The sequence below is a fragment of the Acinetobacter sp. neg1 genome (assembly GCF_000788125.1).
Classification (GTDB): domain Bacteria; phylum Pseudomonadota; class Gammaproteobacteria; order Pseudomonadales; family Moraxellaceae; genus Acinetobacter; species Acinetobacter vivianii.
The window spans coordinates 1-115,343 of the sequence record NZ_JSZD01000012.1; the positions used below are offsets into that span (position 1 = coordinate 1).

General features: G+C 42.8%; 106 protein-coding genes, 1 rRNA gene and 1 pseudogene. 58 read left to right on the top strand and 50 right to left on the bottom strand.

Annotated elements, in window-relative coordinates:
- The 3 genes from rrf to PJ15_RS08475 all read left to right on the top strand — a co-directional run.
- Positions 1–92, top strand: a 5S ribosomal RNA gene (gene rrf, locus PJ15_RS18210); the annotation flags it as partial.
- Between the two features lie 195 nt (positions 93–287).
- Complete coding sequence (locus tag PJ15_RS08470) at positions 288–890, top strand: HNH endonuclease (RefSeq protein WP_047429796.1); 603 nt, start codon at positions 288–290, stop codon at positions 888–890.
- A gap of 147 nt (positions 891–1,037) precedes the next feature.
- Positions 1,038–1,349, top strand: a complete 312-nt coding sequence (locus tag PJ15_RS08475; RefSeq protein ID WP_047429799.1) for an ankyrin repeat domain-containing protein — start codon at positions 1,038–1,040, stop codon at positions 1,347–1,349.
- A 289-nt stretch (positions 1,350–1,638) separates the two neighbouring features.
- Here PJ15_RS08475 and PJ15_RS08480 read toward each other — a convergent pair whose 3' ends face one another.
- Positions 1,639–2,334, bottom strand: coding sequence for a TIGR04219 family outer membrane beta-barrel protein (locus tag PJ15_RS08480; protein WP_047429801.1), 696 nt, complete (start codon positions 2,332–2,334; stop codon positions 1,639–1,641).
- 132 nt (positions 2,335–2,466) lie between these two features.
- Between PJ15_RS08480 and PJ15_RS08485 the strand changes: the two genes are divergently transcribed.
- The 3 genes from PJ15_RS08485 (at position 2,467) to PJ15_RS18355 (ending at position 5,913) form a co-directional block, all read left to right on the top strand.
- Complete coding sequence (locus PJ15_RS08485; protein WP_047429804.1) at positions 2,467–3,909, top strand: aldehyde dehydrogenase family protein; 1,443 nt, start codon at positions 2,467–2,469, stop codon at positions 3,907–3,909.
- A gap of 371 nt (positions 3,910–4,280) precedes the next feature.
- Positions 4,281–5,759, top strand: a complete 1,479-nt coding sequence (locus PJ15_RS08490) for a sodium-dependent transporter (protein WP_047429807.1) — start codon at positions 4,281–4,283, stop codon at positions 5,757–5,759.
- Between the two features lie 10 nt (positions 5,760–5,769).
- Complete coding sequence (locus PJ15_RS18355) at positions 5,770–5,913, top strand: methionine/alanine import family NSS transporter small subunit (protein WP_004776428.1); 144 nt, start codon at positions 5,770–5,772, stop codon at positions 5,911–5,913.
- A 49-nt stretch (positions 5,914–5,962) separates the two neighbouring features.
- Here the strand turns inward: PJ15_RS18355 and rsmB are convergent, their stop codons facing one another.
- Positions 5,963–7,261 (bottom strand): 16S rRNA (cytosine(967)-C(5))-methyltransferase RsmB, encoded by a 1,299-nt coding sequence (gene rsmB / locus PJ15_RS08495; protein ID WP_047429810.1) that lies wholly within the window; start codon positions 7,259–7,261, stop codon positions 5,963–5,965.
- Positions 7,258–8,220, bottom strand: coding sequence for a methionyl-tRNA formyltransferase (fmt, locus tag PJ15_RS08500; RefSeq protein ID WP_047429813.1), 963 nt, complete (start codon positions 8,218–8,220; stop codon positions 7,258–7,260). Before fmt ends, rsmB begins: the two co-directional genes overlap by 4 nt.
- A 210-nt stretch (positions 8,221–8,430) precedes the next feature.
- Between fmt and ilvD the strand changes: the two genes are divergently transcribed.
- The 3 genes from ilvD (at position 8,431) to PJ15_RS08515 (ending at position 12,505) form a co-directional block, all read left to right on the top strand.
- A complete protein-coding gene (gene ilvD, locus PJ15_RS08505; RefSeq protein WP_047429814.1) occupies positions 8,431–10,260 on the top strand; it encodes a dihydroxy-acid dehydratase in 1,830 nt (609 codons plus the stop codon).
- A 143-nt stretch (positions 10,261–10,403) separates the two neighbouring features.
- Positions 10,404–11,693: a hypothetical protein gene (locus PJ15_RS08510; RefSeq protein WP_047429817.1), complete on the top strand. Its 1,290-nt coding sequence runs from the start codon at positions 10,404–10,406 to the stop codon at positions 11,691–11,693.
- Between the two features lie 80 nt (positions 11,694–11,773).
- Positions 11,774–12,505 carry a sulfite exporter TauE/SafE family protein gene (locus PJ15_RS08515; RefSeq protein WP_047429819.1) on the top strand — a complete coding sequence of 244 codons (732 nt, stop codon included), beginning with the start codon at positions 11,774–11,776 and terminating at the stop codon, positions 12,503–12,505.
- Positions 12,506–12,511: 6 nt separating this feature from the next.
- Here the strand turns inward: PJ15_RS08515 and PJ15_RS08520 are convergent, their stop codons facing one another.
- The 4 genes from PJ15_RS08520 to PJ15_RS08535 all read right to left on the bottom strand — a co-directional run bounded on the left by PJ15_RS08520 (position 12,512) and on the right by PJ15_RS08535 (position 18,518).
- Positions 12,512–13,408, bottom strand: coding sequence for a LysR family transcriptional regulator (locus PJ15_RS08520; RefSeq protein WP_047429821.1), 897 nt, complete (start codon positions 13,406–13,408; stop codon positions 12,512–12,514).
- A gap of 111 nt (positions 13,409–13,519) precedes the next feature.
- The gene (locus PJ15_RS08525) at positions 13,520–14,815 is read right to left on the bottom strand and encodes a solute carrier family 23 protein (protein ID WP_004776416.1); all 1,296 of its coding nucleotides are present in this window, start codon (positions 14,813–14,815) and stop codon (positions 13,520–13,522) included.
- Between the two features lie 310 nt (positions 14,816–15,125).
- Positions 15,126–17,810, bottom strand: a complete 2,685-nt coding sequence (gene ppc, locus PJ15_RS08530) for a phosphoenolpyruvate carboxylase (protein ID WP_047429826.1) — start codon at positions 17,808–17,810, stop codon at positions 15,126–15,128.
- 84 nt (positions 17,811–17,894) lie between these two features.
- Positions 17,895–18,518, bottom strand: coding sequence for a TetR/AcrR family transcriptional regulator (locus tag PJ15_RS08535; RefSeq protein ID WP_047429829.1), 624 nt, complete (start codon positions 18,516–18,518; stop codon positions 17,895–17,897).
- A gap of 151 nt (positions 18,519–18,669) precedes the next feature.
- Between PJ15_RS08535 and PJ15_RS08540 the strand changes: the two genes are divergently transcribed.
- From PJ15_RS08540 to PJ15_RS08565, 6 genes are all read left to right on the top strand, one after another.
- The gene (locus PJ15_RS08540; RefSeq protein WP_047429831.1) at positions 18,670–19,770 is read left to right on the top strand and encodes an efflux RND transporter periplasmic adaptor subunit; all 1,101 of its coding nucleotides are present in this window, start codon (positions 18,670–18,672) and stop codon (positions 19,768–19,770) included.
- 2 nt (positions 19,771–19,772) lie between these two features.
- Positions 19,773–22,892, top strand: a complete 3,120-nt coding sequence (locus PJ15_RS08545; RefSeq protein ID WP_047429834.1) for an efflux RND transporter permease subunit — start codon at positions 19,773–19,775, stop codon at positions 22,890–22,892.
- A 141-nt stretch (positions 22,893–23,033) separates the two neighbouring features.
- On the top strand, positions 23,034–23,411 hold the full coding sequence (locus tag PJ15_RS08550; RefSeq protein ID WP_004776408.1) for a hypothetical protein: 378 nt from the start codon (positions 23,034–23,036) through the stop codon (positions 23,409–23,411).
- A gap of 145 nt (positions 23,412–23,556) precedes the next feature.
- Complete coding sequence (dnaJ, locus tag PJ15_RS08555) at positions 23,557–24,672, top strand: molecular chaperone DnaJ (RefSeq protein ID WP_005260301.1); 1,116 nt, start codon at positions 23,557–23,559, stop codon at positions 24,670–24,672.
- Between the two features lie 114 nt (positions 24,673–24,786).
- The gene (gene dapB / locus PJ15_RS08560) at positions 24,787–25,608 is read left to right on the top strand and encodes a 4-hydroxy-tetrahydrodipicolinate reductase (RefSeq protein WP_004776405.1); all 822 of its coding nucleotides are present in this window, start codon (positions 24,787–24,789) and stop codon (positions 25,606–25,608) included.
- Between the two features lie 96 nt (positions 25,609–25,704).
- Positions 25,705–26,355 (top strand): START domain-containing protein, encoded by a 651-nt coding sequence (locus PJ15_RS08565; RefSeq protein WP_005260300.1) that lies wholly within the window; start codon positions 25,705–25,707, stop codon positions 26,353–26,355.
- 38 nt (positions 26,356–26,393) lie between these two features.
- Here the strand turns inward: PJ15_RS08565 and PJ15_RS08570 are convergent, their stop codons facing one another.
- A complete protein-coding gene (locus PJ15_RS08570) occupies positions 26,394–27,581 on the bottom strand; it encodes an MFS transporter (protein WP_047429838.1) in 1,188 nt (395 codons plus the stop codon).
- Position 27,582: 1 nt separating this feature from the next.
- Entirely contained in the window at positions 27,583–28,389 is an 807-nt protein-coding gene (dkgB, locus tag PJ15_RS08575) for a 2,5-didehydrogluconate reductase DkgB (protein ID WP_047429841.1), read from the bottom strand.
- A 136-nt stretch (positions 28,390–28,525) separates the two neighbouring features.
- Here dkgB and PJ15_RS08580 point away from each other — a divergent pair, with 136 nt between their 5' ends.
- Positions 28,526–29,428 (top strand): LysR substrate-binding domain-containing protein, encoded by a 903-nt coding sequence (locus PJ15_RS08580; RefSeq protein ID WP_004776401.1) that lies wholly within the window; start codon positions 28,526–28,528, stop codon positions 29,426–29,428.
- Here PJ15_RS08580 and PJ15_RS08585 read toward each other — a convergent pair.
- Positions 29,376–29,786 (bottom strand): hypothetical protein, encoded by a 411-nt coding sequence (locus tag PJ15_RS08585; protein WP_005260297.1) that lies wholly within the window; start codon positions 29,784–29,786, stop codon positions 29,376–29,378. The two genes, PJ15_RS08580 and PJ15_RS08585, sit on opposite strands and share 53 nt — an antisense overlap.
- A gap of 90 nt (positions 29,787–29,876) precedes the next feature.
- On the opposite strand from PJ15_RS08585, the gene PJ15_RS08590 reads away from it, so the two are divergent.
- Positions 29,877–31,292: a PLP-dependent aminotransferase family protein gene (locus tag PJ15_RS08590; RefSeq protein ID WP_047429843.1), complete on the top strand. Its 1,416-nt coding sequence runs from the start codon at positions 29,877–29,879 to the stop codon at positions 31,290–31,292.
- On the opposite strand, the gene ahr is transcribed toward PJ15_RS08590, so the two are convergent.
- From ahr to PJ15_RS18360, 7 genes are all read right to left on the bottom strand, one after another.
- Positions 31,289–32,314, bottom strand: coding sequence for an NADPH-dependent aldehyde reductase Ahr (gene ahr, locus PJ15_RS08595; protein ID WP_005260296.1), 1,026 nt, complete (start codon positions 32,312–32,314; stop codon positions 31,289–31,291). The genes PJ15_RS08590 and ahr overlap by 4 nt on opposite strands.
- 39 nt (positions 32,315–32,353) lie before the next feature.
- Complete coding sequence (locus PJ15_RS08600; protein ID WP_047429845.1) at positions 32,354–32,908, bottom strand: DNA-3-methyladenine glycosylase I; 555 nt, start codon at positions 32,906–32,908, stop codon at positions 32,354–32,356.
- A 35-nt stretch (positions 32,909–32,943) separates the two neighbouring features.
- Positions 32,944–33,189 (bottom strand): hypothetical protein, encoded by a 246-nt coding sequence (locus PJ15_RS08605; protein ID WP_047429848.1) that lies wholly within the window; start codon positions 33,187–33,189, stop codon positions 32,944–32,946.
- A gap of 9 nt (positions 33,190–33,198) precedes the next feature.
- A complete protein-coding gene (locus PJ15_RS08610; protein WP_004776395.1) occupies positions 33,199–33,735 on the bottom strand; it encodes a M23 family metallopeptidase in 537 nt (178 codons plus the stop codon).
- 39 nt (positions 33,736–33,774) lie between these two features.
- Entirely contained in the window at positions 33,775–34,812 is a 1,038-nt protein-coding gene (gene mutY, locus PJ15_RS08615) for an A/G-specific adenine glycosylase (protein ID WP_047429852.1), read from the bottom strand.
- Positions 34,813–35,043: 231 nt separating this feature from the next.
- Entirely contained in the window at positions 35,044–35,781 is a 738-nt protein-coding gene (locus PJ15_RS08620; protein ID WP_047429855.1) for a dienelactone hydrolase family protein, read from the bottom strand.
- Between the two features lie 161 nt (positions 35,782–35,942).
- Positions 35,943–36,101 carry a DUF1328 domain-containing protein gene (locus tag PJ15_RS18360; RefSeq protein ID WP_004776391.1) on the bottom strand — a complete coding sequence of 53 codons (159 nt, stop codon included), beginning with the start codon at positions 36,099–36,101 and terminating at the stop codon, positions 35,943–35,945.
- Between the two features lie 185 nt (positions 36,102–36,286).
- Between PJ15_RS18360 and PJ15_RS08630 the strand changes: the two genes are divergently transcribed.
- The 7 genes from PJ15_RS08630 (at position 36,287) to PJ15_RS08660 (ending at position 46,115) form a co-directional block, all read left to right on the top strand.
- Entirely contained in the window at positions 36,287–36,739 is a 453-nt protein-coding gene (locus PJ15_RS08630; RefSeq protein ID WP_004776390.1) for a YcgN family cysteine cluster protein, read from the top strand.
- Positions 36,740–36,849: 110 nt separating this feature from the next.
- Positions 36,850–38,013 carry a PQQ-dependent sugar dehydrogenase gene (locus tag PJ15_RS08635; protein WP_047429858.1) on the top strand — a complete coding sequence of 388 codons (1,164 nt, stop codon included), beginning with the start codon at positions 36,850–36,852 and terminating at the stop codon, positions 38,011–38,013.
- A gap of 25 nt (positions 38,014–38,038) precedes the next feature.
- Positions 38,039–39,211, top strand: coding sequence for a class C beta-lactamase (gene ampC / locus PJ15_RS08640; protein ID WP_047429863.1), 1,173 nt, complete (start codon positions 38,039–38,041; stop codon positions 39,209–39,211).
- A gap of 83 nt (positions 39,212–39,294) precedes the next feature.
- Positions 39,295–40,566, top strand: coding sequence for a replication-associated recombination protein A (locus tag PJ15_RS08645; protein ID WP_123774000.1), 1,272 nt, complete (start codon positions 39,295–39,297; stop codon positions 40,564–40,566).
- A gap of 147 nt (positions 40,567–40,713) precedes the next feature.
- Positions 40,714–42,972: an ATP-binding cassette domain-containing protein gene (locus PJ15_RS08650; RefSeq protein ID WP_047429868.1), complete on the top strand. Its 2,259-nt coding sequence runs from the start codon at positions 40,714–40,716 to the stop codon at positions 42,970–42,972.
- A gap of 143 nt (positions 42,973–43,115) precedes the next feature.
- Positions 43,116–44,234: an acyltransferase family protein gene (locus PJ15_RS08655; RefSeq protein ID WP_047429871.1), complete on the top strand. Its 1,119-nt coding sequence runs from the start codon at positions 43,116–43,118 to the stop codon at positions 44,232–44,234.
- A 141-nt stretch (positions 44,235–44,375) separates the two neighbouring features.
- On the top strand, positions 44,376–46,115 hold the full coding sequence (locus PJ15_RS08660) for an amidohydrolase (protein ID WP_047429873.1): 1,740 nt from the start codon (positions 44,376–44,378) through the stop codon (positions 46,113–46,115).
- A 56-nt stretch (positions 46,116–46,171) separates the two neighbouring features.
- Here the strand turns inward: PJ15_RS08660 and purC are convergent, their stop codons facing one another.
- From purC to dapA, 3 genes are read right to left on the bottom strand one after another with little or no spacing between them, the layout of a single operon-like run.
- Entirely contained in the window at positions 46,172–46,891 is a 720-nt protein-coding gene (gene purC / locus PJ15_RS08665) for a phosphoribosylaminoimidazolesuccinocarboxamide synthase (protein WP_005260273.1), read from the bottom strand.
- A 35-nt stretch (positions 46,892–46,926) separates the two neighbouring features.
- Positions 46,927–47,529, bottom strand: a complete 603-nt coding sequence (locus PJ15_RS08670) for a hypothetical protein (RefSeq protein WP_004776374.1) — start codon at positions 47,527–47,529, stop codon at positions 46,927–46,929.
- Positions 47,530–47,544: 15 nt separating this feature from the next.
- Positions 47,545–48,438: a 4-hydroxy-tetrahydrodipicolinate synthase gene (dapA, locus tag PJ15_RS08675; RefSeq protein ID WP_005260271.1), complete on the bottom strand. Its 894-nt coding sequence runs from the start codon at positions 48,436–48,438 to the stop codon at positions 47,545–47,547.
- 292 nt (positions 48,439–48,730) lie between these two features.
- On the opposite strand from dapA, the gene pncA reads away from it, so the two are divergent.
- From pncA to PJ15_RS18215, 4 genes are all read left to right on the top strand, one after another.
- Entirely contained in the window at positions 48,731–49,363 is a 633-nt protein-coding gene (pncA, locus tag PJ15_RS08680; protein ID WP_047429876.1) for a bifunctional nicotinamidase/pyrazinamidase, read from the top strand.
- Positions 49,364–49,454: 91 nt separating this feature from the next.
- Positions 49,455–49,919, top strand: a complete 465-nt coding sequence (locus PJ15_RS08685; RefSeq protein ID WP_004776369.1) for an Lrp/AsnC family transcriptional regulator — start codon at positions 49,455–49,457, stop codon at positions 49,917–49,919.
- 213 nt (positions 49,920–50,132) lie between these two features.
- Positions 50,133–50,771 carry a YitT family protein gene (locus PJ15_RS08690; RefSeq protein WP_047429879.1) on the top strand — a complete coding sequence of 213 codons (639 nt, stop codon included), beginning with the start codon at positions 50,133–50,135 and terminating at the stop codon, positions 50,769–50,771.
- A gap of 473 nt (positions 50,772–51,244) precedes the next feature.
- The gene (locus tag PJ15_RS18215; RefSeq protein ID WP_052138582.1) at positions 51,245–52,180 is read left to right on the top strand and encodes a helix-turn-helix domain-containing protein; all 936 of its coding nucleotides are present in this window, start codon (positions 51,245–51,247) and stop codon (positions 52,178–52,180) included.
- 77 nt (positions 52,181–52,257) lie between these two features.
- Here the strand turns inward: PJ15_RS18215 and PJ15_RS08700 are convergent, their stop codons facing one another.
- The 9 genes from PJ15_RS08700 to PJ15_RS08740 all read right to left on the bottom strand — a co-directional run bounded on the left by PJ15_RS08700 (position 52,258) and on the right by PJ15_RS08740 (position 62,686).
- Entirely contained in the window at positions 52,258–53,598 is a 1,341-nt protein-coding gene (locus tag PJ15_RS08700; RefSeq protein WP_047429881.1) for an aspartate aminotransferase family protein, read from the bottom strand.
- An 821-nt stretch (positions 53,599–54,419) separates the two neighbouring features.
- A complete protein-coding gene (glmS, locus tag PJ15_RS08705; protein WP_047429884.1) occupies positions 54,420–56,258 on the bottom strand; it encodes a glutamine--fructose-6-phosphate transaminase (isomerizing) in 1,839 nt (612 codons plus the stop codon).
- A gap of 12 nt (positions 56,259–56,270) precedes the next feature.
- Entirely contained in the window at positions 56,271–57,635 is a 1,365-nt protein-coding gene (gene glmU, locus PJ15_RS08710) for a bifunctional UDP-N-acetylglucosamine diphosphorylase/glucosamine-1-phosphate N-acetyltransferase GlmU (RefSeq protein ID WP_047429888.1), read from the bottom strand.
- A gap of 20 nt (positions 57,636–57,655) precedes the next feature.
- On the bottom strand, positions 57,656–58,177 hold the full coding sequence (locus PJ15_RS08715; RefSeq protein WP_047429891.1) for a phosphatidylglycerophosphatase A: 522 nt from the start codon (positions 58,175–58,177) through the stop codon (positions 57,656–57,658).
- A complete protein-coding gene (gene thiL, locus PJ15_RS08720; protein WP_047429894.1) occupies positions 58,155–59,072 on the bottom strand; it encodes a thiamine-phosphate kinase in 918 nt (305 codons plus the stop codon). Before thiL ends, PJ15_RS08715 begins: the two co-directional genes overlap by 23 nt.
- Positions 59,073–59,087: 15 nt before the next feature.
- Positions 59,088–59,537: a transcription antitermination factor NusB gene (nusB, locus tag PJ15_RS08725; RefSeq protein WP_004657014.1), complete on the bottom strand. Its 450-nt coding sequence runs from the start codon at positions 59,535–59,537 to the stop codon at positions 59,088–59,090.
- A 3-nt stretch (positions 59,538–59,540) separates the two neighbouring features.
- Positions 59,541–60,011: a 6,7-dimethyl-8-ribityllumazine synthase gene (gene ribE, locus PJ15_RS08730; RefSeq protein ID WP_004659764.1), complete on the bottom strand. Its 471-nt coding sequence runs from the start codon at positions 60,009–60,011 to the stop codon at positions 59,541–59,543.
- An 11-nt stretch (positions 60,012–60,022) separates the two neighbouring features.
- The gene (gene ribBA / locus PJ15_RS08735) at positions 60,023–61,144 is read right to left on the bottom strand and encodes a bifunctional 3,4-dihydroxy-2-butanone-4-phosphate synthase/GTP cyclohydrolase II (protein WP_004776357.1); all 1,122 of its coding nucleotides are present in this window, start codon (positions 61,142–61,144) and stop codon (positions 60,023–60,025) included.
- A 249-nt stretch (positions 61,145–61,393) separates the two neighbouring features.
- Positions 61,394–62,686 carry a hypothetical protein gene (locus PJ15_RS08740; RefSeq protein WP_171248583.1) on the bottom strand — a complete coding sequence of 431 codons (1,293 nt, stop codon included), beginning with the start codon at positions 62,684–62,686 and terminating at the stop codon, positions 61,394–61,396.
- Positions 62,687–62,754: 68 nt separating this feature from the next.
- On the opposite strand from PJ15_RS08740, the gene serB reads away from it, so the two are divergent.
- The 3 genes from serB (at position 62,755) to PJ15_RS08755 (ending at position 65,345) form a co-directional block, all read left to right on the top strand.
- Positions 62,755–63,975, top strand: coding sequence for a phosphoserine phosphatase SerB (gene serB, locus PJ15_RS08745; protein ID WP_047429908.1), 1,221 nt, complete (start codon positions 62,755–62,757; stop codon positions 63,973–63,975).
- A gap of 406 nt (positions 63,976–64,381) precedes the next feature.
- Complete coding sequence (gene aciT, locus PJ15_RS08750; RefSeq protein WP_004776351.1) at positions 64,382–64,717, top strand: ciprofloxacin tolerance protein AciT; 336 nt, start codon at positions 64,382–64,384, stop codon at positions 64,715–64,717.
- 148 nt (positions 64,718–64,865) lie between these two features.
- The gene (locus PJ15_RS08755) at positions 64,866–65,345 is read left to right on the top strand and encodes a hypothetical protein (RefSeq protein WP_004776350.1); all 480 of its coding nucleotides are present in this window, start codon (positions 64,866–64,868) and stop codon (positions 65,343–65,345) included.
- Between the two features lie 49 nt (positions 65,346–65,394).
- Here the strand turns inward: PJ15_RS08755 and dtd are convergent, their stop codons facing one another.
- The gene (dtd, locus tag PJ15_RS08760; RefSeq protein ID WP_047429911.1) at positions 65,395–65,835 is read right to left on the bottom strand and encodes a D-aminoacyl-tRNA deacylase; all 441 of its coding nucleotides are present in this window, start codon (positions 65,833–65,835) and stop codon (positions 65,395–65,397) included.
- 197 nt (positions 65,836–66,032) lie between these two features.
- Between dtd and PJ15_RS08765 the strand changes: the two genes are divergently transcribed.
- The 5 genes from PJ15_RS08765 to asd all read left to right on the top strand — a co-directional run bounded on the left by PJ15_RS08765 (position 66,033) and on the right by asd (position 71,566).
- Positions 66,033–67,556, top strand: coding sequence for a catalase (locus PJ15_RS08765; protein ID WP_047429914.1), 1,524 nt, complete (start codon positions 66,033–66,035; stop codon positions 67,554–67,556).
- Between the two features lie 127 nt (positions 67,557–67,683).
- Positions 67,684–68,169: an ankyrin repeat domain-containing protein gene (locus PJ15_RS08770; RefSeq protein WP_047429916.1), complete on the top strand. Its 486-nt coding sequence runs from the start codon at positions 67,684–67,686 to the stop codon at positions 68,167–68,169.
- Between the two features lie 140 nt (positions 68,170–68,309).
- A complete protein-coding gene (gene pncB, locus PJ15_RS08775) occupies positions 68,310–69,518 on the top strand; it encodes a nicotinate phosphoribosyltransferase (RefSeq protein ID WP_047429918.1) in 1,209 nt (402 codons plus the stop codon).
- A 351-nt stretch (positions 69,519–69,869) separates the two neighbouring features.
- On the top strand, positions 69,870–70,718 hold the full coding sequence (locus PJ15_RS08780; RefSeq protein WP_047429922.1) for a sulfurtransferase: 849 nt from the start codon (positions 69,870–69,872) through the stop codon (positions 70,716–70,718).
- Complete coding sequence (gene asd / locus PJ15_RS08785; RefSeq protein ID WP_047429925.1) at positions 70,715–71,566, top strand: archaetidylserine decarboxylase; 852 nt, start codon at positions 70,715–70,717, stop codon at positions 71,564–71,566. The genes PJ15_RS08780 and asd overlap by 4 nt, the downstream gene beginning before the upstream one ends.
- 76 nt (positions 71,567–71,642) lie before the next feature.
- Here asd and PJ15_RS08790 read toward each other — a convergent pair whose 3' ends face one another.
- Positions 71,643–72,404, bottom strand: a complete 762-nt coding sequence (locus tag PJ15_RS08790) for an AraC family transcriptional regulator (protein WP_047430219.1) — start codon at positions 72,402–72,404, stop codon at positions 71,643–71,645.
- 96 nt (positions 72,405–72,500) lie between these two features.
- On the opposite strand from PJ15_RS08790, the gene PJ15_RS08795 reads away from it, so the two are divergent.
- Both PJ15_RS08795 and PJ15_RS08800 read left to right on the top strand, forming a co-directional pair.
- A complete protein-coding gene (locus PJ15_RS08795) occupies positions 72,501–73,634 on the top strand; it encodes a multidrug effflux MFS transporter (protein ID WP_047429930.1) in 1,134 nt (377 codons plus the stop codon).
- A gap of 58 nt (positions 73,635–73,692) precedes the next feature.
- Positions 73,693–74,592, top strand: a complete 900-nt coding sequence (locus PJ15_RS08800; protein ID WP_047429933.1) for a LysR family transcriptional regulator — start codon at positions 73,693–73,695, stop codon at positions 74,590–74,592.
- On the opposite strand, the gene PJ15_RS08805 is transcribed toward PJ15_RS08800, so the two are convergent.
- On the bottom strand, positions 74,566–75,174 hold the full coding sequence (locus PJ15_RS08805; RefSeq protein WP_047429936.1) for a LysE family translocator: 609 nt from the start codon (positions 75,172–75,174) through the stop codon (positions 74,566–74,568). The two genes, PJ15_RS08800 and PJ15_RS08805, sit on opposite strands and share 27 nt — an antisense overlap.
- Positions 75,175–75,378: 204 nt before the next feature.
- Here PJ15_RS08805 and PJ15_RS08810 point away from each other — a divergent pair, with 204 nt between their 5' ends.
- Complete coding sequence (locus tag PJ15_RS08810) at positions 75,379–76,188, top strand: PhzF family phenazine biosynthesis protein (protein ID WP_047429939.1); 810 nt, start codon at positions 75,379–75,381, stop codon at positions 76,186–76,188.
- Positions 76,189–76,409: 221 nt separating this feature from the next.
- On the opposite strand, the gene PJ15_RS08815 is transcribed toward PJ15_RS08810, so the two are convergent.
- Positions 76,410–77,306, bottom strand: a complete 897-nt coding sequence (locus tag PJ15_RS08815; RefSeq protein ID WP_047429942.1) for a LysR family transcriptional regulator — start codon at positions 77,304–77,306, stop codon at positions 76,410–76,412.
- A gap of 485 nt (positions 77,307–77,791) precedes the next feature.
- Positions 77,792–78,685, bottom strand: coding sequence for a LysR family transcriptional regulator (locus tag PJ15_RS08820; protein ID WP_047429945.1), 894 nt, complete (start codon positions 78,683–78,685; stop codon positions 77,792–77,794).
- 94 nt (positions 78,686–78,779) lie between these two features.
- Here PJ15_RS08820 and PJ15_RS08825 point away from each other — a divergent pair, with 94 nt between their 5' ends.
- The gene (locus tag PJ15_RS08825; RefSeq protein ID WP_004776331.1) at positions 78,780–79,232 is read left to right on the top strand and encodes a PACE efflux transporter; all 453 of its coding nucleotides are present in this window, start codon (positions 78,780–78,782) and stop codon (positions 79,230–79,232) included.
- 66 nt (positions 79,233–79,298) lie between these two features.
- On the opposite strand, the gene phoR is transcribed toward PJ15_RS08825, so the two are convergent.
- From phoR to PJ15_RS08840, 3 genes are all read right to left on the bottom strand, one after another.
- On the bottom strand, positions 79,299–80,657 hold the full coding sequence (gene phoR / locus PJ15_RS08830; protein WP_004776329.1) for a phosphate regulon sensor histidine kinase PhoR: 1,359 nt from the start codon (positions 80,655–80,657) through the stop codon (positions 79,299–79,301).
- Between the two features lie 9 nt (positions 80,658–80,666).
- Complete coding sequence (gene phoB, locus PJ15_RS08835) at positions 80,667–81,377, bottom strand: phosphate regulon transcriptional regulator PhoB (protein ID WP_004776327.1); 711 nt, start codon at positions 81,375–81,377, stop codon at positions 80,667–80,669.
- Between the two features lie 251 nt (positions 81,378–81,628).
- Positions 81,629–82,306, bottom strand: coding sequence for a TetR/AcrR family transcriptional regulator (locus PJ15_RS08840; RefSeq protein WP_004776325.1), 678 nt, complete (start codon positions 82,304–82,306; stop codon positions 81,629–81,631).
- A gap of 313 nt (positions 82,307–82,619) precedes the next feature.
- Between PJ15_RS08840 and PJ15_RS08845 the strand changes: the two genes are divergently transcribed.
- Positions 82,620–83,447, top strand: coding sequence for an SDR family NAD(P)-dependent oxidoreductase (locus tag PJ15_RS08845; protein ID WP_004776323.1), 828 nt, complete (start codon positions 82,620–82,622; stop codon positions 83,445–83,447).
- A 334-nt stretch (positions 83,448–83,781) separates the two neighbouring features.
- On the opposite strand, the gene PJ15_RS08850 is transcribed toward PJ15_RS08845, so the two are convergent.
- From PJ15_RS08850 to PJ15_RS08870, 5 genes are all read right to left on the bottom strand, one after another.
- Positions 83,782–85,149, bottom strand: a complete 1,368-nt coding sequence (locus PJ15_RS08850) for an MATE family efflux transporter (RefSeq protein ID WP_004776321.1) — start codon at positions 85,147–85,149, stop codon at positions 83,782–83,784.
- A gap of 99 nt (positions 85,150–85,248) precedes the next feature.
- On the bottom strand, positions 85,249–86,403 hold the full coding sequence (locus PJ15_RS08855; RefSeq protein WP_047429948.1) for a pyridoxal phosphate-dependent aminotransferase: 1,155 nt from the start codon (positions 86,401–86,403) through the stop codon (positions 85,249–85,251).
- Between the two features lie 245 nt (positions 86,404–86,648).
- Entirely contained in the window at positions 86,649–87,956 is a 1,308-nt protein-coding gene (locus PJ15_RS08860) for a DUF445 domain-containing protein (RefSeq protein ID WP_047429950.1), read from the bottom strand.
- A gap of 17 nt (positions 87,957–87,973) precedes the next feature.
- Positions 87,974–88,531 (bottom strand): CC0125/CC1285 family lipoprotein, encoded by a 558-nt coding sequence (locus PJ15_RS08865; protein ID WP_004776316.1) that lies wholly within the window; start codon positions 88,529–88,531, stop codon positions 87,974–87,976.
- A 36-nt stretch (positions 88,532–88,567) separates the two neighbouring features.
- Positions 88,568–89,107 carry a DUF924 family protein gene (locus PJ15_RS08870; protein ID WP_047429952.1) on the bottom strand — a complete coding sequence of 180 codons (540 nt, stop codon included), beginning with the start codon at positions 89,105–89,107 and terminating at the stop codon, positions 88,568–88,570.
- A gap of 269 nt (positions 89,108–89,376) precedes the next feature.
- Here PJ15_RS08870 and gshA point away from each other — a divergent pair, with 269 nt between their 5' ends.
- The 3 genes and pseudogenes from gshA to PJ15_RS08885 all read left to right on the top strand — a co-directional run bounded on the left by gshA (position 89,377) and on the right by PJ15_RS08885 (position 92,290).
- Positions 89,377–90,954 carry a glutamate--cysteine ligase gene (gene gshA, locus PJ15_RS08875; protein ID WP_047429955.1) on the top strand — a complete coding sequence of 526 codons (1,578 nt, stop codon included), beginning with the start codon at positions 89,377–89,379 and terminating at the stop codon, positions 90,952–90,954.
- Between the two features lie 54 nt (positions 90,955–91,008).
- Positions 91,009–91,515, top strand: coding sequence for a disulfide bond formation protein B (locus PJ15_RS08880; protein ID WP_047429958.1), 507 nt, complete (start codon positions 91,009–91,011; stop codon positions 91,513–91,515).
- A 234-nt stretch (positions 91,516–91,749) separates the two neighbouring features.
- Positions 91,750–92,290: pseudogene (locus PJ15_RS08885) on the top strand (hypothetical protein).
- Positions 92,291–92,338: 48 nt separating this feature from the next.
- Here the strand turns inward: PJ15_RS08885 and PJ15_RS08890 are convergent.
- Positions 92,339–93,685 carry a hypothetical protein gene (locus tag PJ15_RS08890; protein ID WP_004776311.1) on the bottom strand — a complete coding sequence of 449 codons (1,347 nt, stop codon included), beginning with the start codon at positions 93,683–93,685 and terminating at the stop codon, positions 92,339–92,341.
- Between the two features lie 261 nt (positions 93,686–93,946).
- On the opposite strand from PJ15_RS08890, the gene PJ15_RS08895 reads away from it, so the two are divergent.
- The 7 genes from PJ15_RS08895 (at position 93,947) to urtE (ending at position 102,295) form a co-directional block, all read left to right on the top strand.
- Complete coding sequence (locus tag PJ15_RS08895; protein WP_047429961.1) at positions 93,947–94,537, top strand: YqiA/YcfP family alpha/beta fold hydrolase; 591 nt, start codon at positions 93,947–93,949, stop codon at positions 94,535–94,537.
- 14 nt (positions 94,538–94,551) lie between these two features.
- On the top strand, positions 94,552–96,435 hold the full coding sequence (gene parE, locus PJ15_RS08900; protein ID WP_047429965.1) for a DNA topoisomerase IV subunit B: 1,884 nt from the start codon (positions 94,552–94,554) through the stop codon (positions 96,433–96,435).
- A gap of 260 nt (positions 96,436–96,695) precedes the next feature.
- Entirely contained in the window at positions 96,696–97,976 is a 1,281-nt protein-coding gene (gene urtA / locus PJ15_RS08905; RefSeq protein WP_047429966.1) for an urea ABC transporter substrate-binding protein, read from the top strand.
- Positions 97,977–98,061: 85 nt separating this feature from the next.
- On the top strand, positions 98,062–99,684 hold the full coding sequence (urtB, locus tag PJ15_RS08910; RefSeq protein ID WP_047429969.1) for an urea ABC transporter permease subunit UrtB: 1,623 nt from the start codon (positions 98,062–98,064) through the stop codon (positions 99,682–99,684).
- Positions 99,685–99,688: 4 nt separating this feature from the next.
- Positions 99,689–100,759: an urea ABC transporter permease subunit UrtC gene (gene urtC, locus PJ15_RS08915; protein WP_047429971.1), complete on the top strand. Its 1,071-nt coding sequence runs from the start codon at positions 99,689–99,691 to the stop codon at positions 100,757–100,759.
- Positions 100,760–101,587 (top strand): urea ABC transporter ATP-binding protein UrtD, encoded by an 828-nt coding sequence (urtD, locus tag PJ15_RS08920; protein ID WP_047429975.1) that lies wholly within the window; start codon positions 100,760–100,762, stop codon positions 101,585–101,587.
- Between the two features lie 9 nt (positions 101,588–101,596).
- Complete coding sequence (gene urtE, locus PJ15_RS08925) at positions 101,597–102,295, top strand: urea ABC transporter ATP-binding subunit UrtE (protein ID WP_047429977.1); 699 nt, start codon at positions 101,597–101,599, stop codon at positions 102,293–102,295.
- 316 nt (positions 102,296–102,611) lie between these two features.
- On the opposite strand, the gene PJ15_RS08930 is transcribed toward urtE, so the two are convergent.
- The 3 genes from PJ15_RS08930 to PJ15_RS08940 form a co-directional block, all read right to left on the bottom strand.
- Positions 102,612–103,352, bottom strand: coding sequence for a hypothetical protein (locus PJ15_RS08930; RefSeq protein ID WP_047429979.1), 741 nt, complete (start codon positions 103,350–103,352; stop codon positions 102,612–102,614).
- Between the two features lie 83 nt (positions 103,353–103,435).
- Positions 103,436–103,984 (bottom strand): GNAT family N-acetyltransferase, encoded by a 549-nt coding sequence (locus PJ15_RS08935; RefSeq protein WP_047429982.1) that lies wholly within the window; start codon positions 103,982–103,984, stop codon positions 103,436–103,438.
- 136 nt (positions 103,985–104,120) lie between these two features.
- The gene (locus PJ15_RS08940) at positions 104,121–104,846 is read right to left on the bottom strand and encodes an outer membrane protein OmpK (protein ID WP_047429984.1); all 726 of its coding nucleotides are present in this window, start codon (positions 104,844–104,846) and stop codon (positions 104,121–104,123) included.
- A 369-nt stretch (positions 104,847–105,215) separates the two neighbouring features.
- Between PJ15_RS08940 and PJ15_RS08945 the strand changes: the two genes are divergently transcribed.
- From PJ15_RS08945 to PJ15_RS08965, 5 genes are all read left to right on the top strand, one after another.
- Positions 105,216–105,590, top strand: coding sequence for an HPF/RaiA family ribosome-associated protein (locus PJ15_RS08945; RefSeq protein ID WP_004776293.1), 375 nt, complete (start codon positions 105,216–105,218; stop codon positions 105,588–105,590).
- Positions 105,591–105,733: 143 nt separating this feature from the next.
- The gene (locus PJ15_RS08950) at positions 105,734–106,279 is read left to right on the top strand and encodes an ankyrin repeat domain-containing protein (protein ID WP_047429987.1); all 546 of its coding nucleotides are present in this window, start codon (positions 105,734–105,736) and stop codon (positions 106,277–106,279) included.
- A gap of 31 nt (positions 106,280–106,310) precedes the next feature.
- The gene (locus PJ15_RS08955) at positions 106,311–107,078 is read left to right on the top strand and encodes a transporter (RefSeq protein WP_004776290.1); all 768 of its coding nucleotides are present in this window, start codon (positions 106,311–106,313) and stop codon (positions 107,076–107,078) included.
- 79 nt (positions 107,079–107,157) lie between these two features.
- Positions 107,158–109,005, top strand: coding sequence for a protein-disulfide reductase DsbD (gene dsbD / locus PJ15_RS08960; RefSeq protein ID WP_047429993.1), 1,848 nt, complete (start codon positions 107,158–107,160; stop codon positions 109,003–109,005).
- A gap of 5 nt (positions 109,006–109,010) precedes the next feature.
- Positions 109,011–109,706: a glutathione S-transferase family protein gene (locus PJ15_RS08965; protein WP_047429996.1), complete on the top strand. Its 696-nt coding sequence runs from the start codon at positions 109,011–109,013 to the stop codon at positions 109,704–109,706.
- A 39-nt stretch (positions 109,707–109,745) separates the two neighbouring features.
- Here PJ15_RS08965 and PJ15_RS08970 read toward each other — a convergent pair whose 3' ends face one another.
- Both PJ15_RS08970 and PJ15_RS08975 read right to left on the bottom strand, forming a co-directional pair.
- The gene (locus PJ15_RS08970; protein ID WP_005260194.1) at positions 109,746–110,933 is read right to left on the bottom strand and encodes a GGDEF domain-containing protein; all 1,188 of its coding nucleotides are present in this window, start codon (positions 110,931–110,933) and stop codon (positions 109,746–109,748) included.
- Positions 110,934–111,207: 274 nt separating this feature from the next.
- A complete protein-coding gene (locus PJ15_RS08975; protein WP_047429999.1) occupies positions 111,208–112,119 on the bottom strand; it encodes an alpha/beta hydrolase in 912 nt (303 codons plus the stop codon).
- 204 nt (positions 112,120–112,323) lie between these two features.
- On the opposite strand from PJ15_RS08975, the gene PJ15_RS08980 reads away from it, so the two are divergent.
- The gene (locus tag PJ15_RS08980) at positions 112,324–112,761 is read left to right on the top strand and encodes a DUF2147 domain-containing protein (RefSeq protein WP_004657126.1); all 438 of its coding nucleotides are present in this window, start codon (positions 112,324–112,326) and stop codon (positions 112,759–112,761) included.
- A gap of 68 nt (positions 112,762–112,829) precedes the next feature.
- On the opposite strand, the gene PJ15_RS08985 is transcribed toward PJ15_RS08980, so the two are convergent.
- Together PJ15_RS08985 and PJ15_RS08990 are read right to left on the bottom strand one after the other, a co-directional pair.
- Positions 112,830–113,180, bottom strand: coding sequence for an arsenate reductase (locus PJ15_RS08985; RefSeq protein WP_047430001.1), 351 nt, complete (start codon positions 113,178–113,180; stop codon positions 112,830–112,832).
- 437 nt (positions 113,181–113,617) lie between these two features.
- On the bottom strand, positions 113,618–114,442 hold the full coding sequence (locus PJ15_RS08990) for an exodeoxyribonuclease III (protein ID WP_004776279.1): 825 nt from the start codon (positions 114,440–114,442) through the stop codon (positions 113,618–113,620).
- Between the two features lie 41 nt (positions 114,443–114,483).
- On the opposite strand from PJ15_RS08990, the gene pyrE reads away from it, so the two are divergent.
- Positions 114,484–115,134 carry an orotate phosphoribosyltransferase gene (pyrE, locus tag PJ15_RS08995; protein WP_004776276.1) on the top strand — a complete coding sequence of 217 codons (651 nt, stop codon included), beginning with the start codon at positions 114,484–114,486 and terminating at the stop codon, positions 115,132–115,134.
- The last annotated feature ends 209 nt before the right edge of the window (positions 115,135–115,343 follow it).

Consider the following 115,343-nt stretch of genomic DNA (forward strand, 5'->3'; position numbering starts at 1 on the left):
ACCACCTGATCCCTTCCCGAACTCAGAAGTGAAACCTCTTAGCGCTGATGGTAGTGTGGCACTTGCCATGTGAGAGTAAGTCATCGCCAGCTTTTAAATCTAAACACCCCCTCCGCTAACGCAGAGGGGGTGTTTTTTTGCGCGCGGAATTTTGTATATCCACTTATTTTGATTAGATTTGACTAAAAATACTTCATACTCTTCTTTTTCTTGCTTAAGATAACAATTTGAATAGAGCAGCTTTTTCCCTTACTTGCTCATGCTGAATTTACATATTAGGCGATAATATGAGACATTCTCTACGACAACCAATTAAAGAATTAGAACTTGCAGCAAAGTTATTGGATGCAGCAGCGGATGCATTCATTTTAAAAAATTACCGACTCGCTAATTTATTGATAGTTGAAGCAAATTTTCCTGAAATTACCGAATATGCGCAAAGTATAGTTGGAAAGCTGAGTTTTGATATCCATCGACAAACAAATTTACCAAAGCGACTTCCTATTTCAATGCGCGATCCAACTAGAATGCCATCTCAAGTAGAGCAAAATGTAATATTTTTAAGAGATGGATGGCGTTGCCGATTTTGCGGAATAAAAGTTATCTCGAGACAAGCAAGAACAATTTTCTCGAACGTATTTAAAATAGAGAAGCACTGGATAAGTATTAAATCTCAAAGAAACTCCGCATTGTACGCTTTAGCATCTTCATTAGATCACATAGATCCATATGGGCGTGGTGGAAAGAATGAGCAGTCTAACTTTGTTACGGCATGCTATTGCTGTCAATTTGGTCGAGGTGATTTTACTCTTGCGGAGATTGAGGTTTTAAACCCGTTAGACAGAATGCCAATAGTTGACGATTGGGATGGTCTTACAAGAGTATTATAATGGTCACCAAATACTCTCCTGTCTGAAGGATGATCTTGATAAGTCGTGGCGAGAGTGTAAGTATTATTTGAGAATGGAAATTTAATCGTAGATACACTACCAAATTTAAGTTTTAATTGTGGTTAGTACTAAAACGGGTCATTCATTATGAAACTCAACACTTTCTCTCCGCTCCCTGAAAATGATGACGAACTGCATTTGCCTGAACTGGTGTATTGGGCATCTTTAGGTGATGAGGAACAAGTCGAGCAGCTATTGGTAGAGGGAATAGATCCGAACCAGACCGATGATGAAGGTTATAGCGCGTTACAGGCGGCTGCCGAGAATGATCATTTAGCGGTAGTAAAGCTGTTAGTGAGTAAAGGTGCAAATGTGGCTTATAAGAGCGAATATACAGCGCTACAGCTTGCAGAAATGGCGGAGCATAGTGAAGTGATTGCCTACCTAAAAAGTCTTTAAAATACAGATAAAAATGATAGATAAAAAGAAGCCCCGTCATCCTGACGGGGCTTCTTCATATTCAGCTTATGTCGTTGATATCCTATTAACGACCACTTCCTGTGCGTCTTATTATTCTCAATGAGACTTCCTGTCTCTCTATGATTTGTATAATAGGCGAAAAGTTGAGTTAGGGATATTCGCCAATGGCTGCGATCTGTGTACGTTTTGGCGTACATGAATGAGGAAGAAGTCATTTTCCATAAAAAAACGGAATCATAAAATTCCGTTTTTTTATATATTTTAGGTCTTAGAAATGTACATCTAAGCCAATATAAGGACCTTTAAAGTTAAATTTAAGGTCATTTTTTTCATAGTCATCTAGCTTGATATCCAAAATACGGTAGCCTGCTTTCAGACCAACATCAACCAGTAGATTGTCGATAAAGTTGTATTGTAATTCTGCTTGAGCATCCGTGATTTTGGCATCATTAAAGTTGCTATATAAGAGTTCTGCTTTCGCGCTCAAGCCTGTAAATGGCAGTTTTACCCCCGCCGATCCATAGATCACAGGTACAGTTTTATCGATATCTGTTTTGCTGATGTTGAGAGTTTTGACATCACCATTTAAGTTCGTTGCCCCTAAACCGACATCAGCATTTACAATCGTATCTAAAATTTCATAGTATAAAATGAAATCGGTATGATCGATGTTGAGGTCGTAAACAGGTTGACCTGCAACTTTATTATCCGTTTCTGTTTTTAAATTTACATAACGGATTTTTGCATTGGGAATCAATGGAATTGGATGCTCAACAGCAAGGGATACTTGAGCTGAACCTTTACGTTTAAGATCCTGATCAGGCGCAGCGCTTTGGTCGGCCATATTGGCTTCGCCATTGTAGTTCCAGTAGCTGAGGTCGCCTTTAACACCAATAACATCGGCTTGCGCCAGACCGCAAATGCTCGCTCCTAAAGCAAGCATTGATATTTTTAATAATTTCATTGCATTATCCTAATTAATATCGAAAACAGTAATGAATTGTTGTGAATTCACCTATGAATGGGCGAATCATATAGTGATCTTGGTAAATATGCAGTAGTCTAATTTTAAATTTTTATAAAGGAATAAATAATAATGACGGATAAACAAAGTGTGGTGGATTATCCGCTTTATGTGGCTGGGAAAGCCGTTACAACAGGTCAATGGCTTGAAGTCCATGATAAGTATAATAATACTGTTTATGCACGAGTCGCATTGGCCGATGCTAAAGTGCTTGAAAAAGCAATATCGGCTTCGGTGAAGGCTGAAGCTGAGATGGCAGCCTTAAAACCGTTTCAAAAACAAAAAATCTTACTGCATTGTGTAAAGCGTTTTAATGAACTGCGGGATGAGCTGACCGAGATTCTGATTGCAGAAGGTGGCAAGCCACGTGGTGCAGCAAGTGCTGAAGTAGAACGTTTAATTAATACTTTTCAGTTGGCCGCAGATGCGGTGACGCAGCTCGATGATGGGCAATTAATCCCTTTGGCGGTCACACCCGCTGCCGCGCAGTTTCGTGGCATGGTGAAGCATGTACCGATTGGTGCGGTTTCTTTAATTAGTCCATTTAATTTTCCTCTCAATCTGGTGGCACATAAGATTGCACCTGCGATTGCAGCGGGTTGTCCTTTTGTGTTGAAGCCTGCCAGTTTTACCCCGATCAGTGCCTTAAAGATTGCGGCCGTCTTGGCTGAAACGGATTTGCCGAAAGGTTCTTGGTCGATATTGCCTTGTAATCGTGAGGCAGCAGATATTTTAGTCACCGATGATCGTTTTAAATTACTCAGCTTTACGGGTTCAGATCAGGTCGGTTGGGATATGAAGGCGCGGGCAGGTCGCAAGAAAGTCACGCTGGAACTCGGTGGTAATGCAGCAGTCCTGATTGATGCGGATACAAGTATTGATGATGCCTTGGTTGATCGCTTGATAAGTGCTGCTTATGGGCATGCAGGGCAGGTCTGTATCAGTGTGCAACGAATTTTAGTGCATGCAGATATTTATGCTGAGCTGAAAAAGAAACTCATCGCCAAACTGAAAAAAATTAAAGCCGATGATCCTGCTTTAAGTACCACATTGGTTGGCCCGATGATTAAAGAGGCGGAAGCATTACGCTTAAAAAAATGGATTGATAAGGCTGAGAAGAAAGGGGCGAAAGTCCTGCTTGGTGGTAGTTTACAAGGTGTTTTGTTTGAACCTGTGTTACTGGAAAATGTCGATGCCAAGCTGGAAATTTATAAAGATGAAGCTTTTGGCCCAGTGGCCATTTTAGAAAAATTTAAGGAATTTGAGCAGGGAATCGCGACCATTAATCAAAGCCGCTTTGGTTTGCAGGCAGGCATCTATACGCAAAATCTCAATAAAATGCTGTATGCATGGGATCATCTGGATGTGGGCGGTGTCATCATTAATGATGTCCCGACGTTCCGCGTCGATAATATGCCTTATGGGGGCGTAAAAGATTCTGGTTTAGGTCGCGAAGGCATCCATTCAGCTATCCGTGATATGCAAGAACAAAGACTTTTAGCAATTAAGCAATAGAGGAGGAAAAGCGTGGTGAGGATTTGGCTTGCCTGTTTTATGTACTTGATTTTTATAGATTGACTGCAAGGTCAAATTTACAGGCAGTTGAAAAATAATCAATTGTTCTGAAAAGCTGATATTTTCTTGCAGAATTTACAGTAAAAATAAATAAAAACAGGTATTGTTCGGCTATTAAAAGCAGAAAAACAATGCCCAATCTTTAAGGAAGATGGTTTGGTTTTTTGTTTGTTTGGTCTTGAAAATAAGAAGCTCACAAGGTTGAAGTTTCATCCAAACAAAACAAGATTTTTTATGGCATTTTCATGTCTGTTGGATAATAAAAAACTGAAAGCAGCATGGAAGGTCAGCAGGACAAATTTAGGTGTTTTATGGCAGATTCTCGTGAAAACTGGACATCACGATCTGGTTTTATTATTGCAGCTGTTGGTTCAGCTGTAGGTTTAGGTAATATCTGGCGGTTCCCGTATGTCGCTTATGAAAATGGCGGCGGAGCGTTTCTTATCCCTTATTTACTGGCGTTGATTACCGCTGGTTTACCACTTCTCTTTTTAGACTATGCCACAGGTCATCGTGCGCGTAACTCTCCACCAAAAGCGTATCGTGCGTTATTCAAAGGTGGCGAGACGCTAGGTTGGTGGCAAGTCTGTGTGTGTATCATCATCGGTTTGTACTATGCCAGCGTACTGACGTGGGCGGGGAGTTATGTGTACTTCTCGATTGGTCAGGCATGGGGCAGTGATCCTGAAAGTTTCTTCTTCAATACGTATTTGCAGACCTCGAAAGCGACAGGCTTTGATCTACAATTCGTGAGTCATTTGTTCTGGCCAATTGTTGGGATCTGGGCGCTCACTTTAATCATTTTATATGGCGGCGTTAAAAAAGGCGTTGAATTATCGAATAAGATTTTCATGCCATTACTCTTCGTTCTATTTACCATTTTGGTGATTCAGTCATTACGTTTACCGGGTGCGGCAGAGGGCTTAAATGCATTCTTTACCCCGAACTGGTCTGCGATGATGAATTATAAAGTGTGGTTAGCGGCTTATGGTCATACTTTCTTCTCGCTGTCAGTTGGCTTCGGGATCATGGTGACTTATGCCTCTTATCTCAAACCAAAAACCAACTTAACGGGTTCTGGCTTGATCGTTGGCTTTGCCAATGCATCAACTGAAATCTTGGCAGGTATTGGTATCTTTGCTGCGTTGGGCTTTATGGCGCATACTGCTGGTAAAGAAGTACACGATGTCGTAAGTGGTGGTATTGGTTTAGCGTTTATCGCTTTCCCGAAAATCATTTCAAGCTTAGGTGCTGGTGCTGACTTATTTGGCTTATTGTTCTTCTCATCACTCTTCGTTGCGGGTATTTCTTCAATGGTGAGTATTCTGGAAGTGCCAATTGCAGCAATGCAGGATAAGTTGAAATGGGGTCGTACTAAAGCCGTAACCATTATTGGTGGTGGTAGTGCGCTAGTTTCAGTCATCCTATTTTCAAGTGTGAATGCGATTAAACTGGTTGATATCGTGGATCACTTCATCAATAACATCGGTATTATTGGTGGTGCGTTGATTTCAATTATTAGTATTGCCTGGTTTAAACGTTCTGCCTTGCGTGAACTGCGTGATCACGTGAACCGTATTTCGACCATTCAATTAGGCAAAGGCTGGGATTTCACCTTAACCGTAATTACATCGTTGATCTTGTTAACGACTTTAAGCATGACCGTGTTTAATCTGGTGAAAAACGGTTACGATAGTTATAGCATGAGCTTACAAGGTATATTTGGATGGGGCTGCGTAATCTTCTGTGCTGTCGTTGCACTTGTACTCAGTAGAATCAAAGATCGCTAGGAGAGCCGATATGAATACTTCAGCAATTGTGATGATGATCATTTCAATGGTATTTTTATGGGGCGGATTGGCTTTATCGATTCTGCATCTGATGAAAAATCCAGAAGAACTTGATGATGTTCTGGAAGAAGTGAAAGATCATCATACGCTTTAAAAAACAGATTCAAAAAAAGCAGGCCTAAAGCCTGCTTTTTTTATTTTGCTTAAGCTAGTTTCTTAATTCGGCAATAATAGAAACCATCGCCTGATTGTGCAGAAGGAAGTAATTGACGACCATAGTGCTGTTCAATGCCCCAATCCGCTTCAATTTTGATTTCTTCGGCATTTGCATGTTCCGCAAAGAAAGCCGCCATTTGTTGCTCATTTTCAGCTTTTAGAATCGAGCAGGTGATATACAGCAAAGTACCGCCAACTTTGAGTTGTTGCCACATCTGCTGCAAAATCTGTTGCTGTAAGGCCACCGTTTGCGCGATATCGGTTGATTGTCTTAACAGACGAATATCGGGATGGCGACGAATCACACCTGTTGCAGAACAAGGCGCATCCAAGACGATACAATCGACGGGTTCTGGTGTCTGCCAAGTGGTCGCATCAGCGGTAATAATCTCGACATTGTTGTCATTTAAGGCAAGACGTTCTAAATTTTCAGAAACACGCAATAAACGTTTGGCATCATGATCAAGCGCAATCAGTTTTTGAGGAGTAAAGCGCTCAAGAATGTGCGCAGTTTTGCCACCTGGTGCAGCACAGGCATCGACAACAACTTTATTATCTAAGTTCGGTAAAAGCGTCGCGCACAATTGGGCATGTTCATCCTGAACCGAAAAACCACCTTCTTCAAAACCTGGTAAATGGGTAATATTGCCCGTTTGCTCGAGAACAATACCAACATCTGAAAGCGTGCAAGGACGAGCATCAATCTGCTCTTCGTCCAAAATCTCTAAATATTCGTTACGACTGACTTGGCGTTCGTTGATGCGCAGGGTCAGTGGTGCGACTTGTTTTAAGGCTTGGCATAGAGACTCTGCTTGCTCAGGCCAATCTTTTTTAAGTCGCTTGAATAACCAGCTTGGTAAACCATGCGTATTATTCAATGCTGTTTCAAATTCAGTTGTTTCACGTGAAACACGACGCAGAATCGCATTGACCAAACCACTCATTGGCTCAAAACCGAGTTGCTTAGAAGCATTCACCGTTTCTGAAATCGCCGCATGTACAGGAATACGTGTACATAAAATTTGATATAAACCAAGATATAAACAACTTTCTAGCGCTTCATTGTCTAACGGTTTTGTCAGCAATGGCAGGGTAATTGCTTTTAAAGAAAACCATTGGCGTAAACAGCCTAAAGTAAGTTCGTGATATAAACCACGGTCACGTTCAGAAACGATATTGATATGTTGATTCAGAACAGAAGACAAAGATTGCCCATTTTGAACGGCCAAAAGTGTTTTGACCACTTGTGCACGTAGATTTAAATTTTTTGTAGATGATTGGCTCATGGGAGAATTTGTCCAATATGCAATTTTTGAGTTTGGGCAATTTGTACAGGATTTAGGGCTTTAGCACCTGGCCATTGCAGACTGGTGAGGCACACCGCGGTATTGTCGCCGCAGGCAACGTGAACGCCTTGTTTATCAATCGCAAGGATCTCACCGCTTTGTGCATCAGTTTTTTGATGTTGAGAAAGCATGGAACCCCAGACACGTAAGGCACTGCTTTCATCCAGTTGAATAAACGCCACAGGCCACGGATTGAAGGCACGGATATTACGGTCGATTTGTACCGCATTCTGGCTCCAGTCAATACGTGCTTCTGCTTTCACCAGTTTGTGTGCATAGACCGTCAGCGCTTCATCTTGTACTTCACGTTTTTCAATGAATTCCTGTAAGCTTTGTTCGGATTCAAGCACGGTACAAATCGCTTCGGCGCCTTGATCTGCCAGTTTATCGTGTAAGCTGGCAGAAGTATCTTCGGCTGTGATTGGACAATAGGTTTTATACATCATGTCGCCCGTATCCAGACCAGCAGCCATTTGCATGATGGTGATGCCTGTTTCAGCATCGCCTGTCGCAATGGCACGTTGGATCGGTGCAGCACCACGCCAGCGTGGCAGTAATGAACCGTGAATATTTAAACAGCCATATTTCGGGGTATCCAAAACTGCTTGTGGCAAGATCAGGCCATAAGCGGCCACGACCATGACATCTGCGCCAAGGGCTGCAAGTTCTTGTCGAGCTGCCAAGCCTTCTTCTGTCGATGCTTTAAAATTCAAAGGCTGATAAACCGGTAAACCGTGTTCAAGTGCTAACTGTTTAACAGGAGAGGGGGTGAGTTTTTGCCCACGGCCTGCTTTACGGTCAGGCTGGGTATAAACCGCAATGATCTGGTGTGATGTTTTTAATAATGCCGCCAATGCGGTTGCCGCAAATTCAGGCGTACCAGCAAAAATGATTTTCACAAAGACAATCCAACTAAAACTTGCTTCAAATTATAAGCGAAAAAGTGATGAGTCCCTAATTAGGTGGATTAATTGCTTTTGTACAAAAAAAGATAGGCCTGTTGGTCATCTGTTAAACGATAACTTGTAGTATGATGCAGAGAGCTCAGTATCATTTCGCCAGAGCGAATGTCCTATTCGTCTCGAGCACAAACTTGTTGGGAATACAAAATGCCTGATTATCGTTCAAAAACATCAACACATGGAAGAAATATGGCGGGCGCGCGTGGTTTATGGCGTGCGACCGGTATGAAAGATGAAGATTTTGGCAAGCCAATTATTGCGGTGGTCAACTCATTTACCCAGTTTGTTCCAGGTCACGTGCATCTCAAAGATTTAGGTCAACTTGTTGCGAGAGAAATTGAAGCGTCTGGTGGTGTGGCAAAAGAATTTAATACCATTGCGGTCGATGACGGTATTGCAATGGGTCATGACGGGATGCTGTATTCACTGCCATCACGTGATTTGATTGCCGATTCGGTTGAATACATGGTCAATGCACACTGCGCCGATGCGATGGTGTGTATTTCGAACTGTGACAAGATCACACCGGGAATGTTGATGGCAGCAATGCGCCTGAATATCCCTGTGGTGTTCGTGTCTGGCGGGCCAATGGAAGCGGGTAAAGTGAAATTCCGTGGCGATGAAAAGGCCATTGATCTGGTTGATGCTATGGTGGTTGCAGCCGATGAAAGCTATACCGATGAAGAAGTTCAGGCTTTTGAACGTTCAGCATGTCCAACCTGTGGTTCATGTTCTGGTATGTTCACCGCGAATTCAATGAACTGTTTAACTGAAGCATTGGGCCTATCTTTACCGGGTAATGGTTCAATCGTGGCAACGCATGCCAACCGTGAGAAGCTATTCTTGAAAGCTGGTCGTTTAGTGGTTGAACTGGCAAAACGTTATTATGAACAAAATGATGACAGCATTTTGCCACGTTCAATTGCAACCAAGGCGGCATTTGAAAATGCGATGACGCTTGATATTGCAATGGGCGGTTCAACCAATACCGTATTGCATTTACTTGCAGCGGCGCACGAAGCCGAAGTTGATTTCACCATGGATGATATCGACCGTTTGTCTCGTCAGGTTCCAGTATTGTCAAAAGTTGCACCAGCAAAACAAGACGTACATATGGAAGATGTACACCGTGCGGGCGGGATCATGGCGATTTTGGGTGAGCTGGATCGTGCCAACTTGCTGAATACGTCATGCCCAACTGTACATGAACCAACGTTAAAACATGCTTTGGACAAGTGGGATATTATCCGTACCGAAGATGCTGATGTTTACGAATTCTATCGTTCATCACCGGGCGGTATTCCAACGCAGGTCGCGTTCTCGCAAAACCGTTATTATTCAACTCTAGATGGTGACCGTGAGAAAGGCGTAATTCGTAATGCTGAACATGCTTTCTCTAAAGATGGTGGTCTGGCTGTGCTTTACGGCAATATCGCATTAGATGGCTGTATCGTAAAAACCGCAGGTGTGGATGAATCAATTCTGAAATTCACGGGTACAGCACGCGTTTTTGAAAGTCAGGATGCGGCAGTAGAAGCGATTCTGGATCATAAAATCGTGGCAGGCGATATCGTAGTCATTCGCTACGAAGGCCCACGTGGTGGACCGGGTATGCAGGAAATGTTGTACCCAACCAGTTACCTGAAATCGAAAGGTTTGGGTAAAGACTGTGCCTTGATTACCGATGGTCGTTTCTCTGGCGGTTCTTCAGGCCTGTCGATTGGTCACGTTTCTCCAGAAGCGGCTGAGGGTGGTGCAATTGGTTTGGTTGAAGATGGCGATACCATTCAGATTGATATTCCAAACCGTACCATTCACTTGGATATCGATGATGCGACTATGGCGCATCGCCGTACAGTTCAGGACGCGAAAGGCTGGCATCCTGCGGAAGAACGTAAACGTAAAGTGTCTAAGTCATTGAAGATTTACGCAATGCATTCGACCAGCGCAGCCAAAGGCGCAGTACGAGTTTTGTAATCCCTTTGAGTCCCTCTTTCAATTAAGGGGGACTTTTGTCTCATTTTATAAGATACTGAACATACTTATTGGCTCACCTGTTCTGACTCAGGTTTGAGCAAACTTACCCATATCTCAATTTATGACCATTAGAGGCTATCGACATGTCTTTGTTACGTCGTTGGTTTGATCCCATACGATCGAGTTGGTTCTACCAGAAACCTTCTCGTCAAGCGGAATTACCTACGGAACAGGGTTTAAGTATTTACCTACGTCTAGACGATGTTTATAGCTATCTTGCGGTGCAAGAGCTTGATCAGCTCAATGAAATCCTGAGTGATGAACTCAAACCCTTAAAAGTCATTATTTCGAGGCAAGATGCAGAGCCTCCGAATGGCATGTCCAAGCAAGACTGGCAAAGCTACTGTTTAAATGATGCGAAGATCCTTGCCAAGCAGCATCGCTTTGGTTTCGATGAAACCCCTGAAATACCGAGTGCAGAAGCATTACAACAAGCAGAAACAATTCTAAGAAATACCCCCCTCAGAGAACAAAACTTCTTACATTTGCTTGAAGATGTCTTCCACATGTTGTGGCAGCAGCAATATGGTAAATTGCGTACCTTATATGCAATGGCCTCCCAGCATCAAAAACCACAAAATTATCCCGAGCGTATTTTCAAAGATGTACCTGTGATCGCCAGTTATTTTGAATTTGGTGAACGTAAATATCAGGCGGTTGATGACTTACTTCGTCTGACACGCCGTTTAAAACAACAGAAATTACTGACTGGCAATCCGATTTTCCTGATCAACCATATCGAGTGGCGCGAGCATTTAATTAACGATGGTGAGGCTTTGGCAGAAGTGCAGGCCTTGCATCCGGAACTGGATCTGTATATCGCGCTTGAAGACCCGATGAGCTGGTTATTATTGGCTTATATCAAGGAAGAACTGGCCAATTATTATAATATCCAGTTGAAGGTTTATCCGCTCAGTTATCACGGTCGAGACTGGTTTGACTGGAGTCTGGCAACCCGTGTCTCGAAACGGACACAGGTCGCATTTACCCCATTCTGCCGACCAACCAGAGAAGCCACTTATGAAATGGCACGACTGTTTTATAGTGTGCCAGAAGAGCAGCAAGTCGACGGTATCCATGAGATTCTGGAATCGGTCTGGACACAAGGCAAAGACCTGTCATTTAAAGCCCATTTTCAACGAATGCAGAGACGGTTGGGCATTGAACAGGTGACCGAACAGGATATCGACGCACAGTTAAAACAAAATGATGAATTGTGCCAGCAGAAGCATCAGCCTGATTTCCCTGTATTGGAGTTAAGGATTGATGGACACAGCTATGTCTTCAATAGTCTGTATCGAGTCTGGATGATTGAAAGTATTCTCAGTAATGTGCTGGAAGAAAAATATAAAATGGCCTCAACTTTTGATTGAGGCTTGCTCCCAAAAATAAGAATAGGGCAAGCGACGGTTTTTTCCGTAGCATAGCTTCGATGCAAAATCGGAGTTAAAGCGTGACTTTTCTAGCCATCATTATCGTAGTATTTGCCTTTGCCGGTATGATTAAAGGCATGATCGGACTGGGCCTTCCTGCGGTCTCCATGGGGCTACTGACCATCGCAATGAGTCCGTTTCAGGCTGCCTCTTTATTGATTGTGCCTTCAATAGTCACTAATATCTGGCAACTGTTTGCCGAAGGTCGGGTGTGGCTGTTTATCCGCCGCTTCTGGACTTTACTGGTTGGAATCGTGGTGGGTTCGATCTGGAGCTTTTTACCGACTTTAAGCGAGAGTCATGGGCACAGCAGTGAGATTTTATTGGGCTGTATGTTGGCTTTATATGGACTGTATGGCCTCTGTGTGAAAAGACTACCTCATTTGGCTAAATATGAGCGCTGGTTGTCGCCTATTGTTGGCTATATTGGCGGTGCAGTGACCGTTGCAACAGGGGTGGTCATTATTCCAGTGGTGCCGTATTTGCAGTCCTTACATTTGAAACGGGATGAACTGGTACAGGCGCTAGGTTTGACCTTTACCGTTTCCACCTTCTGTTTGGCTTTTTTCCTGCATCACAATCCGATGGCTGGTATCACGCTGGATTATCGACTGTCTGCGGTGGCTTTAGTTGCTGCCTTATTTGGGATGTGGCTGGGTAAAAAAATCCGTTATCAACTCAATGAGCAACGTTTTCGCCGTTTATTTTTTATGGGCTTAATGGCATTAGGGCTATATATGATTGCGCATTAACCGCATTCAGCAAGAGGGGCGATTTTGCATCAAAAATTCAGCAAAATATTGATAGCCTTGTGGCAGCTGAGAGAAATCCTGTGCTGCTAACAGCAATTTACGGTTCGCCCACGCACCCAGTAATTGTACCGCATGAAAATCATACTCTGGCTGCAAACGCTGTGCTGCGCGCGCGGGCATAATCGCAATCCCCACGCCTTTGGCGACGACCTCTGCAATGGCAGAAAAATTGGGTAAACGTAAGCGATACTGGATATTGAAGCCCAATAGCTTGGCTTGAGTTTCAATCGATTGTTGCAAAGAATGATGGGGCATTAGACCAATAAAACCATAATTTAAGGCATCGACCAGATTCAGTTGCGTTTGCTGGGTCAAGGTATGATGAGCTGGGCAGATCAGCACCAATGGATCACTGGCAAATTCCTGCGTTTGCAAATGACGCGTATCAAAAAAGCTGGAGACCAGTCCTAAACGCGCCACGCCTTGAGTCAATGCTTCAACAATTTCAGAACTTTCTGCTTCGTGTAAGTCGAGATTGATCTCGGGATGTAGCATCAGATATTGCGGTAATAGGGGCGGTAAATATTCACTTTGTGCAGACGAATTACACCATAAAGTCAGTGCTTCAGGTGTAGTGGGTCGAAAGCGCTGCATGTCGTGTTCAAGTAGATCTTTTTGCTGCATGAGACGTCGGGCATGCTCAGCCAAGGCATGTCCCGCGGTGGTCAGCTCAACGCCCGTTGTTTGTCGAATAAATAAAGGCGTTGCAAAATATTGTTCGAGTTTTTTAATCCGCTCGCTGGCAGCTTGCAGGGAAATGGCAGAAAGCTCGGCGCCTTTGGTCAGGCTGCCTGTTGCCACAATATGAAGAACCAGTTGTAAATCAAAGAAATCGAAACGCATGAGCGGAACGTATTGAAATATAAAAGGCCATCATACTAAAACTGAGCGAGATAAAGATAGGCTAAAAGTGCAAGATGAAAAAAAGGCAGCTTGGAGGCTGCCTTCAATATTTTAGTTTTTATCTTTTAAATTAAACAGCAGGTTCAGGAAAATCGCTGCAAAAGTTGCAGTCCCGATACCCCCGAGATTGAAGTTACCAAACAATAATTCAAAGTTACCTGCACCTAAAATAATGGTCACTGAAGCCACGATCAGGTTTTTATTGTTTGAGAAGTCGACTTTATTCTCGATCCAGATTTTTGCACCTGCGATGGTGATTAAACCAAAGACAACAATCGATGCACCTGTGAGTACCGCATTTGGAATAGTACTGATGACTGCACCAAACTTAGGTGAAAGCCCTAGAATAATTGCAAATACACCTGCAATCACAAAGACCAGTGTTGAATAAACGCGAGTAACCGCCATCACCCCGATATTCTCGCCATAGGTGGTCATACCCGGCGCACCCACGCCACCTGATAACGTGGTTGCAACACCATCGGCAACAAAGGCTTTACCCAGTTGTGGGGTGAGGTTTTCGCCAGTCATTGCTCCGACGGCCTTGATATGGCCCAAGTTTTCTGCCACTAAAATCAGTGCCACAGGTGCAATGATCAGAATGGCATTCAAATCAAAAGTAGGATGTGAGAAGCTTGGGACACCAAACCATGGCGCCGCTGAGATTTGGGAGAAATCAATCGGCTTGCCATAACCCAGACCATTGCTGGCGATGGCATAAATTGCATAGGCAATTAAAAGGCCAATCAATAGCAATAAACGTTGTAATAGCCCTTTGGTAAAGACCGCAATGATCCCCATACTCAGTACGGTGGTTAATGCCATCCACATTTCAAAAGGCTGACCTGCAACCCCTTTGATGGTCACGGGCGCAAGGTTAAGACCAATGATCATCACGATCGCACCTGTGACCACAGGTGGCATTAGTTTTTCGATCCAGCGAGTTCCTGTCAGCATCACCGCAAAACCGATCAGGGCATATACGATACCGCAGACCACAATCCCGCCTAATGCGACTGATAAGTTTGGATTAGCACCTGAACCCGTAATATGACCAGTTGCTGCTGCCACCACACCAATAAAAGCAAAACTTGAGCCTAAATAACTCGGAACTCGTCCACCTGTCATAAAGAAAAACAGAATGGTACAGATCCCTGACATTAAAATGGCAAGGTTCGGGCTAAAACCCATCAATAACGGTGCAAGTACGGTTGAGCCGAACATTGCAAATGCGTGTTGAACCCCCAGTACCGCGCTTTGTAAGGGCGGTAAATATTCATTTGTCGCAACAGGGCGATGATCGACCGTCCCCTGATACGGCTGCCATTTTGGAAACCAACTGGACATAAATTAGACTCATTATTTGATATCAGCGCGTATGATACCCTGTCTTAAAACGAGCTTTCACCTATAAGTCATTGAGAATATTGCCAGATCAGGCGTGAGGACTTTGTATTTTTACCTTTTGGTAAAATTTGTTTCAAAATAAGCTAGTGGAATTATTATTTATTTTGCTTAGACATTTTAAAAAATTAACTCTTTTATTTTCAAAATAATTTTAAAAACTTTTTCAAATTTTTTTATGAAAATGGCATATTTTGCCAATTCTGCCATCAACAGCGGTCTTTTGTGTTGATGGCAATTTTGGAAATAATGTTTAGCCCGTATTACGCAAGCCTGCCGCAATACCTGCAATGCTGACCATCAAGGCATGATCCACTGGACTGTGTTCAGTTTGATGCTCGGCCAGATAGAGGCGTCGACGTTTCATCAATTCAGCCTGTAATAAATGCAGAGGCAACAAATACGGTTTACGCACCTGCATCGATTGATCCAGCACTTCATTATTGCTCAGAAGTTTAGATTCACCTTTCAGGCGAAGTAGGGTATCGACCGCATTTTGCAGGCGTTGACGTAACTCGACACCAAGAACCTTTAAGTCCTGATCTTGAGTCAGATGAGATTCATAATACAGCGCAATATCTGCATCGGACTTGGACAGCACCATTTCCAGCATATCAATCAATGTCTGAAAATAAGGCCATTGTTCAAGCATCTCATCCAGCGTGTTTTTATGTTGCCCGTGAACTTGATTGATCGCGGTGCCAGTACCGAGCCATGCTGGTAGCATCAGGCGAATCTGTGTCCATGCAAATACCCACGGAATGGCACGTAAGGACTCGATCCCACCACTGACTTTACGTTTGGCTGGTCGTGATCCGAGCGGCAACATCTGTAATTCCAGCTCAGGGGTAACGGTACGTAGATAACTCACAAAATTTGGATTTTCACGCACGGTTTGGCGATAAACCTGCACCGATAAATCCGTCATCTGATTCATCAGGTCACGCCATTGTTGTTTCGGCTCAGGTGGCGGGAGTAAGGTCGCTTCCAAAGTCGCTGCGGTGTAGATTTCCAGATTTTGCAGGGCAATGCCTTCCAGACCGAATTTAAAGCGAATCATCTCGCCTTGCTCCGTGACACGAATCGCGCCAGAAATCGAACCCGGTGGTTGAGAGAACAAAGCTTGCTGGGTAGGTGCACCACCACGGCTGATTGAACCACCACGACCGTGGAATAAGGTCAATTGTACGCCATGCTGTTTGGCAATCGCCGTCAGTTCTTCCTGAGCACGATATTGCGCCCAGTTGGCTGACATAAAGCCTGCATCTTTGGCGGAGTCGGAGTAGCCAATCATGACTTCATGTTTGCCTTGAATATGCTGTTTATACCAATGCATATTGAACAGGGTATTCATGGTTTTGGCGGCGCCATCGAGATCCTTCAAGGTCTCGAATAAAGGCACCACACGTAGAGGCTGCTGGATGCCCGCTTCTTTTTGAAGTAACAACACTGCCAGCACATCACTTGGATATTCTGCCATCGAAATAATATAGGCGCCCAGACTTTCAGGTGGCTGTTCTGCCAAGGTGCGCATGGTGGCAAACACTTCGAGTACATCGGAATGCTGAATCAGGCTACCTTCAGGCTCATTAAAAAATTTCGGCAGTAATGGGCGCTTGCTTTGCAGTTCCTGTATCAGGAAGTTTTGGCGTGCCTGTTCGGTCCATGACTCAAAATTGCCTAGACCCAAATATTCAGTAATGGCGGAAATCGCTTGGCGATGACGTCCCGATTCTTGACGGATATCGAGTTTTAGCAGTTCAATTCCGAAGCAATTCACCCGATAAATAAAGTCGAGTAATTGTCCGTTGGCAATCTCAGCCATATTACAGTCGATCAATGAGCGATAGCACAGTAATAGCGGTGCGAGTAATTCATCTTTGGTTCTGATGATATTGCTGTCATCTGCTGCTTCAGTGCCTTGCAGACGATGGGCCAACCATGTACGTGTCGCTTTTAAACGTTCGCGGGTTTCGCGTAAATATTCACGATACGGTTCTGGATGTTCATAACCCAAAGCTTGCGTCAGTTCGTCGGAACAGCTTTGAATCGACAATTCCCAACGCAGATTTTCAATATCACGCAGATAGAGATCTGCTGCTTGCCAGCGTGACAACCACAAGACTTCTTGCGTAACTTGATGAGTCACATTCGGGTTGCCATCACGGTCTCCACCCATCCACGAAGCAAAGCGAATCGGTGCAACATTGAGTGGCAGACTTTGTTCACAATGTTGTTGAGACAATTCATTCAGTTCGCGAACAAATTTAGGTACGGCATTCCAGAGCGACTGCTCAATCGTCGCAAAGCCCCATTTCGCTTCATCCACAGGGGTTGGGCGATGTTGACGGATTTCATCGGTCTGCCACGCTGAACTGATCAGTTGCTTGAGCGTTGCAATGGTTTGTTGGCGTTCTTTCGGGGTCAGCTTTTGCTGATCTAATTGTGAAAGACAATCGGTAATGTCGTCATATTTTTGAATTAAGGTACGACGGCTGACTTCGGTCGGGTGGGCTGTCAGCACCAGTTCAATTTTTAAATCACAGATTTGCTGAAACAGTTGTTGTGCATTGATCTGCTGACTTTTGAATTTTTCAAACAAATGCGGGAGTGGATTAGGACTTGGCGCCTGCTCATCAAACTCGGCCTGACGACGGCTTCGTACCACATGGTACTGTTCGGCAATATTGGCAAAGTTAAGAAAATGTGAGAAAGCGCGGGTCAGTGGTAAAATCTCTTCATCTTTTAAACCGAGGAAAAGTTGTTCTAGCTGTTTTTCTGCTTCGATCTGGCCGTCACGTGCGCCTTTGGCTAATGCCCGAATTTGCTCAATCTGATTAAACAAATCTTGCCCAGCATGTTGCTTTAAGGTCTCTCCCAGTAAGTTGCCCAGTAAGCGGACATCTTCACGTAGTGGAGCAGTGATTTGCTGAATCATTCTAATTCTCCTGTTGTTCTCATTCGACTATAGCGCGATTGAAAGACAATCCAAGAGCAGAACGTAAAAAAATGTGAAATTTATCTAAACTTTAGTCTGATATTTAAGCAAAAAAATCTCGATTGCATGCTGAATCATCTGATCGATTTCATCCGCTGTTGGAACAGGCGCTAAATCCAGTAACACTTGCTGGTGACGAATTCCTAGCAGCAAGGAAATAATCAGTTCAGTTTGCTTGATCGGTTCATCTGCCTGAATAAATTTAAACGCGATGGCTTGCTCAAAAAAATCACACCAGACATGACACATGCGGGTATGTGAGGCATCAAAAAACTGTCGGGTTAAGGGGCTCTGTTCCGCCGCCAGTTCAAATAGGACACAATCCAGTTTCAGAGCTTCAGGAAGATAAATAATATTTAAAGCCCGCTGGCACATGAGAAGCAAGGCCTGTTTAAAATCAGAGTCCGCCGTCAGTTCAAACTGTTTGGCTCGAATCGATTCTTCGCAGCTTTCTTGAATCGCGCACATGAACAGATTGTTCTTGTCCTGAAAGTGATTGTACACCGTAAGTTTGGTGACACCTGCTTCTTTGGCAATCTGGTTCATATTGGTGGCGTGGTAACCCATTTTTAAAAAAATAGATTTTGCGGCCTGTAAAATTTTGGCTCTTTTCTCTAAATCTTTAGGGCGACCACTATGGATTTGCACGTTATCTTTCTCTTTTAATCAATTTAAAAATCAGATGGGTAGATTTATTTTTTAATTAATGTACCTATGAGTATATTAATTAAAAAATAAACAATCTATGATAATGCTCATATCACGCCTTAAAAATCAATTTGAATAAGAGCGCAAACAGATGAAGCAGATCAATCGTATCATATTGGGGTTCGTCATTGTCAGTAGTGTCGTCCTCAGCGCCTGCCAGAAAGAGGTGCCCAAGACTGAGGAAATTCCTTATGTCATGGTGGCTCAGCCGAGTGGCAACCATGTTGAGCAAAAAAGCTATGCAGGGGATGTGCAGGCGAAACAGCAAACTGCTTTGGCCTTCCGTGTCGGGGGACAGATCACCGAACGTTATGTCGATGTCGGGGATCGGGTCAAAGTTGGACAGGTGCTGGCGAAGCTGGATGTAAAAGATGCGCAATTGCAAATGAATGCGGCCAAGGCACAGTTACAAAGTGCACAGGCTGCTGCAAAAATTGCCGCAGAAGAATATCAGCGTTATCAGCAGCTATTACCTGTCAATGCGGTCAGCCGTTCGCAATTTGATGCCGTCAAAAATCAGTATGAATCTGCACAGGCAAGCTTACAGCAAGCCCGTTCTAACTATGAAGTATCGTCCAATCAAACGGGTTATAACCAGCTTATCTCGAATAAGAACGGGGTGATTACCCAGCGTCAGATCGAGATTGGACAGGTGATTGCGGCAGGGCAGGCTGCTTACCAGCTAGCCATTGATGGTGAACGCGAAGTGGTGTTTGGTGTGCCTGAACAGGCGGTCAGCACCATTAAAGTAGGACAGCCAGCATGGGTCACCTTGTGGTCGCAACCTGAAGCACGTTTTGCTGCCAGAGTGCGTGAGGTTTCTCCAGCAGCGGATCAGTCTCGAACCTTTACCGTGAAAGTTTCTTTGCTGGAAGGGCAGTCCAGTATTCAACTTGGACAAAGTGCGCGAGTATTCTTCGTGGCACAAGACAATAATGTATTGAGTGTGCCTTTATCCAGTGTTACTGCCAATGATCAGCAAGCCTACGTCTGGGTGGTGAATGCCAATCAAACCATTCGTAAAGTGCCTGTGACTTTAGGGACTTATGGTCGTGACAGTGTACCCGTCCTTTCAGGCTTAAAAGCGACCGACTGGGTTGTGGTAGGTGGCGTGCATTTGTTACGGGACCAGCAAAAAATTCATCCCGTTGATCGTGATAACCGCGACATTCGTGTCAAAACGGGAGGTTAAACATGAAATTTAACCTCTCAGAATGGGCACTCAAAAATAAGGGCATTATCCTTTATTTTATGCTGCTGCTCGGCATCGTTGGGATAATGTCCTATTCCAAACTTTCGCAAAGTGAAGATCCGCCATTTACCTTCAAAGTGATGGTGGTGCAGACCTATTGGCCGGGGGCAACCGCAAAAGAAGTCTCAACGCTGGTGACAGATCGAATTGAAAAGGAGTTGATGACCACAGGGCAGTATGACCGCATCATGGCCTATTCACGTCCAGGTGAGTCCTTGGTGACTTTTGTGGCTAAAGACAGTTTACCGTCCAGTGCCATTCCAGACGTCTGGTATAACGTGCGCAAAAAGGTCAATGATATTCGGACCCAATTGCCAAGCGGTGTACAAGGGCCTTTCTTTAATGATGAATTTGGAGATACCTTCGGCAACATCTATGTACTGACGGGCAAAGACTTTGACTATGCGGTAATGAAAGAATATGCCGATCGTTTGCAACTGCAATTGCAACGGGTCAAAGATGTCAGCAAGGTTAATCTGGTGGGACTACAAGACCAGAAAATCTGGATTGAATTGTCCAATACCAAGGCAGTGCAATTAGGTGTGCCTGTCACCGCGATACAGGAAGCCATTCAGAAGCAAAACGATATGGCGGGTGCGGGTTTCTTTGAAACAGGGACTGACCGTATTCAAATTCGGGTCAGTGGACATTTACATAGTGTCGATGACCTGAAAAAAATGCCGTTACTGGTCGGTGACAGAACCATTCAACTGGGTGATGTTGCCGAGGTCTATCGCGGTTTTAGCGAACCTGCGCAGCCACGCATGCGTTTTATGGGTGAGAACGGGATCGGGATTGCGGTCTCGATGCGTAAAGGTGGTGACATCATTGCGCTAGGTAAAAATCTTGAAACCGAATTTAACCGTCTGCAAAAAAGCTTACCTTTGGGCATGAAACTGCAAAAAGTGTCTGACCAGCCTGTGGCGGTACAACGCAGTATTCAGGAGTTCTTAAAAGTTCTCGCGGAAGCGGTGATTATCGTTTTATTGGTGAGTTTCTTCTCACTGGGTTTCCGTACGGGCTTGGTGGTGGCACTTTCTATTCCACTGGTTTTAGCCATGACCTTTGCAGGCATGAACCTGTTCGATGTGGGACTACATAAGATTTCATTGGGTGCATTAATTCTGGCGCTCGGGTTGCTGGTCGATGACGCCATTATTGCGGTTGAAATGATGGCGATTAAGATGGAGCAGGGCTACAGTCGACTCAAAGCAGCAGGTTTTGCATGGCAAACCACGGCCTTCCCGATGTTGACTGGTACCCTGATTACCGCAGCAGGTTTCTTGCCGATTGCAACTGCCCAATCTGGAACAGGGGAATATACCCGTTCTATTTTTCAGGTGGTGACCATTGCCTTAATCGTGTCATGGATTGCCGCAGTATTATTTGTCCCTTATCTGGGGGAAAAATTACTGCCTGATTTTACCAAACAGAAGCAGCAAGCTGCTTGGTATGTTCGATTATGGGCAAGATTGCGTAAGCAACCTGCGCCTATCGTGGAGGCGCATGGGCAACACCATGATCCTTACCAATCCAAGTTTTATCAGTCTTTCCGCCGTGTGGTCGAAATCTGTATCACCTATCGTAAAACCGTCATTGCTGTCACAGTCGGGATTTTTGTGTTGTCGGTGGCGATGTTTAAGCTGGTGCCGCAACAGTTCTTTCCGCCATCCAATCGTGCTGAAATTCTGGTGGATTTAAAACTGGAAGAAGGTGCATCTTTGACTGCGACGGAACAGGCCGTGCATAAGGTAGAACAATTCCTGTCGAAACAAAAAGGCATTGATAATTATGTGGCTTATGTCGGGACGGGTTCACCACGGTTCTACTTGCCTTTGGATCAGCAATTGCCGCAAGCCAGCTTTGCCCAGTTTGTGGTGTTGGCTTCGTCTTTAGATGATCGAGATGAAATCCGTCGTTCTCTAGACACACAAATCAAGCAGCTATTACCTCAAGTGCGTACTCGGGTGTCGTTACTGGAAAATGGCCCACCTGTGGGTTATCCATTGCAATATCGTGTTTCGGGTGAAGATCTCGGCACAGTACGTCAATGGGCACAGAAAGTGGCAAAAGTCCTGAGTGAAGATCCAAACACTACCAATGTGCATCTGGATTGGGGCGAGCCAAGCAAAATCATTGCGATTGAAATTGATCAGGATCGTGCCCGTCAAATGGGCGTGTCTAGTGTTGATCTGGCGAACTTCCTGAATGCCTCGGTCACTGGGTCGGTGATGAATCAATATCGTGAAAAACGTGAATTGATCGAAATCCGCTTACGTGGTGATAAATCTGAACGGGTTGAAGTGGCTTCTTTGGCGAGCTTGGCGGTACCGACCAGCAAAGGCACCACTGTGCCGTTAGCGCAAATTGCAAAAATTGAATCCCGTTTTGAAGAGGGTTTAATCTGGCATCGTAATCGCCTGCCAACCATTACCGTCCGTGCGGATATTCGTACCCACTTGCAACCTGCGACTGTGGTGCAACAGTTGGCAGAGCAGATGCAGACCTTACGTGCAGACCTGCCAAGTGGTTATTTACTGGAAGTGGGCGGTACCGTTGAGGAGTCCGCGAAGGGACAAAACTCAGTTAATGCAGGTATGCCATTGTTCTTGGCTGTGGTGATGACTTTATTAATGATCCAGCTGCGTAGTATGTCGCGGGCAACCATCGTGTTGCTGACAGCACCATTGGGCTTGATCGGGGTGGTGGCATTCCTGCTGCTATTTAATAAACCTTTCGGTTTCGTGGCAATGCTCGGTACGATCGCACTGTCAGGCATGATTATGCGTAACTCGCTCATTTTGATTGATCAGATCGAGCAGGATATACAGGCGGGACATGTTCCGTGGGATGCAGTCATTGATGCAACCATGCGCCGTTTCCGCCCCATTGTCCTGACCGCACTGGCTGCCGTACTGGCGATGATCCCGTTATCACGCAGTATTTTCTTTGGTCCGATGGCCGTTGCGATTATGGGCGGATTGATTGTTGCGACCTTATTAACCCTGTTTTTCCTGCCTGCACTTTATGCAGCATGGTTTAAGGTCAAAAAAACAACATAACTATCGTAATTATTTTGTGAATAAAGGTGCGAAATATTGAAAATTTCAATATAGTAGCACCTATATTTTAAGACCAAAAAATAATTGAATTTCATTGCATGACAAATTTTGCACAATGCTGTGAATGAGGTGATATAGAGCATGGGGCAAGACAATATTGAGCAGCATCGCCGCTATGTGGCGATTTCTTACGTGTTCATGTTTCTTGCATTATTTACAATCGTGTTTGCAGCGTTTGCGTACCTGTTAGCACGAAAAGTTGCGATTGTGGATAATGCTGAAGTATGGATACATGCGCATGCACTGTGGATTATGCGTAATGTGCTGTTATTTATCTTGATGGCCTTTTTTGCTGCCCTATGGTTTATTCCATTGTTCTTTTTTGCATGGGATAGCGCACTCTGGGTAACTGCAATGACCGTTGCAGGTGTGGTCTTTAGTTCGATTGCCTGGTTATTTTTATTGAATGCATGGCTAAAAGGCATTGCTAAATACTTTAAAAATAAAGCAGTTTTTTAATTTTACTGCTTTTTTATTGAATTAGACCTTGTAAATTTATCGTACAGCCCCTATTAAGGCTCTGTTGACTTTAGAAATAAAAAAAGTCAGCAGAGCCTATTTGTTTTTTAGATTTGAATAAATTCCGTGAGGAGCATCGCCAACCATGGCTAAACGTGATTATTATGAGGTTTTAGGCGTTTCGAAAACCGCAAGTGATGATGAGATCAAGAAAGCCTATCGTAAGTTGGCGATGAAGTATCATCCAGACCGTAACCCTGACAACGCAGAAGCTGAAGAAAAGTTCAAAGAAGCGGCAGAAGCGTATGAAGTGCTTTCTGACGAAGAAAAGCGCAGCATGTATGACCGTGCTGGGCATAGTGCCTTTGAAGGTGGCTTCGGTGGGGCAGGTGGCGGCTTCGGTGGCTTTAGTGCAGAGGATATCTTTAGCCAGTTCGGCGATATTTTCGGTGGTGCGTTCGGTGGCGGTGGCCGTCAGCAACAACGTCAGCGCCGTGGTTCAGACCTTCGCTATGTGATGGAATTGACGCTCGAAGAAGCAGTCAAAGGTGTGAAAAAGACCATTACGTTTACTGCGCCAGCGCCATGTGAAACCTGTGATGGTAAAGGTTCTCAAAATCCGAATGATGTCGAAACCTGCCGTACCTGTCATGGTGCAGGCCAAGTGCGTATGCAACAAGGCTTCTTCTCGGTTCAGCAAACCTGTAGCACCTGTCGTGGTCAAGGCAAAATCATCAAGAACCCATGTAAGAGCTGTCATGGTTCAGGCGTTGCTGACCGTCAGCAAACACTTGAAGTTACCATTCCTGCTGGTGTGGATAATGGTGACCGCGTACGCTTGACGGGTAAAGGTGAAGCGATCCGTGATGGTCAGGCTGGTGATCTATACGTTGAAGTCGTGGTACGTGAACACGAAATCTTCCAACGTGATGGTGCTGATCTATATATGGATGTCCCTGTCAGCATTGCAGATGCTGCATTAGGTAAAGAAATTGAAATTCCGACCCTAGAAGGGCGCGTGAGTTTGAAAATTCCTGAAGGCACACAAACAGGTAAACTTTTCCGCCTACGTGGTAAGGGTGTTCGCCCTGTACGTAGCAGCATGGTCGGTGATTTACTCTGCCGTATTGTGGTCGAAACGCCTGTCAATCTAAACAGTCGCCAACGTGAATTGTTGAAAGAGCTACAAGCTTCTTTTGATGGGGATGGCCATGCTTCGTCTCCAAAGAAAAAATCATTCTTTGATCGCCTGTTTGACTAATTGGCATTCATAAAAAAACCTGCTTCGGCAGGTTTTTTTATGGGAAATTTTTAGCGCGAGCACAGAGTTTTGCTATAGTAGCTGAATTGTTTAAATAAAAGACTGGGAAAAATTATGTCAACTTCTCCACGCATTGGGATCTTGGGTGCAGGCGGACGCATGGGACGCATTTTGATTCAAGCGGTACAACAGGCAGGCTACCAGCTTGCAGCCGCAGTTGAACGTCCAGAAAGCAGTTTGGTGGGTGCAGATGCAGGGGAACTTGCAGGTATTGGCAACATCGGCGTCAAGATCGTGGGAAGTTTGAGTGAAGTACTGAAGGATTGTGACGTAGTGATTGACTTCACTGCACCTGTTGCCACTGAACAGCATTTGAAGCTTTGCCGTGAAGCGGGTGTGGCAATGGTGATTGGTACCACGGGTATGTCAGATGAACAAAAGGCATTCCTTGAAGAAACAGCAACGCATACACCCGTGGTGTACGCTGCCAATTATTCAGTAGGAGTCAATGTTTCGATTAAATTATTGGAACTCGCTGCAAAAGTATTTGGTGATACCGTAGATATCGAAATCATTGAAGCGCACCATCGTCATAAAGTCGATGCACCATCAGGTACTGCATTCATGATGGGTGAAGCGATTGCAGATACTTTAGGTCGTAACCTGAAAGAGGTTGCGGTGTATGGACGTGAAGGTTATACCGGCCCGCGTGACCGTCAAACCATTGGCTTTGAAACCATTCGTGGTGGCGATATCGTGGGTGAACATACCGTGATGTTTATTGGTGAAGGCGAACGTGTTGAAGTCACCCATAAAGCGACCAACCGTATGAACTTTGCTTCAGGTGCGGTTCGTGCAGCAGCATGGGTAGTTGGCCGTGAAGCACGTAAATACGATATGAAAGATGTTTTAGGCTTTAACGAGATTGAAGTATAAAACGTTCCTTTTTTGTACTATAAAAGAGCTTGTTGAGCTTTCTTTTCAGTAGAAGTGAAGCAGGCTCTTGCCATCATTAAAACAATTGAGCATGACATGAATAAAAAACATATCGTCCTTGCTACACTACTCAGTATCAGCAGTTTTGCGGTGACTGCTGCATCAGATACTGCCAAATTGAGTTTGCATCGTAATAATATTAAGGTCTGGACCTACCAGACAGAAAATAATCCAATTATTCAATATAAAGCCGAAACGATTTATGATGTGCCGCTGGAACGTGCCGTTGCAGTGGTACTCGATGTCGAGCGTACGCCACAATGGGTGCCGTATGTGGGGAAGGCGCAAATGCTATCTCGCGATGACAAGAAAGGCGAGTTTACCTTGTATATGGTGCTGGATTTTCCATTTCCTTTAAAAGACCGCGATGTGGTGATTAAAGGCAAAATGACCAAGAATGCGGATGGCAGCATTAGCATTAAAAACAATGCCATTCAGAACAATTATCCTGAGCAACCTGATGTGGTGCGTTTAAGCAAATATGCGGGTGACTGGACTTTCCAGAAATTACCGAATAATCGGGTAAAAGTGACCACCAGCGGATATGCCGATCCAGCAGGTTCGATTCCATTGAGCTTTGTGAATATGTTTGTGCAACAGCAACCGTATCAGATGCTCATGAAAATGAAAAAAGAAGTACTCAACCCGATCTATGCGCAACCAAAGTTGCCAGATTTATTGAAATAATAAAAAAGCCTGATTGAATTCAGGCTTTTTTATTACCATCAGGCTTGTGGGCATTGTTGTAGCTGAGCGGCTGGTTTGGCTGCTAGTTTCATTTGAATGAAAACCAGAATTAAACCAATGCCTGCCAGCGCAGCACCGATCATTGAGACCGCAGTGTAATTCAGACCAAGACTTAATACTGCGCCACCCGCTGCGGCACCAATCGCATTGCCCAAGTTAAAGGCACCAATATTCACGGAAGACGCAAGGCCAGAGGCTTCATGTGCCACTGACATCACACGCATTTGTAATGGCGGTACGATGGCAAATGCTGCTGCACCCCAGATCACCAAACCAAGTGCTGCACCTACTTGGGTTTGAGCAAGGATTGGGAAAATCAGCATCAATCCGATCAATAAACCTAAGAAACCAATCAAAGTCTTGTTGATAGACAGGTCTGCAAACTTGCCACCGAAATGGTTACCGATTGAGAAACCAATCCCGATCAAGACCAGCATCATGGTGATAAAGGTCGGTGAGGCATGGGTAAACTCAACCAGACTTGGTGCGATATAGGTATAGAGCGTAAACATCGCTGATGCTCCGAACACCGTAGTCAGCAACGCCAGTACTACAGGTAAACGGGTCAGGACTTTCAGCTCCATTTTTACATTTGGTTTTTGTCCGACAGATCCTACAGGAAGGGCTTTCCAAAGTGACAGCATGGTGATGACACCTAGGGCTGAAATCGCGAGGAAAGACATTCTCCAACCAATATTTTGTCCGACCCAAGTTGCCAGTGGAACACCACCAATATTGGCAATGGTCAGGCCCATGAACATGGTGGCAACAGCACTGGCCTGTTTATTGGCAGGAACCACGCTGGCAGCGACCACAGAGCCAATTCCGAAGAAAGCGCCGTGGTTCAGGCTGGTAATTAGTCGAGCGCCCATTAAGCTCATATAGTTCGGTGCAAATGCTGCAATCAGATTACCGACAGTAAAAATTGCCATCAGCAAAATCAATGCATTACGACGCGCAAAACCACCAAACCATAAGGTCATGATCGGTGCACCCAGCATTACGCCCAGTGCATAACCCGTAATCAGCATACCCGCACTGGGGATCGATACGCCTAGATCATTGGCGATATTGGGCAATAGCCCCATGGGTGAGAACTCGGTGGTGCCGATGGCAAAGGCACCAATCGCCAAAGCCAGCAAGGGCAGGTTAATGCGGCTGCTCATGTTATTTGTCCCATTCAGGCGCAAATGGTTCTGGACTCACTTCTCGACCATTACGTTCCAGTTGGGCAATCAACTGCATTTCCTCTGCAGTTAAAGTTAAGTCTTGTGCTTTTAGGTTGCTGATCAGGTTTTCACGTTTGGTTGATGAAGGAATCACAGCAAAGCCATTTTGTAGTGCCCAAGCCAATGCCACTTGTGCGCTGGTTGCCTGATGCTGTGCAGCGATCTCAAGTAGGGTGGGATCATTTAAGACCTTGCCATAAGCCAAAGTCATGTAAGAGGTCACATCAATATTTTGCTCACGCAGGAAGTTGACCAAGGTGCGGTTCTGTAAATATGGACTGAGTTCAATCTGGTTGGTGGCAATGTGTTCTACACCAATACTGTCAATCGCTTGTTGGGTCAAGGCAATATTAAAATTCGAGATTCCAATTTGCTGAGTCAGACCTTGCTGTTTGGCTTCTAGAAGCAGTTGCATTACGGTTGGAATTGAGACACCCAGTTGTGGAGCAGGCCAGTGAATTAAAGTCAGGTCTACTGCATCGGTACGCAACTTTTGCAAGCTGTCTTTTAGGCTTGGAATAAACTTATCTTCCGTAAAATTGTCGACCCAGATTTTTGTGGTGAGGAAAATGTCCTGACGTACGATACCACTTTCAGCAATGGCTTGACCCACAGCCGCTTCATTTTCATAAACCTGTGCGGTATCGATGGCACGATAGCCGACGTCTAACGCTGTTTTAACCGAGTCAATCACGGCTTGATCTTTGAGACGGAAAGTACCTAAACCAAATTGAGGGATACGCATATTTTTCACCTGATTTTTTTCATGCTCTAAGGAGCGATTTTGTTGATGGCTGTCATTTTGCGATGATTATTGTTGCTAAAAAATAGATGAATTTGCAAAATACAGTTGACTAAATATCAATAATAGAGAGGCGGTGATGAAATCAACCGTAGAAGAACTTCTAGCCTTTATGACCATTGTCGATACTGGTTCTTTTATCGCTGCTGCTGAACGTCTGGGACAAACTGCATCGGGACTGAGCCGTTCACTGAGCCGTCTGGAATCCAAGCTTGAGGTGACGCTGTTAGAACGCACCACCCGCAAATTAAAACTGACGCAAGAAGGGCAGCAATTTCTTAATCATGCCCGCAAGATTCTGAGCGATCTTAATGCGGCGGAAGAAGCACTGCAAAAATCCGATCAGGACACCTCTGGACTCATTCGGATTGACTCTGCGACGCCTTTTATTTTGCATGTGATTACGCCACTGGTCCATAAATTCCGACGCTGCTATCCCAATATTGAAATTGAGTTGAACAGTAATGATCTGGTGATTGATTTACTGGAACATAAAACCGATGTTGCCTTCCGCTTTGGGGAACTGCATGATTCCAGTCTGCATGCCAAACTGGTGTGTAAGAGTCGTATTTATATCGTTGCCAGTCCCGATTATTTAAGCCGTAAAGGCATTCCTCAAAAGCCGAAAGATTTACTTGAACATGATGTTGTTGGCTTTACCCGACCAGCCTATATCAATAAATGGCCTCTGAAAATTGAAGGGGAATATTTTCAGGCGCAACCTAAAATCAAGGCATCAAGTGGAGAAACTGTTCGTCAATTGTGCCTGCGTGGGCAAGGTATTGCTCGTCTGTCAGAGTTTGAGATCTGGAAAGACTTGAATGAAGGGCATTTGGTCGCACTGTTTGAAGACCAGATCGAACATTCTTATCAACGCATCCATGCGGTGTATTATCAGCAAGAGCATTTGCCGAAACGTGTCCGTTTATTTATTGAATTTTTGACTGAGCAATTAAGTCAGGGCTTTTCGGTTTGCCAATAGCATCATTTTGCAGCTGTACATTCAGGACGGGTACTAACGCACCAGTGGCCTGAATGACTGACACCACAATATGCTGTTGTTGTAAGCGGCATTCCAGTTCCATGGTCGGTAAATACTGACTTGGCAGCATCACACCATTTTCATTTGGCTTTTTATAAGTCATTTTGATGATACGGGTCTGCTCTGGAGCATCGCGCTTTTCCATTCTCCATAACTCATAGGTGGTTTGATTTTGCATACGTAAGTAACCTTCTGAGAGAGATTTACAAACCTGTTGTTGTGGATAGCTGGCCTGAGCCGAGAAGTCGCAGCCCGTAAATAGAATTGTACTGAGTATAAATAAGATTTTATTTTTCATGATGTTATCCTTTGGCTGTTGATTTTTATAGCTTAACGGTGTTGTATAAACCAATACAGATACAGAAATTTATAAAAAAGCAGTACAGAGATGACTTTCCAATATCAACGTTTAGCAGAACAACTGGCGCATAAGATTTATCAGCATGAATTACAACCTCAGCAGAAGCTCAGTTCTTTAAGGGAATTTGCTCGTCTGCAAAGTGTTAGCCTGAGTACGGCACAGCAATGCTATGAATTATTGGAAGCCAAAGGATTGATTTATGTCAAAGCCAAATCGGGTTATTTCGTCAGTTCAAGGCAATATCAAAGTCCTGTACCTGATAGCCCACGTTTTGAATCGATGATTCGGCAAGTTTCAAATTTAGACCTGCAAAATCAGATTCAAACCGCTTCGATCCAGAACCATTTAACGCCTTTGGGTGCGATTCAATTATCCCCACATTTGATTCCTGTGGATGGCTTACGCCGTTCCTTGCAACGTGCGCTGAAACACTGTCAGCCAGAAGATTTTCTATATTGCAATAAACAGGGACACCAACAGTTGCGGCAGGCCTTGTCGGATCATTGGCGCGAAGATGGTATCTATGTTGCGACGGACGATATTTTTATCAGCAATGGCTGTATGCCCGCGTTGTCGCTGTTGATTCAACAGATCACCAAACAAGGCGATAGCATTCTGATTCCAACGCCCACCTTTAATGGTCAGTTGCAAATGCTGGCCAGTCTGAAACGCAAGATTATCGAAATTCCAGCCGACCATCGTGGCATTGATCTGGAGCGGTTGGAATTCTTTATGAAACAGGGCAGTGCCAAGCTATGTTTGATGACTGCCAATTTTCAAAATCCATTGGGCTATTGCCTGACCAATGAAGAAAAGCAGCACATCGCCAAGCTGGCTCAGCAGTATGAGTGTTTTATTCTGGAAGATGATATTTATGGGGAATGCAGCTTCCAGAAGGAGCGACCTTTGCCGATACGCTATTGGGATCAGGAGGGCTATGTAATCTGGTGTGGATCGGTGTCTAAATCTTTATCGGCCGCCTATCGTGTTGGCTGGTTCTGTTTGGGACAACAATTACAATATTTAAGACCGAAATTATTGGCGAATAATGTGGGGGTGAATACGCCTTTACAGTTGGGACTGGCTGATTTTATTTATAGTCGTGGTTATCGGGAGCATCTTGATCATTTAAGACCTCAGCTTATGCAGCAGGTGGAGCAGTATCGAGCGTTTATCTTAGAGGTGTTTCAGGGGATTCCAATTGCCTTGAGTCAGTCACAGGGCGGTTATGCCTTATGGCTGCAACTTCCAGCGAGTATTACAGGTTTGGAGCTTTATTATCTGGCGCAAGAGCAGGGCATTAATATCGTGCCGGGGGAAGTTTTTGGAGAAGACCGACGCTATCAGCATTTTTTACGCTTAAATGCGGGACATGCCTTAACTGTAGAAATCCGCCAAGCCATACAGCAATTGGCGGACTGGACGCGAAAAAGTCTGAATTAGTCGAAGTCTGCTTTTAGAACGATACGATAGCGCGCTTGGCCTGAATGCAGTCGTTCAATTGCCTCATTGAGTTGAGACATTGGGTATAGCTCAATCTGTGGGGCAATATTTTTACGCGCTGCGAACTGTAAAAGTTGGCGCAGTGCCAAAGGGGAACCTGTTGGAGAGGAGGTGACTGATTTAGCTCCATTCATGAGCGTTCCCACCGACACAGGAATTGGTTCTAAAGTTACGCCTAAGAAATGTAGACTACCATTCGCTGCAAGCGTGCTGAGGTAGGCTTGCCAATTCAGCGTCACATTTACCGTACTGAGCAACAAATCAAATTTGCCGCGTTGTGCCTTGATGGCTTGTGCATCACGACTATTCACCACATGATCTGCACCCATGGCTTTCAATTCATCGGTCTTGTCTGGGCTAGAGCTAAATGCGGTCACTTCGCAGCCCCACGCCTTGAGCAGTTTAATCGCCATATGGCCGAGACCACCAATTCCAATCACCCCGACATGATGGGTCGCCTGAATTTTATGTTTCAGCAAAGGGTCAAATACAGTAATACCGCCGCACAGTAGCGGGCCTGCACTCTCTGGATTTAATGCTTCTGGCAGCGGAATCACCCATTGCCAGCCTGCACGGACCTTATCGGCAAAACCACCTGCATGCCCGACAATGGTTGAAATCTTTTCACCCGTACAGAGCACCTGATTACCGCCAATACATGGATCACAGGCCTGACAGGTTTCAGCCGTCCAGCCGATACCAACACGTTGACCGATCTGAAGTCCTTTCGCTTCAGAACCAAGCGCAACGATGGTACCAATAATTTCATGTCCAGCGACCGCAGGGTAGACGGATGAATGCCAGTCATTATTAATGACAGATAGATCGGAATGGCACAGGCCACAATATTCGACTTTGACTTCAACCTGATGCGCCTGTAACTCGCCCGCATCAAATTGATAAGGAACTAACTGTTCACCAGCCTGCATTGCTGCATAAGCACGAATCTGGTTATTGCTCATTCAAGGAACTCCTATAGAAGGAAAAGCGATGATTTTTGATTATTTAAAATGACAATGATTTTCGTGGTCATTGACCATGCCAACGGCTTGCATAAAAGCATAACAGGTGGTCGGGCCTACAAACTTAAAACCACGCTTTTTGAGTGTTTTAGATAATTTCTGGCTTATTTCTGTTTGGGCAGGGGCTTCGCGATAATTCACTACATCATTATTTGCGGTTTGATGATCCACAAAACCCCATAGCCAAGCAGGTATATCTGTGACTTCATCTTTGAGTTTAAGCCAAGCCAGCGCATTGTCTCTAATTGCTTTCAGTTTACCAATGTGACGAATTAAACCTGCATCACTGAGCTTGAGTTCCAGTTGTTCATCTGTCAGTGCAGCAATTTTTGTGATGGGATGGTCGAAGAAGTGGGTGCGGTAGTGTTCACGTTTTTTCAGAACCGTGATCCAAGAAAGTCCTGCTTGCTGACCTTCAAGACAGAGCATTTCAAATAAATGTGCTTCATCATGTTGTGGCTTGCCCCATTCCTGATCATGGTAGGCCATATAGAGCGGATCATCGGAGCACCAGCCACAGCGTTGAGTTGACATATTTGATGCTCCTTATTGTTATGTGTACATGATGATTAAAGTTTGAATGCCACCCATTCATTTGGGCGAGTATCCCAATAATACAGTTCTGCATTGTTTAAATCAGCAAATTTAAGCCAAAAGTCTTTCCCTGATTTATCGGCAAAACCTGTACTGATGAGCAAGGCATCTTCAGTAATTTCCATGATCCAGCCTTGATAGCTGGTGCCATTCAGGATGATTTTTTGCTGGTTGCCCGACTCTGCAAATACAACCAGCCGTTCAATCAATGCTTCAGACATTGTAGATTCCTAACGTAAATATGGGTATGGATTGACTGCACCACGCCCTTTGCCATTTAAATAAATTCCGTAATGTAAATGTGGAGAGGTATAACGCGCATTGCCCGTATTGCCCACATAACCGATCAGGTCGCCTTTGCGAACATAGTCCCCGACATTGAGACCACGCTTATGTCCGTTAAGATGAGCATAATAATGCCACGAACCTGCTGGACCAATGATCCAGATCACCTTTCCACCTAAATTATTATTACGTAAATCAGCAACTAAGCCCTCGGTCGCACTATACACTTTCGTACCGCGCTCTGCCATGATATCAATGCCTTCATGGCTACGTCCTTGACTGCGTGCAGCGCCCCAAGTATCTCGTAATTCATTGCGGCTGACGCCTTTTACTGGAACTGGCAAGCGGCTATCCAAGCGCATGCTTTTCAGCTTATTAACCTGTGCATTGGGCAAAGGTGCTGGTTTTTTCGGCGCTGTGGCACAAGCTGAAAGTAAAATAATGAACACACCAAGCAGCGTATAAGAAATTGGATGACGCACAAAAACTCCTTATATTTTGATCTACAGCAGTGAGGTCACTTAAGCTTTTTTCTTTGCTGTAATCAGTTTTTTCATAGCCGTGGGAATACCTTTGGCAATTGCTGTTTCTGGACTCAGCCATACGCCGTTGAGTTCAATACTGAGCTGTTCTTTTTGATCGTGTTCCACGTGGAACAGCTGTTCATTCAGCAGCCAGGTAAAGTGGGTGAAGCTATGGCTAATCTGCAAAGATGATACTTGAGCTTGCAGTTTAAAGTGCTGCTCAATCTGTTGTAATTCGGTTGCTTGTTCAATGATAGGGAGGCAGTACAATCCGCCCCACAGACCGTGGGCTTCACGTTGTTGCCACAACCATTCATCACCAGACTGGATCAGTAACACATTGGCTGTTTTGACCGGAACGGGTTTCTTGGCTTTTTTAAATGGAAGTTGCTGTTCCACACCTTGGTGGTAGGCCTGACAATGCTGTTGCATTGGGCAATATAAACACAGTGGTTTTTTCGGGGTACACACGGTCGCGCCTAAATCCATAATTGCCTGTGTGTAATCATGGTTACGTTGGTGCGGACAAAGCTCTTCTGCGATTTGCCAGAGCGCCCGTTCGTGCTGTGGTTTGGATAGGTCATCTTCGATGGCAAGAAAACGGGCCAAAACGCGTTTTACGTTGCCGTCCATAATCACGCCGTATTGGCGTAAGCCCAATGACATCAATGCTCCCGCAGTTGAACGACCAATGCCTGGGAGTTCTATCCACTCTTCTAGTGTTTCTGGAAATTTACCTTTTTGACTGACCATCCCCGCAGCTTTATGCAGGTTACGGGCACGGGCGTAGTAACCAAGTCCTGCCCAATAGGGGGCGACATCGTCCCAACTGGCTTGTCCCAGACTTTCCACGGTTGGAAAGCGTTCGATAAAACGATCGAAATATTGCAGTACAGTTTTGACTTGGGTCTGTTGCAGCATGATTTCTGAGACCCAGACCTTGTAAGGATCATCGGCGATTTGCCAAGGTAAATCGTGGCGACCGTGTTGGTCGTACCAGCGAAGTAGTGCATCAGAAAATGAGAAATCAGACATGAATCAGGTCAATAAAAAGCAGGGCAGTAGTATAGCGGAAATAGGTCTTTCTGAGCTGTTAAAATTCTGTTGAAACATAAACAGTGTATAGATAGCAAAGTATTTCAAACTTTTATTAAATTTCAGTCGTTATTTGTTTTTTGGGTAGGCGGCATGGATGCCGCCTTTGCACGAGCTTAAATATCAAGATGATGTTGACGGGGATTTAGGTTTTGAAAAATCATTTACTGATTACTTCAAATGTTTATCTAACAGCTCATACATTGCTTCAAGCCCTTGGCGCTCTGCTTCTGCGTTATAACCTAAGTCAACATTGTTGGCTTTGGCACGTTCATCAGCAAGCGGGTTACTAAAACCATGCTTGGCATCTTCAAAAATAATAACCTCGTGGTCGACTTCAGCATCATGCATTTCCTGACGGAAGCTCGCAACATCATCCAAAGTTACCATGCTATCTAGCTCGCCATGCAGAACTAAAATCTCAGCCTTGACCTTGCCTTTTTCAGCAGGCGCTTTTGGACTTAAAACCGCATGGAAGGTTGCAACAGCTTCGATCTGTGCACCTGAGCGCGCTAAATCCAGCACTACTTTTCCGCCATAACAGAAACCAATTGCCGCCAGTTTTTCAGCATTGACTTCTGGTTGAGCAGCCAAGGTTGAGAGACCTGCCTGAGCACGATCAACAATGGTCTCTGGCTGTTCAAAGGTCTGATTCATCCATGCTGAAGCTTGAGGTACAGCCGTTGTAACTTTCTTATCACCATACATATCAATTGCTAGCGCGGCAAAACCATGTTCTGCCAGCTCACGCGCGCGTTGTTCGGTATATTCATTACGGCCCCACCATTCAGGTGCAACAATCACCCCAGCAACGGGTTGATCAGTGACAGGTGTTGCGAAATAACCAATCAGGCGTTGACCATCTGGTGCAGTGTATTCAATTTCACGAGTATTGACTGTAAAGCTCATTCTATAATCCTGATCTGTATTTTTAGAATGCATTGATTAAAGCATAAAAAAAGAAAATTGAAGATATCGTCAAACAACAAATGCTAGCGTCTTGGTCTTACACAGGCATAAAAAAAGAAGAATACGGAGATTCTTCTTTTTTATTAAGTCGGGTTAAATCCTTAGACTTTACCTCTGGATATGAAACCAACGATGGCTAAGATCACGGCGACAACCAGTAAGATCACAGCGAAATCTTTGGATAAACCAGCAACCCCACCAAAACCTAATAAACTGGCAATGAGTGCGATTACAGCAAAAATAATGGCCCAACGGAACATGTCGTGTCCTCCTAATTTTTCGTTATGAATCTAATATAGCGTGGGTTTTTTGAACAAAATGTGGTGTTTCTGTGGTTCAAATGTTTAATACTTAAAGAAATGTTAAGCTAGAAATGAGATTGAAAAGCAAGACATAGGACAGCAATGCTATAATCAAACACTCGTTTGAAATAGAAACAACTGGTATGTCCCTCGAACTGCGTCCTAACTTCTGGAAACAATATTCGCTTGATCAGCTCAATGAGGCTGAGTGGGAAGCATTGTGTGATGGCTGCGGTTTGTGTTGTCTAGTAAAACTGGAAGATGAGGAGACTGCCGAAGTTGCCTATACCAAAGTGTCATGCAAATTGCTGGACTGTAAAACAGCGCGTTGTTCAGATTATCCTAACCGTCAGCAGCAAGTACCAGATTGCATCCAGCTCACATTAGAGCAGCTCACAACAATCTCATGGTTACCGCCGAGCTGTGCCTATCGTCGTTTGAGTGAAGGCAAGAATTTACCCTCATGGCATTATTTAAATACCGGTTCTCGTCAGAGCGTGATCCGAGCCAAGAAATCTGCCGCAGGACGTTGCATCTCTGAAAGCGAGATTGATGAAGAGCAGATCGAAGACTATATCGTGCGCTGGGTCCGCTAACTGAAAATTTCACTAAATGTTTAAAACATGCTTTGCATAAAACAACATTTTTACAGTATTTTGACTGGCATATCTCCGTAAGATGAGTCTTATAAAGAGGGAGATAAGCAATGAAGAAATTATTGATAACACCTTTGGTTTGTAGCAGTTTTTTATTTTTGTTGGCCTGTGGTCCGAACAATACCAATTCTAAAACCCCTGATCAAAATGCTGAGCAGCAAAACTCAACCAATACGGCTAAGCAGACCTATCGTAGCGAGACGGTGGCTTCATTTGATGAGCCTTGGGCGGTGACCAGTCTGCCTGATCAGCGTTTGTTGATTACAGAACGTAAAGGACAATTAAAATTATTTGATCCTCAAACCAAGACTAGCCTGAATGTCTCAGGTGTTCCTTCGGTAAGTTATGGTGGGCAGGGCGGACTTGGCGATGTGGTTTTACATCCCGATTTTCAGAATAACCATTGGCTCTATTTAAGTTATGCCAGCAAAGGAAATGGTGGATACGGCGCGGTGATTTCACGTGCCAAGCTGGATTTATCCAACCCAGAGAAACCCAAACTGACCGATTTAAAAACCATCTGGCAGCAAGTGCTGAAGGTCTCTGGTCAGGGACATTACGGACATCGAATGCTGTTTGGTGCAGATGGAAAGTTATGGGTGAGTTCAGGAGAGCGCCAGAAGTTTGATCCAGCTCAGGATTTAAAAAGTAATCTCGGCAAAGTGTTGCGCTTGAACGATGATGGCACCCCTGTGGATGGCAATCCATTTCAGCAGCAAGGTGGCGTCACTGCTGAAATCTGGTCACTGGGTCATCGTAATCCACTCGGCATGGCATTTGATGAGAAAGGGCAGCTCTGGGTGGTCGAAATGGGGCCTAAAGGCGGTGATGAACTGAATCTGATCCTGAAAGGTGCCAACTACGGTTATCCGAAAGTATCCAATGGTGATCATTATTCAGGTTTACCGATCCCAGATCACAGCACCCGTCCCGAGTTTAAAGCGCCTGAAATCGACTGGACCCCTGTAATTTCGCCTTCCAGCATGATCATTTATTCAGGTCAGCAGTTCCCTTTATGGCAACATAAAGCGCTCATCGGTGGCTTATCTTCCAAAGCCATTGTGGTGGTGGATTTAAAATCGCAACCTGTGAAAGAGATTCAGAGACTGGATATGAAACAGCGGATTCGTGGTTTACATCAGGCTCAAGATGGTTCGATCTGGGTCATTGAGGATGGTCCGCAAGCCAAATTACTCAAACTAACTGCCTCTTAATTATTAACTTAAAGTGAAATCATCCATGCCAAACTCAAAACGGTTCTCTATACTTGCGAAACAATTATGTGTACTTGCAGGACTTCTGTCTTGCAGTGCACCCCTTTGGGCACAACAGCTCAGCGAGCAGCAAGTAAAAGCTATTGTTGACCAGCAATTTAAACCGCTTTTACAACAATACAAAATCCCGGGAATGGCGGTGGGGATCACTTTAAATGGACAACATTATTTTGTGAATTATGGGATGGCTTCAAAACAGAGCCAACAGCCGATTCGCAACAATACCTTATTTGAACTTGGCTCGGTGAGTAAGACCTTTAATGCAACTTTAGCAGGCTATGCACAAGCACAAGGACGAATCTCCTTGTCTGACCATCCTGCCAAATATTTCCCTGAACTTAAAAACAGTGCTGTGAATCGTGCCACCTTGTTGAATCTGGGCACTTATACTGCGGGCGGTTTTCCGTTGCAGTTCCCTGATGAGGTGGTTCAGCAACAGGAGATGGTCAAGTATTTTCAGGCATGGCAGCCGAAGACCACCATCGGCGCTGCGCGTCAATATTCCAACCCAAGTATTGGCTTGATGGGCTATGTCACTGCATTGGCAATGAAAAAGCCTTATACCGAATTGTTAGAAAAAACACTTTTTCCTCAGTTAGGTCTCAAACAAAGTTTTATTCAAGTCCCTGAGCAGCAGATGCCAAACTATGCATGGGGCTATAAAGCGGATCAGGCCATGCGGGTATCGCCTGGGATGTTTGATGCTGAAGCCTATGGTGTGAAAAGTAGTAGCGCTGACATGCTGAAATTTCTGGATGCACAAATCAATCCGCAGCAGTTGAAACAACCACTGCGTAAAGGCATTGAAAATACGCATGTGGGTTATTTTAAAGTAGGCGCAATGACACAGGGTTTAGGTTGGGAGCAATATGCTTATCCAACGAAATTGGAAACGCTATTACAGGGCAACTCCAGCAGCCATGCGGTAACGCCAATCGCGCAGCCAAAAATTGCTCCAGCAGCGACCTTCTTTAATAAAACCGGCGCGACCAATGGTTTTGGTGCTTATGCTGCTTTTATCCCGCAACAAAAGATTGGGATCGTGATGTTGGCCAATACCAATTTCCCCAATGAAGAACGGATTAAAGCCAGCTACAACGTGATACAGCAACTGATTCAGCAAAACAGTGCGCGATAGAATGACGCAGTGAGTGCAGATTCAAATTGTAGATTTGTGTCAGACACAATAGACTAGGATAAAACAGCATAAAGCCATTGATGATGTCAGATACGCATATTCCTTTACCTGAACGTTTACGTCCTCGTGATTTGTCAGAAATTATCGGACAAGATCATTTACTGGGCGAAAATGCGCCCTTACGTCAAATGATTGATCAAGGGCATTTGCCTTCGATTATCTTCTGGGGACCGCCAGGGGTAGGAAAAACCACGATCGCATTATTACTGGCCCAAGCGGTTGATCGTCCTTTTGTGAGTTTGTCAGCACTGAATACGGGCGTGAAAGAGCTTCGTGAAGTGATTGCTGAAAGCGGTGATCTATTGACGCCTGTGGTATTTATTGACGAAATACATCGCTTCAATAAGTCGCAGCAAGATGCCTTACTCAATGCCGTTGAGAAAGGCAAAATCACCTTGATCGGCGCAACCACGGAGAATCCGTCTTTCGAGGTGAACAGTGCGTTGCTGTCTCGCTGTCAGGTGTATACCCTGAACAGCCTGGATGCAGATGCCATTCAAACCTTACTGAATAAAGCGATTCAAACGGATAAGTTTTTAAAAGAACGTTTTATTCATATCGAAGAATATGATGCATTGATTCAATTTGCAGCAGGTGATGCACGCAAGGCGCTGAATCTGATTGATCTGATCGCCAGTACCTTTGAGCCTGATGTTGAAAATATGGTCACCAATGCGATTGTCGTTAAAGTTGCGCAGCAAAATATTGCGCGTTACGACAAATCGGGTGAGCAGCATTACGATCTGGTTTCGGCATTTATCAAATCCATTCGTGGTAGTGATCCAGATGCAACATTGTACTGGATGGCACGTATGCTGAAAGGTGGTGAAGATCCAGTCTTTATCGCACGTCGTATGTTGATTGCTGCATCGGAAGATATTGGTAACTCTAACCCAAATGCCTTATTGCTGGCGGGTGAATGTTTCCGTTCAGTGCAGGCGGTGGGTATGCCAGAAGCACGGATTATTTTGGGTCAATGCGCAGTGTATTTAGCGACCAGTCCGAAAAGTAACAGTACTTATCTGGCGATAAATCGTGCCTTGGAACTGGCAGAAAAAACCGCGAACTTGCCTGTTCCTTTACATCTGCGCAATGCCCCCACCAAGTTGATGAAACAGCAAGGTTATGGTGTCGATTATCTCTACCCGCATAATTATCCTGAACATTTTGTATTACAGGAATATTTGCCACCTGAATTGCGCGGTACCAAGCTCTATGAGCGAGCCCTGAATAAACGTGAAGTCGAAGGGGAGCGTTTACAACAGCGTCGTTGGCAGCAAGATCAGCAACAATAAATCACATTTGCTTCTATAGCGCTGGATATTCACGGCTTTGAATATCCAGCACTCAATTACATCAATTTCATTTATTTATAAAAACAGATACATCTCTCACATTTTTTTTGGCTTATCGTGGTTTTAAAGAGAACAGCGAGACGGCAGATGAGCAGTAGAACAATAAATATTTACGGCGCGCGACAAAATAATCTTAAAAATATTTCATTGAAAATTCCCAAAAATAAAATCGTTGTATTCACGGGCGTTTCAGGTTCAGGTAAATCTTCACTGGTATTTGAAACGATTGGTGCCGAAGCGCAACGACAAATCAATGAAACACAGGATAGTTTTGTGCGTAACCGTTTACAGCATTTTGGTGTGGCGGATGTCGATAAAATTGAAAATCTGAATGTTCCCGTAATCATCAATCAGAAGCCTTTGACTGGAAATATCCGCTCAACTATCGCGACCATTACCGATATATATGCCAATTTAAGGTTGTTGTTTTCACGCATGGGTGAGCCTTTTGTCGGGTACTCTCATGTTTTTTCATTTAATCACCCCAATGGCATGTGCCCACAATGTGACGGGATTGGTCTGGAACAGACTATTGATATCTATAAAATTCTGGATCTAGAGAAATCTCTAAATGAAGGGCCAATCGACTTTCCGACCTATCAACCGCATGCTTGGCGTTGGACCCGTTATGCCGACTCGGGCTATTTTGATCTAGATAAAAAGCTAAAGGATTATGATGCGGAAGAGTGGGAGCTTTTCTTAAATGCAGCGCAGCATAAACCGCGTCATCCTCGTAAAGACTGGAGAAAAACTGCTTTATATGAAGGCCTGATTCCACGTTTTGAGCGAAATTTCTTAAAAGGTGAAGCACAAGAGCGCAACCGTTATCGCAATATTCTGGACAAGATTATTACTGTCGAAAAATGTAGTCTTTGTCAGGGGCAGCGTCTGAATCAGACTTCGCTGAGCTGCAAGATTCAAGGTAAAAATATCTCCGACTGTACTGCATTGTCGGTGGCTAAATTGCTGAGCTTTATCGAATCGATCGAGAATGAAAAGCTGGAGACGGTATTACATGAAATTCGTAATAAACTTCATTATTTGAATCTGGTTGGACTCAGTTATCTGACACTGGATCGCGTGAGCAACACCTTATCGGGTGGGGAGTCGCAACGCATAAAAATGGTCAAACATTTGGGTAATAGTCTGGTCGATCTGCTTTATATTTTCGATGAGCCCAGCATTGGACTTCACCCTAAAGACCTGGAAAATATCATCCAGATCATTCAAAAAATTAAGGATAAAGGCAATAGTGTGCTGTTGGTGGAACATGATCCAGACCTGATCAGGATTGCGGATCATGTGATTGATATGGGGCCTTTATCTGGACAAAAGGGCGGCGAAGTCATTTATCAGGGTAGTTTTGCTGATCTTAAAAGCTCCTCTGGTTTAACAGGGCAGTTTTTCCAGCGCCCCAATCAATATAAACAGGTGGCACGAAGCAGTCTGGAAAAAATCACCATAAAAAATGCGCGGCTCTTTAACCTGAAGAATATTAGTGTCGATATTCCCAAGAATTGTCTGACCGTGGTAACAGGTGTTGCTGGCTCAGGTAAAAGTACGCTGATGAGTAAAGTCTTACCGCAGCAATATCCCGAAGTAAAAATTATTGATCAATCTGCCATTACCGCAACGATCCGATCAAATCTACTCACTTATTTGGACTTACTGGACAGCATTCGCCAGTTATATGCGCAACAGAATAAGGTCAGCGCGAAACTGTTTAGTTTTAACAGTGAAGGGGCGTGTCCGCAGTGTAAAGGTTCAGGTATTGAGAAAATTGAGTTGGCCTTTCTGGATGATGTCGAAATGGTCTGTGAGGTCTGTCATGGTTCAGGCTATGCAGAACAGGTACTCAACTATCTTTATAAAGATAAGAATATTGCCGATGCTTTAAAAATGACGGTCGCAGAGGCTTATGATTTTTTTGAAGTGCCTAAATTGAAGCAACAATTCAAGACCCTGATTGATTTAGGTCTGGACTATATTGCCATTGGTCAACGCCTGAATAGCTTTTCTGGGGGAGAACGACAACGTCTGAAACTCAGCCGTGAGCTTGATCAGACCAATAATATTTTCGTGCTGGATGAGCCGAGCTCAGGATTGCATCCGTCTGATACGGTTAAACTGATCCAGCTACTCAATACCATCGTTGATCAGGGAAATACCGTCATTGTGATTGAGCATAATCTGGAAATCATGACACAGGCAGACTGGATTGTTGATATTGGACCATTGGCGGGTGAACAGGGCGGAGAACTGATGTTTGCAGGGCCAGTGAGCCAGTTATTAGAAAATAAGGAGTCTTATACCGCGCATTATTTAAGAGATTATTTAAATCGTTAATATCAAAAGATGGTACGGCGTATCAGAAAGTCTGAGTCATGTCATGACTTGGTATCGAGCATGATATTTTTGTAAGTGACCACTAGACACTCTGGATAAAAGGTCGCATCATCCCCGCTTATCAAGGATGATAAAGCTCCACCATGACCACAAACAAAATTAATGCAGCGGAAAGTATCCGAGGCTTGGCATGTCTCGCCGTTGTGTTGTCACATTTATCGTTAACTTTCTTTCCCCAAATGCATAATTTTGGCTGGAGTAGCGTGCCTCAATATGAGGTTTTTGCACAATTACATCATTCTCCATTGGCCTTCTTTTATTCGGGCACGGGCGCAGTTTTTGTCTTCTTCGTTTTAAGTGGTTTTGTCCTAACCCTATCCAGTTTTAAAAAACAAAATACCGCCACACAGCTGAAAAAATCATTGATTAAACGCTATCCGCGTTTGGCCATTCCCGCGTTTGTCTCTTGTATTGTGGCCTATCTGGTATGTTTTGTGCCCGTTGATGTCTCGCATGTTTCAGAATGGGGGGCTGCTTTGGCCAATCCTCATCCTCAACTCAAGACGGCCCTCTATGAGGGAAGTATTGGTGCATTTCTGTTTGGAGATTCAAGCTATAACTGGGTTTTGTGGACCATGCAAATTGAATTGCTTGGCTCATTGGTGATTTATCTGGCAAGTTATCTATATAGTAAATTGCCCATTTTATCTGCTCTCTTTTTGCTGTTGAGCGTTGCTGCGGCTTATATGATTTCGCAGACCGTATTACTTGGCATTCTCAGTTTTATATTGGGAATGGGGCTATTTCTGTATGCGGCAGAGCTAGGGACGGCTGTTTCTATACTCTTGTTCTTGTTCGGTCTCTATTTTTGTGGAGCACATAATAGCAGCTCGAGTTATCAGTTTTTTACGTCATTTCTGGGCGAACAAACTTACGATTATCTGAATTTTCTTGGTGGCTTTCTGGTTGTGTATGCTGTGTTAAAAGGCAAATGGCTGGCCCAGTTTTTTGATCGACGTGTCTTGGTGTTTCTGGGTAAAGTGTCTTTTTCAATTTATCTGATTCACTTGGCAATACTTTATGCCTTGGGTATTCCATTCTTCAATCTTTTGCATGTGCAGCTGGCGTTCTCTTATTTCAATGCAGGATTGCTGGCGAGCCTGTTTACGATGGTGGTGAGTATCGTTTTGGCGCAGTTTTATAGCCGTTACATTGACGATGCTGCAATCAAGGTATCGAATAAATTGGCTAAATTATTTTAGTCTTTAGGATAAGATCAGATTCTGTGCCATAGTCCTTAAAAAATTGAACAAACATTACAAAAATAATCAGTGAATGCTTTCTATTCGGGCCAGAATCAGTTTTAATCAGAAAAGGCATAATAAAAATATGGGTTTAAAAATATGAACCGTAACCATCTGCATCAATTTGCATGGGTCACTTCCTTTTCAATTGTTCTATCAGGCTGTGCAACTTCATCCATCCCCGTCAGTTCCAGCGAAAAACTGTTTTATGGCGGCCCCATTTTAACCATGAGTGGTGATACGCCAGAATATGCCGAGGCCTTGCTGGTCAAGAATGGCATCATCCGTTTTGTGGGCAGTAAACAGCAGGCGGAACAACTGGCTGATAAAACCGTTCAAGTCATCGATCTCAAAAACAAAATCTTGCTGCCAAGTTTTATCGATGCCCATAGCCATGTGAATATGGTGGGTTTTCACCAGATGGTCGCCAATCTATATCCGCAACCAGATGGGCAGGTCTCGGATATTCATTCATTGGTCAATGTGCTGAATACATGGAAAAAGCAGCACCCAGAAGTGATTCAGACCATGGGCGGCTGGATATTGGGCAATGGCTATGATGATGCACAACTCAATGAAAAAAGACACCCCACCGCAACCGATCTTGATCGCGTCTCAACAGATCAGCCTGTGATGATTTTGCATCAATCTGGACATCTGGCTTCTGTGAATCATAAAGCACTCGAATTGCTAAAAATTGATCAGAATACGCCGAATCCTGCGGGTGGCGTGATTCGCCGTGAAGCCAATTCCAACGTACCGAATGGTGTCCTTGAGGAGTCGGCACTTTTTACTGCAATCGGTTCGATTTTTAAAGATGTACCGCCCGCTGTCATGTTCCAGATTGCACAGAAAGGCATTGATGCTTACGTGAAAAATGGCTTCACTACGGTACAGGAAGGTCGGGCAGATCAGGGCACGACTGAGATGTGGCGGAGCTTGGGCCAGCAAAATCAGTTGCCGATTGATATGGTGTCTTATCCAGATATTACCACCAGCAAGGACTATATGCTCAAATACGGTAGCAGTCGTCAGTATGATCACCATTTTCGTATTGGTGGGGTTAAAATCAGTCTGGATGGTTCACCTCAGGGCAAGACCGCCTGGCTGACACAACCGTATCTGGTGCCGCCTGAAGGCAAGGATAAAACCTACAAAGGCTATGCGGCGATCAGCAATGATCAAGAGGTGAAGAATTATATCAATTTAGCCTTCAAACAAGGCTGGCAAGTGCTTGCACATGCCAATGGCGATGCGGCAATTGATCAGTTTATTGCTGCGGTAAAAGACGCGACCCAAAAGCAGGGTCAAGCAGATCGTCGAAGTGTGCTGATTCATTCACAAACGATTCGTGATGATCAACTGGATCAACTTAAAGCGCTGGATATTATTCCTTCCTTCTTCTCGCTGCATACTTTTTATTGGGGTGACTGGCATCGTCAACAGACACTGGGTGAGCAGCGTGCAGCACGTATTTCTCCTACAGCAACAGCATTAAAGAAACATCTGATCTTTACCGAACATCATGATGCGCCTGTGGTACCGCCAAGTAGCATGATGATGCTTGATGCGACTGTGAATCGTACCACCCGTAGTGATTATGTCTTGGGCGCAAATGAACGGGTAAGTCCTTATCTGGCATTGAAGTCGATGACGGACTGGGCTGCCTATCAATATTTTGAAGATCAACAGAAGGGAACTTTAGTTCAAGGCAAACTGGCAGATCTGGTAATTCTGGATCGGAATCCGCTGACTATTCCAAGCCGTGAGATTAAAAAGATCAAAGTGGTGGCGACTTATAAAGAAGGTAAGCTCATTTATCAGAATTCAAAAAATTAAAGACCTAAAAAAACCGAGCTATTTAGCTCGGTTTTTTTATGCGATCTAAGCTCAGCTTAGATGTCGTCTAGGTTAATGCCTAAACGTGCCGCAACTTCTTCATAGGCTTCAACCACACCACCTAAACCTTGGCGGAAACGGTCTTTATCAAGTTTTTTCTTGGTGTCTTTGTCCCATAAACGGCAACCGTCTGGAGAGAACTCATCACCCAGTACGATACGGTCATGGAATACACCAAATTCAAGTTTGAAATCTACCAGAATCATATTACCAGCGTCGAATAATGCTTTAAGCACATCATTTACTTGGTAAGTGAGTTCTTTCATTTTTTCAAGCTGTTCAGCAGTCGCCCAACCTAAAGCAATCGCTTGAGATTCATTCACCATTGGATCGCCAAGAGCATCATCTTTAAAGAATAATTCAAATGTTGGCGGTGTTAACTCTTTGCCTTCTTCAACGCCTAAACGACGGCAAAGTGAACCAGCAGCATAGTTACGAATGACACATTCAACAGGAATCATCTGAAGTTTTTTTACGAGAACTTCAGTTGGAGAAAGCAATTTTTCAAAATGGGTTTCGATGCCTGCTTCAGCCAGTTTATCCATGATGAAGGCGTTAAAACGGTTGTTGACCTTGCCCTTACGATCGAGTTGCTCGATTTTTTCGCCATTGAATGCCGAGGCATCATCGCGAAAGACTAAAATCAGGTGATCAGCGTTATCTGTTTCATATACAGATTTTGCTTTACCAGTATAGAGCAAGGTTTGTTTTAACATGAGGGAACCTTTTGAAAAAAATGCCTAGTAAACGACTAGGCTGGCCAGTTTTGGTAAATCTGGGCTAATACTTCCGTTGCAACCGCAGGGTCTGCAAAGGTTGTATCAAGTTTAAACAGTGCAATGGTATTGCTTGAGCCAACAGCGGTAAGCTTCAGTAGGTAGTTTTGCTCACCCACTTTAATAGTCGCTTCATAGCCATGATCTGCCTGAGAGATGACTTTATAGTTGAGGCTGCTGACGGTCGCAAAAGCATATTGCCAAGCAGTTGCAGTCGGGCCATCCACTTTAAGTAATGGGTTCTTATTCCCATCCATCACCAGTTGTGGACGACCTAAGCTGGTTGCTGTTGCTTCAGTTGTCGTGGTTGCAGTTTGCGCTGCCTCTGGGCGAGGTAACGCATAACGTTTGCCCGTCTTGTTCTCAAATGTTGGTGCATGTTGAATCGCAAGCGGGTCAACCGTTGGTGCTGGATACAATGGCGTAAATGGTCTTACCGTTGCATTCTCAGGGAACTTGAGTGGTTCAAGCGCTTGCGCTTTTTTATAATCTAAAGAATGATTATTGAGGGCAAAACGACCACAACCAGCCAAACTTAAAGCTGAAATGACTAGGACAACACCAAGACGTAATTGCATCATAAATTGCTCGTATTAAATAATTCCCGCAGTTTTTAAATCTGTGCGGAGAGGTTCACGATATTGTTCTGCTAGAGCGGTTAATGGCAGGCGTAAACCTGTACTGATATATCCCATCTCATGCAACGCCCATTTCACAGGAATTGGGTTTGATTCGCAAAACAAAATATTGTGTAGATTTGCAATTTGCTGATTCAGACTTTGAGCCTTTGCTTGATCGCCCGCTAATGCAGCTTCACAAACTTCGCTCATTTGTTTTGGTGCAACATTGGCAGTAACCGAAATATTACCTTTCGCACCACGCAAGATCAGTTCCCAGGCAGTTTCATCATCACCAGAATATACGGCGATTTTACCTTTTAAACCTTCGATGAGGGCTTGACCACGTGGTACATCGCCTGTTGCATCTTTAATCCCAACAATGTTTTTAATTTCAGCAAGACGAATGACGGTTTCGTTTTGCATGTCTACACCAGTACGACCTGGAACATTATAAAGAATTTGTGGAATATCAACTGCTTCAGCAATCGCCTTGTAGTGTTGATATAAGCCTTCTTGTGTTGGTTTATTATAATATGGCGTAACGAGCAGGGCTGCATCTGCACCGAGTTCTTTTGCTGCTTTGGTCAGCTCAATTGCTTCGCGTGTTGAATTTGCACCTGTACCCGCAATAATCGGGATGCGTTTATTGGCTACACGGATCACTTCTTTGATGACTTGTGTATGTTCTTCCATGCTTAATGTTGAGGCTTCGCCCGTTGTGCCAACAGCAACAATACTATGTGTACCTTGTTGGATGTGCCACTCAACGAGCTTCTCCAGGCTCTTCCAATCTACGCGACCATCTTCAAACATAGGGGTGACGAGTGCGACAATTGAGCCTTGAATATTCTGTGCTAGCTGAGTCATTTTAAAAAACTATCCTATTTTCCCATCCGAGATTGAATTAGTTGAAACGAAATATTGGATGGTTGCAGTATTTTGATTCGTCGTCCAATAATGAATTCGATTGAATGACAATTATGCAAATTATGACTGATCAGCGGCATAAGAACAATATGCTTTAGTCAAACAGCCGAAAACTTTAATTCAACTTTTACCTGAATAATTTTCATGTTAAGAAAAGTTCAGGTCGAAGTAGCCAGACGATAAAGAGCAGCGTATGTTAGAAAGGAGCGAGCAATCCAGAATGAAACACAATATGTATACACTTGCGAAACACAGCGCACTCATTGTTGTAGATGTACAAAACGGGTTTACCCCAGGTGGAAACTTGGCAGTCACTGACGCTGATCAGATTATTCCAGTCATTAATCAACTGGCCCGCCAGTTTGAAATGGTGGTGCTTACCCAAGACTGGCATCCAGAGCAGCATATTTCCTTTGCCGATAATCATGAAAATAAAGCGCCTTTTGAAACCATTGAGCTATCTTATGGAACCCAAGTATTGTGGCCTAAGCACTGCGTGCAGGGGACACAGGATGCCGAATTTCATCCAGCTCTTGATATTCCGACAGCCCAATTGATTATCCGTAAGGGTTTTCATCCCGATATCGATAGTTATTCTGCTTTTATGGAAGCAGATCGCAAAACACCGACAGGTTTGAAGGGCTATTTAATAGAACATCAAATTGATACGGTTTATATCGTGGGGATAGCCACAGATTTTTGTGTGGCATGGACTGCCTTGGATGCGGCACAAATGGGATTTAAAACCTATGTTATCGAAGATGCGTGCAAAGCAATTGATTTAAATGGCTCATTGCAAAGTGCATGGCAAAGTATGCAGGCAGAGGGTATTCAACGCATTCAGTCGAGTGCAATTTTGCCATAAGCTTGAGCTGCCTGAGCGAAAGGCGTTAAACTTTGAAAACTGATGAATCCGTATCAGTCAAACCATGACTTAAGGCAAAATTGAGCGTTTTATGACAGTCGAACTTGATGATTTTGATCAGAAAATTATCCATCATTTACAAATGAATGGACGTTTGGCCAATCAGGAACTCGCTGAATTGGTGGGTTTGTCGACTTCCCAATGTTCACGCCGTCGAGTGAACCTCGAACAGAAAAAGATCATCACTGGCTATTATGCACAAATTGCGCTGAGTGCTGATCCAGCGCCGATCATGGGCATTATTGAAGTGAAATTACAGAATTATCATGATGCCACGCATGATCGTTTCGTTGAGTTCCTTCTCAATGAGCCAGCGGTTAAGGATATTCATAAACTGACGGGGAGCTATGATTTTGCCTTGAAAGTTGCGGTTAAAAATCTTGATGAAATGGTCAAGTTGATCGGCATCCTGTCTTCCCAGACCTTTGGTGTCAGCAACCTGAATACCTCGATTGTTTTGGAAAAGCTCAAAGAAAATGGAATCGCAATTAAATAAAAATAGCTGATTTCTAATGAAAGATGGATCAGAAAGCCATGACTGACTGAAAATGAGCTGTTTATATTAAATGGCTTATTTTGAATATAAATTGCATTTATGGCGAAAATATAAGAATAAATTGCGTATTTTCAATAAAAATGATCAAATATGCCGCCTTTTATTTGGAAGGCATCTCTCCCTTCTGCTGTTCTGTGATTGAGTTTTACCCTTATGAATACCGAGCAAAATGTATCTCTGGTCAGTCCAGTCGTGCCTATAATTGACCAACATTCCAAAGTTGAAGATGCATTGGCGCTGTTGACGGGTACATTTATCCTTTCTTTTGCCATGACCTTATTGCAACAAGCGGGCATTATGACGGGAGGAACAGCAGGTCTGTCTTTACTCCTCCACTATATTACCGACATTAAATTTGGTGTTTTATTTTTCTTCATCAATATTCCATTTTATTATTTTGCCTATAAAAAAATGGGGATGGCCTTGGTAGTTAAAACCTTTATTGCGGTTGCTTTACTGGCAGGTTTTTCTGCAATCATTCCCCATTTTTTTCATCTTTCTGATGTTAATCCAATTTATGCAGCCATTTTTGCCAATGTCTTGATGGGCGTCAGTTTCCTGATTTTATTTAGACATCGTTCAAGTCTAGGCGGGATCAATTTGCTTGCATTGTATTTACAGGAACGCTTCGATATCCCGGCAGGTAAAGTGCAGTTGGGCATTGATATGGCAATCTTGCTCACGTCATTGCTGTTTGTAGACTGGAAGTTGATTCTGGTTTCAATTATGGGTGTCATTATTTTAAATTCGATTATTCTGCTGAATCATAAAACCACACGCTATATTGCGTAAATCTGTTCTGTTTTATTCTTAACATTTGAAAAATAAAAATAATTAAGGGCGTGCTGTAGTTATTTATTTGAAAATCGTGTTGCTGTAAATTATAAGAAATTTATAGCAATACAATTTATTTCTTATATAGAAAGTATTTTAAATACAAAGATTTAGGACAATTATTTTTTATTAATTAGACAAAAGAAACTTAAATTATACAATAATGATGAAATATAGATTTTGAACGAATTTTGTGCATGTGTTAAATTTTAACCAAGAGATGAAAGCTTTAATTATATAAAATTAATATTAGATAAAACATTTCTATTTCTTGTGCAAATATATGATTTTTATAATTTCATCTCTTTTTTATATAAATTTAAAAATTTCTTTTGGATGAAAGGAACAGGGCAAGGTAGAGAATAAGAGTTTATTTCATTGGGGCGGTATTTTTTTGCTATCAAGGACTATTTGCAAAAAAGGAAATTGCAATGAAAGAAAATTTGGAATTTGGATATGTATCTCATAATGGTCATATAGATCCTTATTATCATACAAAATTGATAGAAGATTGGGAGTTTTCTTATCACCAAGTATCTTCTGGAAAGTTCATTGGTAATCTAAGTAAGATCTGGCTTGGTGATATAGAAATTTATGAGGAAAAGCTATCAACTGCAGTATTTCAAGAAGGATGCTGTCAGCAAGGGGTTTTATGTATAGGTATATTTAGAAATTTTCAATCTCCAGCGATTTGTCTAGGACATACAGTAGAAAATTCAGATATTATTAGTATTAGGCCCAATCAAGAGATTTTGATAAAAACACCTGAAGAATCAAAGTTCTATGCGTTGCAAATACCACTGCAATCATTGGTCGGTGATGATATTGAACAATTAGAAGACATGATGAGTTTAAGCAGAAATACTGAACTAAATAATAAAATTTATAATAAAATTAGGTGTTTATTTAACGCATTTGAAAATATTGTTTTAAATGAGGTAGCTAAAAAAGATATTATTTCAGATTTTACTGATATTGGTTGTGAATATATAAATTCCATTAGGAATGACAAGCTCGAACATAAGAAAGCTAAGAATAAAGCAGAACGGGTTATTAAAGAAATTCTATATTATTTACAAAGTAATAGCGATCTGCCAATTACAGTTGAAGACTTTTGTAAGGTTACCAATACATCTAGAAGAACCTTGCAAAATTATTTTGAAATTATTATAGGGTGTAGCCCATCTTTATTTCTAAAATACTGGAAGCTAAATTGTGCAAGAAAAATGCTATTAGCCAATGAAGAAAAAACGACGGTTAGTCAGGTTGCCTCATATTGGGGGTTTTGGCATTTTTCTCAATTTGCACAAGATTATAAAGGATTATTTGGAGAATTACCCTCAACAACATTAGAGCTTTCGAGATGATTTGGGCTATAAATAACAACATCCATTATTTTATCAAATAAGATAATAATGGATGTCTATTATTTTATAACTTGGCTTTATTCATGCATTTTTTGGATAATTGCTTTAGTGGTTTCGATATATCCACTGATATCTTCATCGGTCATGGGTAATGTAAGACCAATTTGTCCACGATGCACAGGAAAGTAGCCTTGCGTTGCCATTTCCAATGCATAAGTATTCATAGAATCTTCATCAATTTTATGCCAATAGTCACGATGAGTTTTGATTTCTTGGCCAATTTCTTTGGTAAATGCATACCCTAGCATTGAAAATGCACCATAAACAATAAAAGGATAATTAGATGCTTTCGCCCAGTGATTGAGTTCATCCTTGATTCTTTTTGCCATACGATTCAAATACTCGTAAGCTTCATCATTCATGACTCGTAAACAAGCGCTACCGGCTGCACATGAAAGTGGGTGTCCATGATGTGTGCCTGAAATAAGCACTTGATTTTCTTCTAGAACACGGAAGATTTCGCGACGACCACCTACAGCACCAATAGGAAGCCCACCTCCAATCATTTTACCCATTACAGTAAGATCTGGATGGACTTGATAGATACTCTGTAGTCCTCCTTTAGCTGCACGTAAGGTCATGGTTTCATCAATGATTAAAAGGATGCCAAGCTCCTGAGTAAGCTTTCGAATACGAGCAACAAATTCCTTATCAAGCTCAACGACACCTCCTGCGCCTGACTGCAATTCCATAATGACACAAGCTACATCATCTGCATGATTACGAAGAATACTTTCGCATGCTTGATAATCATTTTGTACTAATACAATGACATTATCGCTTTTGTAGGTTGGGATCCCTGCTGAATCTGGTAATGGCTTTGGATGGAAGTCTGGGCCTGGAAAACTAGCGGGTGTTGGATGTGCAGAAATTGCTAAATCGTCACAGAATCCATGATAACCTCCTTCGAATTTGGCTATTTTATTTTTTCCTGTGTATCCTCGGGCAATCCGGATCGCACTCAAACATGCCTCGCTAGCGGAACAGAAGAATTTAACCTTTTCAATAGAATCAATTCGTTGGCATAGGAGTTGGGCGAGCTCTAACTCGTAATTTACAGGATTACCAAATGAGAATCCCTTTTTCAGGACTTCCTGAATAGCTTTGAGAATTTCAGGGTGATTGTGACCAGTGACATTGGTCGAAAAGTTATTATTAAGATCGAGTAGTTTTTTACCTTCAATTGTATAAACATATTGGCCTTCACCTCGCTCAGCGAAAATTGCATGCGGGCCATAGGCAAACGTCCTACGACTAAAACCACCTGGGATCTGATCATTCCCTTTAGATGTTTCTTCCTTGGAAAGATTGAAAGTTTCAGAGAATTTTCTTAAAGATTCAGCGTAATCAAGTTTCATATTTTAATCCTGATATTAAAAGGAAAATCGTTATTTTTTAAATAACTATAGATTTAGATTCGCTAAAATAGATAGTACAGAGGTTGGGCTGTTCACGATGAGTGAAGAGCTGTTCAGAAAATTAGGCACGACTGGGCTAAAAAGCCGGTTACTTTTGTGGCTTAATTTTTTGTATCAAGACCATCCCTATCTATAGTGCATCTAAGAGGAAATAAAATTTATTTCCCTATCGATTTGTGTTTAAAAAAGCCATAAGGTTCTCCATTTCCTATTCGTAGGCTTTGTCAGTGTTAGATTTTCATAAGTACGGGTTGAGCTAAATATGCTTTTAGAGTTTTCTAATTAACTGATTTTATTTAATTAAATCAATTTAAAGCTTTAGCTTATCTATTAAAGTATTTATAACGAAGTGCAAAAATTCTGACTATCAATATCTGGAAAATTTGAAGTTTTAATGTTGACGAATGTAATAAAAAATATCTAAGGCAAAGATGATTTATGAGAGGGATAGATTTTATTCTTCCCTATATTGTTCTCACTAGAGATACTGAGAGCACACATAGATTGGATTTTAGCCCTGTTCATCTTTTGGCAAAGATTGTTTTAGCGTGTTATCGATCGCTGAATTAATTGGTATATTCTACGTTTTATGAAATTCAAAATTTGAATCTTATTAATGATTTACTTTGGATTATTTGATGATCTTTATCTTAACTTGATTACGCTATTCTGTGATTCATTTATAAAAAAGCCCAGCATACTTTTTATTCAATATGTCTGGGCTATTTTTGATTATTAACTGTGTAGAGTTAATAATTTTATTATTCTACAGTTACACTCTTGGCAAGGTTACGTGGCTGATCGACATCAGTTCCACGTAAAACAGCAACATGGTAAGACAATAATTGTACTGGTACGCTGTAAACGATTGGCGCTAACCATTCATTAACGGCTGGGATATGTACAACGTGTTGGCGGTCTTTACCATGAATACCACTGTTCTCATCCGCGAAAACAAATAATTCACCACCACGTGCCTGTACTTCTTCCATGTTCGATTTGAGTTTATCGAGCATTTCATCATACGGTGCCAAGATAACCACAGGCATTTCGTTGTCAACTAAAGCAAGAGGGCCATGCTTCAATTCACCTGCGGCATAACCTTCAGCATGAATATATGAAATTTCTTTCAATTTCAATGCGCCTTCAAGTGCGATTGGGAAGTGTGTTCCACGGCCCAAGAACAAGCAGTGATTCTTTTCCACGAACAGCGCAGACAAGCGAAGAATTTCAGTATCACCTTGCAAGGTATCTAAAATGACTTTCGGGCAGTGCCATAAAGCAGTAGTGATTTCATTTAGTTGCGCATCAGAAAGGCGTTGTTTCACCTGACCAATTTTCAGGATTAACAACATCAATGCCGCAAGCTGAGTGGTAAAGGCTTTGGTTGATGCCACACCAATTTCAGGGCCAGCCAGCGTCAGTAAATGGTGATCTGTTTCACGCACCATTGATGACGTTGCGACGTTACAAATCGTCATTGTCGTGATGTCAATGTTGTTAGCTTTGGCACGTTTTTGAGTTTCACGTAATGCAGCTAAGGTATCTGCGGTTTCACCTGATTGAGAAATACAGATATATAACGTATTGGCAACGATGACAGGTGTGCGATAGCGGAATTCACTTGCGATTTCAACCTGACAAGGCACGCCAATCAATTGTTCGAACCAGTATTTGGCAATCATACCCGCATGGTAGCTGGTACCACAGGCAATGATTTGAATTTGCTGGATTTTACTGAAATCTGCATCGGCATGATTTAAGAAATCTTCGCGTAAACTATTGCCATTCAATGCTTGAGAAATAGTTTGCTGAATCGCTTCAGGTTGCTCATAAATTTCTTTGAGCATGAAGTGCTTATATTCGCCTTTAGAAGCATTACTAACCGTTGCATCTAATTCTTTGACTGGGCGTTCAACCGCTTCACCATTTGCAAAAACTTCAATGCTATTACGGGTTAAGCGTGCAATATCGCCTTCTTCTAAATAAACAAAGCGATTGGTCACAGGCAACAAAGCCAACTGGTCTGAACTGATAAAGTTCTCACCAATCCCCACACCAATGACCAGTGGAGAGCCTTCACGCACGGTAATCAGCTCATCTGGATGTGCTGTATGTACAATACCGAGTGCATAAGCCCCTTTTAGGCGAGGTGTAATCTTTTGTACCGCTTCCAGCAGACTATCAGTTTGTTTTAGTGCTTCATTAACGAGATGCGCAACAACTTCTGTATCTGTTTGAGAGGTGAAGACATAACCTAAAGCTTGTAATTCATCTTTAAGTTCTTGGTAGTTCTCAATAATACCGTTATGTACAACGGCTACATTGCCAGAAACGTGTGGATGCGCATTGTTTTCAGTCGGTTTACCGTGTGTTGCCCAGCGTGTGTGTGCAATACCCACATTACCTGTTAACTGCTGTTCTGCTACGGCTTCAGCTAGATTAGCCACTTTACCCACGCGACGTTCACGCAGGATTTGCTGTTTATTGAGCAAGGCTAAACCTGCAGAGTCATAGCCACGATATTCCAGACGTTTTAGACCTTCGATCAGAATCTCGGTTACACAACGTTCAGCAACGCCACCAACAATACCACACATAATTTTATCCTCTTATTTTTTCAGTTTTTGGGGACGTTGATAATCCGCTTTTTCAAACTGCTTTGCTCGTTCCACAGCCAAACTACGCTCAGCCACATCTCGTGTTAAGGTAGATCCCGCACCTGTGGTCGCACCCTGACCGATTTTGATTGGTGCAACTAATGAGTTATTGGTTCCAATAAATACATTGTCTTCAATAATGGTACGGTGTTTGTTGGCGCCATCATAGTTACAGGTAATCGTGCCTGCGCCAATGTTACAGCCTGCACCGATATCCGCATCACCTAGATAAGTGAAGTGGTTGGCTTTAGAACCAAGACCAATATTTGAATTCTTTACTTCAACAAAGTTGCCGATATGCACGTCATTGGCAAGATTAGCACCTGGGCGTAAACGCGCGAATGGCCCAATCTGGGTATTTTCTCCAACTACCGCATTTTCAAAAATACTATAGGCCTGAACCTTGGTACCTGCTGCAATACGGGTATTCTTTAAAATACAGCCAGCGCCGAGGTGGACGTTATCGCCAAGTTCGCAGTCACCTTCAATGATGACATTGACATCAATTTGTACATCTTGACCGCACTTGAGACTGCCGCGCAAATCAAAACGATTTGGGTCAATCAGATGAACACCTTGTTGCATCAATTCTTTGGCTTGCTGTTGCTGGAATTGACGCTCTAAGGTCGCTAGTTGCAGACGGTCATTGACGCCTTCAACCTCGAATTCTAGCTCAGGCTGAATAGACGCAATCTCTAAGCCATCTTCAACTGCCATTGCCACAATATCCGTCAGGTAATATTCACCCTGAACATTATTATTAGAGAGCTTTGGTAACCATTGATGCAGTTTGGCATTGCTGACGCAGTAAATACCTGTATTAATTTCCTGAATCTGGCGCTGTTCTTCATTGGCATCTTTATGTTCAACAATGGCCTGAATTTTGCCAGCTTGACGAACGATACGACCATAACCTGTTGGATTTTCAACATTCAGGGTGATCATGCCGATACCAGATTGACTCGAAGCTTCTAACAATTGTTCAAGCGTGCTCTGACGAACGAGTGGCACATCACCATAGAGAATTAAGGAAATTCCATCTTGCGGTAGTACCGGTAAAGTCATTTGAACCGCATGACCTGTGCCTAACTGTTCAGCCTGCTCGACCCATTCAATTTGCTCGGCAGCAAAGCTTTGTTTAACCAACTCACCGCCATGCCCATAAATGGTAATAATATTTTGCGCATTCAGTTTTTTTGCCGTCTGGATCACATGACCCAGCAGTGGACGACCTGCCAATGGTTGTAATACTTTTGGTAGTTGTGAACGCATTCGCGTTCCTTTCCCTGCTGCAAGAATAATAACAGTTGTTGACATAACTAACTCTAATTTATGGCTTAAGTCAAAATATAAAAATGAATAATAAGAATACAGAGTGCTGCCCAAAGTCCCGCAATGATATCGTCGAGCATGATTCCGAAGCCGCCAGAAACTTTCTGATCTGCCCAGCTGATCGGGAATGGTTTCCAGACATCAAATATACGGAATAATACGAATCCAACAATGACCCATAACCAGTTCACGTGTTGCAAATAAAGCAAAGGGAGCAGGGTAATGGATTGTCCTGCAAACTCGTCCCACACAATACGTCCATCGTCGTGGACATTGATCACTTTTGCTGTATGGCCACAGATATAAATGCCAATCAATGACATTAAAATGACCACAGCGATGCTGGCAGACAGACCGAGATATACCCATAGTGGCGTAAACAGGAGTGCAAAGGCCGAACCAAATGTACCCGGTGCTTTAGGTGCTAAACCAGAACCGAAACCGACACCGCAAAAAACGATGAAACGGTCAAACCAAGACATTTGGTTAAAGTGAATGGGAGGTTTATGCAAAGTGTTGGTATCCATGAACATGTAACGGGCATGCTTCGCCCATATACTCAAATAACAATCCAGTTTGTTGGGTAATTTCGCCAATTATTGTAATCGGAACATCTAATTGTTGTCGCGACAGTTCCTTAAAGTTTTGCGGTGATATTGTAAAGCATAATTCGTAATCATCACCGCCTGCAAGTGCATAATGCCAAGCCTGTTGCAGATCGAGTTGTTTTAGTGATGGATCTAACGGAAGTTGATCAAGCTGTAATTTTGCACCGACATTGGATGCTTTCAGAATATGACCCAGATCCTGAGCCAAGCCATCCGACACATCAATCATGCTGGATGCCAGACCTTTCAGCTGTTGGCCAAGTTGACAGCGTGGCGTTGGGTAGTCCAGACGTCGTTGCAGGGCATGACCAAGATGCTGCAATCCAAAGGCTGCATCTCCAACTTGCCCACTCATACAAATATAGTCACCAACCTGAGCGCCTGCACGTGTGATGGCTTGGCCTTGTTCAATCCAGCCTAAGGCTGTCACACTGATGGTGAGTTGACTACTTTGAGTGGTATCGCCACCGATCAGGCTGACACCAAATTGATCGCAGCAATCGAAAAGCCCCTGACTAAATCCAGCCAGCCAGTCGTGATCAACAGTCGGTAAGCTCAGTGCCAGTAAAATACTGTGGGGTTTTGCACCCATTGCAGCCAGATCAGATAAATTGACAGCGACACTTTTCCAGCCAATAGCATGGGGAGCCGTATCTAGGGGGAAATGTCGACCAGCAACCAGTGTATCTGCACAGATCACCAATTGTTGTGAAGGAGGGGGGGTGACAATGGCTGAGTCATCACCGATGCCTAAACTTACATCTGCATTGGATGTACGCTTAAAGTAGCGCTCAATAATGGAAAACTCAGCCATACAACATCAAGCCTATTATTTTGCTTGTTGTTTTTCAGCTTCACGAAGTTTTGATGAAAGACGGTCTAATACACCATTGATGTATTTATGGCTGTCTGCACCACCAAAGTGTTTCGCTAACTCAATTGCTTCATCAAGTACAACACGATACGGAACTTCGAGGTGATCTCGTAGTTCATAAGCGCCTAAACGCAAAGTTGCAAGCTCTACACCATCAAGGGCATTTAGCTCACGGTCAAGTACCGGGATGAGTAACTCATCTAAGGCTTCATGTTGAGCAACCACTTGAGTGAGCAATTCATGGTAATAGTTAAGGTCAACTTTGTGCATCGCATTTTCAACACGCGTACGTGCTTCAATTTCATGTACAGGGTTATGACTCATTTGCCATTCATAAATCCCTTGTACAGCAAAACGACGTGCTTTGCGTTTCGCTGCATAAGCGGCCTGAAGTGTTTGCGACATGCTTTAAATTGCCTTTAATAAGTTAACCATTTCGATTGCAGTCAATGCAGCTTCGCTACCTTTGTTTCCTGCTTTCGTACCAGAACGTTCAATTGCTTGTTCAATGCTGTCTGTCGTCAAGACACCATTGATCACTGGCATTGTGCTTTCAAGTGCAACCACACCTAAACCTTTTGCACATTCGCCTGCAACAAAATCAAAATGTGGTGTGCTACCACGAATCACTGCACCTAATGCAATGATGGCATCAAATTTATTTGAAGCCGCTAATTTTTTCGCAACGATTGGCAGTTCCCATGCACCTGGCGCATGAATAACCGTAATCGCATCTTCTGAAACGCCATGACGTTTTAAAGTGTCGATTGCGCCTTCAAGTAAATGTTCAACCACGAAGCTGTTGAAACGACCCACTAAGATCGCATAACGACCTTCGCTTGCGAGATGTAATAAACCTTCAATACGGCGAATTGCCATAGCAACCTCGATTATTTTGCTGTGATTTGATCGGCAGTGATGTATTCCACCACCTCTAAATTAAATCCTGACAGGGCATTGAAACGAAGTGGAGAACTCAACAACTTCATTTTCTCAACACCCAAGTCACGTAAAATCTGTGCACCGACACCAATGGTCTGATATTGGTGAGAAAGCGCGGCATTTGATTTCAGCGGTTTTGGCTGATTCAAACTATTTAAAGCTGGGCCTAAATCTTCTAAATGATTCTGACCAATCCAGACCAGTACACCACGATCACTTGCAGCAATGGTTTTCATTGCAAGATCAAGATTCCATGCGGGTGAACCGTCTGCTTTATTCAGCTTTAACAAGTCACGAATTGGACTGAAACCATGTACACGAACTGTCGTAACACCCTGTTTCGGTTCACCTTTGACCAAGGCAACGTGAATATCAGGGTTACCAATTTCACGGTATTTATACAGCTCAAAAGTACCATATTCAGTTTCAATGGTCTCTTGAGACAAACGTTCAACGGTTTGCTCGTTGGTCATGCGGTAATGAATCAGATCCGCAATGGTCCCAATTTTTAAGCCATGCTTTTCTGCAAAGACTTCCAGATCAGGGCGACGCGCCATAGTACCGTCATCATTGATGATTTCACAGATCACTGATGCAGGTTCAAGGCCAGCCAAACGGGTTAAATCACAACCAGCTTCGGTATGACCCGCACGGTGTAGTACACCACCTGGTTGTGCCATCAATGGGAAAATATGCCCTGGCTGTACGATATCGCTTGGCTTGGCATGTGCAGCAACCGCAGTACGAATGGTATGTGCACGTTCAGCTGCTGAAATACCTGTGCTAATGCCTTCTGCTGCTTCAATTGAAAGCGTGAAGTTGGTCGCGTGCTGTGCGCCGTTCTGATCAACCATTAATGGCAGGTTGAGTTGCTTACAACGTTCACGGCTTAAAGTCAGGCAGACCAAACCACGTGCATGGGTAATCATGAAGTTAATATCTTCAGGGCGAACATGCGTTGCAGCGATGACTAAGTCACCTTCATTCTCACGATCTTCATCATCCATCAGGATGACCATTTTGCCTGCACGAATATCTGCGACAAGCTCTTCAACACGACTCAGCGGCATTCGCTTTCACCTTTGATGTTGCCTTTTAAGGCTCTAGTATTCGATAAATCTGGCATAGTTTACCGCATTTTAAAAAATTTCGCCTGTGCTTCTTGATCAATTCAAATATGTCATCTGCAAAAGCAGATATTGGCCTGATCTGGAGCTGCTGTTGTGAACTTTCTAGGCTCATTTTCTTAGGCGTTTGAGCAGGAAAAAAATAAGGCTTTGTCGTGAAACAAAGCCTTATTTTAAGATGTAGCACTTGAATCAGGATTCAGTGGCGGCTTTGGCTTTTTTGCCCATCAAGATTTCAGTACGCAGTGTCTGTGCCACAGTTGCACAGGCTTCATTCATGCCATTAATCATGAACGCATGGCGAGTCATGATGTTGCTTGGATTCGGCATCGCCACCAGTTCATAATTATTTTGGATGGTTTTAAGCTGATCATGATTGAGGTATAAAGCCGCTTCTTTGGCATGTAGATGTTGAGTCAAGCGTTTCGCTGCTTCAACCGCATCCAGTTGCATGGCATCTACCGCACCAGCAACCGCACCACGCGTTTGCAAGGCAAAACGTTTATCTTCACGGTAACGTTTATACAATACATCAGACAACAGCTGGAACACGGCACCGACCATCATCAGGCATTCTAGCGCTTGTGGCTGTTCCGTGTTAGTGGTCAAAGTTGCACCTTCGCTATCAAATTCTTGGGTGACATGAATTTTAGCGGCATCAATTTCATAATGCTTGGCACAGAGGTCGATACTTTTATCCAAGAATAGCTGGCAAAGTTTAAAATATGGCACCGAAACAGACTGATTGACACTATTTAGAAGTTGCTTCGGATCATAGAACTGAATGTTCAAAGCCAATGCCTGATCATCCAGTTGAACTGCTTCTGTTGGACGCTTCTCGACGCGCACCTTGCTTTGCGCTTTGGCCTGTTGTTGAGCCTGAGCAACCAGTGTCACCGTATTTTGTTTTTCGAGCGCCAATGCCTGAGTTAAACGTTGAATTTCATGCTTAAGATGATTTTCTTGGTTAATACGAGCTAGGTATTCACTGCGCGTTGGACGGGCAATGGCACGATAAGCCAGCCAGATCAAGGCGTGAATAAATAACGAGACTAAAATCGCTAACCATTGGGTACGTAAGATTTCACCGATACTTGGCTGGATGAGGGTAATTTCAACCGTTCCAACTTTCTTCTCATTTTGCAATGCATCACGAACAAACACTTCACCTTGGCGAGTTTTCGACATACCACTGGTGGCAAGGACTTGCTTATTGGCATCCAGGATACGAATCGAAGCAACACTTGGATTGGTGGCATAACGATTCGCCACCAGAGCCAATGAAACGGTGTTGGCAGGTTCCAGCTCGGAAAGCGTATCTGCCACTAACTGACTTGTCATCAGTTGACCTTGGCTGGCGCGGTTTTCATTGAGTTGATGTGTCGTTGCAATCACCAATAAAAAGGTATGCAATGCAAAACTTACGATCAGTAGGCTAGCAAATAGCCCTTGGCGAGGCGCATTCAAGTTAAACTTCCAAGGCAAATAGATTTAGGTTCGGTTATGTTATGATTCTTACATACAATAGTTGTCGCTCAACCACGAGTCAATTCATGCGAGAAATCATTCTTATATCCTTTCTAGGACCAGATCAACCGAATCAGTTTACTCGATTAATGCAGGTACTATCCGTACATTCTTTGCAAATACTTGATGTAGGTCAGGCCGTTATCCACAATCAACTCACCCTAGGGATCGTTGTTGCATCAGATAATGAGACTGCTACTGCATTGGCAATGAAAGAGATTCTGATTTTAGCACATGATATTGGCCTAACAGTGCGATTTAAACCAATCTCCAACGCAGAATATGATCAATGGGTGAGTGAAGGTGGCCGAACACGCTATATCGTGACGGCACTTGCCCCAGAACTCACGGCTGCGCATTTGCAAGCGGTCACAAAAATTGTGTCGAGTCAGGGTTTTAATATCGAAACCGTCACGCGCTTATCTGGCCGTTTAGAGCTGGATACTGAGAGTCCTTTCCCGCGTCGGGCCTGTGTCCAATTTGGATTGAGTGGGCAGATGTTAGATGCACAAGCCATGCGTGCAGCCTGCCTGAGCTTGTCAGGTGAGTTGAATATTGATGTCGCTGTACAAGAAGACAATGCGTATCGCCGCAATCGCCGTCTGGTGTGTTTCGATATGGATTCAACCCTCATCGAGCAAGAAGTAATTGATGAGTTGGCCTTAGAAGCTGGAGTTGGTGAACAGGTGGCTGAAATTACAGAGCGCGCCATGCTTGGGGAGCTGGATTTCCAGCAAAGTTTCCGTGCCCGTGTCGCTTTATTAAAAGGTCTGGATGCGTCAGTTTTACCTAAAATTGCAGAACGTTTGACCGTGACAGAAGGGGCAGAGCGTCTGATTTCAACACTGAAAGCGCTAGGTTATAAGACCGCAATTCTATCAGGTGGTTTCCAGTACTTTGCTGAATATCTGCAAGCAAAACTGGGAATTGATGAGGTGCATGCCAATATTCTCGATGTTGAAAATGGCATCGTGACAGGTGAAGTGAAAGGTGCGATTGTCGATGGTGCACGTAAAGCTGAGCTACTACGTCAATTGGCTGAGAAAATGGGGATTTCCTTAGAACAGGCGATGGCCGTTGGAGATGGTGCTAACGATTTGCCAATGCTCTCGATTGCGGGGCTCGGTGTCGCATTCCGTGCCAAGCCTTTGGTTCGCCAAAATGCCAATCAAGCAATTTCCAGTGTGGGTTTAGATGGTGTTTTGTACTTGTTAGGTATGCATGATAAAGACCTGAATCGCGCTTAACACAGCGATTTTGGGGTTCAAATAAGGCCGCTTTTGAAGCGGCTTTATTCATTTTTAAGTCGTCACGATTCCGTCATATTTATGTCTAAATGTATAGAAAAACAACGATAAAAAATTTCTGAAAAAAGTTTTTTTAAGGTCTAAAACATCGATAGTTTTTTGTAATGACACGCCGCAATTGATGCTATATGGAGATTCGGGACTTTTGTAATTTTAAAAAATGTAATTACAAAAGCATATTGCGACAGCTTATGTCGTAAGGTTAATTTCAGGCTCTTTTTTTCTAAAAAAAACACTCCATAATGCATAAAGACGTTAATGCAACACCAAGTACTGTTTGAGATTACAGAACAATATAGAGGTCTGGACACAATTGCAGACCATCCTTTTTAAGACGGAGGTTTCTATGGAAGCAGCGAATTTCACCATGTTGGTTGGATTTGGCTTAATCGCTGTCGCAATTATTGCTGTTTTCTTTTCTCCTTATCGTCGTTGGTTAGGTTTTATGTTGGCAGGTATGCTCTGCTGGGGACTGTTAGAAGTGGTACGCTTTGGTGCGCAAACCATATTCGAGATGTCAGTCGCCTATAGCTATCTCACCGCATTGAGCTTCGCGATGATTACGGTTACATTTATTTTGTTACGTGAAGATAAACAAGCACAAAAACAACTGGCAAATCGTCAGTATATTGAACATACACCTGTTTATAAGGATGATCAGCAACAATGTTCTAGCAGATAAATTATAATAATTTTAACAACATCAAAGGCATGCTCAGCATGCCTTTTTTGCACTAACTTTCTGCAACAAAGCTTTTTCCGACTTTTCTACAATTGTGCTAGGATACAGTTGTCTTAATTTTCATCATAATACTGTAGGCATAAATGTCATGAAGCTTTCTTCTTTACCTGTGGTTAAGTTACCTATCGTTGATGTAAGCACTGATCCACTTGATCTATTAGTGGCAGGTTTGGCGTTACGTATGAAGCAATTGGCACGCACTAGCCCGAAGTTTATTGAATTGGTTCATGACCGTGAGTTCCGTATTCAGATTGGTACGGATTTAGGTTTTGCGCGTCAAATTATTGTGAACCGTGGCAAAATTGATACAGTGGCAGGTAACCCGGAACAAGCTGATTTTATTTTGCAATTTGCTTCAAGTGAGCAAGGCGTAAAAACCTTACTGAAAGGCGACCCAACTGCATTTATGACAGGGATGCAGGACGGCAGCATTAAAATGGAAGGGGACTTTAGCTTATTGGTGTGGTTTAACCAAGCTGCAAAACTGATTCCACCTAAAGTACCAAAACCAGTAAAAGAAAAAATCCGTCAGGCACGTGCATTTATTAAAGAAAAAACAGGCAAATAAAAATGTCATAAAAAAACTCCCAAATCGGGAGTTTTTTTATGTGCTCGAATTATTCAACGTCCAGATTAAAGGTCACTGGCCCATCATTAATTAAATGAACTTTCATATCTGCTGCAAAAATTCCTGTTTGCACATTATTGAATTGTTGGCGGGCATATTCCACTAGCTGTTCATAAAGTGCTTTGGCTTCGGCTGGTGGCATCGCTGGACCAAAGTCTGGGCGTAAGCCTTTTTGCGTTTGTGCCATCAAGGTAAATTGAGAGACCAATAAAATCCCGCCATTTGCTTGGCTGACATTCCAGCCCATTTTGCCTTGTTCATCATCAAAAATTCGGTATTTCAGAATTTTATCAATCAGCTTCTGGCCTTTCTCTAAAGTATCTTCTTTACCCAGACCTAAAAATACCAGTAAGCCGTGTTGAATCTCACCTGTAGTTTCGCCCTCAACCACCACTTTCGCTTCGAGGACGCGTTGAATTAGTGCGCGCATAAGAATTAAAGATTAAATGTTCAGTCAGTTGCGCAGTCTAGCAGATTTAGTGACCCTACAGCGGAGTGCAAAATAGAGCCTTCGAATGCTTGATCTTATTTTTCGATTTGTTTTATTAAAATTATCTTTTTTATCTATTGTTAAAATCTTTGTATAGTCCCCGTGCAGGAAAGGTATTTGATTTTGGATTTAACAGTATGTTTAAACGAACGTTTTTATTCACAATAATGGCAGCAACGTTAGGCACCGCGTATGCAGCTCCTTTAACAAAAGACAATGGTGCGCCTGTCGGTGACAACCAGAACTCAACCACAGCTGGCGCAAATGGTGCAACCTTGTTGCAAGATGTGCAGCTCATTCAAAAATTACAGCGTTTTGGCCGTGAGCGTATTCCTGAGCGTGTGGTACACGCACGTGGTACAGGCGTATACGGTGATTTTGTCGCAACAAAAGATTTGTCTGATTTAACTGTCGCTTCTATGTTTAAAGCAGGTACGACCACACCTGTATTTGTTCGTTTTTCTACGGTGATTCATCCGAAAGGTTCACCAGAAACTGCACGTGATCCACATGGCTTTGCTGTGAAGTTTTATACCCAGCAAGGGAACTGGGATCTCGTCGGGAATAACTTGCCTGTATTCTTTATCCGAGATGCGATCAAGTTTCCTGACTTTGTACATGCGATGAAGCCTGATCCTGTGACCAATGTTCAGGATCCTAACCGCATTTTTGATTTCTTAAAAAGCCAGCCGTGGTCGATCAATATGTTGACCTATGTCTATTCAAACTTGGGCACACCTGAAAGCTACCGTACGCTGGATGGCTTTGGCGTGCATGCATTCAAGTTATACAACGACAAGGGTGAGTATAAGTACGTCAAATTTAACTGGCGTTCTAAGCAAGGGGTAAAAGGGCTGAATCTGGATCAGGTACGAGAAGTACAGGGCCGTGACTGGAACCACTTGACCAATGATATGTATAAAAATGTCTATGCAGGAAACTATCCGAAATGGGACTTATACATTCAGGTGCTTGATCCAAAAGATTTGGATAAATTTGATTTCAATCCATTAGATGCAACCAAAATCTGGCCGAATGAGCTAGTCCCTGAAATGAAAGTCGGGACCTTGACGCTGAATCGTATGCCGAAGAATTTCTTCCAGGAAACAGAACAGTCAGCATTTGCGCCTGGCAATTTAATTCCGGGTATTGAGCCATCGGAAGACCGTTTATTACAAGGTCGTATTTTCTCTTATTCAGATACACAGTTGTATCGTTTGGGCGCCAATCACCAGCAAATTCCAGTGAATCGTCCGCGTGTGGCTGTGAACAACAATAATCAGGAAGGCTTCATGAATATGGGACAAACTGAATCCCATGTGAATTATGAACCAAGTACGATTGAGCCGAAGCCATCAACTGAGATTGCGCGTGCAGTTGCAACGCCGTTGCAAGGTTCCGTCATGCAACAGGCGATTCAGAAACAACAGCCATTTAAACAGGCTGGTGATTTATATCGCAGTTATTCAGCCTTGGAAAAGAATGACCTGATTCGTAACCTTGCGGCTGATTTAGGCCAAGTTAAAGATGTAGAAACCAAAAGCATTATGGTCTCTTACTTCTATAAGGCCGATGCCGATTATGGAACGCGTTTGGCCAAAGCTGTGGGCGTAAATCTTAAAAATGTACAGAGTAAAGCAGCTCAGTTGAAAGACGAATAAAGGCTTTGTTGATGTGGTAACAGGTGCCTGAATGTTACCCCCAGAAAGTCCTGTAACCTCAATAGCCTTTCCTGCACCTAGGGCGAGTGTTACAGGCACTCCTTGTTCAGATTTTTGAGGAATGCTCATGATTCATTTACGTTCGATCTTGTTTGCGGCTTGTCTGCTTTGTAGCAGTGTGGGGACTTCGGTCTATGCCGCAGTGCCATCTTCACAGGACAATGGTTCAGCAGAAGTCATTGAGCTGTTTTTCTCTGCGGCTAAAGTGGGAAATATTGAAGTCCTGCAAGAGTTTTTAAAGCATGGTTTTCCGATTGATATTCAGGATAAATCTGGCTATAGCGCTTTAATGATGGCAAGTTATTACGGTCAGAAAGATGCCGTCAAACTGTTGCTGCAACAAGGTGCCAATCGTTGTCTCCGAGACAAACGAGGGCATACCGCACTGATGGGCGCAATCGTGAAAGCCGAGTGGAGTATTGCCAAGCAGTTGCGTCAGGTGGATTGTGATGTCAATGCTGCCAAAACAGGTCAACTCACGGCAGAACAATTTGCGTTACAATTTGGTCAGCAACAACGTTTAAAAGAAATCCAGCCGTTACAAGAAAAATAGTATCTGGTTTAGCTAACACATTGAATTTAAAAAGCTGCCAATGGTTTATTTTCGTGAAAAATCATCCATTGCAATCGACAGACTCATTTCTGTGCAAAAGTGTGCTTTAATGCTTGAACGAGAATAGATCCTAGTCAGTCATGTCTACACCAATTATTCAATCTTTACTTGATACCGACTTATATAAATTCACCATGTTGCAGGTGGTGTTACATCAGTTTCCACAAACGCATAGTGTGTATCTATTCCGTTGTCGAAATCTCGAAGATACGGTTTATCCACTCGTTGAAATTCTGGATGACTTGAATCAGCAGCTCGACTGGCTATGTGAATTGCGCTTTGCTGAAGATGAGCTTCAATATCTGCGCTCGTTACGCTTTATTAAAAGTGATTTTGTTGATTATCTGGAACTCTTCCAGTTAAAACGTCGCTTTATTCAGGCCAGTATTGATGAGGCGGGTCGTCTTGATATTCGTATTGAAGGGCCAATGGTTCAGGCCATGATGTTTGAGATCTTTGTCCTGGCGATTGTCAATGAACTGTATTTCCGCCGTATTCGTAGTGATGAGGTTCTGGCAGAAGGCGAACGTCGTTTACAGCAAAAACTGGTGCAACTACAACATTACGCACAAGAACAACAAGAGAATGAACCTCCATTTTTAGTGTCTGACTTTGGAACACGCCGTCGCTATAGCTTTGAATGGCAAAAACATGTAGTGCAAGCATTTCATACTGCGGCACCAAAGGTATTTCGTGGAACCAGTAATGTGCTGTTGGCGAAACAGTTGGGGATTAGCCCGATTGGAACCATGGCACATGAATTCCTGCAAGCTTTTCAGGCCCTTGATGTACGTTTGCGTAATTTCCAAAAAGCGGCTTTAGAAGCTTGGGTACAAGAATATCGGGGTGACCTCGGGATTGCCTTGACTGATGTGGTCGGCATGGATGCATTCTTACGCGATTTTGATTTGTATTTTGCCAAGCTGTTTGATGGTTTACGTCATGACAGTGGTGACCCGTATGAGTGGGGAGATAAGGCGGCTGAGCATTATCGTAAACTCAAGATTGATACCAAAACCAAGATGTTGACCTTTAGTGATGGGCTGAATCTGGAAAAAGCATGGTTATTGCATCAATATTTTAAAGACCGTTTTCAGGTGAGCTTTGGTATCGGCACCAATTTGACCAATGATATGGGGCAAAAGCCTTTGAATATTGTGTTGAAGCTGGTGGAGTGTAATCGTCAGTCGGTGGCGAAGATTTCGGATAGCCCAGGAAAAACGATGACTGATAATGATACGTTCTTGGCGTATTTGCGTCAGGTGTTTGAGATTGAGGACGTTGAGTAGAGGCATTGCGGTGTCTAACCTAATTATCATCAATTTTCAGGATAGACCTTCGGTGAGTTACTTTGGTTTTGCCCAAAGTAACCAAAGGCATTTGTTGAACTGACGGCACATCCTTGATGCCGCAGTTCAACGGGCGGCATCCATGCCGCCTTAGCACCATTAAATTTTTTCACAGTAAAGTAATATAGCCTAACTTCCGCGATGATCAGCAAATTCTTAATTTTTGACTCATCCTAGTTTAGCTTTATGCTATATCTCCTTTTCTGCTAAATGAATGCAAAAAATCAGACAAAGATAAAAAGTCGGCTATGCTAAAATTACGCATAAGGCGGATGACAAAACAGCATAACAATGACTGATGTAGATTTTAAACTTGATTTACTGATTGAACCTGAACAACTCGTATCCTATTTAGGACATGAGCGAATTCGTATTGTCGATTTAAGCCGGGCATCGGTTTATGAACAACTGCATATTCCCCATGCGATTCATTTACAACCGAAATATCTGGTTGCACAACAAGAACAAGCCAATGGCGTGTTACCTGATTTAGAAGGATTACAGGCTTTAATTGAGAAGCTAAATATTTCACCGCAACATCACGTGGTGGTGTATGACGATGAAGGTGGTGCTTGGGCTGGACGATTAATCTGGAATTTACATTGTCTGGGTTTTCATCATACCAGTCTGATTAATGGGGGGATTCATGGCTGGTTGGGCGCTGGATTGCCGACGACGGCTGAAGTCGATTCAGTGAAACCTGTTGCGGATCTGTTGCAAATTGATTTAGACACCGTTCAGCAATATCGGGTTGAATATCAGGAATTGTTGAAGCAAGTCGAAGAACAGAATATTCAACTGTGGGACTGCCGCAGTAATGATGAATATACAGGTCTACGTTTAGCTGCGCGACGCGGCGGTCACATCCCAAATGCGTTACATTTTGAGTGGAGTACTGCCCTTAATCGTGAAAATCATCTAAAATTACACCCGCTTGAACGCACACAACAACGTTTAGAACAATTAGGCTTTAATTTACAACAACCTGTGGTGGTGTACTGTCAGTCTCACCATCGTTCGGGCTTGGCGTATATTCTGGCAAGATTGCTGAACTGGCAAGTTAAAGCCTATGATGGTGCGTGGAGTGAATGGGGCAATCGCCTCGATAGTCCTATTATTTCAGGAGAGTCACCGTTGTGAGCTTTGCAGCAGATTTAAAAAAACAATTATTTATCAAAGCACAAAATCTTGTGCCGCAACATCAACTCAGCCGTGTGATTGGCAAGGTTGCCGCAAGTGAAAATCTCTTGGTAAAAACTGCTGTTATTCAGGCGTTTAAAGCAAAATACGGGATTGATATGAGTATTGCTGAACAAAGCAATGCGCAACACTATAAATCTTTTAATGAATTTTTTACCCGTGCACTCAAAGAAGGTATACGCGGTATTGATGAACAAGCGGATAGTATTGTTTGTCCTGCGGATGGTGCAATTTCACAGCTTGGTAAAATTGAAGCGGGTGATATTTTTCAGGCCAAAGGTCAAAGTTTTTCAGTGGAAAAATTGATTGGTGATCCGCAGTTGGCGAAGCCTTTCCATGAAGGGCAATTCGCTACGGTTTATTTGTCACCTAAAGATTATCACCGTGTGCATATGCCTTTGGCGGGCACATTGACCGAAACTTTATATATCCCAGGTGAATTATTCTCGGTCAATCAAGTGACTGCTGAGAATGTACCGGGCTTGTTTGCGCGTAATGAGCGTATGGTCTGCTTATTTGATACCGAACTTGGTCGTATGGCGGTGGTTCTGGTGGGTGCAATGATTGTTGCTGGTATTGAAACAGTCGCAACGGGTAAGGTCAAACCGACGGGTCGTGTTGAATTGCAACATCATCAAATGCAATTGGATAAAGGCGCGGAATTAGGTCGCTTCTATCTTGGCTCAACCGCTGTGGTTTTATTTGAAAAAGATAAAATGGTATGGGAAGAGCAGTTTAAAGCCAATTCGACAGTGGTGATGGGTGAGCGTTTAGGTCATTCCGTTTAATCGATAAAATTATAAAAAAGCCCTTTAAAATTTAAAGGGCTTTTTTATTTGTTGGATCATTCAGTTTGTGACTTTGTTATGAGGTATAGCAGGTGGGTGTCACGCCCGTATGTTGACGGAAAAAAGCGATAAATGCACTGTCACTGCTAAATTCTAGCGCTTGAGCAATCTCACTGATACTTTCATTTTCAGCTAACCTTTCGATGGCTTTCAATATTCGCCATTGCTGACGCCAGTCTTGATAATTCATCCCTGTTTCTTTTATAAATATTCGGCTAATGGTGCGTTCACAAGCACCAGCTTGTTGCGCAAATATATTTAACCGTAAAGGCAATTCACCTTGACGAATACGCTCTATCCAGACCGATAAGCGACGATCTTGCGGAAATAATAATCCCCAGTTTTCTTTTGGTGCCGTATTTAATTCTTCCATAAATACGGTCAAAAGACTGGTTTGAGATTCCGCAGACATATCCCAAGGCCAAAATGCCATTCGTTCAATTACTTCAAACAAAAGTGGATTAACCGCAAAAATCTGTAGTGGAATTTGTTTCAGGGGTAAATCCATTGAGAAGTATAAAGAGCGATAGGCAATCACCCCGCGCATTATTGCACGATGTAACACACCTGCTGGTATCCATGCTGCCCGCCCGGGAGGAAGTAAATAAACCTTTGTCTCCATTTCGATCGTAATACAGCCTGCTGCAGAAAACAGGAGTTGATGTCGCCTATGACTGTGCTGGCCCGAGTCATGTACAGGCATATCAGCAGCGATGCCCACCACAGGAAGATAAAAATGATCGGCATTAAAGCTAGTTGTAGGGCTGATTTTCGCCATCTTGTCCGTTTTTTTATATTTTGAGTCTGAATTATTGTAATCAGACCAATTCATTTTCACAACAATAGGCGGAACTCAGTCAGTAAACAAAAAATTGTGCAAATTAAGAAACAGCCACCGTTATGGTTATTAATTTTATTAATCATGTTTCCACAACTGGTAGAAACGATTTATAGCCCTGCTTTACCGAGTATTGCCTCGTCATTTCATGTGAGTCATGAACAAAGCTCTCAAACGCTTTCCGTATATTTCTTTGCTTTTGCCATCGGTGTCGCATTATGGGGCTGGTTAAGCGATTGGATCGGCCGCCGCCCAGCAATGCTTTTGGGATTAGTCTGTTATGCATGCGGTGCAGTGCTGGCAATATTTACAACTGATTTTAATATCCTATTGCTGGCTCGTATGGTTGCAGCCTTAGGTGCTGCTGCTGGATCAGTTGTAGTGCAAACGATCTTACGCGATAGCTATGAGTCAAATGCTTTGGCACGTGTATTTTCTGTGTTGGGAGCTGCACTCGCTATCAGTCCGGTCTTTGGTTTAATGAGTGGTGGCTGGATCGTTTCTTTTTATGGACATATTGGTGTTTTTATTGGATTGGCAATCTTAGCTATATGCTTATTTATACTTACAGTGGTAGTGCTACCCGAAACTCGTCCACAAACAATGGCGAGGCCAGCGCTATTTAAACTGGGTTCCGTTATGTTAAAGGATTTAGGAATCTGGAAAAGTGCTGTGTTAATTTCATTGTTCAACACAATGATTTTTAGCTATTACAGTCTTGCTCCATTTCTGTTTGAGCGATTGGGTTGGGGCGCACGTGAATTTGGCTGGACAGGAGGAGTGTTGGCTATTTCTTCTTTAGTGGGGAGTTTTCTCAATCGCAGGATGTTAATGAATGGCTGGAAGATTGAAGGGTTAATTCGATATACGTGTCTGCTCGCCTTATTATCTAGTATGTTAGTCTTTATTTTACAGGACTCTATCTGGTTTTTAGCCCCGATGATGGGGATTGTGATTGCTTATAGTATTGTTATTCCAAATGTACTTAGTACTGCATTAACTGATTATCGGCAATATGCAGGAACAGCTGGCGCGATATTGGGATTGACCTACTATTTATTACTGGGTGTGATGTTGGCTATAGCAGGTTTTGTTCAGAACTTAGGTCTTGTTTTAGCTGTTTGTGCACTTATCGCTGGGTTTGTGATAGTGAGAAAAAAGTCTTTTTGAAATCCTATACGTGTATGATTATATTTTAATCTCGAAAAATTATTCTCCGTAGATAAATATGATTGAAGATATAAGATATTTAATTATTTTTGCGAAAATTGCTGAGTTTGGATCAATTTCTAAAGGCGCTAAAGCCTTAGGATTATCTGTTGCGACTGTGAGTTTACATCTAACAAAACTAGAAAAAAATTTAGAGTGTGCTTTATTTTATAGAAATACAAGGAAAATGACCTTAACACATGATGGTCAGAAGCTTCTAGATACGGCTCAGGCCATGTTAGTAACATATGAATCAGGAATTTTAGATTTTAAGCAACGCTCTATTATTAAAAAAACACAGCTTCATATCTCGATCCCTGCAGTCTTTATTCATGGAGAGTTTATGCAATGTATCACGGTATTCTGTGATCAATATAAAGATCTTACTTTACATATTACTTGCGATGATAGCCGGACAGATCTTATTGCTGATAATGTTGATATTGCTTTTCGAATTGGTGAATTACCAGATAGCTCATTTAAAGCGAAATATCTATTTTCTTTAGCTCGCAGTATTGTTGCAAGCCCTGATTTTTTAAAACGATATCCAAGTATTAATCATCCTAAAGACTTGATGAATATGAAGTGGATAGGGTTGAGCATGAGAAAAAATAATAGAGTTTTAAGGAATGTAGATACTCAAGAAGAAATAGAAATTTCATATCAGCCCAATATTTACGTAAATAATGTTGAGGCTTCCTATCAATTGGTAAAATTGAATGCAGGATTGGCTGCACCACCTGATTACTTGACTCAGTCAGACATTGACCAACAGAAAGTTGTACAAGTTTTACCAGCGTGGAAGCTTGAACCTTTAAGTGTCTATGCGGTTTGGCCCGCCAATATCCCGATGAATGGAATTGCCCATGCTTTAATTGAAAAAATATATGAATCATTTAATCCAAAATATCTTAAGTAACATATAAATTGCAAAAAGGATGAGAGATCCACCCATTAAAAAATTTAAAGTTTTGATATTGGAGGTGTTAGTGAATATTTTTGATAATTTGTGGCCAGAAATTCCCCACAAAATTAAAGAAATATAGCAAATAACGAAATAAATAAGAATAAATAGAATGAGGGGGAAATAACTGATTGGTGAGGAAAATAAAGATATACCTGAAAGACATGCAATCCATGCTTTAGGGTTGAGCCACTGTAATAGAAATCCATCTGTAAAACTGGCAACAGAGATATTTTTTACAACTTCAATCTCTGGTTTAGAAAACATAATTTTCTGACCAATATAAAAAATAAATAAAGCACCTGTACATTCTAGTATTTTGAAAAAAATAGGATAATGACTAATCGTTTGACTAAAACCAAAGCCTAAAATTATTAATAGTAAGGTAAAGCCGAGCGTTGCGCCTGAGATAAAGGGGAGCGTTTTCTTAAAACCGTGAATTAAGCTGGTTGAAAGAATTGTAATATTAATTGGCCCAGGTGAAATGGACATGCTTAACGAAAAGATAAACATACTGACAAGAATCGAAAATTGCATTTTAGCTGTCTTTTTAATCAAATCTTGAACGGAGATGATACAGCGATGAGAAAATAAGATTAGCCAGTTTTTATCTAAAGCAGATTTTGATTTTTTATAGTTTTAAATCCAAAAATCTTAAATGAGCAATTTTTGCATATCAAAAATATACGTTATTACTCGTAATGAAGAGTATCTTATTGGAAAAATTTATAGTTGTTTAGAATGAAAATTTATCAAGTTGATGCATTTAGTGATCAGTTGTTTAAAGGAAATCCTGCTGCGGTTGTTCTTTTGGAAGAGTGGCTGGATGAATGTTTAATGCAGAATATAGCATTAGAAAATAATTTATCTGAGACCAGTTTTGCTAGGAAAATTGATGATCAAAACTATAAAATTAAATGGTTTTCACCGATACAAGAAGTGCAGTTTTGTGGTTATGGCACGTTAGCAACCAGTTTTATTATTTTTAAAAATCAACCTGAAATTGAATCGTTGGTATTTCATGTGGCGAACTTGGGTGAGTTTTTCATCACTCGCGGTGCAAATGGCAGGATCAAAATGAACTTTCCTGTACAGATCCCAAGTCGAATGGAACAGATTCCTCAAGCATTAAAAGAGAGCTTGTCCCAAGACATTGCTGAGGTATATGTCAATCCACAGGCTTATATCGTGATCTATCAAAATACAGAGGCTGTTTTAAATGAATACCCTAATTTTGATTTAATCAAAACTCTGGGTGGGCGACGTGTTGCAATTACTGCTTTAAATGATGCCACAGAGGGAAAAATGAGTGGGTTTGATATCGTTTCCCGTTATTTCACGCCTTCTATGGGAATAGATGAGGATCCTGTAACAGGTTCGTTGCATACCTCGTTAATACCACTTTGGCAGTCGCGACTTAAAAAGGAAGATATTATTGCCTATCAAGCATCAAAACGAGGTGGAGTACTGTATTGCAAGTTACTTGAGAATGACCGCATAGAGATCGCGGGAGAGTGTCACTTATATCTAGAAGGTGAAATTTTCATTTAATGAATAACATAAAAACCATGTACGCTTTTGCTTACATCCACTAACGGCAATGTCCCATTTTCAACCTAAACCAAATTGCCTAATATGAACTCATCAGGAACAGGAAGTTCCAAAACATAAAACAAGAATGATAAGTTTGAGCATCAGGACGTGAGGTACGACAGGAGTTGCACCTAGTAACGAAATACGAAAAAGCCCGACAGGATGTCGGGCTTTTTTATTTATTGTGAACTGTAATAAGCATGGATCGCATCAGCACAGCTATTCACGATCAGATCATTGTCCTTTCTCCAAATCAGTTTGACCTCACTCAACGTATTTTCATCTTGAATTGGGATAAGCCTGACATTACTTGGCAGGATCACTTTAAATTCTTCAGGCACGATACAAATTCCAAAGCCATTAGCAACCAGCTCAAGTTGAGATCTTTTTCTTGAATAAATTCTGCTTCGTTTTGGCGAAAATCCATTGACCAGACATAAGTTGGCGGCCAAATAACTTAAGCCCCCACGCGCTTTATGGGGTACAGAAACAAAATCCAATGACGCTAATTCCCGTATCGAAATCTGTTCTTTTTCACCTAAAAATGGGTCTGAAATATGGGCAGCGACATACAATGGCGCGGAATATAAACTGATAGCATTTACGTCATTCAGGTTATGGTAAATCGGTGGGCGGATAAAACCCAGATCAATACTGCCATTCAATAAATATTCCAGTTGTAACTCGGATGATAAGGTATTCATCTCAATATCAATGTTATGGGTATCACAGAGCTGCTTGAAGATTTCGAGTTTATTGTGGTCAAGTACGATACTGCTGGAATGCGCAATTTTAATAATTCTGCCTTCACCTCGACTGATACTTTGGGCGCTAACAATTGAACTTTTTAAATGATCAATATTGGTTTTTAAACTTTTATACAGTGCTTCTCCCGCAGTGGTCAGTTTAATTTTTTTCTCGGACCGATCAAAAATTTCAAAGCCTAGTTCTTCTTCTAAATTTTTAATTTGCCTGCTTAGGGCGGATTGGGCAATAAACAGCTTTTCTGAGGCGGCAATAAAACCACCCGTTTCTACAATCGTGATTAGATAATTAAATTGTTTTAATGTCCACATATCTCAAAATTAGATCAGTGCTGGTTTTTTCTATATTAGATGAGATGGGAAAAATCTTATACCTTTTTCATAGATGCTTGAATGAGGTAGCAAATAATGAGAATGAAAAAGCAGATTTTGACCTTAGTTGCCTTTGTGATGATTTGTCTATTGGCGCAGAGTTATGACAGCTATATGGGGGTGCAGGTGATATCGCAGCAGGCTGATTTGGCAGGAGATTAGAGAAGTGCTCGCATTCTCTTTTTATTATAACTAATTGGAAAAATGAGATGAGAGCATGCTGATGTACGTTTTTGCTTACACTGATTAGAGGAAATGTCCCATTTTCAACCTAGGCTGAATTGCCTAATATGAACTCATCAGGAACAGGAAGTTCCAGAACATAAAACAAAAATGATAAGTTCAGGCATCAGGACGTGAGGTATGACAGGAGTTGTGCCTAGTGAAAGGAATACGAAAAAGCCCGACAGGATGTCGGGCTTTTTTTATTCAATATTGATTTCTTTTGTCCAAAGTTCGATGAGCATCTGAGTCGTTTGACTTAAAGGTTTGTGGCTCGGCCAGATTGCATGAATCGGCATATCCAGTCGATTTGTGGTGTCACGAAATTCGAGTCGAATCAAACTGCCTTTCGCAAAATGCTCTTGCACGATCGAGAGTGGAAAATTTCCCCATCCGAAGCCTTGTTCCACCATATTAATCGCCATAAATAAACTATCGGTATACCAGCAAGAATCAGAAACCAGAACGCGACTATCTGGTAGGGGATAGTGTTTGCTTGCCACAATAATCTGTCTGAGTTCAGAGAGCATGGTGAGTTCATTTTTATTATTATCCTTAAGCTGTTGTGCATCTTTCGGTGAAACCGCCGCGACAAATTTTTCAGTTCCGAGCAGTCGGAATCGTTCATTCAGGTCGAGTTCGGATGAGCTATAGGCAATATAAAGATCAATTTCATTTTGATGTAAACGTGCTTTTAATTCTTGTTGTGGCGCACTGACCATTTCAATATCCAGAAGTGGGTAACGTTGCATCAAACGTTCAATACCAGCCAAGAGCAGCTTCTGGTTGATGTCTGCAGCGATCCCAATCGCGATACGGGTTTCCAGTCCTGTTGAAAGTTCAGTTAAATGCATTTCTAGCTGGCGCAATTTAGTCACAATCAATCGGGCATGGGGCTCGATGGACAAAGCAATTTCAGTGGGAGCAAGATGGTTTTTACTGCGTTCAAATAATTTTAAATTTAATTCTGCCTCTAAGTTAGCAATCGCCATACTGACTGCGGAAGGAACCCGATTCAGTGCTCGGGCAGCTGCCGAAAAATTACCACGATCAATAATTTCAAGAATCAGTTCAAGTTGTTCACTGGTCAATTTCATCTTAATTCACTTGTCAGCTGTACTGATAACGATTGACTTTTTTTATCAAAATTAAAGCGTAAAATCCACTCATTATTTATTTCAAGGTGTTGTAATGCAAGGAACCAAGAGAAGAGTCACCTACGTCTTTTTCTATGAAGTTTTTAGCTTTTTTATCTGTGCAATGGTGCTGGCAGTACTTTCAGGTACCACCATTAGCCATACAGGGCCTTTGTCGATTTTAATTGCGGTCATCGCCGTAACAGTGAACTTTTTTTATAACTACGTGTTTGAGATGTGGGAAAAAACTCAAACGTCGAAAAAGCGTACCGTGTTGAGACGTGTTGCGCATGCGATTGGATTCCAGATTGTGCTGGTCATGATTTTGATTCCATTGATCGCATGGTGGATGCAAATCAGTTTAGTCAAAGCATTCTTGCTGGACTTCAGTTTGATGGTACTGATCCCATGTTATACCTTTGTTTATAATTACTTCTTTGACCATATTTTTGGCTTGCCAAGTCATTTAGTCGAGTCGACAGAGCTCAATGCGAAAGCAAGTAGTTGATTGGAATGATCCAGAATTAAAAAAAGCCGATCGAGAAGGATCGGCTTTTTTATTGAAGTTAAACATTTACAGCATTCGATAAAGACGTTCTTTGGGGAAGATCGCGGTAAAGGTTGAGCCTTCATTTTCTTTAGAGGTGATCTCTAGATGTGCGCCATGTTGCATGAGTACATGTTTTACAATGGCAAGTCCTAAACCTGTACCACCAGTTTGACGGCTACGCGCGCTATCAACGCGATAGAAGCGTTCAGTCAGGCGTGGTAAATGTTTTGGATCAATCCCGATACCGTTGTCCTGTACCGTAAAAGAGGCATGGTCACCTGCTTCATGCCAACCAATGGTAATGATGCCACCAGGCGGCGTATATTTAATTGCATTGGTAATTAAATTACTGAAAGCACTGGCAATTTCAATATCTGAGCCAATTAGGTCGCAATGGCTATCAATATCCAAATTTAAAGTATGACCATAATCAAGATTGTAAGCACGCGCATCATCAAAGATCTGGTTCATTAGATTTGCCATATCAATAATCTGATTTTTTGCGACTTTCTTATTATTTTCTAAATTTGATAACAACAATAAATCATTGACCAAGGCATTCATACGTTTGGTCTGGGACTGCATTTGCGTAAAAGCACGTTTCCAGCGCGGCGTAATGTCATCTTGATCGGTAAAGGTTTCGATATAACCACTGAGTACGGTCAGCGGTGTACGCAATTCATGTGAAATATTATCGACAAAGTCTTTACGCATTTGTTCCAGATTATGGACGCGCGTGGTGTCATGTGCGACCAATAAACGACTTTCTCCCCCAAAACGGGTGAGTTTGACGTGCACATAACGCTCTTCTTCCATCTGCGCTTGCAGACGAATCCCATCAGGGGATTGATCTGGGTTGTTAAAATATTCAATGAAACTTGGCTGACGTAAAATCGACAATAAGTTACGTCCGCGGTCGAGGGGACTAATACCCAATAGCTTTTCGGCTGCGGGGTTCCACCATTCGATTTGATGTTGGTCATCAATCAGAACCACGGCTTCTGCCAGAGCAACCAGAGAAGACTGGGCTCGGTCAATGAGACCAACCATTTCCGCTTGAACAATGCGTTCCTGACGTTGTGCACGATAAACATTGAACAGTAATGCACCCCAGATCCCGTTTAAGTTGGGCGGGACATCATAGGGGCGGTTTGAAATCCATTCATTGACCAGATAAAGCGAGCGGAGCTGCAGGGCGAAAAACACCACAAAAGCAATAAAAATACAGCTCCAAAAGTATCCAACCCCAAATCCAATTAAGCTTGCAATCAATAAGAAAAAAAGTAACAGTCTTAAATCTTGTTTTGCAAACGTCCATAAACTGCTGTAGCGAAAACGCTGGTGTTCACGTGCCAGTTCAGGGACGGGATAAGGTTCATACATAAAAGATTTTTAACCTACTGCTAAATCTGCTCGTGTCGAGAAGCGATAACCTGTGCCACGAACCGTTTGGACAAAGCGGTCAACACCAAAAGGTTCTAACACTTTGCGTAAACGACGGATGTGCACGTCAATGGTACGGTCTTCGATATAGACATTGCCACCCCACACTTGATCAAGTAACTGGGCGCGTGTATAAGCGCGTTCCGGGTGAGTCATAAAGAAGGCCAGTAAACGATATTCTGTTGGCCCCATATCTAAAATACTATTGCCAAAGCTAACACGCTGACTGACAGGATCCAGCAATAAGCCATTGGCATCAATCACTTTTTCACCGCTCAGTGCGTTGGCACGACGTAATACCGCCTTGATACGGGAAACCAGTTCACGTGTCGAGAAGGGTTTGGTCATGTAATCATCTGCACCTGCGTCAAGACCTTGAACTTTATGGTCTTCTTCACCGCGTGCAGTGAGCATGATTACAGGAATTTCAGACAGGTTCTCGTCGCGTTTAAGGCGACGGCATAAGTCTACACCACTCACACCACCTGGTAACATCCAATCCAGCAAGATAAGTGCAGGACGCTGATCAACGATAATCTGATGCGCTTGTTTGGCATCCTCAGCTTGTAAACATTGGAAGCCTGCCATATCCAAAGAGGTATGGATCATTTCGCGGATCGGTAACTCATCATCGACAATTAAAATATAGTCATCTTTCACAGCGCAATACCCTTAAATTCCGTAACGGTTTAACCGTTTTGTTGTTATGACAGGCTTATTACAAAGATTAATTATGACAATATCATTGCAAAAGAGGGAATAAAGTCGAATTTAGCAATAAATTGTGACAATTGTGGGGCAGCGCAATGACCAAATGATGACAACTTGCCTAGGTATAAAGCAAGTAAATTCATTGAGTTAATCAATTTGTCATGGAAGTGCTTTTCATGTCACAAAACTGTAAAACGATTTTAATTTTTTTGAGATGTTGTTTCGATAAAGGACAAAAACACAGCACAACAAGCTGAAAGCACATCTGCAAGCGGCTGTTTAAAGCCTTCTGAGACCCATCGAATAATAATATGGGTCACATAACCATTTAAGCCCGTTGCCATTAAAGACACTTCTTCGGTGCTTTGCGGCGCATTGGGCATGGTAATCATCACAAAGCCTTGAATAATACGGTCAAACTGAGTCAAGGTTTCCTGAATCGTGGCTTGATTATGCAGGTCCTGAACCAGCATGGCATCGATATAGATAATCCGTGCCATACGCGGATCATCTTTAATGGCGTTCAGGAGTGCTGATAAGCCTGCATTCACCATATTTTTAGGTTCAGGTGCTGCCATGAGTACAGCCTGAGTCAGACAGGTTTGCATTTTTTCGATCATTTTTAGAAACACAGTCTGAAAAAGATCTTCACTTTTCTTAAATGATTCATAAAAGTAGCGTTCAGTCAGCTTGGCTTCATTGCAGACATCTTTAACGGTCACCGAGAAAAAGCCATGTGTACCGTAAGTCGCAATACCCGCTTCAATCAGTTTTTCACGACGTGCTTCTTTGCGCTCAGTTAAAGAAAGACCCTTGAATTGTCGCTCTTTCACTGCTGTCTTTTTTTTCTTGTCTGTCGCTTGCTCTTGAGTTGCCATTGAAAAACCGTTCCCTAAAATTCTCTAAATCGTATATTTCGTGCTTTTTTACATTGCTGCCATGTGCTGTTGATCTAGCATAACTAAATTTTGAAAATATGCCTTGTCTCTTTTAAACATCTTCGATCAAGAATGTAAATAGGCCTATTATGACATGTTAGGTGTCGGTTATTGCCATTTGTCTTAAAGCTTGAGTGTACTATATTGACAACCTGTATTGTCAAAATTATATTGGTTACAGGTTAAACAGCACATGACAACGCATGATTGGGGCGAATATTGTGCATATCATTCGCAACACAAAGGATAGGCAATGAAAAATTTTAAAAATAAAGTCGCAGCGATCACGGGTGCTGGTTCTGGGATTGGACAACAACTGGCGATCTTGTTAGCGAAACAAGGCTGTCATTTATCGTTAAGTGATATCAATGAAAAAGGTTTGGCACAAACCGTTGAATTATTGAAGCAATACCCTGTAACTGTGACGACGAAAGTACTTGATGTGTCAAACCGTGATGCGGTAAAACAGTGGGCGCAAGAGACGGTACAGGATCATGGTTCGGTTAATATGATCTTCAATAACGCAGGTGTAGCACTTGGCTCGACCGTGGAAGGTGCAAGCTATGAAGATTTGGAGTGGATCGTAGGCATCAACTTCTGGGGCGTGGTGTATGGCACCAAAGAATTCCTGCCATTTATCAAACAAACCAAAGATGGTCATATCATCAATATTTCAAGTATCTTTGGTTTAACTTCGCAGCCAACCCAATCTGCATATAACGCAACCAAATTTGCAGTACGTGGTTTCACTGAATCATTACGTCAGGAGCTGGATATTGAGAAGGGCGGTGTCAGCTCTCTCTGTGTACACCCAGGCGGGATTCGTACCAATATTGCTAAAGCAGCGAAAATGAATGACAGCTTGAAGAGTTTGGGCATGGATCCGAGCAAATCAATCAAGCAATTTGATAAGTTCCTGCGTACGCCGCCAGAAGAAGCTGCACGTCAAATTCTGAATGCAGTGCAGAAGGATAAACGCCGTCTGTTAATTGGTACGGATGCACGTATTGTGGATTCTTTCCAGCGTTTATTCCCAACGGGTTATCAACGCATTGCAGCCTTTGCAACCAAGATGATGTAAGTCATTACAGCATAAAAAAGCCATTCTTTGTGAATGGCTTTTTTATATCTGTCAGAACAAGCAGATATTAAACAATCTGAGTTCGGTTGAATTCCTCTCTAATCTATTGAAAATGATTAGCTTGGTGGAATCTTGCCATGTTCTCACCCAATTTTAGGATCAGCCTGCGGCTCGCCCTACTTTTGTTTTGGCAAAAGTAGGCAAAACCATAGTCATCTACAAAACCTGTTCTATTCTTGGATTTATTAAAATATATCGCAAAAACATTATTTTGTTTACACCACGCAGGTTGTAGATGACGTTTCCGAGTACCATATTCAGCCTCGCGCTCAGGTTAAATCAGGACTTTGATTTTTGATTTCTTCCAGAAGAATTGATAATAAAAACCTTGGAAGATGCACAGACTCACGAAGGACAGCGCATAGGCAATCCAGATACCCGTTAAGCCCCACAATGAACTAAACCAATAGGCACAGGGTACTTCGATCAGGATAATGGTAAAAATATTGATCAGCATCGGGATATTTACAGTACCGCTGGCACGCATGATCGAGGCAAAAATTGCGCTGGCGCCAAAAAATAAAATTGACCACAACACAATAAAGAGCAATTGTTGTCCCAATACAATTACGCTGTGATCAGTAATAAACAGCGCCATTAAATATTTTGAGAATAAATAGGCCAGAACAATCAATGTTCCCGTAAACAAGAAATTCATGCCCAAAGCGGTACGAGTCACTTTGGCCAATAAATCAGGTTTACCTGCACCAATTGCTTGAGCCGCAAAAATCGAGGCAGCAATTGAAATCGACAAGGCTGGAAACTGAATATAGTTCAGCACCTGATTCACGGCACCATAGGCAGCGGTGGCGTGCGCGCCGTAATGGTTAATGAGACCAATAATCACCAGTCCCGCCAGTGACGTCGTGACCATCTGAATGCCTGTTGGAATGCCAAGTTTTAGAATTAATTTACTGAGCTCGGCATCGTGGCGGATATGTTGCAGTAATTGGCGATCTATCTTTAATGGATGATTTTTATGGTTCAGATAAACGGCTAAGAAAATCAGCACAAAGGCATAGCCCATAATGGTTGCAATCGCGGGCGCGACGATTCCCAATGCAGGGAAACCAAAATAACCTTTCAGTAAAACTGGCGTTACGGCTAGACCAATCAGGCTGGTCAGACTTAAGGCAATCAGGGGTGTGACGCTATCCCCGACACCGCGAAGAATCGAGGTATAAATAATATAAACAAACAACAGCGGACTACCGACCAGCATCCATTGCACATAAGGCAAGGAGAGGTGCATCACCTTTGGATCTGTACCCAATAATTCCAGAATATGCTTGGCAAATACTAGACCGAGCACCGCGATAATGCATCCGCCGATCATGGTCATAAATAAGGTCGAACCTATTACACAGCGGACTTTTTCAAGGTTTTGTGCGCCCCAGGCCTGTCCCACCAGTACGGTTGTCCCAGCAGAAATACCGATCACGAAGGCAAGCAAAAAGAACAGGATCGGGAAGAATACGGAAACAGCCGCAATCGCATCTACGCCCATCATTTGACCAACAAAGATGGTATTAATCGTTCCCGACAGGTTTTGTAAAATATTGGTGGCAATCAAAGGCACCAGAAACACAAAAAATGTTTTCCAGAGATTTGGTTGCATCACCAGAGGTTGACGTGGAGTCATTCAGTTTCCTTCACCCTTCATCCTGAAGCGTATCTATTTTTTCAACATACCATCATAAGCGATGCTGGGAACTTTATCGTTCGGTTTATTTTTTGTTGATCAACACTGTAGGAGGATTTCACCTGCACGTTGTAGTGTCTGATCAGTCTTGGCGAAGCAGAATCGGATCAAGCGCAGTGATTCTGGCGCTTGTCGGTAAAATACTGAAATGGGAATCGCCACGATTTTGTGTTGCTCCGCAAGGAACTGGCACATCTCAACATCATTTAGATCTGGACGAATGTTGCTGTAATCCAGATTCTGGAAATAGGTGCCTTGGGAAGGCAGGAATTGAAAGCGTGAGTCTTGAATGTGTGTATTAAACAGATCGCGTTTTGCCTGATAAAAATGAGGTAGCTCTTGGATATGTTCAGGGTGCTGTTGCATGTAATGGGCAAGGGCTAACTGGCAAGGGGTATTGCCACAGAAATTGGCAAACTGATAGATCTGGCGGAACAGACTCATCAGCTGCGGAGAGGCAACACAATAACCGGTTTTCCAGCCTGTGACATGGTAGGTTTTACCGAAAGAGCCAATCACAAAACTGCGTTCGCGTAATTCAGGAAATTGCAGTGCGCTAAAGTGCTTTTGTCCATCAAATACCAGATGTTCATAGACTTCATCTGATAGCACCACAATATTTTTATCTTGAATCAGTTCAATCAGTTGTCGCCAATCTTGTTCTGACCAGATTGCACCCGTTGGGTTATGCGGCGTATTCACAATAATCATGCGGGTTTTCGCATTGATACTGTCTTTGACTTTTTGCCAATCCACCTGAAAAGAGGGTGCTTCCAAGTTGATATGAATGGATTTTCCCCCAGCCAGTTGAACCGCTGGGGCGTAGCTGTCATAGCTAGGATCAAAAATGATCACTTCATCTTCTGCATGAATGCAGGCTTGAATGGCGCAAAAGATCGCGATGGTTGCGCCTGACGTGATGGTGATTTCAGTGGCAGGATTAAGTTGTATTTGATCGCGTTGTAAAAATTGTGTGGCGAGTTGTTCTCGTAAAGCCAGCACACCATCACCTGGTGGATATTGGTTATGGCCTGAGAGTGTAGCTTGGCTAAGCGCTTCAAGTAATGCTGGTGGAGCTGGGAAATCGGGAAAGCCTTGTGACAGGTTGAGGGCATTGAGGCGGTGTGCGAGTTCAGTCATTACGCTAAAGATGGTAATGCCTTGGCTTGGGAGTTTTGACTGAAGTTGCAACATCGGATGTCCTTTTTAATATCTAATTTCTTTTTTACGATGACTCTGCACAGCCTCATATGCTGTGAGAAATTATATGTAATTTGCATAGGCATGTTTTACTTTTCAAGGATGAAAAGTAACAAAAATCCTTTGTAGTGCTGACGGCCCATCCTTGAGGCCGCAGCACTACGGGCGGCATCCATGCCGCCGTCACGATAGTTGATCCCAACTTAAATTGAGCTAGAGAACTTTACGATTTGATTTATTTACAAAACATTTTCCACAATAGCACGTATAACACCGAGTGCTAAACCGATAAAAGCCCCGACAATCACGCCGTTAACACGGATCATATGCAAATCACCGCCAACCTCGCTTTCGATTTTGGCAATCATTTCACGTGAATCCCACTCATGGATGCGTTCACTGATATAACGAATGATCTTGTCGCTGTATTGCTCACTGAAATTGGTCGCCAAGCCGATCATTTTTTCATTTAACACATGACGTACTTTTTCATTTTGAATCAGGCTTTCACCTAGTTGCTGTATCGCCGCCTGTAAGTTAGTCGCAATTCCTGAATCTTCCTGCATTAAATCGGCCTTGATCGCATCACATAGAATCGCGACCGCACCACTGATAAAGTTCAATACTTGCGGACTATCCAGCAATGCATCTTTGCCACGGTTTAAACGTTGGCTGGCTTCGCTTTCGGTATCTGCCAGTTCCAGCATCAGATTATGTGTGGTTGTTTCAATATCCTGACGCCACGGATGATCAGGATTGGCCAGCATCGACTCAACTTTTTCAATCAGCGAGTCAATGGTACGTTGCTGGACATCAATCCCGATCCAGCTAGCGCCTTTGGCTAGTTTCCAGACACCAAGCTCTTGAAACAGTTTACGTGATAAATCGCGTGCTTCTTCAGGATGAGATACCATCCACTCATGTGCCAGATCCAGTCCGCGTTGTAATACATCCTGATGGAAATCATTTTCCAGCACCGCTCGTAGCATTTCACTGGCCAGCTTATTGACCTTGGTGCTTCTGACCCATTGCACACTGTTATTCTGGACAAAATGCGCAATTTGATCTTGGCTAACAAATTCAAAAATTCTTGGCACGGTGTGCTGAATCATCTGCACTACATGCTGATTATTTTTTGGATTGGCTAACCATTGTCCAACGGCCAAACTGATATCGGCATTTTGTAAGCTACGTTCTACAATTTGTGGTGATAAGAAATTTTCCTGCACAAAACGTCCCATCGACTCGGCAATACGGGCTTTGTTACGTGGGATAATTTCGGTGTGGTCACGCAATAATTTGGGTAGAGGCATTCTGCCAAAGGGATTACGGAACAAGACCGTGACCGCATACCAATCGGCTAAGCCACCCACCACGCCTGCTTCTGCGCCCAGCATAAAGATATGGATGAGCCATTTATATTCAGGGAGAAAATGCGCCGCAACCATTAAAGCAATCCATGACACCACGGCAATAATCAGGGCCATGGTGGCGAAGTATTTACTTCTTTGTAGGCTAGGTACGTGGATTTCTTCGACTGAACTCATTGAGCCATCCTTTTAACTTACTTTTTATTTTGAGGTGGTGCAGGCGGCTGCAACACTTCTCCTGTTGGACTCAAACCGTATTTTGGCCCCAAAGATTGCAAAATCAGTTGCGCATCAAAGGCATCTGGCGATTGCTGCTGAGTCTTGAAACACTCGATAGTATACGACACTTGAATTGGATCAATATTGACCACTTGTGGGGTATCGTAGAATGGATCAGGCCAAAAGGCTGGGTGACGACGATAGTAACCATATGGATAATACGACGGCGTCGGATAAATCACAGCCTGACGGGGTGCTTTATGACGGGCATTACTTGGGTCATCCACCACACTAAAATAACGGAAACCATTTTTAACGGTGGTTTGCGCTGCTTTGAGCAAGGTAATTTCCTCTGCTGTACCATAACTCAAATTGTTATCCGCCTGAAAACCGACACGGTAAGTTTTGTTATTTAACGGATAAGCGGTGAATTGACCGAGCTGGTCAAATGTTCTGGGTTTGGAAGGAACCGTTGCACACCCTGCAAATGTCAGTGCGACAAGGAGCGGTGTGCATATTAATAAAGATTTCATATGCTTTTCCTATGTTCAGTGCCGAGGGAGATCGACTTAAAAGCTACTATTCGGTTGTGTTAAAAATTCCAGTTCTTCTGGCGTTGAGGCTCGTCCTAAAATTTTATTTCGATGCGGATAACGTCCAAAGCGATCAATAATCACTTTATGCTTTTTCTCGAAATTTAAATTAATTTCATTGCCTAAGCGTTGGAATAATTTTAATGCAAATTCGTGGATGTGTTTGGATTCGCTATGCATAAAGGGCATATATAAAAATGAGCGCTGATCAGGACTGAGTTGAGCATCTAATTGTAGACTAATCGCTTCTTGTGACAGTGCCAGGGCCAGGCTGTCGTAAGCAAAGGCCTGTGCCTGATCTCGATATAAGTTTCGGGAGAACTGGTCAAGTACAATAATTTCAGCTAAACGGCCTTCAGGGGTTTTGCGCCATGACCAAAGTTCCGCCTGAGCTGCCTGACGATGAATCTCTTGAAATGACTCGCGAATTTTTGCATCAAAATCATCGCTTTTGGCAAACCAGAGTGAGCGGTGGTCAGGGTCAAACCAAAAATTCAGAATGTCTTGCGCTTGCATGGGCGAGCCTCCTCTAGAAGATTTATTTTTCAATAAAATCACAATTTCAGCGTGTCTTATGTAACAAGATTGTGATAAAAATTGCCAAACTAAACAGGGATTTCTGTCACAAGCATTTATGAAATGTTAACAGAGCCTAGATGACTAGATCATAATTGTCGTTATAATTGGCTGAGTCGAAGGGATTGGCATTGTCATGATGTCTGTATGGTCGACGAAGTCGCTACCTTTTATGTGGTCGGCTGATCTTGAATAAGCGAGCCTATAATATGAATCAACCCAGCACACTTACTTCCTCTGTGATACCAACTTGGGTAGATGCATCGCTATTAAAAGGGATGTTACGCGGGATTGAGCGTGAAAGTTTACGTATGCAAAGTAATGGATTTTTATCACAAAAAAATCATCCAGAAGCTTTGGGTTCGGCACTGACACATCCACATATCACCACCGATTATTCAGAAGCCTTGATGGAGTTTATTACCACTCCTCAAACGACGATTGCCGCAGCTTTAAATGAGTTAAGTGATATTCATAGTGTCGTGCATCAGCAACTGGAAGAAGGCGAACGACTGTGGCCTTTATCCATGCCTTGTATGCTGGACGATAACGAAGAAAATATTAAACTAGCTCAATATGGTTCTTCCAATATCGGTCGTTTTAAAACGCTTTACCGCCGTGGTTTGGGGGTACGTTATGGTCGCCGTATGCAAACCATTTCAGGGGTTCACTATAATTTATCTTTCCCTGACCAGTTATTTATTGCCTTACAGCAGCATGAGCAAGATGAACAATTAAAACAGCTCAGCCTGCAAGATTATCGTAGTCATCGTTATTTTGGCTTGATCCGGAATTTTATCCGCTTAATTCCTCTGGTCATGTATATGTTAGGCGCGAGTCCATCGGTATGTCGCTGTTTCCTGACAGGTCGTGAACATCATTTGCAGCCTTTGGTAAAAGGAACTTTATATTTACCAGAAGCGACCGCCTTGCGGATGGGACGCTTGGGTTATCAGAACTCGGCACAGAAAGAACTGGGGATTCACTACAATGACTTGCATGATTATCTGAATGGATTACAGAAAGCCGTGCATACCCCTTATCCTGCATTTACCGATTTAGGTTTAAATGATGAGCAGGGTGAGCCAATTCAGATCAATGATCATGTGCTCCAGATCGAAAATGAATACTACAGTCTGGTTCGTCCAAAACAGGTGCCTCAAGCAGGTGAAACACCATCTCAGGCACTGAAAAACCGTGGTGTTGGTTATGTTGAGTTGCGTGCTGTGGATGTGAACCCATATAGCGCGATTGGTATTGACGAGATTTCGGCTGGTTTTCTGGAAAGTCTAGCGCTCTACTGTTTATTGAATGACAGTCCAGATCTATTTGCGGAAGAGCAGGAACAGATTGATCGTAATCAACTTGAAGTGGTCAATCGTGGTCGTGCAGCAGATGCACATATTGAAGAAGGCTCAAATTCGATTGCATTAAAAGATTGGGCACAACGTCATTTAAATGCAATTCAAGGTTGCGCGATTTTATTAGATCAAATGGAAGATACGCATCTTTATCAGGATGCGATCCAGATTATGCAGCAGCGTTTGGACCATGTTGAAGAAACACTTTCAGCCCATGTGATTGCAGATACCTTACAACATGGTGGAACCTGGAACTTTGGGAGTGTGATGGCGCAGCAACACGTCGATCACTATGACCAGCATCCACTGAGTAAAGAAACCAAACAATACTTTGCGCAATTAGCGCAAACTTCATTGCAAAAACAGGCGCAACTTGAACAAGATAACGACATGAGTTTTGAACAATATCTTGCACAATATCGCTAGGGCCTGTTGAACGAGCAACAGGTCAGCAGACCCTAATATTTTAGAGGATTTCCCATGCGTTGGAATTACCGCTTAGTGAGTGCGTTGTTGGTACTGACGAGCATCATTGGTATCTCATTTGCGTTGTATTTAGAACATGTGCAAGGTTTGGATCCTTGCCCGCTTTGCATTTTCCAGCGCCTTGGCTTGATTGGAATGGGATTAATTGCACTGGTTGCATTTATTCATAACCCTGTTTCAAGTGCTTTCAAACGTTTTTATGCGTTCTTGGCGACCTTATCGATTGGCTGGTCGGTTGGCGTGGCAGCACGTCATGTCTGGTTGCAAAGTTTACCGCCAGATAAAGTGCCAAGCTGTGGTCCAGGTCTGGATTATCTGGTTGATGCCTTACCAATGAAAACTGTACTGCAAGAAGTACTTTCGGGTTCGGGTGAATGTGCGGTGGTGGACTGGACTTTCTTGGGACAATCACTACCAGTGTGGTCTTTCTTATATTTCAGTTTGATTTTATTGATCTGCTTATGGCAGTTATTTAGAAATTATAGTGTGGTTAAAAAATAAGAGACAACTATTTAGTTTCCCTAAAACCCGAAATATAGGATTTATATTTCGGGTTTTTTTAAATTTAATTAAACTAGTATTATTGCAGAGAGAGCTATAGAAGTTAGGGGGTTTATCTAAATGAGTTTCATTTTGGCAATAACTCTTAGATGAAATTTTTGACGTGATTATAAGGTATAATAATCTTTATATAATTTTAAAGCAGGATTTATGGATTTTAAGGAAATATGAGTCATGAAAATTAAAAAGATAATTATGGGATTAAGTTTATTATTAACCACAGGTTATGTATATGCAGAAAGAATGGCACAGTGCAAGAAATATTGGAATGAAGTTGCTGTACAAGTAAAAGTTTTAGAAGATACGGAATGTCCTAGTATCTGGGGAAAATAGCTTTAATAAAGATAATAAAAAATTAGTAAAAGAACTTGGTTTTAATTTAAAAGATAAAAACTGGATGTCTACAGGAACATGTAATCATATTTTATATAAAAATAAGAGTTATTATATTTACTGGTCTTATCTGAAGCATAATCAGAAAGATCTTATTATGATTTATAATGATAATAATTCATTCGCATATTCCAGAGAAATAGATCGTGCAAAGCTTAAAAAAGAAGACTTTAGAGTAGAAGACTCAGTAGATGTAAATTTATCTTGTGCAAAGTCAGGGAATGATCGCAATATTGTATCTGCGCTTAATGGATATTTATTTCAAGAAACATTAATCCGGAATATTTTTAAATATAGAGTTTACGATCAATTCAAAGAATAAAATCTTTCATTAATAAATAAGCCCAGCTATAAAGCTGGGCTTATTTATTTAGGTCTCAACAATCCCTTCTAAGTCATCAAAGGTATAATTGTTTGGTACATTGATCATATGTGTCTGTACTCCAGCTTCCACTTTTTCTCTCGCATCAGGATATAACCAACGCGTAATCTGCTCGGCGACACTGGAGTGATACTGAATTTCAAAATGATTCAGCCCATAAAAAACCGCTTTATGTGTGTCTGGTAGCTTAAGTTGAAAACGTGGATTTGGATGTTCACCCAAGGCACTTTTGACACTGACCAAATAATCACCAATCACAGAGAGCGCTTTATTACGAAGCTTCTCAAACTCTAAAGTTCCTGCAATCAGGAAAGTATTGATATGCGAAGGTAATGGTGCGGGCTTACGATTGTCATCTGCAAAACCAATACGTGCATCATTATGTTCCCAGTCATCATCACGAACGCTGCCGTGGCGCAGATCTAGGATGCCGTTACTGCGTACATTGACTAACTGACCAATCAGACTGATAAATGGAAATGCACCAAGTTTATCCTGTAAGACAAAGCCAAAACGTTCCAGTACTGCACCATGATGTGGCGAGCCAATACAGACGAGGTTCTCGACCATATGTACCCATTGATATAGATTCTGCTTGCCATAAAACAGGGCACTGCGAGAAACCAGTCCACCCATACTGTGTCCAATCAGGTCGATACTGGTAATACGTGGATTACGCTGTACCAGATCTTCGAGTGTGTTGGCAAAACTACGGCCATTGGCAGAAATTCGGCGCCCTGTGTTGTAGTTCAGATACAACATGGTGTTGTTGTCACGTTGAGCCAGCAGACGTTCCCCAATCCCGCCATAACGATGGTTAGACCAAGTTAGATGGTTCATACATAAACCATGTGTCAGGATCACGACACGGCCCGTCAGTTCTCCTTGCTGCAAAGACCCATAGTGGTCGTAAAGCACCATCGGCAATGCCATTGGATTATGTTGCTTTAAAAAGAAATCACCAAAAATGCCGTTCAATGCACCTACTGCAAAATGTAATGTCGGTGTCAGCGGTTTGTCATGCAGAATAGGGAATTTGGCGATAATGCGGCGTAAATTAGGGGCAAGAAAATGACTGCCGTATTTTTGTAGGGCCACATAGGAAAACTGGTAGAACTTTTGCAGTTGCGGGTGTTTTTGTAAATTCTTGGCTTTTTGTGCACTTAAACCGAGCGTTGTCCGTAATACCTCAGTTTGTACCAGTTGCACCAATTCGTGTACCCCGCTTAAGCTGGTACTGACGAGCTGGGCCAAACCCTCCAGAACATCTGCCTGACTCGGGGGCGTACGATCCCACTTGCAGTAGGTTTCATGCAGAGGTGTTAAACTTGGCATATTGATTTCCCCATCCTTGATATATACCGAAGGTTTGAAGTGATTCACGTTATACTATTTAGATAAACTACAACAAACGCTTACATCTTAAATCTTTCATAAGTAGTTTTTTTAGAATACTGATGAACGGAGTGCAGTATCGTTTTTTATGTCCGACAATATTGAGCTTATCTGTATTTAATATTGTTATTTGCATAACGATTAAGCAAAATAATGTGATTTATTTCACTATAAGTCAAGCCACTGTCTCTTTTGGTGCATATGCAAATTATTTATTTACATGGTTTTCGAAGTAGCCCGATGTCGATAAAAGGGCAATTATTGCAACAATATTGTGCAGGACTCGATCATGTTCATGTGCATTTACCTGATTTAAATCGGACACCTGATCAGGTACTTGCACAGCTTTCTCAGCTTATCGAAAGTTTACCACGTGATAAAGTGGTTTTGGTGGGAAGCAGTCTTGGTGGCTTTTATACGACATACCTTGTCGCAAAGTATGGCTGTCCTGCTGTACTGATTAATCCTGCTATGCAACCATGGCAATTATTTCAAGATTTATTCGGCATTGAACAAATCCCGCTCAAAGTCACTGAATCATGGACACTTGATACAGATCAATTGCAGCAATTACAATCGATTGCTGACACGAAGTTAAAGCATGCTGATAAAATTCTCGTGCTTTTGCAACAAGGCGATGAAGTCTTGGATTATCGTCAGGCTCAACGCTATTATAGTGCAGTTCATCCATCCTCATTGATTTTAACTGACGCTGGTGGTAATCATGCAATGGATGATTTTGAAGAAAAATTACCTTTAGTACTCGAATTTTTATCGGCAGCCCTCCAATAAGGAAGTCAGACCAAGTGACACAATACACGGCACAATCCCTTGAAGTTCTTTCTGGTTTAGATCCTGTTCGTCGTCGACCAGGCATGTATACCGATACCTCGCGTCCAAACCATTTGGCGCAAGAGGTGATTGATAATGCAGTCGATGAAGCACTTGCAGGCCATGCCAACCAGATTTGTGTGACCGTATATGAAGATGGTTCGTTGTCAGTTGAAGATAATGGACGTGGAATGCCAGTCGATATCCATCCTGAATATGGGCAAAGCGGTATCGAAATTATTCTGACCAAGTTACATGCTGGTGGCAAATTCAGTACCGACAACTATCAGTTCTCAGGTGGTTTGCATGGGGTAGGGATTTCGGTGGTCAATGCCTTATCGACCCGTGTTGAAGTTGCTGTCCAACGTCAAGGCAATCTCTATCAAATGGCCTTTGAACAAGGTGAGCCAGTTGCGCCATTAGCCGTCTTGGAAGGCAAGGTGGCAAAGCGTGCGACAGGGACAACTGTTCGTTTCTGGCCTGAAACGAAATATTTTGATAGCCCTAAATTTGCGCTGAAAGCCCTCAAACATAATTTAAAAGCCAAAGCTGTGTTAGCAGCAGGTTTAAAAATTATTTATGACGATAAAATCAATAAAGAAAAAATTGAATGGCAGTTTGAAAATGGTCTGGTCGACTATTTAATGGATGAACTGCAAGATCGCGAAATTTTACCTGATCCTGCTTTTGTGAGTAGTGGGCAAGCGGATCGTGCAGCGTGTGAATTTGCGATTTGCTGGAACGTGGAAGGTGGTGAACAGATTCAGGAAAGTTATGTCAACCTGATTCCAACTGCACAAGGCGGAACGCATGTGAATGGCTTGCGTTCAGGTGTAACTGAAGCACTGCGTGAATTCTGTGAATTACGCAATTTATTGCCACGTAATATGAAATTGTCTGCGGAAGATGTCTGGGATGGCGTGAATTTCATTTTATCGCTGAAATTTCAGGAACCGCAATTCTCAGGACAAACCAAAGAACGTCTATCCAGCCGTGAAGCATCAAATATTGTGCTGAACATTGCCAAAGATGCATTTGCTTTATGGTTAAACCAGCATGCTGAGATTGCGACGCAACTGGCTGAAATGGCGATTGCCAAAGCGGGACGTCGTCTTAAAGCGGCGAAAAAAGTAGAACGTAAGAAGATTGTCGCAGGCCCAGCCTTACCAGGGAAATTAGCCGATTGTGTCGGTTTAACCCGTGAAGACAGTGAACTATTTATTGTGGAAGGGGACTCTGCGGGTGGCAGTGCCAAGCAGGCACGTGACAAGAATTTCCAAGCGATTATGCCGATTCGCGGAAAAATCCTGAATACGTGGGAAGTGTCTTCGGATGAAGTCTTGGCTTCGCAAGAAGTACATGACATTGCCATTGCGATTGGTGTTGATCCGGGCAGTGATGATTTGTCTGAATTGCGCTATGGCAAAATCTGTATCCTTGCGGATGCGGACTCGGATGGTCTGCATATTGCGACTTTATTGTGCGCATTGTTCGTAAAACATTTCCCGACACTGGTTGAGGAAGGTCATCTATTTGTCGCGATGCCACCGCTGTATCGTATTGATATTGGTAAGGATGTGTATTACGCCTTGGACGATGACGAACTTGAATCGATTTTGAAAAAGGTGAAGGGCAATAAAAACCCACAAATTACCCGATTCAAAGGTTTGGGTGAGATGAATGCCAGTCAGTTACGTGAAACGACTATGGACCCGAATACCCGTCGTTTGGTGCAACTGGATCTGGATGATGCGCATTTAACTGCTGGATTGCTGGATAAATTACTTGCGAAAAAGCGTTCAGCTGACCGTAAACACTGGTTAGAACAAAAAGGTAATTTAGCGGATATTAGCGTCTAAATTCCCGAAAAAATCTATAGATTGAAGCCAAGCCAATGCTTGGCTTTTTCTTTGTTTAAAGTATAGAGATTTTGGTTGAACAAATTTGCATCATTTTAGGTCAGGAGGTATTTTTTGTATGCAATGTTGTATACAAGATCAAAAAAATCATCAGTGAAATTTATTAAAACATAATAAAAACATATGCTTGAAGTGTTGGCATAAAAATTGAATAACCCCACCCAGTAGAAATCACAATATTCAAGGTGTGGAGAATAAAGATGCAGAATAAATTAATGTCGATGTCTGTACTTATGGCAGCCATGATGGGGATTGGTCTGGTTGGATGTTCAAAACCAGCCGAAAAAACAGAACAAACAAAAACGGAAGCTAAAACAGCGCCCGCAACAAGTGGCGACACCATTAAAGTCGGCATCCTGCATTCGCTTTCAGGCACGATGGCGATTTCTGAAACTTCGCTGAAAGATACCGCGCTAATGACCATTAATGAAATCAATGCCAATGGTGGAGTGCTCGGTAAAAAACTAGAACCTGTGATTGTCGATCCAGCCTCAGATTGGCCACTGTTTGCAGAAAAAGCGCGTCAGCTAATTACTCAAGATAAAGTCGCGGTTATTTTTGGCTGCTGGACATCGGTTTCTCGTAAATCTGTGCTCCCTGTGGTCGAAGAACTGAATGGCTTGTTGTTCTACCCGGTGCAATATGAAGGCCAAGAGCAATCGAAAAATATTTTCTATACAGGCGCTGCTCCAAACCAACAAGCGATTCCTGCGGTTGAATATTTGATGGGAGAAGAAGGCGGTAAAGCTGAGCGTTTTGTATTGCTTGGCACCGATTATGTCTATCCACGCACCACCAATAAAATTCTGCGTGCTTTCTTAAAATCTAAAGGCGTCGCTGATGCTGACATCATGGAAGAATATACGCCATTTGGTCATAGCAATTATCAAACCATTGTTTCCAATATTAAAAAATTCTCTGCTGGTAAAAAGACTGCGGTGATCTCGACCATCAATGGTGATTCTAACGTGCCGTTCTATCGTGAATTGGGTAACCAAGGTATTAAGGCTTCTGATATTCCAGTGATGGCTTTCTCGGTAGGAGAGGAAGAATTACGCGGTATTGATACCAAACCATTGGTGGGTCATTTAGCCGCATGGAACTATTTTATGTCGGTCAAGAATCCTAAAAACACTGAGTTTGTGAATAAATTCAAACAATATGCGGTCGAATACAAACTGCCAAATGCTGACAAAGTGGTGACCAATGATCCAATGGAAGCGACTTATGTGGGCATCAATATGTGGAAGCAGGCGGTTGAAAAAGCAGGCACGACTGAGGTCGACAAAGTCCGTGATGCGATGGCAGGTCAAACCTTTGCTGCACCATCAGGCTATACCCTCAAAATGGATGAAAGCAATCACCATTTGCATAAGCCTGTGATGATTGGACAAATCCGTGGTGATGGTCAGTTCGATGTAGTCTACAAAACACCGCAAACCATCAAGGCGGAACCTTGGAGTCCGTATATCCCTAAATAATTTTTCAAGCCTGTTGTTTTAGCAGCAGGCTTTTTCATTCTGTTTTTGTTTGATCTATTTAAACCGTAACAATAAGGGGAGTTCTATGGCGAAGCATTATGTTTTGGCACTGCTCTGTATTATGGCGCAGCTGATATTTACTCCAGCATGGGCAGAGGCCACATCCACAGCACCTGTGACGTCTACAGCTTCTCAAGATGCCATTCAAACCTTTGTAAAGGCTGATTTTGCCACACGTCGTGCCATGCTCAATCAATGGCCTGCCAGTATTGAACAACTGGATCAACTGGTGGTGTATATCGATCAAAATGAGTTATATACCGATAGTGCTGGCAATACCTATTTGCTGAAAAATGATGACAAACTATTCAGCTATCCTACACAGCAAGCACTGGAACAGTGGCCTGCGGATTTAACTCAAGTCACTTTGGTCAATACTTTACGCAAGGCACTGAATTTTGGACAAGCCAAAGTCAAACTCAACTCCAATGATGCCTCACAGCGATTAGCCGCGGTTGATATTTTAGAAAATAATCTGGCTGAGCTAGATCTGGCGACCGTGAAACAACTCTACGTCAATGAAAAAAATGATCAGGTCAAAGCCCGTTTAGCGCAACTTAAGGCGCGTCTGGATTTTAATAGTTCTGATGAGTTTACCAAGCTTGAAGCCGTGAAGATCTTGGCTGATTCAAATCGTCCTGATGTATTCGCGCTTATCACGCAGACTTTAGACCAACCGCAACAGAATCCAGCTTTAAAGGCAGCTTTGCTGGATGCACAAAATAAAATTAAAACCCGTATACAAATCAGTGAATGGTCGGGGCATGTGTTTTCAGGTTTAAGTACCGCCAGCATTTTATTGCTTGCTGCGCTGGGACTCGCGATTACTTATGGCCTGCTGGGTGTGATTAATATGGCGCATGGCGAACTCATCATGATCGGTGCCTATACCACTTACGTGATCCAGAGCTTTTTTAAAACACATTTTGCTGGACTGGTAGATTGGTATTTGGTGGCTGCGATTCCTGCAGCTTTTCTGGTCAGTGCCTTGATTGGGATGTTGATTGAGCGCACCGTCATTCGTCCGCTGTATGGCCGTCAATTGGAAACCTTACTTGCCACTTTTGGGGTGAGTCTGATTCTGATGCAATTGGTACGCATGGTCTTTGGTGCGCAGAATGTCGAAGTCTCAAATGTGAGCTGGTTGAGTGGCGGGATTGCAGTTACGCCAAGCCTGATGCTGCCATATAACCGTATCGCCATTATTGCGTTTACCGTTGCTGTGTTGTTGCTGCTGGTGTTCTTACTCAATAAAACCCGCTTTGGTTTATTTGTTCGTGCGGTCACGCAAAACCGTCAAATGGCACGTGCTGTTGGCATTCGATCTGCACGGATTGACATGATGGCGTTTGGTCTTGGTTCTGGCTTGGCAGGGTTAGCAGGTTGTGCCTTGGCACAGGTCGGTAATGTCGGGCCTGATCTTGGTCAGAATTACATTATTGATGCCTTCCTTGTTGTTGTGGTCGGCGGTGTCGGTCAAGTGTGGGGTGCCGTACTTGCAGCACTCGGACTGGGTATCAGTGGAACAGTGCTAGAAATTGGTTTAGGTGCGGTTTTAGCAAAAATTATTCTCTTGGTTCTTGTGATTTTGTTTATCCAAAAGCGTCCACAAGGTTTGTTTGCCATCAAAGGCCGTTTTGTGGAGTAAGCCAATGAAAATCACTTCTGTGTTCGCAGATAAACCGTATAGCACTGTCGCAATTGCCTGTTGTTTTGCAGTGTTGCTGTTGTTGCCGTGGTTACATTTGCTGTCTCCAGACTCTGCATTTTACCTGTCTGCTTATTGGATTACCTTAATAGGCAAGATCATGTGTTTGGCTTTGGTCGCCTTGGCGCTAGATCTGGTCTGGGGCTATGCAGGGATTCTGAGTTTAGGTCATGGTTTGTATTTTGCCTTGGGTGGTTATGCTTTTGGCATGTACTTGATGCGCCAATCCGCAGGCGATGGGCTGCCTGACTTTATGCGCTTCCTGAGCTGGACAGAATTGCCGTGGTATTGGGTCGGGACGGAGCATTTTGCTTGGGCCTTAGCCTTGGTCGTGCTGGTCCCTGGTCTGATCGCATTTATTTTTGGATTTTTTGCCTTTCGCTCCAAAATCAAAGGTGTGTATTTTTCCATCATTACCCAAGCCATGACTTTTGCCGCAGCGTTATTGTTCTTCCGCAATGAAACAGGCTTTGGGGGCAATAATGGCTTTACTGGTTTCAAGACCATTTTCGGTTTTGACATTACCTCTGCATCAATGCGTGCCACGCTGTGTTTTGTCACTGCACTGGTGTTGATGCTGTGTTTTATTGGCTTACGACAACTGATGAATCGTCCTTATGGGCGTGTTTTGGGCGCAATTCGTGACAGTGAAAATCGCTTGCAATATCTGGGTTATCGCACACTGTGGTACAAGCTGTCGGCATGGGTCTTGTCTGCGGTGATCGCGGGTATTGCTGGTGCGTTGTATGTGCCGCAGGCAGGCATCATTAATCCGAGTGAAATGAATCCCGTCAACTCGATTGAAATGGCAGTGTGGGTCGCTGCGGGTGGACGTGGCACCTTGATTGGCCCGATTCTTGGAGCAGGTCTAATTAATGCCGTGAAAACTTATTTCACTGTGGCTGCACCAGAAGCATGGTTATTGATCTTGGGAGCACTTTTCATTGTGGTGACTTTATTCCTGCCGAAAGGTGTGATTGGCATATTTGACCGTTTTAAAAAGGAGCGCGACTAAATGAGTGATGTATTAATTGACGCTGCTCAACATGGTGGTCAACTCGGTGAAGGGTATGGACGTGCCAAACCACAAGGGGCTGACTTTAGTCATGGCATTGCCTTATATCTGGAAAAAGTCAGTGTCTGGTTTGATTCATTTCGGGCTTTGAATGATCTGTCGCTTTATATTGCTGAGGGTGAGTTACGCTGCATTATCGGGCCGAATGGCGCAGGGAAAACCACCTTGATGGATGTGATTACAGGTAAAACTCGCCCAACCACAGGTACGGCATTTTTTGGGCAAAACTATGATTTAGCCAAAATGAGTACCGAGCAAATTGCCGAAGCAGGCATTGGTCGCAAATTCCAAAAACCAACAGTATTTGAAAATTTTAGCGTGATGGAGAATCTGCTACTGGCTGCACCAAGAGATAAACGAGTGAAAAAAAGCTTATTTTCTCGTTTAGATCCAGAAGCGCAGTTGGCTTTGGATGAAACATTGGAACAAATTCGTTTAAAAGAATTTGTACAGAAGCCAGCAGGTTTGCTGTCGCATGGACAAAAGCAGTGGTTGGAAATTGGCATGTTGTTGATGCAACGACCAAAGCTGATTTTGCTGGATGAGCCTGTCGCAGGTATGACCGATGCTGAAACTGAACGCACGGCTGAACTCTGCCTTGAACTGAAAAAAAATCATACCCTTGTGGTGGTCGAGCATGACATGAGTTTTATTGACACCATCAGTGAAAAAGTCACGGTATTGGCACAAGGTGCGATCTTGGCAGAAGGCACATTGGCAGAAGTTCAGGCCAATGAAGATGTCATTGAAAAGTATTTAGGGCGTTAGGAGAGACACATGCTGGAAGTGAAACAAATTAATCAGTTTTATGGTGGTAGTCATATTCTGCGTGATGTGTCTTTTAACGCGCCTGTCGGGGAATGTAGTGTGGTATTAGGCCGTAATGGAGTGGGCAAAACCACCTTACTCAAATGTCTGATGGGCATTCTGCCGATTAAATCAGGGCAAATCCTGCTCGATGGCAAAGATATTGCCAAAATGTCTCCTGAGCAACGGGTGCGTGCCGGTTTGGCCTATGTGCCGCAAGGTCGCGATATCTTTTCGACCTTGACCGTGGAAGAAAATATTTTAATTGGGATGGCTAAGTTTTCGGGTGCCAAGACCCGTAAAGTGCCAAGTCATTTATATGAAATTTTTCCCGTATTAGATGAAATGAAACATCGCCGTGGCGGTGATTTATCTGGTGGTCAACAACAGCAGCTTGCGATTGCTCGAGCTTTGGCTTCAGAGCCGAGTGTATTGATTCTGGATGAGCCGACAGAAGGGATCCAGCCTTCGATTATTAAAGATATTGGTCAGGTGATTCGTAAACTGGCTGATCAGGGCGAGATGGCGATTATTTTGGTGGAGCAGTTTTATGACTTTGCCGAAGAGTTGGCAGATGCGTATACCGTAATGGCACGTGGGCAGGTGATTGCGCAAGGGCGGGGTGAGGAGATGCCAGAGAAGGGGATTCGGGAGTTGGTGGCGATTTAAAACACTCGAAAGATATTTTCCACCTATGGCCTGATTAAACAGTGATCATTGTGGAATCTTATTGTTTTATATACAATTTTAGGATAAACCTGCGGTTCGCCCTACTTTGGTTTCGCCCTGAGAAGCGTTGAAGCTTCGTAAGGGCAAAGGCCTTTATCACTATACAAGCAATGATTAAAGCTGCTCAATCTTCATTGCAACTCTTCTTGCGCTTCGCTAAAGCTTTAGTCGCTTTAGCTTGCTCAGGTTGTGAATGACGTTTCCGAGTCTCATACTTTTTCTTAAATTTTTTGTTGAGTTTGGGTGTAAAGATCACTCATTTGTTTTCCACTTTATAGAACGTTCCGCCTGCATAGACATTATGTCCAAAGCCACATGAGGACTCACCATTGTTTTGTTCAACTTCAATTTTTTGACCAAGTTTTGCATCATTGGCAAATTGAAGCTTAATCACACAGTCTTCATTGCGATAGTTAGCCTGCGTTGACTTGATAGGCATGCTGGTTTCAAATTGCCCCATATTGGGACCATAGATCAGGCCGCGTAGTCCAAAGTAATAACCATCAAAAGCAATCGCATATTTATTTTGTTTTTTGCTGACCTTGATGTAGTCCCATTGCCCAAAGCCATTGGCGCGAACATAAGTGCCTTGTAAATCAGAAGTTACTTTGGGCTTCGGGAGTTGTTTTAAGTTGTATTGGCTGGTTTTCGAGTCTTTATCACGTAAAAACCAGACTCTGGCCCATTGCGGCTTACCGAGTTTGGCATAACTTAATCCCACATTATTATTGGCGATTTCAATGTCTCGATCACTGATCTGAACACCGCTTTCTTCCGCATTAGCCTGACAGAAATGTGCCCATGCGGCTTGGTCTTCAAATTGTTTGGCTGCTTTGAGATATTGTTTTTGATCGTAAAACTTTTTACCTGCTTGCGCATATTGTTTCACTTTGGCGCAGCCCTGTTGCAATTCTTGCTCGAAAGATAGTTCGGCAAAGCTGGCACTTGAAGCAAGTACGATTGTGAGGCATAGGCCGAGTTGGGATGTTTTAATCATTGTGGCTATTTTTGAAATAAAGTATATCTTTCATTTTAAATCAAAAATTGCCGTTAGAAACGTATTACAAAAGTGATGTTTTATTAGGCTTCTGTGAGTTGCAGTTGCATCCAGACAAGATCACGCCATTGCCCAAACTTTTGTCCCACGTGTGGCATATACCCTGTTTGAATGAAGCCCAGTTGTTCATGCAATACGATAGAGCCTTTGTTTTCACTATCAATGGCAGCGACCATAATATGCATGTTTTGCTGTTTGGCGAGATGAATGAGCTGTTGCATGAGGGCTTTGCCCAGACCTTGGCGTGCATAGCTTGGATCAATAAAAACAGAATGCTCAATACTTTGACAATAACCACTGATAGCACGAAACGCTGCGTAATAGGCATAACCAGCAACTTGATGGGTATTCAGGTCTTCTACCACGATCATTGGAAAGTGTTGCTGTTGCATGCTCTGAAAGCGTTGCTGATATTCCGTCAAAGAAACGGCCTGATCATTCCAGTTGGCTGTTCCATTGAGAATTTCAGCATTGTAAATCGCAAGAATCTCATCAAGATCATTCACTGTCGCAAAGCGAATCTGGAAATGGGGTGCGAGCGTATAAGGTGCAAGTGGAAGATTTACGGGCATGGGCACAGGTCATCAAATCAGGCAAAAACAAAAGATGAGACGTTGATAAAACGGCAGATCATTTCAGCTTTATATTCGATGATACCAACAAAAACAGCAAGGAATTCCTTGCTGTTTTTTTCACATCTTTAAAAGCTTAGAAGTGATATTTGATCAAAGCGCTGACGTTGTTTTCGTCACGGTTTTTCATACCGAACTTGTTATTCCAAACTGAATGCTCAACACCTAAATAAAGGCGTGTATCTGGTGAAATGTGTTTACCGACATTCCATTTGTACTGTGTCGTCCAGTTCAGTTCACTTGCGTGATCTTTTTCACCTGTCGACCAGTCAAGGAAACCATCAACCAAGAAATCTTCGTTTGATACTTTAAATGGCAACGCATAAGCGATTGTCATTTGGTAGTCATCAGCCGTATTTTCGTTGTTGGCACGGTAGAAATTCACATTCGCATATTGGAAATATGGAATTGCGAGATCAAAACCCACCCCATACAAGAAGTTGTCAAAATTATTACCATCAGCGCTGTTACTTTCCCATGTTGTTGAGATCAGCACATCTTTGATTGGACCAAATGCAAGTTTTTGTCCTGAGATCTCACCCAAGCTTAAACGTGGAGAGAGTTCGAAATATGTACTTTTATTATCATCGCTGCCACGCATACGATCCATAAAGAAAAACACATCGGCATATTTAACTTTTGCCGCATATTCGAGTGTTACAGTTGTTTGTTTTTCATCAACAACTTCATAGTTCTCACCGTACAAACCAGTCACGCTGAAATCTTGCCAAATTGGCTTCGCCTGAGCGAAAGCTGCTGTAGATACCAATAAATATGTTGCTGCAAGTTGCTTCAATTGCATTTAAAAATCTCCCCCCAAAAAGGCGTGTAAAGCATACAAGGTATTAAGCAAAAATAAAGCCAAATTTGACCAAAGGTACAAAATAATTGTAGAGGTCGGGCCAAAAATAAAGTCGTGTAAAGTTAAAGTGGTTTTTGTTTAAGTTTTAATAAAAATGTCAAAAATCAGCTTGCATATTTCTAACGAAAGACAGATATTGGAACTATAGAAGATCTTCTTACATACTGAAAATCAACAGATGCTAAGCGAGGAGACCACAAGCATTTACATAATCAAAATATACAACTGCACTGAATGATCGCATGCTCAAAGTGTGCTGAATAAGAAAGTTTTGTAGCACCGTCTCACAGAAAAGAGAGGAAGATATTTATGAATATTGAAATCCGTACAGATAAAAACATTCAAGGTAGTGAACGTTTAATTAGTTATGTTCGTGCAGAACTTACACAGGAATTCCAACGTTATAGCGAGCGTATTACGCACTTTTCGGTTCATATTAGTGATGAAAATGGGGATAAAACGGGCGATCACGACAAACGTTGTATGATTGAGGCTCGTCCAGCAGGAATGAAACCTGTTGCAGTGACACATAAAGCGACAAATATTGATAACTCGATTCATGGTGCGATTGATAAGTTAAAACGCAGTCTGGAGCATCTATATGAGAAAAAAGATCATCACCGTGGTGGTTTACCAGAATATGTCGATGCAGATGAAGATGTCAAAGTAGATGACGAAGCGTAAAGATAAACGCATAAAAAAAGCCTCATTTGGGGCTTTTTTTATGCCTGTATCAAATTTCTACATGATTTTTTAGATGGTTTTATAAAATCCTGTCAGGATATTCGGCATAATACATTCATTAAAAAATATTGTGAGAATTGGTCATGTTAAATAAGCAACAGCAGGCCTTGGTGCAAGCCATACAACAACTCGATTTAGACCAAGTGCAATCATTACTTGCTGAAGGACTCGACCCGAATTTTATTGATCCTGAACAAGGGCCACCTGTGTCATTGATTTGTGATGGTTTATTCACATGGTGGGAAGCAATTTGTGAAGCGTATGAAGCAGGCCAGCCATTAAGCGAAGAAGAAAAGCAACAATCGCTTCAAGTTTATCTAGATATTTTAGATGCTCTGATTCAGGCCAAAGCCAATTTGCACTTATGGGATGCTGAAGAATTTTATGGCCCGCTTTGGGATGCAGCAAGTTCGGCTTGTGTACCTGTGGTACAACGCTTACTCGAAGAAAAAGTAGATCCAAATACTCGTGATGAAGAAGGTTTAACCGTTTTATCTTCAATTAGCCAATTATTCTTTGATTGTGAATTTGATGAAATTGACTGGTCAGAATCATTGCCAGAAGAACGTGCAACACTGGAATTGTTACGTCAGCATGGTGCAAAGATGTCAAAAGAGCTAGGCGCATAAGCCCAGCCGATACAAGAGAAAGAGGAACATGATGAAAACTTTTCAAACTTTAAGCGTGATTGCCGTATCGATGATGGCAAGCAGCGCTTTTGCGGCTGATTTTTCTTTTGACCGTCCTGGAGCGGGCATGGGTACAGGTATTACTCCTGTTGGAAAATTGGCATGGGAACAAAGCTTACCGAGCGTCAGCTACCAAGAAGGTAATGTCGATGGGGTAAAAGATAAAACCCTGACCTTAAATGGCGATATGTTATTGCGTACAGGTCTGGCAGATGGCCTTGAATTGCAATTGGGTTGGCAAGGCCCAGTCTGGCAGCAATACAAGCGTGCTGGCATGAAAAAAGAAACCAATGGTTTAGGTGATGTCAGCATTGGTTTAAAAAAAGCGATTGATTTAAAAGATGACCGCTTATCAATGGCTTTGTTAGCAGAAGCAATCATTGCGACAGGTAACGATGAGTTCACTAACCATGATGATATCTACAGCTTAACCTCAGCAGTTGCTTATGAGTTCAGCGACCTGATTGGTACCTCGATTACCATGCGTTATGAAGCGCAAAACAGCGATTGGGCAGTCACAGCTGTACCAACCATTGATTATAAGATCGCGGGTAAATTATCTGGCTTCTCTGAATTTATTTACCGTAAAGCAGAAAGTCAGGATTATGAATATGGCCTCGGCACAGGTCTGGTTTATGCCTTGAATAATCGCACGCAGCTGGACGCTAGCATTGGGGTGGATCTCAATGGCAATCAGAAAAGCTATAACGGTGGCTTCGGCGTATCGGTTTTATTCTAATAATAATGCTCCTGAATTCTCTTAAATTCACTTCTACATAAGTGGGAGGGAGATTCAGGAGAAAAATAGTGAGATGAGAATGAAAATGTCTGTTCGAGATGGAGAAGGTGTTGCATTGATGCGTTATTTTCTTGGGACGTTATTGTTGTTATGTGGGTCATTGACCTATGCCCAAGAGAATTCATCGGCACCTTTACTCAGTCCTGAACAGGCATTTGCATTTACGGTTGAATCGACGCAAGCGAATCAGGCACGTTTGCATTGGTCGATTCAGCCCAATTACTATTTATATCAGCATAAATTTGAAGTACAGCAGGGCAATCAGCCTGTTACGTTAAATTTGCCTAAAGCAGTTGAGCAATATGATGAAAACTATGGCCATAGTCAGGTTTATTATCAACAAGCTGAATTCAGTATTCCTACTCAAGCATCACAACACTATCGTGTGACGTGGCAGGGTTGTGCCAAAGACCGAATTTGCTATCCACCCCAAAATATTGAATTTCAGACTGACGCCGATGGTTTGGTGAGTGCTCAAAATGTCAGTTCTAATACCCAAAAAAGCTTTCTGGACGTGGCGCGTTCATCTAGCGCATTCAATACTCAACAACCCGCAAGTGATGAAGTACAGGCTGAAGCAGGCGCAGCATCATCCTCACAAGGCAATTCAGGTGTAATGGCTCAAGACCAGAAATGGTCAAGTGCACTGGAGCAACATTCGCTGGCTTATAGCATCCTGTTATTCTTAGGTTTAGGGATTTTATTGGCTTTTACGCCGTGTTCATTACCGATGTTACCGATCCTGACCTCGTTGATCGTACGTGACAATAAAGGTGTTAAAGCATGGTCAATTGCACTGACCTTTGTGGTCAGTATGGCGCTGGTCTATGCGGTACTGGGTTTGATTGCTTCCGCAGCAGGTTTGAATTTTCAGCGCTGGTTACAGCAACCCGCCACATTGATTGCATTTAGCTTATTGTTTGTGGTGTTTGCTCTCAATCTGTTTGGCCTGTTCGAATTGAAATTGCCACAGCGTTGGGTCAATCGACTGGATCAGATGCAATCCAATCAAAAAGGCGGCACGCTGGTGGGTGCCAGTGTAATGGGCATGATTTCAGCGCTGTTGGTGGGGCCATGCATGACTGCACCACTGGCTGGGGTTTTGCTATTTATTTCGCAAACACAGAGTCAATGGCAAGGTGCATTATTACTCTTTACGCTTGGCTTTGGTATGGGTATACCTTTGCTTTTGGCAAGTGTATTGGGCGCTAAAGCCTTACCGAAAGCTGGCGACTGGATGAATCAGATCAAGGTGATTTTTGCCTTCTTAATGCTCGCCTTGAGTCTTTATTTTATTCGCCCTTTATTGCCAGAATTAGCGATTCAAATCCTGAGTTTAATTCTCGGGCTGGCATTTATTATCTATGCGGTTTATCGTCTGTTTGGGCAGAAATCCAAGCTGCGATGGCTGTATGCGATATTGCTGATTTTAGTCATTCCCGCATTGGCTTTTAATCAATACCAGCATATTCAAAGTCTCAGCTCGGTTCAGGCAGATAAACTTGCTGAATGGCATGTGGCACAAACTGCGGATGAATTTCAGCATATTCTCGCCAATGCACCCAAAGATCGCGGTATCGTGATCGATGTCTATGCAGATTGGTGTGTCGCTTGCCAGCCGATTGAGCATCGTATTTTAAAAGATGCCGAAGTCCAGCAGGCATTATCGGGTTATTACCTAATCAAACTGGATTTAAGCCACTATGATGCATCGCATCAGGCACTTTTAGCGCAGTGGGATATCTTGGGACCACCGACCTATTTATTCCTCGATCAGCAACAACAAGAAATCCGTTCGCTACGCTTAACTGGTGCGTTCCAGAAAGCTGAGCTATTACAACAACTCGCCTTATTTAAAGGAAAATAATAAATATGTATCAGCTCTTGATTGGCAATAAAAATTATTCGACCTGGTCAATGCGTCCATGGATCTTATTGAAACAGGCTGGTATTCCATTTCAGGAACAGTTGATTCAGTTTGATAGTTTTGAAGCAGATAGTCAGTTTAAAACAGAAATTCTAAAGCTTAATCCAACGGGAAAAGTGCCTGCACTTGTGGATGGTGATCTGGTGGTTTGGGATACGTTGGCTATTTGTGAATATCTGGCAGAACAACATCCTGAACATGCCTTATGGCCGCAAGATAAAACCCTGCGTGTCAGAGCGCGTTGCATCAGTGCCGAGATGCACAGTAGCTTTCAGGGATTACGTAATCTTTGTCCGATGAATGTCGAAGCTGAGCTAACGCATATTGGCAAGCAGTTATGGGCAGAGCACGCCCAATTACGTGCTGATGTTGCCCGAATTGATCAGATCTGGTCAGAACGTCCAGATGATGACAGTTTTTTATGTGGCGAATTCAGTATTGCTGATGCATTTTACGCACCTGTGGTGATGCGTTTCGACTGTTATAAATTACCCATCTCGGCTTCTAGCCAAAACTATATGCAGAAAATATTGGCTTTGCCTTCAGTACAACAATGGATTGCTGAAGCCAAGCAAGAACAGACGTTTGTGCTTTTTGATGAGCCTTATCGCCAACATCGGGAAGAATTTTTAAAAGCCTGATTGGGGCTCAAGTGAAGGCAAATCACTGCCTTCACTTTGCTAGTGTGTGATCAGATCGGTAAAGATTTTGACCTGATTGCGTCCCGCTGCTTTTACAGCATACAGGGCCTGATCTGCCTGACTGATAATCAGATGTGGCTCATCGGCACTGAGTGAGCTGCTAATTCCGAAGCTGGCACTAATACTGAATTCTTGCTTATGCTCGGTGATAAAACGCAATTGTGATACGGCTTGCCGGCAGCGCTCGGCAACCTTTTGTGCTTGAGCTGTATTGGTATTGGGCAGCAATAAAATAAACTCCTCCCCACCAAAGCGCCCAATAATATCCTGCTCTCTGAGATGGGTAGCCAGACATTGGGCGACTTGAATCAGGACCTGATCTCCCATGCTATGTCCGAAGTGATCATTAATATTTTTAAAATGATCTAAGTCGAGCAGCACAATTGAATACTGCTGATCAGGCTGCTGATGTAATCTTTCTAAGTAACTCCCGATACTGCGCCGGTTCAGGACATTGGTCAGGGGATCAAGACGACTTAAAATCTGAATGGTCATTTCACGAGTACGCCATTGGGTCAGTAAAATTTCAAATAGAAATAAACAGGCCAGCAAGATGGGCACTAGGAAAAACATCATGCTGCCCACCCAAAATGGATGCATGGCGACCTGATTCAGATGTTGCATGTTAAATAATGGCGCGTAGGTGAGTATCCCGACCATGCTCAGGTAATTACAAAAGAACAAGGCCAGCGTGGCAGGAATGAGAGCGCAATACACCATACGGCGGTCAAAAAGCACCAGACCGACACCCACGACACTGACATAGCCCACCATGGTGGCGGGACTAAAGCTGCCGACCAGATAGCTGTTATGGCACAGCATCGCGGTAAAGACCTGCACACTGAGGATCGGGAGGACTTCCTGTGCCCAGTGTTGTTCCCTGAACAGATGGCAGGGAATAATCAACAGGATCAAAACCACCAGCATAATCAGGCTAGTCCATAATTGTGAACGGACCAGCTTGAGATGTACCCATTCTGAATAAACAGGATTCATGAGTACGAAAATGTCCCAACTGATCCAGAACAGGTTCATTAATGCAGCAAGTATCAGTAATAAAATGCTTTTTTTAAGCATGGTCCAATTGACGACAATATGATGTTCCCAAGAAAGCCTAAAGCCCCATCTTTTTGCGTCAGTTGACCTATTAAAATGAATCTTCACCATTGGCATGCATCCTTTTATGCAATGAGATTCCTAGGAACTGTATATCCGTCATCAAAATACGGAGGAACGATTATTCAAATAACAATAGCATCTTTAGAATGAGAAAAAAGTCTGCATCTGGAGGATTTAGTGCAAATCAGGACGGGAAAAATATTTTGAAAAATAAGCTGTTATCAGAATATTCAATGATTTTTATTTGATGATGACCAAACTGAATGAAGAGTGACAATGGCCAGCCTAAGCTGACCATTTTTTACACACATTTTGATGATGCTTAGTCGCGATCTAAGGCATGTGCGAATTCAGCAATATCTGCCAAGGCTTGTTTAGCCTCAGGGAACCAGGCATTAAACATCTGGAAGTTATGCCACATGCCTGTATAAAGTTTAAAGTTCACCTCTACATCGGCCTTTTCAGCTTTTTCTCTAAAGCGCTTTGAATCATCCAGCAAAATCTCTTTAGAACCGACTTGTACCAAAGTCGGTGGTAAGCCTGTCAGATCATCAAATAGCGGTGAAACACGGGGATCATCTGTCTGAATACCATCTGTTAAATAATGGTTGATACCAGCCTGCAACGCTTCAATGGACAGTAATGCATCATGTTTTTGGTTGAAGCGTAACGATTCACTGGTTAAGGTTAAATCCAGATAAGGAGACATCAAAATCAGGCCGCTTGGCATTAGTTCAGGTTGTTGTTTCAGGCGTAAGCACAATGCCAAGGCAAGGTTCGCGCCACAAGAGTCACCTGAGATAATGATATCTTTGGGTTTAATACCTTGAACCAGCAATGCTTGATAGACATCAAAAATCGCATCAATGGCTTCAGGAAAAGGATGTTCGGGTGCGAGTGGGTAATCAACATGAATCACCTGCATTTGCGTACGTGCCGCAATATCGGTCATCAATGCACGATGGGTATTGAGACTACCCAAGAAAAAAGCACCGCCGTGAATATGTAAAATTAATTGTGTTGCCGAAGCTTGAGCTTTAATTTCCTCACCACGGACACCCGCTAAGCGTAATGGTCGAATTTGTACTGTTGGATTTTGTGGAAATATGCGACAGAGTTGATCCAGTAACGGCCGTAAAGCATTGGGTGCCAAATTAAATTGGCTCGGTGTCCGAATCGTCGCTTTAAGTAAAGATTCAGTAAAATAATATTTCCAAACAGTAGCAAATTTCATAATTTTTCCATATTGTTAGATGGGTATACCGATAAGAAAATTCTTGAATATAAGTAGCGCCTAGACATCATGATAAAAACTGAAAAATTGTGCGCTATGTCACTCTTACGCAGGTTATACCAAATAGTCATAATCAAGAATTGCAATATTGATTGAACTTCTCAATACTTTCAGTTTGAAAGACCCCTTAAGGATATTACAAAAATGAAGAAAATTGCTCTAGCATTTGGATTGCTCGGTTTAACAACTTTTGCCAATGCAGCGGATGCGCTGAATGGCAGTGTTTGGCAAACCATTGATGATGAAACAAAACAGCCGAAGGCGATTGTGAAGTTTACTGAGCAAAAGGATGGAACCCTCACCGCGTCTATTCAAAAATATTTAGTAGCAGGTCAGGAAAATGCGTGCTCTAAATGTGAAGGGACTTATCACAACAAACCACTTAAAGGCGTGACCATTGTACATGGCCTTAAAAATGTAGGTGGTGTGAATTACGATGGCGGTTCAATTATTGATCCTAAGAACGGTAAAACCTACAAATTAAAAGCTGAAATTATCGAAGGTGGTAAAAAGCTGAAATTACGTGGTTATATTGGCGTTGCAGCTTTAGGTCGTAACCAGACCTGGATTCGTACCAACTAAGCACAAGATAAACATAAAAAAACCGAGCCTGATGACTCGGTTTTTTTATATCTGCCATTTATTTAGATTTAAGCAGATAGATCTTGATAAGTTGCTTCATCAAAGCCTATGACAAATCCTTTTGGCGTTTGCAATACAGGACGTTTAATCAGACTTGGTTGAGCAATCAGTGTTTCAATCAGGTTTTGCTCATTGCTAGTTGCATGCGCTTGCTCATCAGCAGTCAATTTACGCCATGTTGTGCCTTTTTTATTCAAGACTTTATCTGCACCAATCTCTTTTAGCCAGATTGTTAGCGTTGCAGCATCAATACCTTGTTTCTTGTAATCATGGAACTCGTAATCAATTCCTTTTGCCTGTAATGCATCAAAGGCTTTTTTCATCGAATTACAATTTTTAATACCATAAATTTTAAACATGTGAAAAAACCATAGAAAGAATGAAAAATATGGATCAAAGCCTAACGTAAAAAGCAGGTGATGTGCCAGTTGAAATTTTTTATTAAGTTAATCGGTAGGGGGGCAAGATGTAATGAAATGATCAAAACGATCATACTTTTTGAGCAAAAGTGCTAACGACAAGGTGAAGAGAAAATATCTAATATCTAGAAAAGAGAAAACCCGCATTTAATCTTCCTGATTATGCGGGTCTCATTTCAACGTCCAATGTCTCATCCATGCAAATAAACTTGAATCAAGTTTATTTTATCTTCCTACGGCGTCCTATCCCTTTTTGGTCATCCTGACCGCTTCCCTGTGCCGTGAAGCTATAATGCCGTTCTAGCTGGTAAATAAAAATACACAAAAGCGACAAGTTCTGTAAGCTAAAGAAGCGGGTTAAGTGAACAAGTGTTCACTTATTCGTGTATTTTGTAGTCGATAATCACGGGCGCATGGTCGCTAAACCATTGTTCTTTATAGACCCATGCATTCGCAGTACGTGCTTTCCAGTCTGGAGAGCATGAATGATAGTCGATACGCCACCCGACATTTTTCGCACGCGCCTGACCACGATTTGACCACCATGAGTACAACTCTGCTTCTGGTCGCACCTCACGGAAGGTGTCTACATAGCCCAACTCATCATACATATGATCGAGCCAAGCACGTTCATGTGGCAATACGCCAGATGACTTCTGGTTACCTGACCAGTTTTTAATATCAATGCGTTTGTGCACGATATTATAATCCCCACACACGATGATTGATTTATTCTCGTCACGCCATTGTTTTAGTATTTGGGCGTACTCTTGTAAGAACACATCTTTGCGTGCTTGTGCTTCATCACCGCTTGATCCTGATGGCAAGTATAACGAGGCAATATGAACGGTTTGTGACAGGCCTAAATCAAATTCAGCCGAAATAAAACGGCCTTGAGTATCTGCCAGTTCAAAGCCTAAGCCGTTGGTGACGGAGACGAAAGGAAGGCGACTATAAATTGCTGTGCCAGCATAACCTGCACGCTCAGCTGGGAATAAGTGGGTATACCATCCTTCAGGCTTAAATTTATCCGTCCATTGCTCATGCGTAATGCGACTTTCCTGCATACACACCACATCTGCACCTGACTGTTCTAACCATTCGAGTAGGCCTTTGGTGACAGAAGCACGCAGGCCATTTACGTTAATTGAAACGACTCGAAGAATTTTTACATCACTTGGATAGCTATCCTTTGGTATCATACGTCTGTTTAACCTCAATTAAAGAATTTGGAGCACCTTATATGACAACGCCTGTGTCATTTCATCCGCAAGCTTTTATCGAACTCGCATTATCACGTGGTGTGCTTAAATTTGGTGAGTTTACCTTAAAATCAGGCCGTGTCAGTCCTTATTTCTTTAACGCGGGTTTACTCAACGATGGTGAAGCGCTGTCTTTACTGGCACAAGGCTATGCCGATAAACTGGTACAGTGTGACAATGTTGGTGTGATTTTTGGTCCAGCATACAAAGGAATTCCTTTTGTGGCTGCTACAGCAGTGGCTTTGTCTCAAGTGCATGGCAAAAGTGTACCGTGGGGCTTTAACCGTAAAGAAGCCAAAGATCATGGTGAAGGCGGTGTGTTGGTTGGTGCATCAGTTGCAGGTCAGAAAGTCTGGATCATTGATGATGTAATCACAGCAGGAACTGCGATTCGTGAAGTGGTAACCATCTTGAAAAATGCAGGTGCTGAAATTGCAGGCGTTTTGGTAGCTCTAGATCGCCAAGAACGTGGTCAAGGTGAACTTTCTGCGATTCAGGAAGTGCAAAAAGAATTAGAAATCCCAGTGCATGCCTTAATTACCATGAAAGATTTGATGGATTATCTGGATGCCAAAGGCGAGAAAGAAGCTTTAGCCAATATGCAGGCTTATCGCGAAAAATATGGCATCTAAGTTTTAGATGTAAAAAAGGAAGCTGAGGCTTCCTTTTTTATTATGAAATATTTCACATATGTGTGGTCAATCAGAAAAAATGAAAGTTTTGACGGAAGGCGACTATTTAATCTTACAAAATAGTCTCTTTTATTTAACATAATGAGAGAGTTTACAATTTATTACTCGGTAATCGTATAAGAACAAATCACCTTCAGCTGTAACGCTAA

Bases quoted from the DNA above. Each gene is read 5' to 3' on its own strand.
- PJ15_RS08470 (WP_047429796.1), top strand. From the start codon at position 288: ATGAGACATTCTCTACGACAACCAATTAAAGAATTAGAACTTGCAGCA.
- PJ15_RS08475 (WP_047429799.1), top strand. From the start codon at position 1,038: ATGAAACTCAACACTTTCTCTCCGCTCCCTGAAAATGATGACGAACTG.
- PJ15_RS08480 (WP_047429801.1), bottom strand. From the start codon at position 2,334: ATGAAATTATTAAAAATATCAATGCTTGCTTTAGGAGCGAGCATTTGC.
- PJ15_RS08485 (WP_047429804.1), top strand. From the start codon at position 2,467: ATGACGGATAAACAAAGTGTGGTGGATTATCCGCTTTATGTGGCTGGG.
- PJ15_RS08490 (WP_047429807.1), top strand. From the start codon at position 4,281: ATGGCAGATTCTCGTGAAAACTGGACATCACGATCTGGTTTTATTATT.
- PJ15_RS18355 (WP_004776428.1), top strand. From the start codon at position 5,770: ATGAATACTTCAGCAATTGTGATGATGATCATTTCAATGGTATTTTTA.
- rsmB (WP_047429810.1), bottom strand. From the start codon at position 7,261: ATGAGCCAATCATCTACAAAAAATTTAAATCTACGTGCACAAGTGGTC.
- ilvD (WP_047429814.1), top strand. From the start codon at position 8,431: ATGCCTGATTATCGTTCAAAAACATCAACACATGGAAGAAATATGGCG.
- PJ15_RS08510 (WP_047429817.1), top strand. From the start codon at position 10,404: ATGTCTTTGTTACGTCGTTGGTTTGATCCCATACGATCGAGTTGGTTC.
- PJ15_RS08520 (WP_047429821.1), bottom strand. From the start codon at position 13,408: ATGCGTTTCGATTTCTTTGATTTACAACTGGTTCTTCATATTGTGGCA.
- PJ15_RS08525 (WP_004776416.1), bottom strand. From the start codon at position 14,815: ATGTCCAGTTGGTTTCCAAAATGGCAGCCGTATCAGGGGACGGTCGAT.
- ppc (WP_047429826.1), bottom strand. From the start codon at position 17,810: ATGATTCAGCAAATCACTGCTCCACTACGTGAAGATGTCCGCTTACTG.
- PJ15_RS08540 (WP_047429831.1), top strand. From the start codon at position 18,670: ATGAAGCAGATCAATCGTATCATATTGGGGTTCGTCATTGTCAGTAGT.
- PJ15_RS08545 (WP_047429834.1), top strand. From the start codon at position 19,773: ATGAAATTTAACCTCTCAGAATGGGCACTCAAAAATAAGGGCATTATC.
- PJ15_RS08550 (WP_004776408.1), top strand. From the start codon at position 23,034: ATGGGGCAAGACAATATTGAGCAGCATCGCCGCTATGTGGCGATTTCT.
- dnaJ (WP_005260301.1), top strand. From the start codon at position 23,557: ATGGCTAAACGTGATTATTATGAGGTTTTAGGCGTTTCGAAAACCGCA.
- dapB (WP_004776405.1), top strand. From the start codon at position 24,787: ATGTCAACTTCTCCACGCATTGGGATCTTGGGTGCAGGCGGACGCATG.
- PJ15_RS08565 (WP_005260300.1), top strand. From the start codon at position 25,705: ATGAATAAAAAACATATCGTCCTTGCTACACTACTCAGTATCAGCAGT.
- PJ15_RS08570 (WP_047429838.1), bottom strand. From the start codon at position 27,581: ATGAGCAGCCGCATTAACCTGCCCTTGCTGGCTTTGGCGATTGGTGCC.
- dkgB (WP_047429841.1), bottom strand. From the start codon at position 28,389: ATGCGTATCCCTCAATTTGGTTTAGGTACTTTCCGTCTCAAAGATCAA.
- PJ15_RS08580 (WP_004776401.1), top strand. From the start codon at position 28,526: ATGAAATCAACCGTAGAAGAACTTCTAGCCTTTATGACCATTGTCGAT.
- PJ15_RS08585 (WP_005260297.1), bottom strand. From the start codon at position 29,786: ATGAAAAATAAAATCTTATTTATACTCAGTACAATTCTATTTACGGGC.
- PJ15_RS08590 (WP_047429843.1), top strand. From the start codon at position 29,877: ATGACTTTCCAATATCAACGTTTAGCAGAACAACTGGCGCATAAGATT.
- ahr (WP_005260296.1), bottom strand. From the start codon at position 32,314: ATGAGCAATAACCAGATTCGTGCTTATGCAGCAATGCAGGCTGGTGAA.
- PJ15_RS08600 (WP_047429845.1), bottom strand. From the start codon at position 32,908: ATGTCAACTCAACGCTGTGGCTGGTGCTCCGATGATCCGCTCTATATG.
- PJ15_RS08605 (WP_047429848.1), bottom strand. From the start codon at position 33,189: ATGTCTGAAGCATTGATTGAACGGCTGGTTGTATTTGCAGAGTCGGGC.
- mutY (WP_047429852.1), bottom strand. From the start codon at position 34,812: ATGTCTGATTTCTCATTTTCTGATGCACTACTTCGCTGGTACGACCAA.
- PJ15_RS08620 (WP_047429855.1), bottom strand. From the start codon at position 35,781: ATGAGCTTTACAGTCAATACTCGTGAAATTGAATACACTGCACCAGAT.
- PJ15_RS18360 (WP_004776391.1), bottom strand. From the start codon at position 36,101: ATGTTCCGTTGGGCCATTATTTTTGCTGTAATCGCACTCATTGCCAGT.
- PJ15_RS08630 (WP_004776390.1), top strand. From the start codon at position 36,287: ATGTCCCTCGAACTGCGTCCTAACTTCTGGAAACAATATTCGCTTGAT.
- PJ15_RS08635 (WP_047429858.1), top strand. From the start codon at position 36,850: ATGAAGAAATTATTGATAACACCTTTGGTTTGTAGCAGTTTTTTATTT.
- ampC (WP_047429863.1), top strand. From the start codon at position 38,039: ATGCCAAACTCAAAACGGTTCTCTATACTTGCGAAACAATTATGTGTA.
- PJ15_RS08645 (WP_123774000.1), top strand. From the start codon at position 39,295: ATGTCAGATACGCATATTCCTTTACCTGAACGTTTACGTCCTCGTGAT.
- PJ15_RS08650 (WP_047429868.1), top strand. From the start codon at position 40,714: ATGAGCAGTAGAACAATAAATATTTACGGCGCGCGACAAAATAATCTT.
- PJ15_RS08655 (WP_047429871.1), top strand. From the start codon at position 43,116: ATGACCACAAACAAAATTAATGCAGCGGAAAGTATCCGAGGCTTGGCA.
- PJ15_RS08660 (WP_047429873.1), top strand. From the start codon at position 44,376: ATGAACCGTAACCATCTGCATCAATTTGCATGGGTCACTTCCTTTTCA.
- purC (WP_005260273.1), bottom strand. From the start codon at position 46,891: ATGTTAAAACAAACCTTGCTCTATACTGGTAAAGCAAAATCTGTATAT.
- PJ15_RS08670 (WP_004776374.1), bottom strand. From the start codon at position 47,529: ATGCAATTACGTCTTGGTGTTGTCCTAGTCATTTCAGCTTTAAGTTTG.
- dapA (WP_005260271.1), bottom strand. From the start codon at position 48,438: ATGACTCAGCTAGCACAGAATATTCAAGGCTCAATTGTCGCACTCGTC.
- pncA (WP_047429876.1), top strand. From the start codon at position 48,731: ATGTATACACTTGCGAAACACAGCGCACTCATTGTTGTAGATGTACAA.
- PJ15_RS08685 (WP_004776369.1), top strand. From the start codon at position 49,455: ATGACAGTCGAACTTGATGATTTTGATCAGAAAATTATCCATCATTTA.
- PJ15_RS08690 (WP_047429879.1), top strand. From the start codon at position 50,133: ATGAATACCGAGCAAAATGTATCTCTGGTCAGTCCAGTCGTGCCTATA.
- PJ15_RS18215 (WP_052138582.1), top strand. From the start codon at position 51,245: ATGAAAGAAAATTTGGAATTTGGATATGTATCTCATAATGGTCATATA.
- PJ15_RS08700 (WP_047429881.1), bottom strand. From the start codon at position 53,598: ATGAAACTTGATTACGCTGAATCTTTAAGAAAATTCTCTGAAACTTTC.
- glmS (WP_047429884.1), bottom strand. From the start codon at position 56,258: ATGTGTGGTATTGTTGGTGGCGTTGCTGAACGTTGTGTAACCGAGATT.
- glmU (WP_047429888.1), bottom strand. From the start codon at position 57,635: ATGTCAACAACTGTTATTATTCTTGCAGCAGGGAAAGGAACGCGAATG.
- PJ15_RS08715 (WP_047429891.1), bottom strand. From the start codon at position 58,177: ATGGATACCAACACTTTGCATAAACCTCCCATTCACTTTAACCAAATG.
- thiL (WP_047429894.1), bottom strand. From the start codon at position 59,072: ATGGCTGAGTTTTCCATTATTGAGCGCTACTTTAAGCGTACATCCAAT.
- nusB (WP_004657014.1), bottom strand. From the start codon at position 59,537: ATGTCGCAAACACTTCAGGCCGCTTATGCAGCGAAACGCAAAGCACGT.
- ribE (WP_004659764.1), bottom strand. From the start codon at position 60,011: ATGGCAATTCGCCGTATTGAAGGTTTATTACATCTCGCAAGCGAAGGT.
- ribBA (WP_004776357.1), bottom strand. From the start codon at position 61,144: ATGCCGCTGAGTCGTGTTGAAGAGCTTGTCGCAGATATTCGTGCAGGC.
- serB (WP_047429908.1), top strand. From the start codon at position 62,755: ATGCGAGAAATCATTCTTATATCCTTTCTAGGACCAGATCAACCGAAT.
- aciT (WP_004776351.1), top strand. From the start codon at position 64,382: ATGGAAGCAGCGAATTTCACCATGTTGGTTGGATTTGGCTTAATCGCT.
- PJ15_RS08755 (WP_004776350.1), top strand. From the start codon at position 64,866: ATGAAGCTTTCTTCTTTACCTGTGGTTAAGTTACCTATCGTTGATGTA.
- dtd (WP_047429911.1), bottom strand. From the start codon at position 65,835: ATGCGCGCACTAATTCAACGCGTCCTCGAAGCGAAAGTGGTGGTTGAG.
- PJ15_RS08765 (WP_047429914.1), top strand. From the start codon at position 66,033: ATGTTTAAACGAACGTTTTTATTCACAATAATGGCAGCAACGTTAGGC.
- PJ15_RS08770 (WP_047429916.1), top strand. From the start codon at position 67,684: ATGATTCATTTACGTTCGATCTTGTTTGCGGCTTGTCTGCTTTGTAGC.
- pncB (WP_047429918.1), top strand. From the start codon at position 68,310: ATGTCTACACCAATTATTCAATCTTTACTTGATACCGACTTATATAAA.
- PJ15_RS08780 (WP_047429922.1), top strand. From the start codon at position 69,870: ATGACTGATGTAGATTTTAAACTTGATTTACTGATTGAACCTGAACAA.
- PJ15_RS08790 (WP_047430219.1), bottom strand. From the start codon at position 72,404: ATGGCGAAAATCAGCCCTACAACTAGCTTTAATGCCGATCATTTTTAT.
- PJ15_RS08800 (WP_047429933.1), top strand. From the start codon at position 73,693: ATGATTGAAGATATAAGATATTTAATTATTTTTGCGAAAATTGCTGAG.
- PJ15_RS08805 (WP_047429936.1), bottom strand. From the start codon at position 75,174: ATGCAATTTTCGATTCTTGTCAGTATGTTTATCTTTTCGTTAAGCATG.
- PJ15_RS08810 (WP_047429939.1), top strand. From the start codon at position 75,379: ATGAAAATTTATCAAGTTGATGCATTTAGTGATCAGTTGTTTAAAGGA.
- PJ15_RS08815 (WP_047429942.1), bottom strand. From the start codon at position 77,306: ATGTGGACATTAAAACAATTTAATTATCTAATCACGATTGTAGAAACG.
- PJ15_RS08820 (WP_047429945.1), bottom strand. From the start codon at position 78,685: ATGAAATTGACCAGTGAACAACTTGAACTGATTCTTGAAATTATTGAT.
- PJ15_RS08825 (WP_004776331.1), top strand. From the start codon at position 78,780: ATGCAAGGAACCAAGAGAAGAGTCACCTACGTCTTTTTCTATGAAGTT.
- phoR (WP_004776329.1), bottom strand. From the start codon at position 80,657: ATGTATGAACCTTATCCCGTCCCTGAACTGGCACGTGAACACCAGCGT.
- PJ15_RS08840 (WP_004776325.1), bottom strand. From the start codon at position 82,306: ATGGCAACTCAAGAGCAAGCGACAGACAAGAAAAAAAAGACAGCAGTG.
- PJ15_RS08845 (WP_004776323.1), top strand. From the start codon at position 82,620: ATGAAAAATTTTAAAAATAAAGTCGCAGCGATCACGGGTGCTGGTTCT.
- PJ15_RS08850 (WP_004776321.1), bottom strand. From the start codon at position 85,149: ATGACTCCACGTCAACCTCTGGTGATGCAACCAAATCTCTGGAAAACA.
- PJ15_RS08855 (WP_047429948.1), bottom strand. From the start codon at position 86,403: ATGTTGCAACTTCAGTCAAAACTCCCAAGCCAAGGCATTACCATCTTT.
- PJ15_RS08860 (WP_047429950.1), bottom strand. From the start codon at position 87,956: ATGAGTTCAGTCGAAGAAATCCACGTACCTAGCCTACAAAGAAGTAAA.
- PJ15_RS08865 (WP_004776316.1), bottom strand. From the start codon at position 88,531: ATGAAATCTTTATTAATATGCACACCGCTCCTTGTCGCACTGACATTT.
- PJ15_RS08870 (WP_047429952.1), bottom strand. From the start codon at position 89,107: ATGCAAGCGCAAGACATTCTGAATTTTTGGTTTGACCCTGACCACCGC.
- gshA (WP_047429955.1), top strand. From the start codon at position 89,377: ATGAATCAACCCAGCACACTTACTTCCTCTGTGATACCAACTTGGGTA.
- PJ15_RS08880 (WP_047429958.1), top strand. From the start codon at position 91,009: ATGCGTTGGAATTACCGCTTAGTGAGTGCGTTGTTGGTACTGACGAGC.
- PJ15_RS08890 (WP_004776311.1), bottom strand. From the start codon at position 93,685: ATGCCAAGTTTAACACCTCTGCATGAAACCTACTGCAAGTGGGATCGT.
- PJ15_RS08895 (WP_047429961.1), top strand. From the start codon at position 93,947: ATGCAAATTATTTATTTACATGGTTTTCGAAGTAGCCCGATGTCGATA.
- urtA (WP_047429966.1), top strand. From the start codon at position 96,696: ATGCAGAATAAATTAATGTCGATGTCTGTACTTATGGCAGCCATGATG.
- urtB (WP_047429969.1), top strand. From the start codon at position 98,062: ATGGCGAAGCATTATGTTTTGGCACTGCTCTGTATTATGGCGCAGCTG.
- urtC (WP_047429971.1), top strand. From the start codon at position 99,689: ATGAAAATCACTTCTGTGTTCGCAGATAAACCGTATAGCACTGTCGCA.
- urtD (WP_047429975.1), top strand. From the start codon at position 100,760: ATGAGTGATGTATTAATTGACGCTGCTCAACATGGTGGTCAACTCGGT.
- urtE (WP_047429977.1), top strand. From the start codon at position 101,597: ATGCTGGAAGTGAAACAAATTAATCAGTTTTATGGTGGTAGTCATATT.
- PJ15_RS08930 (WP_047429979.1), bottom strand. From the start codon at position 103,352: ATGATTAAAACATCCCAACTCGGCCTATGCCTCACAATCGTACTTGCT.
- PJ15_RS08935 (WP_047429982.1), bottom strand. From the start codon at position 103,984: ATGCCCGTAAATCTTCCACTTGCACCTTATACGCTCGCACCCCATTTC.
- PJ15_RS08940 (WP_047429984.1), bottom strand. From the start codon at position 104,846: ATGCAATTGAAGCAACTTGCAGCAACATATTTATTGGTATCTACAGCA.
- PJ15_RS08945 (WP_004776293.1), top strand. From the start codon at position 105,216: ATGAATATTGAAATCCGTACAGATAAAAACATTCAAGGTAGTGAACGT.
- PJ15_RS08950 (WP_047429987.1), top strand. From the start codon at position 105,734: ATGTTAAATAAGCAACAGCAGGCCTTGGTGCAAGCCATACAACAACTC.
- PJ15_RS08955 (WP_004776290.1), top strand. From the start codon at position 106,311: ATGAAAACTTTTCAAACTTTAAGCGTGATTGCCGTATCGATGATGGCA.
- dsbD (WP_047429993.1), top strand. From the start codon at position 107,158: ATGAAAATGTCTGTTCGAGATGGAGAAGGTGTTGCATTGATGCGTTAT.
- PJ15_RS08965 (WP_047429996.1), top strand. From the start codon at position 109,011: ATGTATCAGCTCTTGATTGGCAATAAAAATTATTCGACCTGGTCAATG.
- PJ15_RS08970 (WP_005260194.1), bottom strand. From the start codon at position 110,933: ATGGTGAAGATTCATTTTAATAGGTCAACTGACGCAAAAAGATGGGGC.
- PJ15_RS08975 (WP_047429999.1), bottom strand. From the start codon at position 112,119: ATGAAATTTGCTACTGTTTGGAAATATTATTTTACTGAATCTTTACTT.
- PJ15_RS08980 (WP_004657126.1), top strand. From the start codon at position 112,324: ATGAAGAAAATTGCTCTAGCATTTGGATTGCTCGGTTTAACAACTTTT.
- PJ15_RS08985 (WP_047430001.1), bottom strand. From the start codon at position 113,180: ATGTTTAAAATTTATGGTATTAAAAATTGTAATTCGATGAAAAAAGCC.
- PJ15_RS08990 (WP_004776279.1), bottom strand. From the start codon at position 114,442: ATGATACCAAAGGATAGCTATCCAAGTGATGTAAAAATTCTTCGAGTC.
- pyrE (WP_004776276.1), top strand. From the start codon at position 114,484: ATGACAACGCCTGTGTCATTTCATCCGCAAGCTTTTATCGAACTCGCA.